The organism is Agrobacterium sp. A3-95 (genome assembly GCF_053521785.1).
In genome coordinates, this window is the sequence record NZ_JBNWDR010000009.1 from 109,900 (window position 1) to 221,485 (window position 111,586).

The following is a 111,586-nucleotide window of genomic DNA, read 5'->3' on the forward strand; positions in this document are numbered from 1 at the left end:
TCACCGTCAATTTTCCGGATCGCTCGATCGGCGGGCGTTTCGTTGGAATTGATGATAATGGTTATCTGCTGCTGGATGAGGATGAGGGCACAAGGCGCTCCATCGCCGCCGGCGACGTGTTTTTTGGATGAGGTGGACGGCGTGTCTTCAAAGACCCGCGCCGAACCTCTTCCCACAGGTTGGAGCTTTCCTGCTGCTCATGAAAAGCAGGGTGACAGACCGGCTCCGCATCGGCCCGGTCGATCAGATGATGTTTCATGTCCGATGCTGTTAAACGGGCGGCTGGGCGCGGCATATTGCCGTCGCCAGCGCGCTCTCGTGAGTGGATAAGAAGAACAATGACTAAACAGGACGAACTGGTATTTCTGCCGCTTGGCGGCGTCGGCGAAATCGGCATGAATCTGGCGCTGTACGGCTACGGTCCGGAAAGCAAGCGCCAATGGATCATGGTGGATTGCGGCGTTACCTTTGCCGGTCTCGATCTGCCTGGTGTCGATCTGGTTCTGCCCGATATCAGCTATATCGCCGAGCAGAAGAAGAACCTCAAAGGCATCATCATCACCCACGCCCATGAGGATCACTACGGCGCGCTGAACGATCTGTGGCCGGGCCTCAACGTGCCCGTCTATGCCTCGGGTTTCACCGCCGGCATGCTGGAGGCAAAGCGCGCCTACGAGGGCAGCCGTGCCGAAATTCCAATCACCCCGTTCAAGGCGGGTGATCGCATCAATGTCGGCCCGTTCGAAATCGAGGCCGTCGGCGTCAACCATTCGATCCCCGAGCCGATGTCGCTGGTCATCCGCACGCCGCTTGGCAATGTCATCCACACGGGCGACTGGAAGATTGACGAGGCGCCGTCTCTCGGTCCGTTGACGGATGAGGCGCGTTTCCGCGCCATCGGCGAGGAGGGCGTGCTGGCGTTGATGTGCGACAGCACCAACTCGCTGCGTGACGGCGTATCGCCTTCGGAGCACGAAGTGTCTGAGGGGCTGCGCCAGATCATTGAAAATGCCGAGGGTCGCGTGGCCATCACCACCTTCTCCTCCAATGTCGGCCGTATCCGCTCCATCGCGCAGGCTGCGGAAGCTGCCGGACGCGAAGTGCTGCTGCTCGGCTCGTCGCTGAAGCGCGTCGTCAACGTTTCGCAGGATCTCGGCATCATGGAAGGTATCAAGCCGTTCCTGGCTGAAGACGAATACGGCTATATTCCGCGCAACAAGGTGGTCGTCATTCTCACGGGTTCGCAGGGCGAGCCGCGGGCAGCCCTTGCCAAGCTTTCGCGCGATGAGATGCGTAATGTAGCGCTGGCTGCCGGTGATACGGTAGTATTTTCCTCGCGCGCCATTCCCGGCAACGAAAAGGCGATCATCGAGATCAAGAACGGCCTGATAGAGCAGGGCATCCATATCGTTACCGACAATGAGGCTTTGGTGCATGTCTCCGGCCATCCCCGCCGTAACGAACTTCTGAGGATGTACGAATGGACCAAGCCGCAAATCCTGGTGCCGGTGCATGGCGAGGCGGCGCATCTGGTGGCGCAGAAGGAACTGGCTGAACAGGCCGGCATTTCTCAGGTGCCGAAGGTTCGTAACGGCAACATTCTGCGTCTGGCGCCTGGTCCTGCGGAAGTCATCAACGACGCACCGCACGGCCGCGTCTTCAAGGACGGCAACCTCATCGGTGACCTCGACGAGATGGGGATCAGCAATCGTCGCAAGCTTTCCTTCGCCGGCCATGTCTCCGTCAATGTGCTGCTGGACAGCCGCTACGACTTCCTCGGAGATCCCGATGTCGTACCTTTCGGCCTGCCGGAATTCGATGATGAGGGCGAGGACATGGAAGATACGCTCTATGACGCCGTACTCGGCGCCGTGGAAAGCATCCCTCGGGCCCGCCGCAAGGATCTTGCGCTGCTGCGCGAGTCAGTGCGCCGCGCCGTACGCGCCGCTGCCAATCAGGCATGGGGCAAGAAGCCGATCGTGACGGTTTTCGTCACCAAGGTCTGAACCGGAAAATCCCGGGTTTTCAAACCGTCACGCCCCGTCATGTCCGGGCCATCTCGGACATGACGCAATCGCCGTCCGCGATCGTTCCTTCTCCTCTCTTGCAGCTTTTTATACATCTTGCAGGGAAGTGATTCCGGTTCGCGGATGAATGCGTTACAAGGGGCGCATCACGCAGGAGGACGTCATGCCGCTTCTTTCGGTCTTCGCCATTTATTTCATCGTCTGGTGGACGGTGCTTTTCGTTGTGCTGCCGATTGGCCTTCGCACTCAGGAGGAAGACGGCGATGTGGCGATTGGCACGGTTGCAAGCGCCCCGTCAAGGTTCAGGGGCGGGCGCATCGTGTTGTGGACAACGCTGATATCGGCTTTGATCTGCGGGCTCTGGTACGGCGTAACCTGGTGGTTCGGCGTCAGCATGGACGACCTTCCGAGAATTATCCCGGTTTTCGACTGAAGCACTTCACCCACGCGCCAGGATTAAGCGCGCCGTAGATTTGCAGCGTGGTGGGCTTCGTGATGCGATTTAAGGCAACATAAGCTGTGCTGCCGTTTTATGAACGGTCGCTACAAGATGCGCCAGTGCTGTCACATGGATGTCATATCAGTCGTGCACACACCATGAGAGTGTCTGGCGGGCAATTCGCTGTCACAATTTTACCGAAATAACCATTCGGGGTTGTGAACTTCGCCGGAATCAAAAAAAAACAAGGCATTTCAGCCTTGTTTTTCAGGTTTCGCGTGATCTGTAACCGTTACCGGGGCAGCGACAAGCGCGCCTAAGATCGAATCCTCCCAAGACTGACCGCGAAAACGGCAAGAATTTAGACTTCCTGCCTCTTTTGTGAGCTAAAGTTAGCCCAATCACCCATGCTTGTCATCTCATTTTTTGCATATTTGTTACAGTCGGCAAAAAATTCCCTGTGGTGCAATTTGTCGCACCGGATCAAGAATAATATTCCGGCCAAAGCGTTTTGACGCGAATTAGCTATCGCGAAAATGCCACGAAATCGCCTGGGCAGGTCTTTGCATGGCGGGTTTTCTTCTTGGTCAGAAACAGCTATGTACGGCGCCAATATCCCTCTATTCGGGGCGATTCCCGCGCCTTTGCGTGTTGTTGCCCATACCAATGGAAGTCGTCATGCGTCTCAGCCGTTATTTCATGCCCATCCTGAAGGAAAACCCCAAGGAAGCGGAGATTGTCTCCCATCGCCTCATGCTGCGTGCGGGCATGATCCGGCAGCAATCGGCTGGCATCTATTCCTGGCTACCGCTCGGCAAGCGCGTTCTGGACAAGGTCAACAGGATCATCCGCGAGGAGCAGGATCGCTCGGGCGCGATCGAGCTTCTGATGCCGACGCTGCAGACGGCTGAGCTGTGGCAGGAGAGCGGCCGTTATGACGATTACGGCAAGGAAATGCTGCGCATCAAGGACCGTCAGGACCGCCAGATGCTGTATGGCCCCACTAACGAGGAGATGATCACTGACATCTTCCGGTCCTATGTGAAATCCTACAAGAACCTGCCGCTGAATCTCTATCATATTCAGCTGAAGTTCCGCGACGAGGTGCGCCCCCGTTTCGGAACCATGCGCTCGCGCGAGTTTCTTATGAAGGATGCCTATTCCTTCGATCTGACCAAGGAAGACGCGATCCACTCCTATAACAAGATGTTCGTGGCTTACCTGCGCACATTCGAACGGCTTGGCCTGCGCGCCATTCCCATGCGTGCCGATACCGGCCCGATTGGCGGCAATCACAGCCACGAATTCATCATTCTGGCCGATACTGGCGAATCCGAAGTCTTCTGCCACAAGAGCTTCCTCGACCGCGCCATCCCCGCCGATGATACCAACTTCGACGATGTCGCAGCCCTTCAGGGCGTTTTCGACGAATGGACGGCCGACTATGCCGCCACCTCGGAAATGCACGACGAAGCTGCTTATGACGCCATTCCCGATGGCCAGCGCCTTTCCGCGCGCGGCATCGAAGTCGGCCACATCTTCTATTTCGGCACCAAATATTCCGAGCCGATGGGCGCCAAGGTGCAGGGTGCTGATGGCAAGGAACACCCCGTTCACATGGGGTCCTACGGCATTGGCCCGACACGCCTTGTTCCCGCCATCATTGAAGCATCGCATGACGAGAACGGAATCATCTGGCCGGCTTCGGTCGCTCCTTTCGATGTCGTGATTATCAACATGAAGGCAGGTGACGCAGCCTGTGATGCGGCGTGCGAAAAGCTGTATTACTCGCTCTCCAATGCCGGCAAGGATGTTCTTTATGACGATACGGACGACCGCGCGGGCCAGAAGTTCGCGACTGCTGACCTGATCGGCGTGCCGATGCAGATCATCGTCGGCCCACGTTCGGCAGCGAACGGTGAAGTCGAGGTGAAGGATCGCAAGACCGGCGACCGTGAAACCGTCACAATCGAAGCGGCAATGAACAGGGTGCTTGGCTAAGCGCGAAATGGTGAAAGTGACGAGCGGTTTTCGCCTGAAATCCGCTCCAGCTTTATGAGATCAAGATCAGGGGTCGGTTTTTTGTGAAAACCGGCCTTTCAAGTTCAGATCAGGGAGACGACATGGCAAAAGCCGAGGCTGACAAGGGTGCGGCTCCTTCCGCCCGGGAAAGGACCGCCCGGCCGTTTTCTGCTTTCGAGCGCATGGTGGCTTGGCGCTATCTGCGGTCGCGGCGCAAGGAAGCGTTCATTTCCGTCATCGCCGGCTTTTCCTTCGTCGGCATCATGCTGGGCGTCGCGACGCTTATCATCGTCATGGCTGTCATGAACGGTTTTCGAACGGAGCTGATTTCGCGCATTCTCGGCATCAACGGCCATATGATCGTCCAGCCGATCGATCAGCCCTTCAACAATTACGATGAGCTGGCGAAGAAGTTCTCCGCCATTCCGGGCGTGACGATGGCCCTGCCGCTGGTAGAGGGGCAGACATTGGCCTCCGGTCGCGGTGGCGCCGGCTCCGGTGCGCTCGTGCGCGGCGTTCGCCAGGACGATATCGACAAGATCAAGGAAGTCGCCACCAACGTCAAGACCGGCGATCTCGTCGGCTTCATGGCGGGCGACGGGGTTCTGGTTGGCTCAAGGCTTGCCGCACAGCTTGGCGTGACGGCGGGTGACGATATCACCCTCATTTCGCCTGAAGGCGATGTGACGCCGATGGGTGTAAACCCCCGCGTCAAATCCTACAAGATTTCGGGCGTCTTCGAGATCGGCATGTCGGAATATGACGCGTCGATGATCTATATGCCGCTGTCCGAAGCCCAGCTTTATTTCAATGCCGAAGGCCTGGTGCAATCCATCGAGCTTTACGTCAGTCGCCCAGACAATGTGGACGGCATCCGCCCGCTGGTGGAGCAGGCAGCTGAACGGCAGATCTATATCACCGACTGGAGACAGCGTAACCAGACCTTCTTTTCCGCCCTGCAGGTGGAAAGAAACGTGATGTTCATGATACTGACGCTCATCGTTCTGGTGGCGGCGCTCAACATCATTTCCGGCCTCATTATGCTGGTTAAGGACAAGGGCAGCGATATCGCCATTCTGCGCACCATGGGCGCCAGTTCCGGCGCCGTCATGCGTATCTTCTTCATGACGGGAGCTGCCATCGGTACCGTCGGCACATTCGCCGGTGTGGCACTTGGCGTCATCGTCTGCCTCAATGTGGAATCCATCCGGCAGTTCTTCTCCTGGGTATCGGGCACGGTGCTGTTTGATCCACAGCTCTATTTCCTCAGCCAGCTTCCGGCCGAAATGGATATCAGCGAGACCATTACCGTCGTCATCATGGCGCTGACGCTTTCTTTCCTGGCAACCATCTTTCCGGCATGGCGGGCTTCCAAGCTCGATCCGGTGCAGGCCCTGCGTTACGAATAAGGACCGCTTCACAATATGGCAAAAAAATCAGTGCTGCGGCTTACCGGCGTCGAGAGGACCTATGGTCAGGGCGAGACGTCGCTCTCCATTCTGCGCAAGGCCGATTTCGAGTTGAAGAGTGGTGAGATGGTGGCGCTTGTTGCCCCCTCGGGTACCGGCAAATCCACGCTGTTGCATCTCGCTGGGCTTCTCGAACATCCGGATGCTGGCGAGGTCTTCATCAATGACGCGCCCTGCAATGGTCTGCCGGATGAAAAGCGCACGGCGATCCGCCGCAGCGACATCGGTTTTGTCTACCAGTTCCATCATCTGCTGCCGGAGTTCACGGCGGTGGAGAATGTGATGATGCCGCAGCTCATCGCCGGTTTGACGCAGGGCGAGGCCCGCAAGCGTGCGAGCGCGCTGCTCGATTACATGCGGGTCGGCCATCGCGGCGAACATCGCCCTGCTGAGCTTTCCGGCGGTGAACAGCAACGTGTGGCGATCGCGCGTGCCGTTGCCAACGCACCGCTCCTGCTTCTCGCCGACGAGCCGACCGGCAATCTCGATCCCGAGACCGCGCATTACGTGTTCGATGCGCTGGAAGCGCTGGTGCGCCAGTCCGGCCTTGCCGCACTGATCGCCACCCATAATCACGAGCTTGCCAACCGCATGGACCGCCGCGTGACGCTTGCAGACGGCAAGATCGTAGACTTCTGATCGTGATGCAGTAAGGCGACCATAGCGCCGCCTTTGCGATCTTTTCTGCGGCTGAGTCTGTCTACGTTCAGGTTTCCCGCGAAGCCACTCGTCCTTCCACAATTGAATTTTCACGAACCCGGAGGTGTTTTTGCCTCCGGGTTTTTTTGCTTTGGAGTCAGTGGCTTGCCATTCACGAAGGTGGAACCGCAGCCGATTCTGCCGCGTTAGCAAGGAGACTATCAATAAAAGCCTGTTGACAATCGAACAAAATGAGAACAAAGTTAGAACATAACGAGTAAGGAGAGACCAATGACTGATTTCATCCGTGACGTTGCCGCTTTCGCCTCCATCGCTGTGTTCGTCGCCAGCTTTTCGGTGATCCTCACTGCCCTGTGAAGGGCACACCGGCGCAGAAGCCTGTATAGACGCCGAAAGGCGGTGGACTTTGAAGGCCGAAAATCGGAAAATCGCCCCCTCGATTCAGAATGACAGGATGACGATATGGGCGAGACGGTTACGCGTGGAGAGACCTCTGGCGAAACGCTGAAAACACCCGGTTTCGTCCATCTGCGGGTTCACTCCGCTTACTCCCTGCTTGAGGGGGCTTTACCCCTCAAGAAAATCATGTCCAAGGCCGTTGCAGACGGCCAGCCGGCCATAGCCATTACCGACACCAACAATCTTTTCGTCGCGCTGGAGTTTTCCGAAAAGGCGCGTGATGAGGGCTTGCAGCCGATTATCGGCTGTCAGGTGTCGATCGACATGCAGGATGCGGTGGATGATCGCCGCAATCACAACAGCCACCTTGCCAAGCTTCCAGCCATCGTGCTGCTCGCGGCTGATGCCGGAGGGTACGAGCGGCTGGTGGACCTTATCAGCCGCGCCTATCTGGAGGGCGAAAGCGGTGGCCAGTCCGTGCATATTACCCGTGCATGGCTGGAGGAGGCCTCCAATGCCGGGCTGATCGTGCTGACGGGTGCCTCCGGTGGTCCGGTGGATATGGCTCTGAAGGAAGGGCATACGGCGCAGGCGAGAGAACGCCTGCTGGCGCTGAAATCACTCTTCGGTGACAAGCTTTATATCGAATTGCAGCGTCAGTCCGGTTTCGACCGCGTCCATGAGCGGCGTATGATTGGACTTGCTTATGAACATGATATTCCGCTGGTCGCCACCAACGAGGCCTTCTTCCCTTCGAGGGCCGATTATGAGGCGCATGATGCATTGATGGCGGTGGCGCATAACGCCATCGTTTCGGATGACAGCCGGTTCCGCCTGACCCCCGACCATTATATGAAAAGCCGTGAGGAGATGGCGGAGCTGTTTGCCGACCTTCCGGAGGCACTGGAAAACACCGTCGAAATCGCAATGCGGTGTTCTTATGTGCTGAAGAAGCGTGGGCCGATCCTGCCGCGCTTCACCGGTGCCAGCGACGATCCCGAAGCGGCGCAACGGGCAGAGGCCGAAGAGCTTCGCCGTCAGGCCGTCGAAGGTCTTGATCTTCGCCTCGCGGCCCTCGGCATGGCACCTGGCTACACAGAGCAGGAATATCGCGACAGGCTGGATTTCGAGCTTGGCGTCATCGAACGCATGGGTTTTCCCGGTTACTTCCTGATCGTTGCGGACTTCATCAAATGGGCGAAGCAGCAGGATATTCCAGTCGGCCCCGGCCGCGGTTCGGGTGCAGGCTCGCTCGTGGCCTATGCGCTGACCATCACCGATGTCGATCCTCTGCGCTTCTCGCTGCTGTTCGAACGCTTCCTCAATCCCGAACGCGTGTCGATGCCCGACTTCGATATCGACTTCTGCCAGGACCGCCGCGAAGAGGTGATCCGCTACGTGCAGCGCAAATATGGCCGCGAGCAGGTGGCGCAGATCATTACCTTCGGTTCGTTGCAGGCTCGCGCGGCATTGCGCGACGTCGGCCGCGTGCTGGAAATGCCCTATGGACAGGTGGACAAGATCTGCAAGCTGGTCCCCAACAACCCGGCCAATCCGACGCCGCTGTCAAAAGCGATCGAGGAAGAGCCGCGTCTGCAGGAAGAGGCGGACAAGGAACCCGTCGTTGCCCGACTTCTGGATATCGCCCAGAAGATCGAGGGGCTTTACCGTCACGCATCCACCCATGCTGCCGGTATTGTCATTGGTGACCGGCCGCTGTCGAAGCTGGTGCCGATGTATCGCGATCCGCGCTCCGACATGCCGGTTACCCAGTTCAACATGAAGTGGGTGGAAAGCGCCGGCCTCGTCAAATTCGACTTTCTCGGTCTGAAGACGCTGACGGTGCTGAAGGTTGCCGTCGATTTCGTTGCCAAACGCGGCATCAAGGTGGATCTCGCCGCAATTCCGCTGGACGACGCCAAAACCTACGAGATGTTGTCACGCGGCGAAACCATCGGCGTGTTCCAGGTGGAAAGTGCCGGCATGCGGAAGGCGCTTATCGGCATGCGCCCGGACTGCATCGAGGACATCATTGCGCTGGTGGCGCTTTATCGTCCGGGTCCGATGGAAAACATTCCGGTGTACAATGCCCGCAAGCATGGCGAGGAGGAGCTGGAGTCGATCCACCCCACCATCGACCATCTCCTGAAAGAGACGCAGGGCGTTATCGTCTATCAGGAACAGGTGATGCAGATCGCCCAGGTTCTGTCAGGTTATTCGCTCGGCGAAGCCGATCTTCTGCGCCGCGCCATGGGCAAGAAGATCAAGGAGGAGATGGACCAGCAGCGCGAGCGCTTCGTAGACGGCGCGATCAGAAACAGCGTGTCGAAGCCTCAGGCCAACACCATCTTCGACCTTCTGGCGAAATTCGCCAATTACGGCTTCAACAAGAGCCACGCCGCCGCTTACGCCATCGTGTCCTATCAGACCGCCTATATGAAGGCGCATTATCCGGTGGAGTTCCTTGCGGCCTCCATGACGCTGGATATGGCCAACACGGAAAAACTCAATGATTTCCGCCAGGATGCCAGCCGTCTCGGTATAGAGGTCGTGGCACCTTCGGTGCAGACGTCCTTCCGGCAGTTCGAGACGGGTGAGAACCGCATCTATTATTCGCTGGCCGCCATCAAGGGCGTGGGCGAGGGCGCGGTGGAACACATCGTTACCGTGCGCGACGGCAAGCCATTTGCAAGCCTGGAGGATTTCTGCCTGCGCATCGATCCGAAGCAGATCAACCGGCGTGTGCTTGAAAGCCTCATCAATGCTGGCGGTTTCGATTGTTTTGGCCGCGACCGTGCCGAGATGATCGGCGGGCTGGACCGTATCATCGGTTATTCGCAACGCGCGCAGGAAAGCCGTGTTACCGGCCAGTCGGACATGTTCGGCTCCGGCGGCGCAAGCGGCCCGGAAAAGCTCATCCTGCCTGCTTTCCAGCCTTGGCTCGCCTCGGAGAAACTGCTGCGCGAATATCAGGTGCTCGGTTTTTACCTGACCGCACATCCGCTCGATACCTACCGCCCTGTATTGGAAAAGTTGCGGGTGCAGAATTTCGCCGATTTTTCCGCCGCAGTGAAACAGGGTGCGACCGCCGGGCGTCTGGCCGGCACCGTCACCGGCAAGCAGGAGCGCAAGACCCGGACCGGAAACAAGATGGGTATCGTCACCTTCTCCGATGCCTCCGGCCAATATGAGGCGGTGTTGTTTTCCGAAGGGCTTGCCCAGTTTCGCGATCTGCTCGAGGTGGGCAAATCGCTTGTTATCACCGTACAGGCGGAAGAGCGCCCTGAAGGCATCGGTCTTCGCATCCAGACGGCGCAATCGCTCGAGGAAAAATCCGTCCAAATGCAGAAGGCGTTGCGGGTTTATGTGCGCGATTCAGGCCCGCTCAAAACCGTTGCCCGCCACCTCAATACCAAAGGTGACGGATCGGTTTATTTCATCGTCATCAAGGACGAGGGGAGCCGTGAGATCGAGGTGGAGCTGACGGAGAAATATCGTATTTCCCCTGAGATCGCCGCCGCACTTCGCTCTGCCCCCGGCGTTGTTGATGTGGAGCTGGTGTGAGGCCTCAAGCGCTCAAACCGGCCCTTCCTTTGTCACGGTAATGAAGTCCGTCCCCATCCCTGTCTCCATCTGGTGACTGAGGTCGGAAACGGTAATCGAACTGCCGGTTGAAAGCTCTTTCTCGATTCGGGAGCGAATTTCGGCCGGTATTTCAAGGCGGCCGAGTACGGCGCTTAGCTGGTCAAAGCCACCGGGCGCTTCGGTAACGGTGATGCCGAGCCGTTTGCGGGCTGCGGCCGGCAGATGGTTTTCCAGTGTTACGCCATTCCATTCGGCGGTTCCGGCTGCGCGGTTAACGGCAACGGCTTCGAAGAAATGCGTTCCGAGTGCCACCTCGGGATCCTTGATGTCGATCGCAGCCTCGAATAGCGGCTTGAAATCCTGTCGCACCATGATCTGGCCATTCGGTGGATGATCTTCGCCGGCGGATGCGTAAAGCGCAGCGACGAAATCGTCGGTCAGTAGCGGCCCGGTGGTTTTCAGCCCCTTCCAGCGCTTGAAACCGTTGACGGCGCTGATCGTCATTTCTCCGGTATAGCCGTCCGGTGCGCCGGCATCGAAGCCAAGGCGGGTCAGCACGGCCTGAATATCCATCACCTTTTCGCGCTCGCCGCGCCGGGTGATGAGGATGCGCAAGGGCGAGGGCTCCTTGCCTTCGGCCATCGGTTTGATGGCTTGCGTTTTTTCATTCACGGCCACCTCAACGGTGCCCAATGCGGCGTCGAAGGTCGCGGGGCGCAGCTCGACGTCGGATAAAAGCAGCTTGCCGTCATCGGCATCGTCCCGCGGCTCAAACAGGGCTGAATGTTGTACGGAGCGCAGAGAAACCGGCCGGTCGGTGATAATGACATGCACGCCGTAGCGGGTCTCGCCGAACAGCGACTGCGCGAATTTCGAAGGCAGGCGCACGCAGCCATGCGAGGCCGGGTAATTTGGCACCTTGCCTTCGTGCAACGCGATGCCCGACCATGTCAGTCGCTGCATGAAAGGCATGGGCGCGGCCGAGTAGATGTTCGATTCGTGGTATTTGCGTTTTTCCAGAATCGAAAAAATGCCGCTCGGCGTCTCATGCCCGGCCTTGCCGGTTGAGACCTTGGATGTAGCAACGATCTCGCCGTTCTCGTAAAGCGCCAGCGATTGATCGCTTTTCGAAACGACGATCTGCAGGGACTTGTTGTCGGCGGCAAGCGCCGGAAAGGCAAGAATGCTGGCCGACAGCATGCCGGTCAGAAGACGGAAGCGAAGGGACATGACGCAATACACCACATGCACAAAACTTCGTTTACTCAACCACGCGAAGTTTAATGAAGTTTAAGGATAGGGCGTCTGCCACATCACTAATTTGTGTAATATCTAAAATAGGGGCGGGGTGTTGCAGGCCGCAGGGTTTCACGGCGTTTGCAAGCGGCATGGCCGCTATTTGCGTGTGCCGAAAGTGTAGCCGGTCTCGACGCTGCCCTTACCGAACTTGTTGCGCAGCTTGTCCATTGCCGCTTCCGCCGCCGCCCGCCGTTCCGCCTGCCTGTCGACGAGATCAGGAGGATCGGCAAGGTCCGCATCGCGCAGATCACTGACGCCTATGCCGATCAGGCGAAACTTGGTGCCGTCGGTTTCTTTCGCAAGCAGCGAAAGGCCAGTGCGGAATATGCGGTCGGCAAGCTGGGTAGGGTCATCAAGCTTGCGGTTGCGGGTGCGGAGTTTGAAATCGGCCGTCTTCATTTTCAGCACAACCGTCTGACCGGAAATGCCGCTCTTCTTCAGGCGCCAGGCAACTTTTTCGGAAAGCGACCGCAGGATCGGTACGAGGTCCTCGTGCCGGGAAATATCGTTGAAGAAGGTGGTCTCGGAAGACACGCTTTTCACGGGGTCGTTATTGTGCACGTGCCGTTCATCGATGCCGCGCGAAAGCCGGAACAGCCGTTGTCCCATCACGCCATAGCGGCGCATCAGGTCGCCTTCCTCCATCTCCTGCAACTGCGCGATCATGCGGATGCCGTCCGCCTCCAGCGTCGCCGCAAACGCCTTTCCAACGCCCCATATCGTCGTGACGGGCCGTGCGGCCAGAAAGGAAAGCGCTTCCGCTTCGCCGATCACAGAAAAGCCGCGCGGTTTTTTAAGGTCGGACGCGACCTTGGCCAGAAATTTGCAGTAGGACAGCCCGGCCGAGACGGTCACGCCCACTTCTTTTTCCACCCGTTTCACAAATTTCGCCAGAACCCGGGCCGGCGGATCGTGATGCAGCCTCTCCGTTCCGGAAAGATCGAGAAACGCCTCGTCTATGGAAAGCGGCTGCACGAGCGGTGTCAAATCCTGCATCATGGTTCGGATCTGACGGCCGACGCGGCTGTATTTTTCCATGTCGGGCTTGATGACCACGGCGTCTGGACAGGCTTCCAGCGCCTTGAACATCGGCATGGCGGAGCGCACGCCCTGGATGCGGGCAATGTAGCAGGCAGTGGAAACCACGCCGCGTTTTCCGCCGCCGATGATCAACGGCTTGTCGGCAAGCTCGGGATTGTCCCGTTTTTCAACGGAGGCGTAAAACGCGTCGCAATCGATATGGGCGATGCTAAGGTCGTAGAGTTCGTCATGGTAGACGAGGCGGGGACTGCCACAGGCGCGACAACGCCTCAGGTCCGCTGGCTGGCCGGCCAGACAGTCGCGGCAAAAACCGGGATCATAAAGATGCGACGTGGACATGGGCCGAAAACAAAACCAGAACGTCGCCAACCATACTCCGGCCGTGACGGTGGCTCAAGGGGTGGCCTGTCAATACTCACCCGAATCCAGCCCCGGGCCGGAAAAATGGTGCCAGGCGGCGGCAACCGTTTCGGGGGATGTTTCGGTCGCCGCGCAGAAGGCCATGAGGTCTGGTTCGTGGCTCATCAGAAAATCGGTGAGCCCCGCCAGAAAGCCGGGATCGTGGGCGGCATGGCGCAGCATATTGGCCTGCAATCCGCTCAGCGCCAGAAAACGCCCGAGCATTTCCGGCTCGTTTGCCAGCCAGCCAAGTATGGCGGCTGCCGTTTCTTGCGGATCTTTTCCTGCATTGTCTTTGTTTTTTGTATCTCTCAGCATTTCTCTACCGAAGTTACCTATTTTGAAACCAAATCGTTCTAGCCTTGCGCAACAAATGGACGATGGAATCGGTTCTCTGGCACCCTATATGTCTAGAAGAAGGTTTCAAAGCGAAACGGGGACTGCCCACCATGCCCAAGCAGGTCATGATAGTCGAAGACAACGAGCTGAACATGAAGCTCTTTCGTGACCTGATCGAGGCGTCTGGCTATACGACGATCCAGACGCGCAATGGCATGGAAGCGCTGGATCTTGCCCGCAAGCATCGCCCCGACCTCATTCTCATGGATATTCAGCTGCCGGAGGTTTCCGGGCTGGAGGTGACGAAATGGCTGAAGGAGGATGACGAGCTGCACGTCATTCCGGTCATTGCGGTAACCGCCTTCGCCATGAAGGGGGATGAGGAGCGCATTCGTCAGGGCGGATGCGAGGCCTATGTGTCCAAGCCGATCTCCGTTCCGAAATTCATCGAAATCATCAAGACCTATCTAGGCGATGCGTAAGGCGGTTGGGGAACTGTTATGACGGCGAGAGTTCTGGTTGTTGACGACATACCCGCAAACGTAAAGCTTCTCGAAGCCCGGCTTGTCGCGGAATATTTCGACGTCGTAACCGCCGAGGATGGTTTCAAGGCGCTTGGTATCTGCGACCAGGAACAGGTCGATATCATCCTGCTCGACATCATGATGCCTGGCATGGACGGTTTCGAGGTCTGCGAACGGCTGAAGGCCAATCCGAAAACGGCGCATATTCCTGTTGTCATGGTCACCGCACTCGATCAGCCCTCAGACCGCGTGCGCGGCCTGAAAGCCGGCGCCGATGATTTTCTGACCAAGCCCGTTAACGACCTTCAATTGATCGCCCGTGTTAAAAGCCTCGTGCGCCTCAAGGCCGTCAGTGACGAATTGCGGCTGCGGGCCGAGACCGCGCGCGAGATCGGCATCGAGGAGATGCTGCGCAGCGATGGCCTCATGCAGACGCCTGGCCGCGTTCTGGTGGCGGATGGCCGCGCCAGCTCGCAGGAACGTATCGTCAGGGCGCTGAAGCCGGTTGCCGAGGTTGATGCCGTCACGGAGCCTCAGGCGACCCTGTTGAAGGCCGCGAGCAACCCCTTCGAGCTTGTCATCGTCAATTCCAATTTTGAGGATTACGATCCGCTGAGACTGTGTTCGCAGCTTCGTTCGCTGGAGCGTACCCGGTTCCTGCCGTTGCTTCTGGTAGCGGAACAGGGGGCGGACGACATGGTGGCGCGGGCGCTCGATCTTGGCGTGAACGATTATATTCTCCGCCCGATCGATCCCAACGAACTTGTCGCCCGGTCTCTGACGCAGATCCGGCGCAAGCGCTATAACGAGCATCTGCGGCTCAATCTCCAGCACACGATGGAGCTTGCTATCGTCGACGGGCTGACTGGTCTTAACAATCGCCGTTATCTCGACAATCATCTGAAAATACTTTTCGACCGCGCCGCCGTGCGTGGCCGCCCGATTTCCATTTGCATGACCGATATCGACCGCTTCAAGCTGGTCAACGATACCTATGGCCACGATGTCGGCGATGAGGTTCTGCGCGAGTTTGCAGCCCGCATCCGCAGCACGGTGCGCGGCGCCGATCTTGCCTGCCGTTATGGCGGGGAGGAATTCGTGGTTGTGATGCCCGACACGCCGATGGAGCTTGCCACAAGCGTTGCCGAACGCCTGCGGGCAATCATCGAGGACAAGCCGTTTCACGTTCGTTCCATCGACCGCGAGTTGAGTATCACGGCTTCGCTCGGCATCGCCACCAGCAGCGGAGCATTCGGCGCGCCGGACGAGCTTCTGAAGCAGGCCGACAGGGCGCTCTACGAGGCGAAACACACAGGACGCAACCGCGTCGTGGCGGCCGCCGCCTAAAGGCGCAGACCCATGACGCTGACAATCCGTGCCGCCTTTTGAGACTTTCGACGTTTACCGTTATCGATAGCCGCCCAAAGACCTGACAGCAAACTGTAGCAAGCGCGAAGTCCCTGACCTTGCCAGTATTTCATCTTCTTGCAATGAGGGGGTGAAGTCTAACAGGGTTAATAGAGTTCAAGTTGAAAAATACGTTGAATTCAATCGCTCACGGAACTATAGTGTGCCAGCGTTGTATATTTAACCATGTTTTCCAGGTGATGTATCTCTGGCTTAAGAATTTGTTGATTTTTATTTTACTTCTGCGCACACTCCCAATCGAGAATAACAGTTCTTCCGGCGGTTTTTCCGTCAAGTGATGAAGAAACGATGGCGGTTTACACCGCTGATGTTTCGGTCGTCAGGGGCTGGTATTGCGTAGTTTGAATGCCCCATGATGCTCAGGTCCGCCGCATCTCCTGGATCGTGGGGTCGGTCGGCTGACGATGTCCGAATCGGTTCCTCGTGCCGTGATCACATCGTTGGCCGACCGCCTTATCTCCGAAAATATTCTGCGCTTGTGCTGCCGCTTATAGCGCAGCACATCCGGCTGCGCGCGCAGGCAGCGCGCTGTCGCAGCGGTTGGCGCATTTGGCCGATGAGGCGCTGATTAGGAGAGGCGCTGGTTAGGCGAGACGGTGATAAAGAGCTTTCCCGCCGTGCCGATAGCGCCGACTGGGTTCCAAACTCAAGAACCGCAACTAGTAAGGTTGCGATTCGTTGGCCCGTGGCGGGCCTTGCGAGGGCGCTGGCGCAAAGAATGCCGTTGGCGGCATCCTTTCCATACAAACAAAAAACGCGCCCGTTGGGCGCGCTTTTGCCGGAGAACCCGATCAAGAATTACTTGATCTTGGTTTCCTTAAATTCAACGTGCTTGCGTACAACCGGGTCATACTTCGTCTTCGTCATCTTGTCCGTGAACGTACGGCTGTTCTTGGTGGTGACGTAGAAGGTACCGGTGTCGGCTGTCGACAGCAGCTTGATCTTGATTGTTGTAGCTTTCGCCATGGTCGTCCTGCCTTTAAACAAAAGAGAAGCCGCAGGCGCTTCTCACCTCGGCTAAATCTGGCGCGAAACTACGTATCGCGCCTGAAAAGTCAAGTCTGTTTTGCCCTGAAAACAAAACGGAAGGCATAAAGCACCACGTAAAGCCCGAAAAACACGGCAAGCGCCCAGGCGAAACCATCGGTACCCGCAACATCCATGGAAATGCCGACGGCCTGTGGTCCGGCTATAGTGCCCATGGCATAGCAGAAGATGAAGGCGGCGTTGGCGGCCACCAGATCGGCCCCTTTAAGACGCGATCCCAGATGGGTGAGGCCGACGGTATACATGCCGGATACGAGGCCGCCCCAGAACAGCAGCAGGGCCGCGACGAGAATCCATCTATCCACCAGCAAGGGCAGCGCCAGCGTGCCGCAAACGCCCGCAAAGGCCATCAGCGCCAGCATTGTGCGCCGGTCCTTCATTCGGTCCGAAAGCAGGCCGATCGGTATCTGGAAGACCATGTTGCCGATGCCCATTACGGTCAGCAGAAGTGCCGCCTGCGATTCGTTGAAGCCTTCGCGGGTCGCATAGATGGGAAAGAGCGACAGACCGCCCGCTTGCACGGCGCCGAACACGAAGGCCGCCGCAGAAGCCATCGGCACGAGCCATATATAACGGGCGAAATGGTGGTTCGGCCTTTCGCTCAGCTCCGGGCTTTCGCCGCGCGCAAGGAAGATCGGGATCGCGGCAAGCAGGATGATTGCTGCCCCGACCAGAAACGGCAGGATGCCATCGCTGCCGACCACGGAAAACAATAACGGGCCAACCGCAAACCCAACCGCAAGTCCGGTGGCGTAGATGCCGAGAACCATGCCGCGTTTTTTCGGCGGTGCGGTCATGTTGATCCAGTATTCGGAGAGGATGAACAGCGTGGTGGTTGCGCCATGAAAGACGATTCGCAGCGGAAACCACATCCAGAAGGCGTCGGCGAAATAGAAACAGAGCGCACTCAGAGCCGACACGACAACGGCAAATAGCATCGTTCGCGCCACGCCGAAATCATGGGCGATCTTGGTGGTCACCGGCGCTGCCATCATCGCCGCAACGCCGGCCATTGCCGAATTTACCCCGATCATGGTGGAGGAGATGCCGCGCTTCTCAAGGATGATCGACAGGAGCGGCAGGCCCAGGCCGATGGCGACACCGACCGCACTGATGGCGGAGATGGCGGCGATCAGTGAGGGCCAGTGAATGGCGTCCGCTTCGCATTTCATTTGTGACATGACGGCCTTTATACAAAGTCTCGAATGAATCGGCCGTGGCGCGTGACATAGAGCCGCGCGGGGCTTTCAAAGGGCAGTGACGGATCACCTATCATGAGTTTTGTGACATCTTCGAGAACCGTGCGTGTGATTTTCGGCATGTTCAGACTGGAAAGCGCTGTCATGTCAAGCCATTGCACATTGTGCAGCTCATCTGAATCCCTGATTAGCCGGGTATCCAGCCGCAACTCGTCGGCGTAACAGCAAAAGAATCGCGTGTCGTAACGCCTGATATTGCCGGGCGGGGTGATTGCGCGCGCCACATATCGAAAACGCGAAAGATCCGGACCATCAGCGTCCATGCCCATATCGACGCCGGTTTCCTCCACGAGCTCGCGCGCGGCGGCAAGCGCCAGCGCCCGTGCCCCGGCAGCGCTCAGGCGGCGCGCGGCAGATGAGGTGAGGCTGCGCAGCACGGCGGGGTGCAGATCGCCGGAGAAGGGCAGGGCGTGGTCGCGTGGATCGCGTTTGCCACCGGGAAACACGTAAGCGCCGGGCATGAATATGTGCGCATTACTGCGCCGGCCCATCAGCACGCGAACAGCAGGGCCGGAACGATCAAACAGGATGATTGAGGCGGCATCGCGCGGCCGCAACGGGCCGCTCGCCGCCTTGGTGCTCGAGGGAAGCTCGGACACGTTCAAATTCCCGTCCGCCGTCAGTGGGAGGAGCCGTCTATCTGCACTTTTGGCTGTTTTCCGTCGAAGCCGTGCATTCTAAGTGCCCATTGCAGGCCGATGACGCCACCCTTGATCGGTTGCAGCGTCAGAAGCGCGGCCAAAATGGTGATAGGCACCCAGATGGCGAAGTGTACCCACATGGGAACGGAAAGCACGAGATCGGTCATCATGAAGCCGCCAACGGCGATATGGCCGATGATGACGATGGAAATATATGGCGGCAGGTCGTCGGAGCGGTGATGATGCATTTCCTCGCCGCAGGCCGCGCAATTGTCCACCGGCTTCAGGAAGGCCCGAAACAGGCGACCGCTGCCACAGGCCGGGCAGCGATTGGCCATGCCGCGCATGATCGAGCGGCCAAGCGGACGCTCCGCGCTTCCATCTCCGAAGGTAACCGTTTCCGAGCCCTGATTTGCACTCATCCTGAAGTCCTTCTCCCGTTTGTCTTAACCGCTTGACGCGGTCTTGTTACCGACGTCCTCTCGGCGGCCTTGTTCCCGGCTTGGCGGAAGGACGTGATGTCCGCCGGCCTGCCTTGTGGAACGACCGCGAGCCGACCGGCATCTTGCGCCCCGGGCTCAGCATTTCAAACCGCAGCGCACCAGCCAAGGGTACCGCTTCTGCAAGCCGCACCTGAACCGTATCGCCGAGTTGATAACCGAGACCCGTCTTTTCCCCCGTCAGAGCCTGATGGGCTTCGTCGTAGAGGAAATAGTCGGTTCCAAGTGTAGATATAGGAACAAACCCGTCGGCGCCAAACTGCGGCAGCGCGACAAATAGTCCCGCCTTGGTGACACCCGCGACGCGGCCATCGAACTCCTCACCGACGCGCTCGGAAAGATGGTGCGCGATCAGCCGGTTGATGGTGTCGCGCTCTGCGGCCATGGCGCGGCGCTCGAAGGTCGAGATTTCGGCGGCGATATCGTCCAGCGTCGCCTCTTCCTGCGGGGTGATGCCGCCTTCGCCGAGGCCTAGCGATCCGACCAGCGCCCGATGCACGATCAGGTCGGCATAACGGCGGATCGGTGAGGTGAAATGCGCGTACTTCATCAGGTTGAGGCCGAAATGGCCGATATTTTCCGGGCTGTAGATCGCCTGGCTCTGGCTGCGCAGCACCATCTCGTTGACCATGATCTGGTGCGGCGTGTCGAGTGCGCGCGCCAGAATACCGTTGAAGGAATTGGCGCGCATCGCGACACCCTTGGCCATGGAAATGCCGATGGTGCCGAGGAATTCGCGCAGCACTTCCTGCTTGGTAAGTGTGGGGGCGTCATGCACGCGGTAGACCAGCCGCTGCTTTTTCTTTTCCAGGGTCTCTGCGGCGGCGACGTTCGCCTGGATCATCATTTCCTCGATCAGCTTGTGCGCATCGAGGCGTTCGGGAATGACGACCTTGTCCACCGTGCCGTCGGGCCTGAGCTGGATCTTGCGCTCCGGCATGTCGAGTTCCAGCGGCTGGCGGCGATCGCGGCCGCGCTTCATCACGGCATAGGCGTGCCACAGCGGCTTCAGGATCGGCTCCAGCAGCGTGCCGGTCTTGTCGTCCGGGCGGCCGTCGATTGCGGCCTGCGCCTGCTGGTAGGAGAGCTTGGCGGCACTCTTCATCATGATGCGATGGAAAGTGTGGCTCGCCTTGCGGCCTTCCTTCGAGAACGTCATCCGCACAGCAAGGGCAGGGCGGTCGACGCCTTCCTTCAGCGAGCAGAGGTCGTTGGAGATGCGTTCCGGCAGCATCGGCACGACACGATCAGGGAAATAGACGGAGTTACCACGCTTCAGCGCCTCGCGGTCGAGCGGTGCGCCTGATCGCACATACCAGGACACGTCGGCGATAGCGACGGTGACGATCACTCCATCGGGATTGTCGGGCGAGGGGTCGAGTTCGGCATAGACCGCGTCGTCATGGTCCTTGGCGTCGGCCGGATCGATCGTGATCAGCGGCAGGTCGCGCCAGTCTTCGCGGTGAGACATGGTCGCGGGTTTTGCGGCATCCGCCTCGGCCAGAACATTCGGCGGGAAGATGTGCGGAATACCGTGGGCATGGATCGCGATCATCGAGATCGCCTTTTCCGAGGCGACTGAGCCGACGACCGAAAGAACCTTTGCGCGCGTCAGGCCGTAACGACCGCTGTTGCGCGAGGTTTCCACCTCGATCAGGTCGCCGTCCTTGGCATCGCCCACACCCTCGGGGTCGATGACCATTTCCTCGCCGCGCCGGTCGATCGGCATCAGGCGTCCGCCGCCGCCTTCCGTTTCCTTGAACACGCCAAGCAGTGCGTTCTGACGACGGTCGATCAGCTTGACGACGCGGGCCGTGTAGGCCGGGCCGACGCTGTCCTTGGACGGGAATATTTTTGCCAGAATGCGATCGCCGAGACCGGCGGCAGGGGCTTTCTTACTGCGATCCTGCGAAGACTGGCGGATGAGCACGGCGGGGGCCGCGCCCTGATCTTCAGGCCATTCGGCAGGCCGGCCGATCAATTCGCCGTCCTTGTCGCGGGTGGTGATGTCGAGAACCGTCACCGGCGGCAGGCCACCCGGTCGCGTCAGCGTCTTGCGGCTCTTCTGCACCATGCCATCGGTTTCAAGCTCCTTTAGCAGTGCCTTGAGCACAACGCGGTCGTCGCCTTTCAGCCCAAAAGCCTTGGCGATTTCGCGCTTGGAGGCCTGCTGCGGATGCTCGGCGATGAATTTCAGCAGCACTTCGCGGGAAGGCACCTCGCCATGGATGATGCCTTCACCTTCATTTGCCCGCTTGCCGCGCCCGGTACGTCCGAAGCCGTCGCTGGCGGAACCCTGTCTCTGACGCGGCGCCTTGCTCACGATTCTGCCTTCTTGGGTTTGGCTGCGGCCTTCGGCTTGGCAGCCGTCTTGCTTTTCGTTGCGGCCTTGGCTTTTGTCGCCTTCGGCTTTGCGGCTGTGTCGCCATCGGCCTTCTTGGCAGCAGTTTTCTTGGCCTTGGCGGGCTTGCCGCCGGTTCCTGTCTTGGCGATACGCTCGGCAATCAGCACCAGCGATTCGTCAAGCGTCACGGAGGTCGGATCCTGCCCCTTTGGAATGGTGGCGTTAACTTTGCCCCAGTTGACGTAAGCGCCGTAACGCCCGTCGCGGACGGTGATCGGGCCGCCATCGGGGTGATCACCCAGTTCCTTCAGCGCCGCGGGCGTGCCGTTGCGGCCGCGCCCCGGTCCCTTGCTCTGCTTCTCGGCAATAACGGTAACGGCACGGTTGAGGCCGATCGAGAACACATCTTCGATGCTTTCGAGGTTCGCATAGGAACCGTCATGCAACAGGAAGGGTCCGTAGCGGCCAAGCCCGGCGGAAATCATCTTGCCGGTTTCGGGATGCTTGCCGATATCGCGCGGCAGGTTGATGAGCGCCAGCGCCTTTTCGTGGTCGATGTCCTCAGGCTTCCAGCCCTTGGGCAGCGAGGAGCGCTTGGCTTCCTTGCCATCGCCGCGCTGGATGTACGGGCCGAAACGGCCAGACCGAAGCGTCAACTCCTCGCCAGTCATCGGATCGGCACCCAGCGCTTTCGGCTCGTTAGACACGGAAGCTTCGGCTTCCGAGCCATCGGACGTGAGCTGGCGGGTAAAGTTGCACTCCGGATAATTGGAGCAACCGACGAAAGCGCCGTATTTGCCGAGCTTCAGCGAAAGGTTGCCGGTGCCGCAAACCTGACAGATGCGCGGATCGGAACCGTCCTCACGCTTGGGGAAGACCAGCGGGGCCAGAACTTCATTGAGCGCATCCAGCACGTTGGTAACGCGCAACTCCTTGGTATCTTCGATCTGCGCGAAGAAATCCTTCCAGAAATCGCGCAGCACCTGCTTCCAGTCCAGTTCACCCGCGGAAATGCGGTCGAGCTTTTCTTCCAGATCGGCGGTGAAGTCGTATTCGACATATTTGGCAAAGAAGCTTTCGAGGAAAGCCGTCACCAGCCGTCCGCGCGAATGGGGAATGAGCTTGCGCTTGTCGATGATGATATATTCGCGGTCGCTTAGCGTCTTCAGTGTCGCCGCATAGGTGGAAGGACGGCCGATGCCGAGTTCTTCCATCTTCTTGATGAGCGATGCTTCCGAATAACGCGGTGGCGGCTCGGTGAAGTGCTGGCTGGCGTTGATCTTCTGCTTGGCGAGGTTCTCGCGCGCATTGATCTGCGGCAGGCGGCCTTCATCGTCACCGTCGTCGCTCTGCTCGCCATCTTCTTTCTGGTCGGTATAGGCGGCAATGAAGCCGTCGAAGCGGATGACGGAACCGACGGCACGAAGCCCGGCCTTTTCACCGTCCTTGTCGGCAAGGATTTCCACGGTGGTACGTTCGATTTCGGCAGATGCCATCTGGCTCGCAATGCCGCGCTTCCAGATCAGGTCGTAAAGACGCAATTGGTCGGCATCGAGGTAACGCTTCACCTGATCCGGTGTGCGGTTAAAATCGGTCGGACGGATAGCTTCGTGCGCTTCCTGCGCGTTCTTTGCCTTGGTCGAGTAGAAGCGCGCCTTTTCGGGCACATAGCGGTCGCCGAACTGCTCGCCGATGGCGCGGCGTGCGGCATCGATCGCTTCCGGCGCCATCTGCACGCCGTCGGTACGCATATAGGTGATCAAACCAACGGTTTCGCCGCCGATGTCGATACCTTCATATAGCTTCTGGGCCACCTGCATGGTGCGCGAGGCCGAAAAGCCCATGCGCGAGGAGGCAGCCTGCTGCAGCGTCGAGGTGGTGAAGGGCGGCCCGGGATTGCGCTTGACGGGTTTCGCCTCGACCGTATCGACAATATAGGTCGCGCCTTCCAGGAGCGCCTTCAGGCGGTTGGCGTCATCTCCCGTCTTGATCGAACGGCCTTGCAGCTTCTTGCCATCGGCGGAAACCAGTTTCGCCTCGAACTCGTCACCGCGCGGTGTCTTCAGCAGCGCGCTGATGTTCCAGTATTCCTCGGAGACGAAACGCTCGATCTCGGCTTCGCGGTCGCAGACGAGACGCAGCGAAACGGACTGCACGCGGCCGGCGGAACGGGCGCCCGGCAGCTTGCGCCACAAAACCGGCGACAGGTTGAAACCGACGAGATAATCCAGCGCACGGCGGGCAAGATAGGCATCGACCAGCGGCACGTCGATGTCGCGCGGGTTCGCCATCGCGTCCAGTACCGCCTTTTTGGTGATGGCGTTGAAGACCACGCGCTTCACCGGCTTGTCGCCGAGAACACGCTTCTTCTTCAAGAGATCAAGCACATGCCAGGAAATCGCTTCACCCTCGCGATCCGGGTCGGTTGCGAGAAACAGGCCGTCGGAGGATTTCACCGCGTCGGCAATGTCCTTCATGCGCTTGGCGGATGCGCTATCGACCTCCCAGGACATTTCGAAGTCCTGGTCGGGCAGCACAGATCCGTCCTTGGCAGGAAGGTCCCGGACGTGGCCAAAGGATGCAAGAACCTTGTAGCCCGGACCAAGATACTTGTTGATCGTCTTGGCTTTGGCAGGAGATTCTACGACGACGACATTCATATTGTTTTTTCTCTGGAACTGGTCCGTTAACATAGCCGGATCACGGCATAATGCCGCAATTCGCCTTCTTTATAATTCGACATGGACAGGTAATGCGCGCGGGTCAAGAGGCAAGCCCGATTTTATCGCTCCAAGGCAATTGCAACCTATGGATAATCTGCCGTTGTATTGCAATCTTTGGTAAATTTGTTATAGTGACCAACATGATTTGAATTGACGTAATGATCTTTGTTTCAGGTTGAAATTCCAGGATAGATATATGGTCCCGAACGCAACAAACAATAATGCCGATAATGAAGGGACCAGAGAGAACTTGGCTTACATTCGCCAGATGCTCGCGGAACTGAGGCTCGTCGCCAATCGCGAGGGCGCCGACATGCTGTGCTATCTGATTGAAATGGCCTATGTGGAAGTCGGCGATATCCAGAGCGGGCGGCGTAAGCTTTCAATCCGCGAGGAGCGAAACCCGCCCCCCGGCGTGCCGGTTTAACCGCCCGGCAATATCGAGTTCCAGCAGCACCATGTGAACCGTGGCCGCGGAAAAACCCGTGTGGCGAATGATATCGTCCGTTTCGACGGGCGAGTGCCCGAGAGCGGCGGCAACGATGCTGCGCTCGTCATCTCCGGGCGGTGACATTTCCGCATCGGATCGTGGTTCCTCGACCTTGCGGTCATAGGGCAATCGCGGTTCCATCAGCGGTCGTAGCGCATCGAGAATATCGGCCGCCCCTGTGGTCAGCATCGCGCCTTCCTTGATCAGCCGGTTGGTGCCTTCGCAGCGCGCATCGAGTGGGGAGCCTGGCACGGCGAAAACCAGCCGTCCCGCTTCGCCGGCAAGCCGCGCCGTGATCAGCGAACCGGATCGTTCCGCCGCTTCCACTATGACGATGCCGAGCGAGACGCCTGATATCAGCCGGTTGCGGCGGGGGAAATCCCGCGCGCGTGGCTCCCAGCCGAAGGGCATTTCGCTGATCGTCGCGCCACCCTGTTCGTAGATGTCCTGCAAGAGCCCAAAATTTTCCTGAGGGTAGGGACGGTCGAGACCGCCCGCCAGCATGGCCACCGTGCCGGTTGCAAGGCTTGCCCGGTGCGCTGCCGCATCGATGCCGCGCGCCAGCCCGGAAGCGATCGTATAGCCCGCACGACCGCAATCGCGCGCCAGCATCGCGGCGAATTTCGCGCCGTTGATGGAGGCGTTGCGTGATCCGACGATGCCGACGCAAGGTCTTGTTGCGGTGGATGCTGATCCCTTCATGGCGATCAGTGGCGGCGCGCCGTCGAGCTGTCGCAGGGCAGGCGGGTAGTCCGGCTCACCGATGCCGACGAAGCGAGCGCCGAATCTTTCAGCCGTTTCGATTTCGCCTTCCGCTTCCGCCTGTGTGGCAATGCGCGGACTGCGCAATGAACCGCCGCGCCTTGAAAGCTCGGGCAGGGCAGAGAGCGCTTTTTCAGCGCTGCCAAAATGATTGATGAGTTCGCGGAAGGTGACGGGGCCGATATTGTCGCTGCGGATCAGCCGAAGCCATGCGACCCGCTGCCGCCCGGAAAGCTCTATGCCCTGCCGTGTCGTTTCCTCATGCGGCATGACTTATCCTTAAAGCTGGCCTTAGCCCTTTTGCCCGATCCTGCTTTCCGTGCCGGCCAGAAGCCGTGCGATGTTTTCCCGGTGTTTCCACCAGGAAATCACGCTCAGCAACGTTACCAGAAGCGCCGTCTTTTCAGGCCCGACTATCCAGAGGGCGACCGGGATCACAAGCATGGCAACCAGCGCCGACAGCGAGGAATACCGGGTGATGAACGCGGTTGCGAGCCAGATCAGCGCAAAAGCCAGCATCATCAGGGGGGCAGCGCCTAAAAGCACGCCGATATAGGTCGCCACGCCCTTGCCGCCCTTGAAACCGAGCCACACCGGAAACAGATGGCCGAGAAAGGCAAAGAAACCGGCAACCAGAGACGCCTCGTAACCCCAGAGCGCATTGGCGACGAGCACTGCGGCGGTGCCCTTCAGCGCATCGAGCAGCAATGTCGCTGCAGCGAGCTTCTTGTTGCCGGTGCGCAGCACATTGGTGGCGCCAATATTGCCGGAACCAATCTTGCGCACATCGCCCAGCCCCGCCATGCGGGTGAGAAGCAGGCCGAAGGGTATCGAGCCGAATAGATAGCCAATCAGCGCCGCAAGCGCGAGAAGGGCAGGCGCCGTCTGCCAGTCAGTCAAAGCACTCATTCAACGTTCCCTCTCGTCGCGCGCCTGCGTGATCCCATGTCCGTGATCTTATGCCAAGGAATGAACCGCTTTGCCAGCCACATAAGTGGCGACAGCGCGGCCGCTGAAACGGGCATCCTCAAACGGCGTATTCTTGGATTTCGACACCAGTTGATCTCTCGCAACCAGCCAAGGCTCGTCCAGGTCGATCAGCGTGATATCAGCCTTCGCGCCGGCTTTAAGCGTTCCCGCATCCAGTCCGAAGATTTTCGCCGGGCGGGTGGAAAGCGCATCGATCAGCCGCATCAGCGGAACTTCGCCGCTATGGTGAAGGCGAAGCGCCGCCGCCAGCATGGTTTCCAGCCCCACCGCACCGCTTGCCGCATCCGAAAAGGGCAGGCGCTTGGTGTCCACGTCCTGCGGGTCGTGCGAGGAAACGATGATGTCGATCGTGCCATCCTTCAGCGCCTCGACCATGGCCTTGCGGTCGTCTTCTGCGCGCAAGGGAGGTGAGAGCTTGAAGAAGGTACGGTATTCGCCGATATCGTTCTCGTTCAGCGTCAGATGGTTGATCGAGATGCCGCAGGTTGCCTTGACGCCCCGCTGCCGGGCAAGACGGATCGCTTCTGCCGATTCCGGCACGGAAATCTTGGCGGCGTGATAGATCGCTTGCGTCAGACCGGCAATGCGCAGGTCGCGCTCCAGCGGAATGATCTCGGCTTCCTTGGGGATTCCGGACAGACCGAGCCAGCTTGCGAAAAGCCCCTCGTTCATGTCGCCGCCGCCGATATATTTGTCGCGGGTCTCAAGTGCAATCACCGCACCCAATTCGCGCGCATAGGTCATGGCGCGGCGCAGCACCAGCGTGTCGGAAAGCGCCCTGCGGCCATTGGTGAAGGCAACCGCACCGGCTTCCTTCAGCATGCCGATCTCAGTCATTTCCTCGCCGTTGAGGCCCTTGGTCAGGGCTGCGGCGGGATGCACATTGACGAGCGCCTTGTCGCGTGCCGCCTTTTTCACATATTCTACCAGCGCAATGTCGTCGATAACGGGGTCGGTGTCCGGCATGACGATGATGCTGGTGACGCCGCCGGCCGCTGCCGCGCGCGATGCGGATTCGATGGTTTCACGGTGTTCGCCACCCGGCTCACCGACAAAGACGCGGGCATCCACCAGACCGGGAACGGCCAGCAGCCCCTTGCAGTCGCGAACCGTCGCACCCTCGGGCACACCCTGGTTGTGTGCCTGCCCGCCGGAGGCGAGTATCGTGCCATCGGCACCGATGACGATGCTGCCCACCTCGTCCAGATTGCGGGAGGGATCAACGATGCGAAGGTTTTTGAGAACGGTCACGGCACTCATACGCGCTCACCCTGATTTTGCGAGACAAGCAGGGTTTCCATGACAGCCATGCGCACGGCAACCCCCATTTCCACCTGGCTTTCGATGACGCTCTGCGGACCATCAGCCACTTCGGATGAGATTTCCACGCCACGGTTCATCGGGCCGGGATGCATGACCAGCGCATCTTCTTTCGCTGCCTTCAACTTTTCGGCATCGAGACCGTAATAGTGGAAATATTCGCGCACCGAAGGCACGAAGGAGCCGGACATGCGCTCGCGCTGCAGGCGCAGCATCATCACAACATCGGCGTTCTTCAGGCCTTCCTTCATGTCATGGAAGACCTCGACGCTCATGTCGCGGATACCGGAGGGAAGAAGCGTTGCGGGAGCCACGACGCGCACGCGCGCGCCCATCTGGTTGAGCAGGATGATGTTGGAGCGGGCAACGCGCGAATGCAGTACGTCGCCGCAGATCGCCACCGTTATTCCCGAAAGATCACCCTTGGCGCGGCGAATGGTCAGCGCGTCGAGAAGGGCCTGCGTCGGGTGTTCATGCTGGCCGTCGCCGGCATTGACCACAGAGCAGGCAACCTTCTGCGCGAGAAGGGCTGCGGCACCGGCCGAGGAGTGACGCACGATCAGCACATCGGGGCGCATGGCGTTCAGCGTCATCGCCGTGTCGATCAGCGTTTCGCCCTTCTTCACCGAGGAATTGCTGACCGACATGTTCATCACATCGGCGCCAAGCCGTTTTCCGGCAAGTTCGAAGGAGGATTGTGTCCGGGTCGAAGCTTCGAAGAACAGGTTGATCTGCGTGAGGCCCCGAAGCGTCGAGGTTTTTTTCTCGCGCTGACGGCTGATTTTCACCGCTTCGTCGGCCTTGTCGAGAAGCAGGGTTATATCCTGATGGGAAAGCCCCTTTATGCCGAGGAGATGGCGGTGGGGAAAATAGACCATGGAAATTGTCCTCCGGGTCGCAATAGTCAACGGGTCTATAAAGACAGGTGGCTTTGCGGGCAAGCATGCGATAAGCCGGGTTTTGGCATATACACGCAATAAAGCACGAATCCCGATAGAAGGATGCGAATGACAGGCATGAACCGGACAGAAGAATCGCTCGCCGAACTAAACCAGCCTAGCCTATGGTCCGGTATTAATGCCTATCGTTCCGATCCGCTGATCGTCGACCTCACATCCGGCCTGTCACGCAATCTGAGGGACGAGTTCGACCAGCTCGGCCGTTACGTCACCTCGCACGAAGCGCAGGAACTGGCGCGCATGGCCAATCAGGGCGTGCCGCAGCTGCACACGCATGGCCCGCGCGGCGAACGTCTCGATCAGGTTGAGTTCCATCCCGCATGGCACGCACTGATGCGCCGTTCCATGTCATCGGGTCTTCATTCCAGCGTCTGGGAAAATGCGGCTGAGACGCGCGGCAACGAACACAAGGCGCGCGCCACCAAATTTTATCTGACCGCGCAGCTCGAGGCCGGGCATCTCTGCCCGTTGACCATGACCAGCGCCTCCGTTGCCGCCATCATGACCTCGTCGCGTGTGCAGAAGGAATGGGTGCCGAAGATACTGTCGCGGAAATATGATTCCTCGCAGAAGCCGGCCTTGCAGAAAACCGCCGTCACCGTCGGCATGGGCATGACGGAAAAGCAGGGCGGCACGGATGTGCGCGCCAACCGCAGCACGGCGGAGCGGGTGGGCGAGGGCATCTATCGCCTGTCCGGCCACAAATGGTTCCTGTCCGCGCCGATGAGCGACGGTTTCGTCATGCTGGCGCAGATGGGCGACGGCATGGGCTGTTTCCTGGTGCCGCGTTATCTGGAAGACGGTTCCGCGAACGGCCTGCACTTCCAGCGCCTGAAGGACAAGCTCGGCAACCGCTCCAACGCCTCCGCCGAAGTCGAGTTCACCGATGCTTTCGGTTATCTTCTGGGTGAACCCGGCAGCGGTGTGCGCACCATTCTCGACATGGTGACGCTGACGCGGCTCGACTGCGCGCTGGCATCATCAGGCATGATGCGCGCTTCGCTCGCCGAAGCCGTGCATTTCGCACGCGGCCGTTCCGTCTTCGGCAAGACGCTGGTCAGCCAGCCGATCATGACGCGCGTTCTCGCCGATATGGCGCTGGATGTCGCAGCCGCGACGGCACTCTCCTTCCGGCTGGCATCGGCATTCGATGCCGCCCGCAACAATGCCGCCGAGGCGGCCTATGCGCGGGTGATGACGCCGATTGTGAAATACTGGTGCTGCAAGATCGCGCCGGCGTTGATCTACGAGGCGATGGAGTGCCTTGGCGGTAACGGATATGTGGAAGAACGGCCGATTGCCCGCCACTACCGCGAAGCGCCGGTCAATGCCATCTGGGAAGGCTCCGGCAACGTCATGGCGCTGGATGTGCTGCGTGTTCTTCAGCGCGGCAAGGATCTGTTCGATCTCGTTTTCCAGACGCTGGAGCGCGATCTCGGACCCGCCGGCAAAAAGACCACGGATGTGCTGCGCGCCGCAATCGCGCTTGCCGAACGCGATGAGGGTGCCGCCCGCCTGCTGGTGGAGCAATTCGCACTCGCTGCCGCTGCCGCCGAGCTTTGCCGGCTCGGCGCCGGCAAGATCGCAGACGCCTTCCTCGAAACCCGTCTGGCGGGTGGTTGGCGACATACTTACGGCATGCTCGATTCTCGCTTTGATCCGAATTATATAATCGATTTATTGTATCCGCCCGCGTCCTGACCGATAAAGGGTGGAAGGCTGTTGTTGCAGTCCCTGTGGGAGGGGTATCGGATTTGAGAAAAGGCGTTGGCGTGGGGCGTATTTCTGTCTTTCAGTCGTCGGGCGCGTGCGCGCGCATGGAGATGGAGGGCGATAGAAGATGCTGACCTTCCGCTCCGCCCGTCCTGAAGATGAAGAGGCGCTCTACGCCATCAGTCTTGCCACCGGCGATGCCGGGCGGGATGCCACCCCGCTTTATCGCGATGGCCGCATGGTGGGGCATATCTATTCCGTGCCTTATCTGCATCTGTGGCCCGATGCCGTTTTTGTGGCGGAAGACGAAGAGGGTGTCTGCGGTTACATCGCCGGCGCGCTCGATACCGCCTTGCATGATGAGCGGCTGGAGCGCGAGTGGTGGCCGCATCTGCGCGCCCTTTATCCCGACCCCGTTGGCGACCAGCAAACATGGGACGCCGATCAGCGCCGTGCACATTTCATCCACCACCCGCGCCACACGCCAACCTGGCTGACCGATCCGTTTCCGGCCCATATCCACCTGAACCTTCTGCCACGCACACAGGGCAAGGGCGGCGGCACGCGGCTTTTGTCGCGCTGGCTCGATATGGCGAGACAAAACAACGTCTATGGCATCCACCTCGGCGCCAGCGAGCGCAACCAGGCGGGTATTCGCTTTTGGGAAACCCGCGGCTTCAAACGTCTCGAAACCCACGACACACCAGGCACCGTGTGGTTTGGAATGGCGCTGGAGTGATTATTTGCGGGGTACGGGTCCTCGATCTTCATTCATCCACAGGAACCTTCTCCCCAGCCGCTGCGCTGCATTGTCCTCGTCTTCATGCTTTGTTAACCCGTTGGGTCAGGCCTTTTAAAAGACGGGTAGGGAAGTATGCTGGCGACCGCAGAGGTGATTTCAGCCGACAAGCCGGAAAAGCGCATCAAGGATCGCGCTGCGACCGAAAAGGCGATTTTTGAGGCGGCCCGGTCGCTTCTGGCCGAAGAGGGCTTTCAGGGTTTTGGCATCAATGCCGTTGCCCGCCGCGCCGGATGCGACAAGCAGCTGATCTACCGTTATTTCGGCGGTCTGGAAGGGTTGATCGAGGCGATCGGTGAGGATCTCGGATCCTGGGTAAAGGACCGTATTCCTGAAGATACCGGTGGCATGTTCCTGTTGACCTATGGCGATCTCATGGAAAAGCTGGCGCTTTATTTCATGGATGCGCTGCGCAGCGATCCTCTCGTCTGCAAGATCATTGCCTGGGAAGTGTCGGATGGCTCGCCGCAGGTCAGGCAGCTTGCCGAAGCCCGTGCCAAATCGCTCGGCAAATGGCTGGAGCGCATGCGCGGATCGCTGGCAGCACCCAAGGGCGTAGATACCGCAGCCGTCAATGCCGTGTTGTTCGCCGCCATCCAGCATCTCGTGATTTCCGCCGCCACCAGCGGCCAGTTCGCCGGCGTGCCGTTGAAGTCGGACAAGGACTGGGACAAGATTGCAACCGCCGTCAAAAGACTGGTGCGCGGCGTTTACGGCTGAGCGCGGCGTAACGAGCCGGGCGAGACGGTCGCCTTAACAAAATCGGCCGTTATTTGACGAAAAATCAACCATGTTTTCAGTGGTCCGGCAACCTTGCGGCATCGCATGCCGTTGGCTTCGTGAGGGGTGTTTTCCACAGCCGGACCGGCCACCGTTAACCATACCGACAGCTTTCATTTGCTTAGCCATGGTTACCGGTCCAGTGTGCATTAACAAAATGTTAACCATGCGCAATGACTGCGTATAAGGGAGCCGCAAGTGAGCCGCTGGACAGCTTTGGGCGTCATGATGACGTTTTTTGCTATGCTGCCGTTGGATATTGACGCGCCGGCGTTTAACCTTTGCCTGATGGCTCTGGTGCGCTGGGCGGTGCTTGCTGGCATTCCCGATACGATTTTCACGCGGGAGCAGACTGCATGAAGTGGTTTTTGATCCTCTGGGCCGGTCCCGTTGCATTGCTCGGCAGCTGGTACTGGCTATCCTATTACGACTTGAGCTTCGGCTTCTTCATGCTGACGCGCCAGACGCATGATCTAGTATTCCAGATTTACGGCAATATCCTCGGCCTGCCGCCGGAAAGCCTGCCGCCGCTGGTCGCGCGCGCCATAGCGGTCGACAGCCTGATCGTTTTTGCGATCCTTGCTTTCCGCAAGCGAAAACAGATTGCCAATTGGTGGCAGGGACGTCAGCCCGTTGCGCGGGCGAGTGCCGAAAGCCTGTCCAGCGCGCCCTGAAGAATGAAGCTTGCGGCTGCCGAATCGATGCGTTCGGCCCGTTTGGCGCGAGAGACGTCCATTTCCAGAAGCACACGTTCGGCGGCGACCGTTGAAAGCCGTTCATCCCAGAAAATGAAGGGCAGGGCGGTTTTTTCCCCCATGGTACGAACGAAGGCGCGTGTTGCCTGAGCGCGTGGTCCGGCCGATCCATCCATGTTTATGGGCAGGCCGATGATGAAAGCGGATACCTTTTCCTTTTCGGCAAAGGCCAGCAGCACCTCGGCATCCCGAGTGAATTTGACCCGTTTGATGACGGGGCGCGGCGTGGCGAAGCGCCGCGACAGGTCCGACATGGCAAGTCCGATGGTTTTCGTCCCAAGGTCGAGGCCCGCAATCGCCTGTGCCGGCTGAAGCGTTTCCGCGAGCTCCTCGATGGTAAGTATCGCCATGTCGTACGCTGTCCTTTATCTTTTGCGGACGAATTCTGTGCGCAGCACCAGACCCTTAACCGTCTCGTGCCTGCAATCGATTTCTTCCGGATTTCCGGTCAGGCGGATCGATTTGATGACAGTGCCCTGCTTGATGACCGTATTGGTGCCTTTGACCTTCAGATCCTTGATCAGCGTTACCTGGTCACCATCCGCAAGCACGTTGCCTGCCGCATCGCGCACTTCGTTCGCGCGCGAAGCTTCTGCGGCCAGCTCGGACGCAGGCCGCCATTCGCCGGTCGCCTCGTCATACACGTAATCGTCATTATCTGCGGCCATTGTCGCCTCTCTGAAATATCGGTAGTGCGGTTGTTCAAGCCGTCCTATGTCATAATATACGGGCAATACAAAGGAGAACTTCCCATGAAAATCACCTGGCTCGGCCATTCCGCCTTCCGCCTTGAAAACGGCAGCGCGAAGATCCTTATCGATCCGTTTTTCACCGGCAATCCCGGTTTTGCCGGACAGGATGCGAAAAGCGCGGCTGAAGGCATCACCCATATTCTCCTGACCCACGGCCACGGCGATCATGTGGGGGATACCGTCCAGCTTGCTCGCGAAACGGGCGCGACGGTGCTTGCCAATGCCGATCTCGCCGCCTGGCTTTCCACCAAGGGCGTGGCGAAGGTCGATATGGGTAATACCGGCGGCACGGTACATTTCGACGGTTTTTCCGTAACCTTCACCAATGCGCTGCATTCGTCCGCCCAGATCACCGAGGATGGCGTTTCCCATTCACTCGGCAACGCGAATGGACTGATGCTGCATTTCGAAGACGGTCCGGCCGTCTATCATATGGGCGATACGGATATTTTCTCCGACATGAAGCTCATCAACGAATTGCACCAGCCGGATATTGGTCTCGTGCCAATCGGCGACCGCTTCACCATGGGTGGTGCGGTGGCTGCACTCGCCTGCCAGCGCTTTTTCAAATTCGCCAACGTCATTCCCTGCCACTATGGTTCCTTCCCGATCGTTGACCAGACGCCGGAGAAGTTCGTGGCCGGCATGGAAGGCTCGGATGCGCGCGTCCACACGCCGAAGCCGGGCGAAATACTGTCCTTCTGACATTTTGCTGACGCATGTCGCTACAGCAAAACCGCTACACAGTTTTACGCGACATGCTTTCTACCGTTGCGAATGGCGGACATGGTGATTATAGCGGTTAGGAAAATTCTGACCGGAGTAGAACCATGTCCGTCGATCTCGCCACCGTAAAGCGCGTTGCGCGCCTTGCCCGTATCGCTGTTACTGAAGACGAAGCACAAAATATGCTTGGCCAGTTGAACGGCATACTCGGTTTCGTGGAGCAGCTTTCGGAATTGAATGTTGACGGCGTCGAGCCGATGACCTCCGTTACCCCCGTGGATATGAAAAAGCGTGCCGACGTCGTGACCGACGGCAACAAGGCGGAAGACATCGTCGCCAATGCGCCTGCGACCGACCGGGACTTCTTCATGGTTCCGAAAGTGGTCGAGTAATCCGACCGCCGTTTGCCGCCCGATTTTTTCAAGATTTCGAAAGCCGTTGCCGACCATGACCGACCTGACGAGCCTGACCATTGCCGAAGCCCGCGAAAAGCTGAAGGCGAAAGAGTTTTCCGCCCTCGAGCTGACCGACGCCTATATTGCCGCCATCGACGCCGCCAACGGCGCGCTGAACGCCTATGTTGCCTTGACGCCTGAAAAGGCGCGCGACATGGCGAAAGCCTCCGATGGCCGCATCGCCGCAGGCGCGGCGGGCGAGCTGGAAGGCGTTCCGCTCGGCGTGAAGGACCTTTTCGCCACCCGTGACGTGCACACGCAGGCGTGTTCGCATGTTCTCGATGGCTTCAAGCCGAAATACGAATCGACCGTCACCCAGAACCTCTGGGACCAGGGCGCCGTCATGCTCGGCAAGCTCAACATGGACGAGTTCGCCATGGGCTCGTCCAACGAAAGCTCCTGGTACGGTCCGGCCATCAACCCCTGGCGCGCCAACGGCTCAGAGCAGAAGCTGGTGCCCGGTGGTTCCTCCGGCGGTTCGGCCGCAGCCGTTGCCGCGCATCTGTGCGCCGGCGCCACGGCAACCGACACCGGCGGCTCCATCCGCCAGCCGGCGGCCTTTACCGGCACCGTCGGCATCAAGCCTACTTATGGCCGTTGCTCGCGTTACGGCATCGTTGCTTATGCTTCCTCGCTCGATCAGGCCGGCCCGATCGCACGTGACGTGCGCGACGCCGCTATCCTGTTGAAGACGATGGCGAGCGTTGACGCAAAGGATACGACCTCCGTCGACCTGCCGGTGCCGGATTACGAAAAGGCCATCGGCCAGTCGCTCAAGGGCCTGAAGATCGGTATCCCCAGGGAATATCGCGTCGATGGCATGCCGGAAGAAATCGAAAAGCTCTGGGCAAAGGGCGTCGAATGGCTGCGCGATGCCGGTGCCGAAGTGGTCGATATCTCGCTGCCGCACACCAAATACGCGCTTCCTGCCTATTACATCGTCGCGCCCGCGGAAGCTTCGTCCAACCTCGCTCGTTATGACGGCGTACGTTACGGCCTGCGCGTCGACGGCAAGGACATTGCCGACATGTACGAGAAGAGCCGTGCAGCCGGTTTCGGCAAGGAAGTGCAGCGCCGTATCATGGTCGGCACCTACGTGCTTTCAGCCGGTTATTACGACGCCTATTACCTGAAGGCGCAAAAGGTCCGCACGCTGATCAAGCGCGATTTCGAAAACGTCTTCCATGAGGGCGTCGACGCCATTCTGGCGCCGATTACACCGTCTTCCGCCTTCGCTGTCGGCGATGAGGAACTCGCTTCCGATCCCGTCAAGATGTACCTCCAGGACGTCTTCACCATCACGGTCAACATGGCCGGTCTTCCCGGCCTCTCGGTGCCTGCCGGCCTGGACGGCAAGGGCCTGCCGCTCGGCTTGCAGCTCATCGGCAAGCCTTTCGAAGAAGAGACGCTCTTCAAGACGGCGCATGCCATTGAGCAGGCTGCCGGCAAGTTCACGCCTGCCAAGTGGTGGTAAGCGGTCTCAAGCTTAGACAGATGAACAAAGCCGATCGCGATGCGGTCGGCTTTGTCGGTTTTGCCGCGTGGCGTGCCGGCGAAGCTTTCGACGCCTCATATCTCGATTCCCATGTCATCGAGCGGGTGAGGGGCGAATTCCAAAACTTCGCCAAGTCTCCGACCGGTGATGTCGTCGTTGCCGAAATGGACGGTGTCGTCGTCGGTTGGGGCGCTTGCGATGCCAAGCCTCATCATATTTGAGATCTGTGGGTGGACCCAACCTGGCAGGGCAAGGGGATTGGAAAAGCGCTGATTGTCCAATTTCTCGATAGGATGCGGGCCGAAGGCCTGCCGCTTGCCACCATCGACACTCATGCCAGGAACCGCGCCGCCCTCGGTCTTTACGAGCGTTGCGGTTTTCAGATCGTCTGGCGCGGCATGGAATATTCCGACATCATGAAAGTCGAACTTGAGAAAGTGAAGTTGGAGCAAAAGCTCTCTTCATAATTTGTTTCACCGTCGATGCCGCATGGCGAAATGCCGGGCGACAGCATTCCCGCCGCCCGGTCGGTTTATCGGTTGTCCAACTCACCCCTTACGAGCTCCAGCCCGCGCGTGGTGATGCGGTAGGGCTTGCCACCGGACGATGCGATGGCTCTTTTGCGTTTCAGTTTGCGGAAGGTGAGGAGATCGAGGCCGCTGAAAATCCAGCCGTCGCGCGTATAGAGCGCGAGTTTTTCGATTTTGTGATGGTCGTCTCGAACGAGTTCGATGCTGCCGCCCTGGGCGAGCAGGTGAAGAATGCGCTGTTCGGCGCGGGAAATGTCCATTGTCGGAAATCCGGTCGGCGTCTTCTAGACGCATGAAAACAAGTCCGGGTGCCGTTAAGGCATCCAGGTCGGTTTCATCATGGCCCGGCGCGCAAGAAACTTGCGGGCAGGGCCGTTACCGGGACTCCGATTGAGCGAACATAAAAGCTCCTTGTTTGCTCTTTTTGGTTAGCGGGGGAGACCTGCGCGGTCAAGTCCCACGGGCATCACCCGACCCGGCAGGCAGGGCGGTGTGGAAACCGCACTGGCCGAATCGCACCGCCGGTGCTTTACTTCGTTGGGCCATGGAGGGCGCGGCTTGATCGTCATTCGCAATGCGCAGGAGCAGGAAGCGGAGGTTCTGGCAGCCATCGGCCTCAGGGCGTGGCGACAGGCCACAACCGCGCTCGGCATTACCGCGACGCTTTACGATAACGCAGCCAGTGCCTTTTCCAATTTCACCCGCTCGTCCTGGCTTGCCATCCGCGTGGCCGAGTTCGGCGGCGCGGTTGCCGGATGGGCGGCACGGGAACATTTCAACGAGGCGATTTCCGATTTCTGGATCGATCCGGATTTTCAGCGCAGGGGTATAGGCAGCCTCCTGCTTGCGGATATCGAACGGCAGATATTGCAACGTGATTTCGAAACCATCCGGCTTGAAACCCATGCGCAGAACGAACCGGCGGTCGCCTTTTTCCGTCATCACGGTTACAGCGTCCACTGGCTCTCCGTCTCCTATGCGCCGAAGCTTGATCGCGACGTGCAATCCGTCGGCCTGCAAAAGCAGCTGGTCGAGGTCGAGAGCGGCCTTTATGGGCCGGGGTTCTGAGAGAGCGTCTGCAAGCCGGTTACAAGCCGTATCGGCCAGTCCGGCATGATGGCGAGGGACGCGACAAGGCCCACCTGTAAAATTACGATGGATATCAGGATGCTGCGGAAGGGTTCCTTGCGGGTTTTGTGCCGCAGCAGGCGTTGAGCCGAGACTGCGCCCATGCTGCCGCCAATAAAAGCAAGCAATAACAGAGTACTTTCCCGAATGCGCCAGCCACCGTTTCTCGCCGCCTCCTTGTCCCACCAATAGACAAGAAAGACGAAAAGATTGAAGGCGATATAGGTCATGAAGCAGAGAGCGATCATGGTCATGACGTGAATTGAAACTGAGAACCGTAAAAAACACGTATCAGGTTCCGGCGAAAATCCGGTGCCTGGCGCGACAGGGTGCAAGATGTCTTGCGCCCGCGCTCCATTTGTTCTACCCACCAAAGCCAAAGAACCCGTATATCGTGAGCTTCATATGACCCTTATAGACGTGCGCACCCCCGACCCGAAACGCTTCATTCCCGGCGCCACCGGCGATTGGGAAATCGTGATCGGCCTGGAGGTGCATGCGCAGGTTCTCTCCAATTCCAAGCTGTTTTCCGGCGCTTCGACCACTTTCGGCAATGCGCCGAACTCCAACGTGTCGCTTGTGGACGCCGCCATGCCCGGCATGCTTCCCGTCATCAACGAGGAATGCGTCAAGCAGGCGGTGCGCACCGGTCTCGGCCTGAAGGCCAAGATCAACAACCGTTCGATCTTCGACCGCAAGAACTATTTCTATCCGGATTTGCCGCAGGGCTACCAGATTTCGCAGTTCAAGGACCCGATCGTCGGCGAGGGCATCATCACGATTTCGCTCGGTCCGGACCGTCAGGGCAATTTCGAGGATATCGAGATCGGCATCGAGCGCCTGCATCTGGAGCAGGACGCCGGCAAGTCCATGCACGACCAGCACCCGACCATGTCCTTCGTGGACCTGAACCGTTCGGGCGTGGCGCTGATGGAAATCGTCTCCAAGCCCGACATGCGCTCGTCGGATGAGGCAAAGGCCTATCTCACCAAGCTGCGCTCCATCGTGCGTTATCTCGGCACCTGCGACGGCAACATGGACGAAGGCTCGATGCGCGCCGACGTCAACGTCTCCGTGCGCCGTCCCGGCGAAGGTTTCGGCACGCGCTGCGAGATCAAGAACGTCAACTCCATCCGCTTCGTCGGCCAGGCCATCGAATATGAGGCGCGCCGCCAGATCGCCATTCTCGAAGACGGCGGTGTCATCGATCAGGAAACTCGCCTGTTCGATCCCGGCAAGGGTGAGACGCGTTCCATGCGCTCCAAGGAAGACGCGCATGACTATCGCTATTTCCCTGATCCGGACCTGCTGCCGCTCGAATTCGACGATGCTTTCGTCGAGGCGCTGAAGGTCGATCTGCCGGAACTGCCTGATGACAAGAAGGCCCGTTTCGTCGCTGATCTTGGCCTGTCGGTCTACGACGCCTCGATCCTCGTTTCGGAAAAGGCGATCGCCGATTATTACGAGTCCGTTGCTGCCGGCCGCGACCCGAAGGCTGCCGCCAACTGGGTCATCAACGATCTTCTCGGTGCGCTGAACAAATCAGGCAAGGACATCGAGACGACGCCGGTTTCTCCCGAACAGCTGGGCGGCATTATCGATCTCATCAAGGCAGAGACCATTTCCGGCAAGATCGCCAAGGATGTGTTCGAAATCGTCTGGAACGAGGGCGGCAACCCGGCCGAAATCGTCGAGACGCGCGGCATGAAGCAGGTGACGGATACCGGCGCCATCGAAAAGGCCGTGGACGAGATCATCGCCGCCAACCCAGATCAGGTCGAGAAGGTGAAGGCGAAGCCGGCGCTTGCCGGCTGGTTCGTCGGCCAGGTCATGAAGGCGACGGGCGGCAAGGCCAACCCGCAGGCCGTGCAGGCGCTGGTGAAGGCCAAGCTCGGCATCGAGGACGAGTAAGCGGACGCTGCTTCCCGTGCCGGTACAATGGCATTGAAGTAGCAAGTTCTCATCCGTCATTCTCGGCATAAGCCCGAGGATGACGTCGAGCACTGGGACTGACATTAATTTATGCCGGGATCATGCCCGGCATTTCTGTTTCGAGACGGAGCAAACATCATGTTTTTTATACGCACGGCAAGCCAGCGCGATATCGAGCCGGTCCGGGCGCTTCTGGCTACCACCTGGCATGCGACCTACGACGCGATCTACGGCGCAGACAAGGTGAAGGAGCTGATTGCCGCATGGCATTCGCCACAGGCCATGAAGGACCGCATCGAGAAAAAGGGCGGCGAATTTCTGGTGGCCGATAATGGCCGGCAGATCGGCGGTATGGCTTATGCTTCCATGTCTGCGAAGATGAGCAAGACAGCCCTGTTGCACCAGCTTTATGTTGCACCTGAATTCCAGCGTCAGGGCGTCGGCCGCGATCTCTTCGCCGAGCTTGAAACCTGCTTTCCGGATGCGGAAATCATGCGTCTGGAAGTGGAGCCCAAAAATACTGTCGCAATAGCCTTTTATGAAGGCGTCGGATTTACCGAGGTTGACCGAATCGAGCGCATGGCGGGTATCGATGGTTTTCCCGGTATCGTCATGGAAAAGAGCCTGAAACGATGAATGCGACATTAGATACGCTGATAATCCGCACGGCACGGCAAGAGGATGTTCCCGCACTCGCGGCCATCTATGCCGCTGACGAAATCGGAGGCCACGGCGATACGGCCGACGAATCGGCCCTGCCGGACTATCTCGCGGCCTTCCGCGACATCGAGGCGTCACCCACCGAGACGCTTTACGTGGCGGAACTGGACGGCGAGATCGTCGGCACTTTCCAGACGGCCATCCTGACCAAGCTTATCGGGCGCGGCGCCAAATCCATGGTGATTGAAGCGGTGCAGACGCGGCCCGACATGCGCGGCCGTGGCATCGGCGCAGTCATGATCAACTATTGCCTTGATGAAGCGCGCGCCAGGGGCATGAAAGCCGTGCAGCTCACCTCCAACGTGGCGAGGCTCGATGCCCATCGCTTTTACGAGCGGCTGGGTTTCGAAAAGCGGCATCTCGGTTTCAGGATGAAGCTGAAATAGCGCGGATATATCGGGAAATACTGGACAATCGCCGTGAGGGGCGGCATAAGCTTGTCTTGTGCCGTGCACGGAAAATCGCTGCGGCGCATTCAAGCCCGAGGAACGCATAATGAAGACTCTCCTGACGCAAATCTTCACCTGGTGGAACGGCCAGACGATCGGAACGCGGTTTCACACCTGGCGTTTCGGCAAGAAGGTCGGACAGGACGAGTTGGGCAACACTTATTACGAAGGCGGCACCACCTCCTGGGGCATGCCGCGCCGTTGGGTGATCTATAACGGTTATGCCGAAGCTTCTGCCATTCCGCCCGGCTGGCATGGCTGGATGCACTACCGCACCGACGTGCCGCCGAGCCAGGAAACATACGTTCCGCGGGAATGGCAGAAGGCGCATCAGGCCAACCTCACCGGCACATCCAAGGCCTATCGCCCACAGGGATCGCTGGCGGTCGCAGGCGAGCGTCCACGCGTAACCGGCGACTACGACGCCTGGACCCCCGGCAACTGAGCAGGGGAAAAATGAGCATTGCGATGCGCGGTGTTGTGCAAAACGCCGCGCTTGGCACCCGACCTCACCGGTTTTTGCCACATTCCGCCCTTACGCGTTGATCCGGTCGTCGTCCCGACACAGGCAATTTTTTGGAGACATATCGTATGAGGATATTCACGCGGGATCGTTCTTTGCGTGCGCTGACAGTCTCGCTGTTTGCAGCGGTCTCTGCTGTCATCCTCGTATCGCCCGTCTCCGCCGCCCGTCTTGAAAACCGCGTGGCAGTGTTTTCCGGCATCGACAAGATCACCGGCCGCATTACGTCTTTCGATGTCTATATCGACGAAACGGTTCAGTTCGGCGCGCTCCAGGTGACGCCTAAGGTCTGTTACTCGCGCGACCAGACGGAAGCCCAGAAGATCGATGCTTTCATCGAGGTGGATGAAATTACTCTCGACCGCAAGATAAAGCGGATTTTCACTGGCTGGATGTTCGCCGACAGCCCCGGCCTCAATGCCGTCGAGCACCCGATCTACGACGTATGGCTGACGGGCTGCAAGCAGGACTCCGAAGTTCCCGCTCCCTCAACGGCAAGCAAATAACGTTACGTTATGATTTTTAGAATTGCAGGTCTGGCTGGTTGACGGCCTGATCGAGCATTTTCGCATATTGCTGCTTCGGCACGTCGATCGCGCCGAATGTCTTCAGATGCTCGGTGGTGAATTGAGTGTCGAGCAACACGAAACCGCTTGCTCTCAGCCGCTCCACCAGATGCACGAGGCAAATTTTCGAGGCGTTGGTGCGGCGGGAAAACATGCTCTCGCCGAAGAATGCGGCCCCAAGCGATACGCCGTAAAGTCCGCCGACAAGTTCCTTGCCATCCCACGCCTCGACACTATGGGCATGGCCGATCTGGTGCAGTTCGGTGTAGAGTTTGCGAATTGTGGCGTTGATCCAGGTGCTCGGCCTGTCCGGCGCTTCAGCCGCACATCCTGCCATCACCGCTTCGAAAGCGGTATTGAAGCGTATCTCGAACGGCTTCTTGCGCATCGCCTTGGCGAGGCTTTTGGAAATGTGGAAATCGTTGAGCGGAATGATTCCGCGTATTTCCGGCTCGACCCAGAAAAGCTCGGGATCGTCAGCCGAATCGGCCATCGGGAACAGGCCGGCGGAATAGGCGCGCAGCAATATATCGACGGTTATGCCGTTATTTTTGCTGCGCCGCCCAACCATATCTCTTAGTGAGACGCATCACCGGCCAGGTATTTTTCCAGCCAGTGAATGTCGTAATTGCCGCTGAGGATATCTTCGTTCTGAAGAAGATCCTGGAAAAGCGGGAGCGTGGTCTTGATGCCGTCGACGACGAACTCGTCCAATGCCCGGCGTAGACGGCGGATGCATTCGTCACGGTCGCGACCGTGAACGATAAGCTTGCCGATCATGCTGTCGTAATAAGGCGGGATCTTGTAGCCCTGATAGGCACCCGAATCGACGCGCACGCCAAGGCCGCCCGGCGTATGGAAATAGGTCAACGTGCCGGGGGAGGGAACGAATGTGCGCGGGTCCTCGGCATTGATACGGCATTCGATGGCATGGCCATGGAATTCGATATCCGCCTGCGTGACCGACAGGCCCTGTCCCGAAGCAACCCTGATCTGTTCCTGCACGAGGTCCATGCCGGTGATCGCTTCCGTGACCGGATGTTCCACCTGAAGACGGGTGTTCATTTCAATGAAATAGAACTCGCCGTTTTCGTAAAGGAACTCGATGGTGCCGGCACCGCGATATTTCAGCTTGCGCATGGCGCTTGCACAAATTTCGCCGATCTTCATGCGCTGTTCAACGGTGAGGGCCGGGGAGTTCGCCTCTTCCAGCACCTTCTGGTGACGGCGCTGCAGCGAGCAGTCGCGTTCGCCAAGATGAATGGCGTTGCCTTCGCCGTCGCCGAAAACCTGCACTTCGATATGACGCGGCTTGCCGAGGTATTTTTCCATATAAACGGCGTCGTTGCCGAAGGCAGCTGCCGCTTCGGAGCGGGCCGTCGAGACCGCCTCGTCGAGATCCGCTTCCGTCTTCGCCACCTTCATGCCGCGACCGCCGCCGCCTGCCGTCGCCTTGATCAGGACCGGGAAGCCGATCGTCCGGGCGATTTCGAGCGCATTCTCGGGCTTCACTTCGCCGTCGGAGCCGGGAACCACGGGAATACCGAGTTCCTGTGCGGTCTGCTTGGCGGTGATCTTGTCGCCCATAAGGCGGATATGCTCTGCGGTCGGTCCGATGAAGGTAATGCCGTGCGCGTCGAGGATATCGGCGAACTTGGCGTTTTCCGACAGGAAGCCGTAACCGGGGTGAACGGCGTCCGCACCGGTGATTTCGCAGGCCGCAACGATCTGGTGGATGTTGAGGTAGCTGTCACGCGAAGGCGGCGGGCCGATGCACACGCTTTCGTCGGCAAGGCGCACATGCATGGCGTCCGCGTCTGCGGTGGAATGCACGGCGACTGTCGGAATGCCAAGCTCCTTGGCAGCGCGCAGGACGCGCAGCGCAATCTCGCCGCGGTTGGCTATGAGGATCTTCGAAACCATGCTGAACCGCCTTTATTCGATGACCACGAGAGCTTCACCATACTCCACGGGCTGTGAGTCGTTGACGACGATTTCCACGACCTTGCCGGACTTCGGAGCCGGGATCTGGTTCATGGTCTTCATGGCTTCAACGATGAGGATGGTCTGACCTTCCTTGACGGTCGCGCCCACTTCGACGAACGGACGTGCGCCCGGAGCAGGCGACAGGTAAACCGTGCCGACCATTGGCGAGGTAACGGTATTGGCCGGGTTGCGGGCAGGTGCTGCGGCGACCGCAGGTGCTGCCGGAGCGGCAACTGCCGCTGCTGCAGGGGCTGGCGCCGGTGCTGCGTAACCGGTGGGCGCTGCGGCATATACCGTGGTGGGCGGAGCGGCGCGGGAAACGCGGATGCGCAGGTCTTCCTGCTCCACTTCGATTTCCGAAAGGTCGGTATCGTTGAGGATATTCGCGAGCTCGCGGATCAGTTCCTTGTCGATACCCTGTTTCTTTTCAGACATGACAAACCCTATTCTTTGTTTCTTTTTATGCCGTGATGTTCTTCAGCGCGTGAAGCGCCATGATGTAGCCATATGGTCCGAAACCGCAGACCATGCCCTTCGCGGCGGGCGATACCATCGATTTGTGACGGAACTCTTCCCGCGCGTGGATGTTGGAAATATGCACTTCCACGACGGGCGTGGAAATCGCACGAATGGCGTCATGCAGCGCGATCGAGGTGTGGCTGTAGGCGCCGGGATTGATGACCACACCTGCCGCTCTCTCTCCCGCCTCATGCAACCAGTCCACGAGCACGCCTTCGTGGTTGGACTGGCGGAATTCCACAGCGAACCCGAGATCTGCACCAGCAGCAAGACAATCATTCTCGATGTCTTTCAGCGTCTTGCCACCATAGATACCCGGTTCCCTTTTTCCCAGCATGTTGAGATTGGGGCCGTTGATGACGATGATGATGTTGCTCATTCGTGTTTCCATAAGAAAATCAGCGACACCTATAGACTGCGCAGCCTTCAAGGAAAAGCCCCCGGAAGCCGTAAAGAGCCGGCAGGCCCGGCATCCACAGGGAATGCAGCGGCTTTTTGCGGAATCAGGAGCAGGTGGCTTTTCCGCAGCTGCGCATATTGGCGATTTTTTCCTTCAACGGGTCCGCACCAACAGCGCCGAAAACAGCCTCGTTGCCGACGATATAGGACGGTGTTCCTGTTATGCCGAGGCTGTTGGCGAGCTTGTAGGTTTCCTGCACCTGCGCGTCGTTGGGGTTTTCTGCCATTGATTTGCGGATGTCGGCCTCCTTGAGACCGAGCGACGTCGCGACTTCCATGGCGCTGTCTTCATTCGCTCGTCCGCGACCGCCCAGCAAGGCGCGCTGGAATTCGGGATATTTGGCAGGTGCAAGCAGCTTGACGGCGTTGGAGACCCGATGCGCTGCGACCGATTCCGGCCCGAGGATCGGGAATTCCTTGAGCACGACGCGTACTTTCTTGTCCGTCTTCAGAATATTGTCCATGTCGCCCATGGCGCGTTTGCAATAACCACAATTGTAATCGAAGAACTCGACCAGTGTGACGTCGCCGTCCGGATTGCCGAGCGCCAGATCGTATTTCGATTCGAAGATGGTCTTCTGGTTGTCGGCCACGGCTTCCGCCGCCTTGGCGTTGCGGGTCGCATATTGCTTGCGTTCAAGCGCGTCCTGAACTTCAAGCATGATCTCGGGGTTCTCGATCAGATATTGCTTGATGAACTCTCCCAATTCCTTCTTCTGCTTGTCATCGAGGGCATGGGCGGGCAGAGAAGCGAAAGCCATGGAAAAGGCCGTTACGCTGGCGAGAAGGGTTGAACGGAGAAGATGCGCCATATCGGTCCTCATACTGTGCGGCCAATGCCTCATGAATGTTATGATGCAATTACCTTACTTTAAGCCAAATGCCATACGCCAAAAATAGTTGTCCGCATTATGGTCGCACGATTGTGAAGCGTGTGATTCTGGGGCAAGTCTCTGAAATACGGTTCAGGAAAGAGCATGCCCTTGATAACGATGTCGAAGCGGAGCGCAGTCGAACCCTTTCACGCCATGGATATTCTGGCGGAGGCGAACCGGCGACGGCAGGCGGGACGCCCCGTCATTTCCATGGCGGTCGGCCAGCCTTCCCATCCCGCACCGAAAGCCTCTCTGGCGGCCGCGCAGGAGGCGCTGAAGCATGGGCGGATCGGCTATACCGATGCGCTGGGCATGCGTGAATTGCGCGAAGCGATTGCCGGCCACTACCGTCTGCGCCACCAGGTTATCGTCGATCCGGCGCGCATTGCCGTTACCACCGGGTCTTCTGCCGCTTTCAACCTCGCCTTCCTCAGCCTTTTCGATGCCGGTGATCATGTCGCGATCGCAAGGCCCGGTTATCCCGCCTATCGCAATATCTTGAAAGCGCTTGGCCTCAATGTCGTGGAAGTGCCGGTAACGGCGGAAACCGGCTATACGCTGACGCCTGCCAGCCTCGAGCGGGCGGAAACCAGGGCGGGCTGCAAGTTAAAGGGCGTGCTCCTGGCAAGCCCGGCCAACCCAACCGGCACGGTCACCGGCCGCGAAGCGCTGAAACGGCTGGCAAACTATTGTGAAAGCCGGGATATCGCCTTCATTTCCGACGAGATCTACCACGGCCTGACTTTCGTCGGCGAGGAAACGAGCGCGCTCGAACTCACCGACAATGCCGTCGTCATCAATTCCTTCTCGAAATATTATTGCATGACCGGCTGGCGCATCGGCTGGATGGTCCTGCCGGAAAATCTCGTCCGTCCGGTCGAATGTCTTGCTCAGAGCCTGTATATTTCACCGCCGGAACTATCCCAGCTGGCGGCAACCGCAGCCTTTTCGGCGGCGGAGGAACTCGACGTCTACCGGGAAAGCTACCGCACCAACCGCGATTTCCTGATGACGCGCCTTCCGGAAATCGGCCTGCCGCTAGCATCTCCCATGGATGGAGCATTTTACGCCTATGTCGATACCAGCCGCTTTTCCAATGACAGCATGGATTTCGCCAAACGCATGCTGGCGGAAATCGACGTGGCGGCGACGCCCGGCATGGATTTCGATCCAGAGGAGGGCCACAGGGCGCTGCGCATTTCCTATGCGGGTTCGGTGTCGGATATTGCCGAGGCCGTTGGGCGCATTGCTGGCTGGCTGAAATAAGCCCTCGGGTTCTTCTCCCCTTGGCGGGGATCACGCGGGCGAACAACCGAAGGTGCTGGCAAAGGCCTTTTCACCCTTTGTGGTGAAGGTCAGCACGCGCCCGTTTCCTTGCCGCAGCCAGTCGCGCTGCTGCATGGCTTTCAGAAGCGATGCGCCGAGCCCGCCGCCGAGGTGGTGACGACGTTCGCTCCAGTCCAGGCAATGCAGGCAAACCGGGCGCCTTGCCTTTTCCAGCGGCGAAAGATCAATGCCGAAGCTCGAGAAGAAATCCCGCCCGCTATCCGTAAGTGCGGGATCGTCGCCTGACGTTACGAGACCTTTTGCGGTGATAGTCGAAAGCAGTGCCACGCCGCTTTCTCCGGCCAGATGATCGTAACAGATGCGCGCCTCGCGAAGCGCGGTGTCCTTTGGTCCGGTACGCACGCGCACGGCCCCGGTGCGCTGCGCAAGTCCCATCAGCGCTTCAAGAACCTGCGCCACATCCGCGTCGGAAAGCCGGAAATAGCGATGCCGCCCCTGTTTTTCCGCTTTGAGCAATTGGGCGTCGGAGAGTTTTGACAGATGCCCGCTAGCAGTCTGCAGTGTCACGCCGGCGGCTTCGGCAAGCTCGCTTGCTGTCAGCGCGCGTCCGTCCATCAGCGCCGTCAATATGTTGGCGCGGGCGGGGTCGCCGATCAGGGCGGCGACATTTGCGATCAAGGGTCCGTCTTTCATAGTTCGATGATAGCCGAAGCATTGATGTGAGGCAATGGCGTAGACAGGCAAGGCAGAACACGAGGAGACCGACGATGCTGACCTGTTTCATCCGTTACGAGATCGACCCCTTCAAGGTCGATTCTTTCGATCAATATGCCCGCAACTGGGGTGAGGCGATACCGCGCTGCGGCGCCGATCTGATCGGCTATTACGCGCCGAAAGAGGGATCGAGCACTATTGCCTACGGCGTCTATAACATCGAAAACCTTGCCGCGTACGAAGCCTACCGGGCGCGACTTGCCGCCGATCCGGCAGGGCAGGAAAATTATGAATTCGCCCGGCGCGAGCAATTCATCCGCCGCGAGGACAGGCTGTTCCTGAGGCTGGCATCTGCGCCGCATGGCGGGGGCGGACGATGATCGCCGTCATCTTCGAGGTCTGGCCGGCTGAGGGCGAAAAACAGCATTATCTCGATATTGCCGCCAGCCTGCGCGCCGAGCTCGAAACCATCGACGGATTCATGTCCGTCGAACGCTTTCAGAGCATCAGCAATCCCGACAAGATGCTTTCGCTGTCATTCTTCAGGGATGAGGAGGCGGTGAAGGCATGGCGCAACACCGCGTCGCATCGCGCAGCACAGTCGCTGGGACGGTCCGGCGTCTTTTGCAATTACCGCCTGCGTATCGCCACCGTGATGCGGGACTATGGTTTGAAGGAGAGGGAGGAGGCCCCGATCGACAGCAGACAGGCCCATGCGGCGGATGATCAAGTGCGGCGTTGACGGGCCTTCAGATCAGTTTTTCTTCAAGCCGGTCCAAGGCTTTCTGGTTCGAACTCGCTGCCAAAACCCGCTATAGAAGGAGCGGGTTATGGATGGAGAAGGGCTGCCACGCGGCGGTCCGCCCGATTGGACATGGAGAGAAGAACGATGTCGGTAGAAAAAGTGGCGATTGTGACGGCAGGCGGCAGCGGCATGGGCGCGGCCGTGGCGAAACGTCTAAGCGCTGATGGTTACAAGCTCGCGATCCTGTCGTCCTCCGGCAAGGGAGAGGCGCTGGCGAAGGAACTGGGCGGCATCGGCGTCACCGGCTCCAACCAGTCCAACGACGATCTCAATCGACTGGTGGAGCTGACGCTCGAAAAATTCGGCCGTATCGACATTCTCGTGAACAGTGCAGGCCATGGCCCGCGCGCCTCCATCCTCGATATCACCGATGAGCAATGGCACACGGGTCTCGATGTCTACCTGATGAACGTCATCCGCCCGACACGGATTGTGGCTCCATTCATGGTGAAACAGAAAGCCGGGTCGATCATCAACATCTCGACTGCCTGGGCTTTCGAGCCGAGCAGCATGTTCCCGACTTCTGCAGTGTTCCGCGCCGGCCTTGCTTCCTACACCAAGATTTTTTCCGATACCTATGCGGTCGACAATGTGCGCATGAACAATGTTCTGCCCGGTTGGATCGATAGCCTGCCAGCCACGGAAGAGCGCCGCCAGGGTGTGCCGATGCAGCGTTATGGAACGAGCGAGGAGATAGCCGCAACAGTTGCCTTCCTCGCCTCGGAAGGTGCGGGTTACATCACCGGCCAGAACATCCGCGTCGATGGTGGTCTGACACGGTCTGTTTGACGATTGGCATATCGGGCTTCCGTCACCCCGGACTTGGTCCTTTGCCAACGCGGTCTAGTCCTTGATCGCGAGAGATTTCTTTCACGGCGCAGACGCGCCGTGGCTGGATGCCGGATCGATTACGGCATGAGATAAACTTAACATCCGCCAACAAACCAAAACGCCCGCAACATGGTTGCGGGCGTTTTTCGTTTCAGTGTCTTCTATCAAAAGAAGCCTTTGCGCTGCCACCAGCCGCCCTTGCGCGGCTTCGGCTCGTCGCCGTCAGGGTTGGCGGGCGTGCCCGACGAGGTCACGACCGGCTCCGAATTCGAGACATTGCTGCCCCGGTTCGCGCGAACCTTTTCTTCCGTCGCGGGTGCTACCGCTTCCGAACCCAGATCGGCCGAGGCTTCACCCACTTCGTCGAGGGCGACATCGACGACGGTTTCCACAACGACTGTGGGCTCGACGATCACCGGCTCGACCGTTTCAACGGTTTTGGCCGCGACTTCAGCCTGCGGTGCCGCTTCAGCCGGCGGTACGTCTTCGGTCTTGGCCTTCGCCTTGCGGGTGCGGCGCGGTTTCTTCGGGGCTTCCGCTTCCACAACGTCGGCAACCACACCTTCCACCACTTCGGCAGCGGTAGGCACTTCGGTTACGGATGCTGCGGCGGAAACCTCTTCGCCTTCGCCTTCCGTTTCGCCTTCTTCGCCGGACTCATTGCCTGCGGCATCGAGAGCCTCGTCTTCAGCACGGTTGCGACGGCCGCCACGCTTGCCACGACGGCGACGCTTGCGCTTGCCTTCTTCATCAGAGCTTGCAGCTTCGTTCACACCGTTTTCATCAGTGTCGTCTGCGGCTTCATCGGTTTCGACGCCATCTTCGTCGTCCGCATCATCAGCGCCGGTGTCATCCCCAGCCTGCGCATCAACTGCACCGTTCTGGTCGTTCTGTCCGCCCTTGCCACGACGGCGACGACGACGCTTGCGCTTGCGCTTGCCGTCTTCACCATTGTCGCCCTGCTGCTGTTGCTGGCGCGGCTCGCTGGCCTGCGCCTTGACGATTTCTTCCTCTTCTTCGTCCTCTTCCACCTCAACAACGAAATCGTCTTCCTCTTCCACGAAGCTCGGGAGCATCTGGATAAGGCTTTCGATCTTCACCGGATTTTCAACCGCTTCGCCACGATCGATGGCGAAATGCTGCGCGCCGACGCCGGCATCGGCCGCAATGATGATCGCCACACCGAAGCGGCCTTCATAATCGACAATCGTGCCGCGCTTGTGGTTGAGCAGATAGAGAGCCGTTTCCGGCGTGCAGCGCACGGTGATGTTGTGGGTCGTGTTGCGCAGCAGATATTCCTCAACGCCGCGCAGCACGTGCAGAGCGATGGAGGATTCCGAGCGAACGTGACCCGTGCCGCCGCAATGCTGGCAGACCTGCGTGGTCGATTCCAGCACCGAAGCGCGGATGCGCTGGCGCGACATTTCCAGAAGACCGAAATGCGAGATACGGCCGACCTGGATGCGCGCCCGGTCGTTTTTCAGGCAGTCCTTGAGCTTTTTCTCGACGGAGCGGTTGTTGCGCTTTTCTTCCATGTCGATGAAGTCGATGACAACAAGACCGGCAAGGTCGCGAAGACGCAGCTGGCGAGCCACTTCTTCCGCCGCTTCCAGATTGGTCGTCAGCGCCGTTTCTTCAATGGAATGCTCGCGGGTCGAACGACCGGAGTTCACGTCGATGGCAACCAGAGCTTCCGTCTGGTTGATGATGAGGTAACCGCCCGATTTCAGCGTAACCTGCGGCTGCAGCATGCGGTCGAGCTGGGCTTCGATGCCCGAGCGCGAGAAGATCGGGTGGATGTCGCGGTAAGGCTGAACCACCTTGGCGTGGCTCGGCATCAGCATCTTCATGAAGTCTTTTGCTTCACGGTAGCCTTCTTCGCCCGAAACGATGATCTCGCTGATATCCTTGTTATAGAGATCGCGGATCGAACGCTTGATGAGCGAGCCTTCCTCGTAAACGAGGCAGGGGGCCGTGGAGTTCAGCGTCAGCGTGCGGACGTTTTCCCACAGGCGCATCAGATATTCGAAGTCGCGCTTGATCTCGACGCGGGTGCGGTTGGCGCCTGCGGTACGCAGAATGACGCCCATGCCCTGCGGAACTTCCAGATCGCGCGCGATTTCCTTCAGGCGCTTGCGGTCGGTCGGCTGGGTGATCTTGCGGGAAATGCCACCGCCGCGTGCGGTATTCGGCATCAGCACGGAATAACGGCCGGCAAGCGACAGATAGGTGGTGAGTGCGGCACCCTTGTTGCCGCGTTCTTCCTTGGCAACCTGCACGAGAAGGATCTGACGGCGCTTGATGACTTCCTGAATGCGGTACTGCTTGCGCGGCTTGCGGGCAACGCGATCGGGAACCTCTTCCATGGCGTCTTCGGCGCCGACGGATTCAATCACTTCCTTCTCGTGATGATCGTCATCATCGTCGTCGTCATCATCGTCATTGCCACGGCGAAGACCCTCGACTTCCTCGGAAATCGTATCTGTATCTACCATGGCAGCCATTTCGCCGCCCGTGCTGCCGTCTTCTTCGGAAGAGGCCTCAGCAGTGGTGTCGGAAACGGCTTCTTCTTCCGCTACCTTCTTCTTGGCGCGGGGGCGGCGGGTACGCTTCTTCGGTGCTTCTTCAGCAACGACCTCGACGGCCACAGCAGTCACATCTTCGGATACCTCTTCGGCAGCGGCAGCGGCAACGGTTTCGTCCACGACCACGGCGTCAGTCGTCTCGCTGACGGCAACGATGCCGACATCCGGCTGGTCCGCCTGCGACAGATCGACAGCCGGTGCGCCGGGCTCGGGGGCGTCAGCCGATTCAAAGTCGTCGCTGCGGCGATGATCCTCGGCTTCCGCCTTGAGGAGCGCCTGACGGTCGGCGAGCGGGATCTGGTAATAGTCAGGGTGGATTTCCGCAAAAGCGAGAAACCCGTGGCGATTTCCACCGTAATCGACGAAGGCCGCCTGAAGGGAGGGCTCAACCCTCGTGACCTTGGCAAGGTAGATATTGCCGCGGATCTGTTTCTTGTGCTCCGATTCGAAGTCGAATTCCTCGATCCGGTTCCCACGGACAACGACTACGCGTGTCTCCTCTTCGTGGGAGGCGTCGATAAGCATTTTGTCTGCCATGTAAGCTGTGCTCCTCGGCGCAGCCTTGTTTTATACGAGAACAGGCCCGCCACACGGACGAGCCTTTCATATGAGTGCAAGGATGTGCCGGAAATGAAGTCTCCAGCCGGGCCTCTGTAAACTGGCAGCATCCGGACCGACGGCGAGGCGCTTGGCCTGCTCCTGGTATCCGGTTCATATGAAAACTGCTGCGACATCATTGGCCAGGCGGAACGACAATAATATATAGACCCCTTGGGGTCCGATGAATTTGCTCTCCTCAGAGCAGCGGTGGCATTGCCACCGGGTAGGTCTCCGGCCACGGCCGGAATTGATCCAGTTTCAGGATAAATGTAACGACGGCAGATGATTGCCCGTTTTGCAGCGCCAGCGTCTTTTTCGATTGGCAGCCGGCGGGCATCTATCCCGTCAACACTTTTAACCCTCATCCTTGTTGTATGTTTTCTCTGTCATAATAGCAATAGGCTGGCTAAATATGCCATATTGTTGGTGGAATTTCCGGGTTAACAATTGGTTCACCAACGCCTGCGATTGTGGGGCGCAAACGCACAAACACGTGTCCGGCGTGGCCGAAATTACGACGTTCCCGGCACTTTGCCGCACCATTTATGAAAAATGACTGAAATACGGAATTTCTTGAAGACCATGAATTTCACGCGCAGCGCAGCGATATTCGATGGGGCAGGGCCGCTTGGCGCGCGAATCGCGCGGCTTGCGGGTGCCCTTGTCTTGCCGGTTGTCTTTTCGGTCGCCGCATTCGTCTCCTGCGTTCCACAGGCCTTCGCCGTGGAGCCGCTCATCGCCAATCAGGCACGCATCATCGGCGACGAGGCGCGCACGCGCATCGTTCTCGACTTTGCCGAGGAGCCGGAATTCGACATTCACTATCTCGATTCGCCCGCCCGCATCGTCGTGGACTTTCCGGCGGTGAATTTTGCGTTCCCCGCATCGGCTCTGGCGCCAACTGGCCTTTTCTCGGACATTCGCTTCGGTAGCATGGGGCAAGACAGCGCCCGCATCGTGCTGACGGCAAAAAAACCGGTTCAGGTGGCGGTTGCCGAAACCAAGAAGGGCGAGGACGGCACATCGTTCCGTTTCGTCCTGGATGCGGAGATTACCACCAAGGCCAAATTCGCCGAACTGGTGAAAGAGCAGCAATGGCGCGCCCCGGCGCCGGTCTCGACAGCGGCGATCACGCCTGACGACAAGACATCGCGGCAGACGGATTTCGTCATCGCAGTTGATGCCGGCCATGGCGGCATCGATGCCGGCGCTTCCGGCGGCGTAACCGGCACGGAGGAAAAGGTCATCACGCTGACCTTTGCCAAGGAACTTGTGGAGCGGATGAACCGGGAGCCCGGCATCAAGGCGTTCCTGACGCGTGATTCCGACACGTTTCTCGCTCTGTCCGAACGGGTGACGATCGCCCGGCAGAATAATGCCAACCTGTTTATTTCATTGCACGCCGATACACTGAAGCAGAAGGGCATCCGGGGCGCGACCGTCTATACATTGTCAGACCGCGCCTCAGACCGCAGGGCGCAGGAGCTGGCCGAGCGCGAAAACAAGTCCGACCAGATTGCCGGTGTGGCAGCCTCCAGCGAGCCGCCTGAGGTGGCCGATATCCTTCTCGATTTCACCCGGCGCGAAACGCAGGCCTTTTCGGTGACGCTGGCAGAAAATATTGTATCGTCCTTCGAGGGACAGGTCGGCCTCATCAACAATCCGCATCGTTATGCCGGTTTCATGGTGCTGCGCGCCCATGACGTGCCATCGGTGTTGCTGGAACTCGGCTTTCTCTCCAATCCGGAAGATGAAAAACTGCTTCTTGATGCGGAATGGCGCAAGAAGGTCGCCGATACGCTTGCAACTGCGGTCGGACGATACCGCACCAAGGCCATGGCGAACGGCGGCTGACGGGCCGGGCAGGTCAGCGGCGCCCCAGTTGTCGCCGTGCCCCTTGCTGCCGAAAAGCTGTTCAATTCTTGGGCCTTGCGGACGATTAGGTTGGTGAAGCCCTATTTTACTCACATTCGCCGCGTTATTGCGGAAGCGGATTCTGTGGTGATCCGCCATTGCGGCTGGAACCGCAATTGCGGCAGTCGGCCCGGTAACATATCAGCGAATGCTGTCGTTCCGGCTTGTCATCGAAGGTATGGTGTGCAAAACGGCACGCGATATGCAAGGATGCGCCCGTATCATCGGGCGTTGATGGTTACGATTCGAATTATCGGTAGCTTGGTATGATCAGACTGATTGGATATTTTTTCGGCTTGGCCAGCGTACTCTTCCTGTGCGCCGCCGCCGCCGGTGCAATTTATTTGCACGGCGTGACGAAGGACCTGCCGGATTACGCAGTTCTGAGCACTTATGAGCCGCCGGTGACGACCCGCGTGCACGCCGGCAACGGCGCGCTCATGGCGGAATACGCCCATGAAAAGCGCCTGTTCCTGCCGATCCAGGCTATCCCGGACCGTGTGAAGGCAGCTTTCCTTTCGGCGGAAGACAAGAATTTCTACAACCATCCGGGTGTGGACATCTGGGGTCTCGGCCGTGCCGTTCTCGTCAACCTCCAGAATATCGGCTCCGGCCGTCGTCCGGTCGGCGCGTCCACAATCACCCAGCAGGTGGCGAAGAACTTCCTGCTCACCAACGACCAGACCTTTGACCGCAAGCTCAAGGAAGCGCTTCTGTCCTTCCGCATTGAGCAGACCTATTCCAAGGACAAGATCCTCGAGCTTTATCTCAACGAGATCTTTTTCGGCCTGAATTCCTACGGTATCGCCGGTGCGGCACTCACCTATTTCAACAAATCGGTCACCGAACTGACGATCGCGGAAACCGCCTATCTCGCGTCGCTGCCGAAGGGCCCGGCCAACTACCATCCGATCCGCCGCGAGAAGGCGGCGCTGGAACGCCGCAACTGGGTGATCGACCGCATGGCCGAGAACGGCTACATCACGGTCGGCGATGCCGAGGACGCAAAGAAGCAGCCGCTTGGCGTCAATCTGCGCCGTGGCGGCGCGCATATCTTCGCGTCTGACTATTTCGCCGAGGAAGTCCGCCGCCAGATCGTCGAGAAATACGGCGAGCAGGCGCTTCTTGAAGGCGGCCTTTCGGTTCGCACCTCTTTCGATCCGCAGATCCAGATGGAGGCGCGCAAGGCGCTTCAGGACGGTCTGGTGCAATATGACGAGCGTCGCGGTTTCCGCGGACCCGTCGAAAAGATCGAGACAACCGGTGACTGGACTGCAGCGCTCGCCAAGGTAAAGGGCCTTCGCGACGTTCCCGAATGGAAGATCGCAGTTGTCCTCGCCGTTGCTGCCGATGGCATCGATATTGGCGTGCAGGTCGACCCCGATGCCGAGGATGGCGACAAGCGCACACGCGGCCATATCTCCGCTGAAAACATGCGTTGGGCCTATCGCGATGCAACAGGCAAAAAGCCGACGGCTAAGTCGCCGGTTGGCGTTCTGGCTGTTGGTGACGTCGTTTACGCACAGCCGCTGTCCGGTTCCGGCAACGAATATCGTCTGCGCCAGCCCCCGAAGGTGCAGGGCGGCATGATGGTGATGGATCCGCACACTGGCCGCGTTCTGGCCATGGTCGGCGGCTTCTCCTATGCGCAGTCGGAATTCAACCGCGCCACGCAGGCGATGCGCCAGCCCGGCTCCTCCTTCAAGCCGTTCATCTATGCGGCTGCACTCGACAACGGCTATACCCCGGCCTCGGTCATTCTCGACGCGCCAATCGAGGTTGTTTCGGGCGGCCAGGTCTGGAAGCCGCAGAATTACGGCGGGGGTTCCGCTGGTCCTTCGACCCTGCGTCTAGGCATCGAAAAATCCCGTAACCTCATGACAGTGCGTCTGGCGCAGGACATGGGCATGAATCTGGTGGCTGAATATGCCGAACGCTTCGGCATCTACGACAAGATGCCGCCGCTTCTGGCAATGTCGCTCGGTTCGGGTGAAACAACCATCATGCGCATGGTCTCGGCCTATTCTGTGATCGCCAATGGTGGAAAGCAGATCAAGCCGACTCTGATCGACCGCATCCAGGACCGTTACGGCAAGACGATCTTCCGGCATGAGGAGCGTGCCTGCGAGGGCTGCAACGCCACCAGCTGGCAAAATCAGGACGAGCCGGTCATCGTTGATAACCGCGAGCAGGTTCTCGACCCGATGACCGCTTACCAGACGACCTCCATGCTTGAAGGTGTCGTGCAGCGCGGCACGGCGGCGGGCAAGATCAAGGTCGATCTGCCGGTTGCTGGCAAGACGGGCACCACCAACGATGAAAAGGACGCCTGGTTCGTCGGTTACACGCCGGACATGGTTGCCGGTCTTTATATCGGCTTCGATTCGCCCGCACCGCTTGGGCGCGGCGGCACCGGTGGTTCGCTGTCGGCACCGATCTTCGGCGAGTTCATCGCCGATGCGGCCAAGCACCTTGAACCGAGCAAGTTCATCGTGCCTGAAGGCATGAAGTTCATCGCCGTCAACCGCAAGACCGGCATGGCCGCTTCGGAAGGCGAACCTGATACGATCATGGAAGCCTTCAAGCCGGGCACCGGCCCGGCCGATACCTTCTCGGTGATCGGCGCGGAAGGCATGTCGCAGGAGGATATTCTGAAGACCTCGCCACAGGCCCAGCAGGCCATCACCGGCGGTGGCGGCGGTCTTTATTGATACCAGTCTTATGTTTGGCGGGGGGCGCGGGTCTTTACATCCGCGCCCCCCGCATTTATTTGAGCTACCAGTTTAATTGAAGGCGAAGAACCAGCGAAATGCGCAATGAAATTGTGAACGTAGTCGACGAAATCAAGCAGGCCATAAGCCTGCTGAGGAGGCATCTTTGACTGGGACCAGGCGATAAGACGACTGGACTGGTTGAATAACAAGGCAGAGGACCCGACCCTCTGGAACGATGCCACCGAAGCGCAGAAATTGATGCGCGAGCGCCAGCAGCTGGATGACAGCATCAATGGCGTGAAGGCGCTTGAGCAGCAGCTCAAGGACAATGTCGAGCTGATCGAACTCGGCGAGATGGAAGGCGACGACGAGATCGTCAAGGACGCCGAAGATGCGCTGAAGGCGCTGAGGAGCGAGGCGAACCGCCGTCAGGTGGAAGCCATGCTTTCCGGTGAAGCTGATAGCAACGATACCTATCTCGAAGTTCATTCCGGCGCCGGCGGTACGGAAAGCCAGGACTGGGCCAACATGCTGCTGCGCATGTATACCCGCTGGGCTGACCGCGAAGGCTTCAAGGTTGAAGTGCTGGAAGTTCATGACGGCGAAGAGGCCGGCATCAAGTCCGCGACGATCCTCGTCAAGGGCCACAATGCCTTCGGCTGGCTGAAGACGGAATCGGGCGTACACCGCCTCGTCCGCATCTCGCCCTATGACAGCAATGCGCGTCGCCACACATCGTTCTCCTCCGTCTGGGTTTACCCAGTGGTCGATGATTCGATCCAGATCGACATCAATGAGAGCGATTGCCGCATCGATACCTATCGTTCGTCCGGTGCAGGCGGCCAGCACGTCAACACCACCGATTCGGCCGTGCGTATTACCCACATACCGACCGGTATTGCCGTGGCCTGCCAGCAGGAGCGTTCCCAGCACAAGAACCGCGCCAAGGCGTGGGACATGCTGCGCGCCCGTCTCTACGAGGTGGAACTGCAAAAGCGGGAAGATGCGGCAAACGCTCAGGCCGCATCCAAGACGGATATCGGCTGGGGCCACCAGATCCGTTCCTACGTTCTGCAACCCTACCAGTTGATCAAGGACCTGCGCACCGGCGTGGAAAGCACCGCACCCGGCAACGTGCTGGATGGCGATCTGAACCAGTTCATGGAAGCGGCCCTCGCGCACCGCATCAGCGGCGGCGCAGACGTGGAAGTGGCTGATATCGACTGACGCGTCACAGCGTCGCTTGAAAAAATCACCCCTCGCAAATCCATTGCGAGGGGTTTTTCGTTGGAGGAGATGCATGAAACAGGCGCTTTACATCGTCGACGTTCAGCCGAGCTTCAATCCGCCGGCCGCGCTTGTGGCGGACATATCCGCGCTGGCCGCCACCATGCCAAGCGTTGCCAGCGTCGAGCGCCATGATGAAAGCGTCACGCCTTTCGAGCGGCAACTTGGCTGGAAGCCGGGCAGGGACGACTGCTCGCTGGTTGCGGCGGACTGGATTTTCATAAAGCACGGCTACGCGCCGCCAAGGGCGGCTATTGACCACCTCCTGTCTCTAAAGCTCGACAGGGTGCTGGTCTGCGGCATTCAGGCCGATACCTGCGTACTGGCTGCGGGTTTTGCCCTGTTCGATGCGGGGCTTCATCCCACGCTTCTGCCATGGCTGACGGTGGGCTCCAGCCTAGATCGCAGCGGCGAACTCGGCGCCAGACTATGGAAACATCATTTCGGTGCGGTTCTGGCCGGGCCGCATGAGCTTAACGCGTAGAGAGTTTCCAGTAAAACTGCGTATAATCCAGGAGGTAGAGAACCTCCAACGATTCCGTTCAAACCGACGTTCTCTCGCCCTCAGTTCGAGGCCTTTTCGATCTTCATCTCGCCGAGTTCGTCGATCAGGATCGTCCAGCTTTCCGCTTCCCTGATCTGCGGATCGGTTTTCAGATAGACGGTCACAAACAGGCCGGGCGAGGCCGATGCACCGTTTGAGCTTTCGGGGCGAATATCCGTGACGTAGGACTTCATCTGGTTGAACTCTTCCAGCTCGATGTTTTCGAGAAGGTTCGGTCCGTTTGCGGTAGTGGCGATGCGCTGCAGATAGACTTTAGCGGTGCCATCGCCCTGGCGGATTGCAACCACCTTGTAATAACCGCGTGTGGGCGTCGCTGGCGGCGGCCGCAACTGGCCGTCAGGACCTTTCACCGGCTCAAGATTATGCTCTTCCCACATGCCGCTGCTGACAACGAAGATCGCCGATACCGGCAAGTTGTCGATGGCCTCCGTTTGCGCCCGCACGGGTAGCGCTGTGGCGGCGAAAATCAGGGCGGCGAGAAGAGGTTTTTTCAGGGGCATGGCCATCATCAGTGGTTGGCGTCAATTGTTGAATTGTTCGGCGAGTACGCGGTCTGACCATGAACGGTCTGGGTCCGAGAGAATTCTGGCCGTCCTGTCCTGCGATTGCGCAATCCGCACATGCCGTACGGATTTCACCTCCGTATGGTCGGCGACCGCGTTCACCGGACGCTTGTCGCGCTCCAGAACGTGAATATCGACCGTCACCTTGTTGGGCAAAAGTGCGCCGCGCCAACGCCTTGGCCGGAAGGCGCTGACGGGCGTGAGCGCCAGAAGCGGTGATTCCAACGGCAGGATCGGTCCATGGGCTGAGAAGTTATAAGCTGTCGATCCTGCCGGTGTCGCAACCATCATGCCGTCGCAAATCAACTCTTCAAGCCTCGTCTTGCCGTCCACCTCGACACGAAGCTTGGCGGCCTGATGCGATTGCCGGAACAGGCTGACCTCGTTCATGGCAAGCGCCGTAAATTCATCGCCGTCGGAATCCGTCGTCGTCATGCGCAGCGGATGAAAATCATTGCCGGTCGCCACCGCAATACGCTCGACCAGGCCGTCTACCCGGTAGTCGTTCATCAGAAAGCCGACCGATCCCCGGTTCATGCCATAGACCCGCTTGCCGGAATTCATCGTTTCGTTGAGAATTTGCAGCATGAAGCCATCGCCGCCGAGCGCCACGATCACTTCCGCCTCGTCGAAGGGCGTGTTGCCGTAAGCGCCTTTCAGCTCCTCCAGCGCCCTCTGCGCCTCCTCGGTTGCGGAGGCGACGAAGGATAGTGAACAGTTAGAATGCGACATTCGCTTCCCTCGGCAAAGACGCATACCGGAATCGATATGCGGACGATGCTGTAACCTGTTGAAGCAGCTCATAATCTCCAAACGTCGATAAAACGGTCGATCGCAAGCCACAAGACGCATCCTTGGTACATGAAGACGGCAGCAGGCGACAAGGCCTTTCCAGCGGACAGGCGTTCGCAGCAGGCGGGTTTACCCGCGTGCGGTCCACAGCTTCTTGGTTTCCGGCCTTCGACAAGGGTTGCGATGCGGCGCGACGTGAGGCAACTTGCGCGAAACAAGCGGAACGGCGAGTGGCAGGAGACGGGCGTGGTGCTGAATTACAATATCTACGATGTCTTTACCGAGACCAAAATGGCGGGAAATCCGCTGGCGGTCATGTATGACGCGGATGGCCTCGACCAAGTGACGATGCAGGCGATAGCCAGAGAAATGAACCTCTCCGAGACCGTTTTCGTCAACCGCTCGGGCAACCCGGCCCACGCGGCTTCGCTGCGTATCTTCACGCCTTCGGGCGAGTTGCCTTTCGCGGGCCACCCGACTGTTGGCGCAGCGATTGCGATTGCCGAGCGCAATCGCAATGAAGGTGACGACGATATCGATATGGTCTGTGTGCTGGAGGAAAAGGTGGGTCCGGTCCGCTGTGCGGTGAAAATGCGCGCCGGTGCGGTCAGCTTCGCCGAATTCGACCTGCCGCGCAAATCGTCCCGCGTCACCCTGCCGCTCGATCATGCCGCACTTGCCGATGCGCTGGGCGTGAGCGAAGGCCATCTAGGCTTTGAGAACCACGTACCGTCGATCTGGACGGCCGGTGTGCCGTTCCTGCTCGTGCCGCTGCACAATATTGCCGCTATCAGCGAAATGGATTTCGACGCCAATCTCTGGCTGCGCACCGCACCGCTGGTGGAGGGGCGCCTGACGGCGGCCTATATCTACTGTCGCGGCGGCGTCAATCACGCGGCAAAGTTCCATGCCCGTATGTTTTCCCCGGAAATGGGGATTTCGGAAGACCCCGCCACCGGTTCCGCCGCCGCCGCCCTTTCCGGTGCAATCCATCATTTCGACGGCCTGACAGACGGTCACTATCCGCTCTTGATAGAGCAGGGCGTGGAGATGGAACGTCCTTCCCACATCCATCTGCGCATGGACATCAAGGACAACGAAATCGCCCGCGCCCGCATCGGTGGCCACGCGGTCCGTGTAGCATCGGGTACGTTCGAGATCTGATTTCAACGTGAGCGACTGAACTACAGTCAAAAAGCTACCTGCCGACCAAAAAGAAAAACCCCGGCCATGACCGGGGTTTTATTGTTTCTGGTCTTAACCAGAGATCAGTTGAACCGACCCGCCGCATGGGCAAGCATCGTGTAGACCTTGCCGGTATCGGAGGTGAGGTAGGACTGGGTGACTGTCCGGTCACGGTCCGTGCGGGCGACATCAGCGAGCAGCTTTTCGAAATCGGTGATGTAGCGGTCCACGGCGGTGCGGAATTCGGCCTCCCGCTCGTATTTGCGCTTGATCTCGTCAAACGTCGTCTGGCCCTTCAGCGTATAGAGGCGACGGGTGAAGACGTCACGTTCGCCGCGCTGGTACCGGCGCCACAGTTCCACCGAGGCATCGTGGTCGATCGCGCGGGCGATGTCGACGGACAGCGAGTTCAGCGATTCCACCATGTGACGCGGATTGCGGGTATCGGCAGCACGGGTCGGCTGCTGATCGCCGCTTGCGCGGGGTGCGGAAGCGGCGGCTGATTCCTGCGAGGCACCGCGCAGAAGATCACTGATCCAGCCACCGCCTTCTTCGCGGCGTGCGGCAGGCGCTGCAGCCGCCTGGGACGGGGCAGGCGCCTGACGGTTTTCGACCTGGCGGTTCTCAAGCGGCAAGGTGCCACGCAAGGCGGGTGCGGCTGCCGGCTGCGGCTGAGCCGGGCGTGGTGGCTGTGCCGGCGTGGCTGCTGCCGGCTGCGGACGCGCTTCGACACGGCGTTCAGCGGCAGGCTGGGTCGCTGCAATGGCGCGGGCGACGGGTTCGGAAACTTCCATCTGTTGGGTCGAGCGACCGACAAGCTGGGAAATATCCTGCAGGGCCTTGATCTGCTCGGAAACGGCGCGGCGCATCGCTGCGGCGCTTTCCTTGGCCTCTTCCGGCAGGTCGAACGCGCCGCGCTTCAGTTCGGCACGGGTAGCATCCAGCTCGCGGCGGATATCGTGGCTGGAGCGGCGGATTTCGTCCGTCGCGCCGGCAAAACGGCTGACAGCTTCCTCAACTGCCTGACGTAGCGTTTCCTTGAGGTTGGCGGCGGCGGCATTCGATTTTTCCGAGGCACTGCCGAGCAGGTTGTCGACTTCCGAAAGCGAGGATTCGACACCGCCACGCAGGCGGTTGACCAACTCGTCGGAATATTTCTGCGCGTCGGAAAGCGTGCTCTCGATCGAACGGCTGGCATCCTGACCAGCGGCGAGCAGGGCGCCCCGCATGGTCTGTGCTGCCGAGCGGGCGCGCTGTTCCGTCTCGTCGAGCGAACGGCCGATATCGGAGAAGGATGCCTGCAGATTGTCACGCAGGTTGCCGGCGACGTTCTGCGAACGTTCCTCGGCCTCGTTGAGCGTGGTTTCCACCACGCTGACGACGCCGCGCATGGCGGTTTCGATTTCCTCGGAACGCTTGACTAGTCCGACAGACAGGCTGCGAAGTGCATCCTGACGCTCTTCCAGCGTACCGACAAGGCTCGACTGCGCGGCATTGAGCAGTTCGGACGCCTGGCTGAGAACCTTCGAATGTTCCTCGAAACGTCCGACGATGCCAGCAACCTGCGCCAGTGTCTGGCCGGAAATATTCGACAGACGATCGATCTTTCCTTCAAGCAGACGGCTGGAGCTGGACACCATGTCGGCGGCCTGCGAGGCGGATTCGGCGAAGCGGGTGGCCGATGCGTTCAACGCTTCGTCGGCCGTGCCGAATTCCTGCGCGGCGCGCTCAACCGCAGAGTTGAAGTTGTTTGCCGACTTTTCGACGATTTCGGCCATGCTGTTATGGGTCTGCGACAGCATATCCGTGCTCTGGCGCGTGGCGGCGACAAGCTTGTTTGCCACATCGCTTCCCGTGCGGGTGTATTTGTCGATACCTTCTTCGACGGCGTCGGCCATGGCCGTATGCGTCTGCGACAGCATGTCCGTGCTCTGGCGGGTTGCCGCGACAAGCTTGCTTGCTGCCTCGCTTCCGGCATTGGCATAATCGCTGATCGCCTGTTCCACCATGCCGACCATGCCGCTGTTGCTCTGCGACAGAAGTTCGGCGCTCTGCTGGGCGGCGGAGACGATCTTTTCGGCGGCTTCGCGACCGATGGTGGCGTATTCGTCGACGACAGGCTTTGCCTTCTCTTCGATCAGGCGCGAAAGTTCAGCAGAACGGCTGGCCAGCATCGAGTTGAGTTCGCGAGTGCGGTTGTCCAGCGCCGAGCGGATGGATTCGCCGCGTGCATCGAGAGCGGATTCGACACCGGTCAGGGTCTCGGAAATGACGCCCACCTGCGAGCGCACGACCGCTTCGGCCTCGGCAACCTTGTTGACGATGATGTTGCCCGCCTCGGAAAAGGTCTGGGCGACGGCTGCCGCCTGGCCGGACAGGCGCGTCTGTGCATCCGAGATGCGGTTGACGATCTCGCCGGAGCGTTCTTCGATCGCCTTGGTGAAAGCGTCGTTCTGCGCCTGCACCTGTTCGGCGAATTCCGAGCCGGTTTTCGCAAGCAGGGCAGTGGAGCGAACGGCTTCTTCGTCGATGCTCTGGGTGGCGGAAATGACCGCCCCACGCAGGCCGACCGCAAGCTCACTCGCCTTGCCTTCGATGGTGCGGTTGACGTTTTCGAGGCCGATCGTCAGCGCGCGGTCCATGGTGCCGAGGCGTTCATCGATGCGGGCCGAACCGGCATCGAAGGTTTCCGCCAGACGGCTGGTGCGGCTTTCGAACGTGTCGGCAACCCGTATCGTCTGCTCGTCCAGAATGCCGGTGATACGTTGAGCAGCATCGTCGCTGGTGCGGGCGAAGGCGGCTGTCTTGTCTTCCAGCGCGTCGGCAAAGCGACGTCCGGCATCCTCGATCGACGTGTTGACGTTGCCGAGATCGCTCGACACACGCTCCTGCAGCGCTCCGAGCGAAGTCTCGATGCGGGTGCCGGTCTCGTCGAGCCTGCCCGTGACGCTTCCGATCGAGGTTTCGATCCGCGAGGAGAGAGCATCGGTCGCACCGCCGATTTCGCGGGCGGCCTCACCGATCTTGACGGCAATATCGCCGGCACTGTTGCGAAGACGCTGTTCCAGCGTGGCTGCACTGCCGTCTATGGCCTTCTGCAACGTCTCCTGCTGGGTTTCGAGCGAGAGTTCGAGCATGCTGGCGCTGGATGCAACGGTGGTGCCGATCATCATCGCCTGCTCGGAGAGCATGTCGCCCATCTGGGTCGTGGCTGAGCTCAACGTCGCGGCGATATCCGCCTGGCGCTGCTCGAGCGCGGTACGGATGTCTTCATGCGATTGCGAGAGGTTGTTTTCGAGGCGGGAGACGCCTTCTTCCACCGTCTGCGCAAAACGGCTGCTGCCGTCTTCCACGACGCTTTCGATGCGGCTGGCCGCGCCGGAGACGCTCTGCTCGATCAGGCCGCTATTGCGCTCAAGCGAACCGGCAATGCGTTCGGCCTGCGAACCGAGCATGGTCTCCAGCCGCTCGTGGCCGCTGGCAAGTGCGTTTTCGAGCGTGAAAGCCGTCGATTCCAGTCGCTGGCCGACGCCTGCGGCCGCGAGCGACAGTGATGCGGTTCTGGCATCCATCGCCTCGGAGATACGCTCCTCAACGCCGGAAATCGTCATGTCGAGCGCCATGGTGCGGCTATCGAGCGCGTCCGCGATGCGTTCTTCCGCACTGGAGACAATGCCGGAAAGGGCGGCAGTGCGGCTGTCCAGGGCATCGGCAATACGATCTTCGACCCCGGAAACCGCCGAGTGAAGCGCAGCAGTGCGTCCGTCGAGGATGTCGGCGATCTTTTCCTCGACACCGGAGAAGCTCAGGTCGAGCGCCATGGTGCGGCTGTCGAGCACGTCCGTGATCCGCTCTTCCGCGCCGGATACGACATTTTTGAGCGAAGCCGTGCGGCTGTCGAGTGCGCTGGCAATGCGGGTCTCGGCACCGGCCACCAATTCGCCAAGAACGGCGGTGCGGGTATCGAGCGCTTCGGTAATTTTTCCCTCGGCGCCGGAAAACGCCATGTCAAATGCCATGGTGCGGCTGTCGAGTGCATCCGCAATGCGTTCTTCAACGCCGGAGACGACGGCGTTAAGCGCCGCCGTGCGGCCATCAAGCGTTTCTGCGATACGGGTCTCTGCACCGGCCACCAATTCGCCAAGGACGGCGGTGCGGGTATCGAGCGCTTCGGTAATTTTTTCCTCGGCACCGGAAAACGCCATGTCGAGTGCCATGGTGCGGCTGTCGAGTGCATCCGCAATGCGTTCTTCAGCCCCCGAAACGACGGCGTTGAGTGCTGCCGTGCGACCATCAAGCGTTTCCGCGATACGGCTCTCGGCACCGGCAACCACGTCGCCGAAGGTGGACGTGCGGCTGTCGAGTGCGCCCGCAATCCTCTCTTCGGCACTTGCCACAATGCCGGACAGAGCGGAGGTACGGTTGTCGAGCGTTTCCGACAGCCTTTCCTCGACGTTGGCGAAGGTCATGTCGAGCGACAGCGTGCGGCTGTCCATCGTGTCGGCGATGCGTTCCTCGACGCCGGAAATGGCGCTGGAAAGAGCGGCCGTACGGCCATCCAGCGTCTCGGCAATACGGTTTTCCGCGCCGGATACGACGTCGTGCAGGGCAGCCGTGCGGCTTTCCAGCGTATCGGAAATGCGGTCCTCGATGCCGGAAACGGCGCCGGTGATGGCGGCGGCGCGGGTTTCGAGCGTTTCCGAAAGACGGCGCTCGACATCGGCAACGACGCTGTTGATTGCGGCCGCACGCTCCTCAAGCATCGCGGCTAGACGTTCCGCCGTGCCGGAGACCGAGCCGGTAATGGCCAGCGAACGGCTGGCAAGCGCCTCGTCGAAACGGTCCTGGCTTGCCGAAAGCGCGCCAAACAGAGCATTGCTGCGCTCCGCCAGCACGCCGTCGATCTTCTCGTGCGAATTGGCGAAGGCATCGGTGATTTCAGCGGTGCGCTGGCCGATTGCGTCGCTGAACGCGCGGGTACGGGTCTCAAGCGCGCTTTCGAGCATTTCCTGGCCGGTGCCCAGTGCGGTTGCAAGTGCAAGCGACTGATCGGTCATGGTGTTGCCGATGCGCTCAAGTCCGCTGGTCAGCATGGTGTCGAGGGCTTCGGAGCCGCCGGCAACCGTTTCGTTGATCCGGGCGAGGCTCTCCATCAGCTTGCTGTCGAGGCTGCCGGCGCGCTGGTCGAAGGCACTGGCGAAGTCCGCCACATGTTCGTCGAAGGCGGAGTTGACCTGACCGACCGTCGCCTGCAGGCGTTCTTCATAGAGGCCGGAGCGAAGATCGAGATCCATGATCGCGTCATCAGCCGTGCTTTGCAGGCTCTGGCGGAAGGACAGGCCTTTTTCTTCAAGCGTCGTGGACAGCTTGTCGAGCACGTTATCCAGCGAACCGCCGATGATCTGCTGGCCGCGATCGATATTGCGGTTGAGTTCGAGTGTGCGGGTGGAAAGGGTCTCGTTGAGCTGGCGGGTGCGTTCCTCGAGTGCGCTGTTGAGGCTTTCCGCGCCGCTGTCCAGCGTCGAGGCGTGGATCGCGAAGCGTTCCAGCAGCACTTCGCCGCGCTCGTCCAGCGTCGAGGTGAGGTTGTGCAGACGCATGTCGAATTCGCTCGATAGCGTTGCGCCCGAGGAATTGAGTGCCTGAAGCAGGTTTTCGGTCTTGGCGGCAATCAGGCTGCCCATCGCCTCGGTCGAGGCGCGCGATTTTTCGAGCAGCGCGGCCGAGCGTGTGTCGATCATCGAGGCGAAGGCCTCGCCGGTGGTGGAAAGCCGCATCGAAAGCTCTTCGCCGACGATGGAAAGCTCTTCCTTGATCTGTTCCTGCGCGCCGACGATGGAGGAGCGGATGCGCTCCGCATGGTTGACGATGGCGTCACGCTCGGCGCTCAGTTCCTGCACGAGGCTGCGCACGCGCAGTTCATTGTCTGCATAGCTGCGCTCAAGCGCGTTGACTTCAGAATGGACGAGCGTTTCGAGTTCCGTCGCGCGGGCAATGGTGCGCTCGATGCCATCGTTCATGGCCGAGACTTCTCGGCGAACCGCCTGGCCGACGGACATGATCCGGTCGGACGCGACAGTTTCGGGTTCGGCAAGACGAAGGGCGACTTCTGCCATCGACCGGGCAGCGTTGCGCAGATCGCGGGCACGCGCCATCATGATCGCGAAGGCGAAGAACAGCATGATCGGAACGACGATGCCGACGACGATCGCCATCAGCCCAGGTATTGCGGCGAGATCGGCAACCGAGCCGATGTTCCAGAGTGCACTGCCGTAGATAAGATGCGCGATGCCGAGGCCGCCGAGCGCCCAGATCACCGACATGATCGTCGCGTTTCTGAGCGCGCCGCCGATAGAGCCGCCTTCGAGCGATTTCAGGATCATGGCCGGGCTGCGCTTGGAGCCGTCGTTGGCAGCTTCCAGATTGGGGGATCTGGGTGCCTGTTCGGCAGGCGCGCGCGCGGCCTCGGGAGCAGGGGTCTGTCTGCTTGCTTCCTTCAATCTGGCCTCCGGCTGCTTTGGCGCTGTCGTCTTCCGCGATTCCGGCTTGTCTTCGAAAGCACCAAGCTGCAGGGCGTCTTCCAACGCCTGAAATGCAGTCTCGTCGACAGAGTCGCTGATCTTGTTATTCGCCATGCGGTTACGCCTCGTTACACATACGCCCGGCTTCATGCCGTTTGACCATCTGCGACCCGCAAATGGACTGCCGCCATCATGCCAGCGGAACATTATCCCGTTAAAGAGAACAATTCCGCCATTAACAATCCCGAATTGCTGGTGGTCCAGCTTTCGGGCGAAATTACATCACTGTGCCGGAATAACAAAGCTTGAGCATAAGCCTCGTCGGAACGGCAGTACCGTAGTGACACATTTAGGTGTTCGAAACAATTAATGCGGGTTTGCCGCAGCAGCGAAGTGTCGGCTTTTTAACAGTTTTTAAACCTGAGTTTCACGCTGAACGCCTTGTTTCGCATAAGTTTAACATAAATTAACCATAGCAGAAGATTTTCGCCCGCGTCACGCCGTAATTTAAGCTGATAGCACCGGCTTCAATGCGTAAATACGACACAGATGTGACACGAAACAGGAAACGGCGAGACAAAGGAATTTCAGATATGGCAGCCGTCAGTATTGCTTTCGAAGCTCCGGATAATTTTGGTGGTGCGCCGGCCGCCGCGACAAGACCAATCGATTTCGAACATCTCGCCCGCCAGACGATGGGCGACAAGGAACTTGAAATCGAGGTGCTGCAACTCTTCAGCCGTAACGCCCGTGCTGCCCTGCATGAAATGGCCGGCGCTGACGACAAGACCGTCAAGGCAACTGCCCATCGTCTGAAGGGGGCCGCGCAGGCGGTTGGTGCCTCCACCGTTTCCACGGCGGCGGCGGCAGTGGAGGACAAGGGCAACGATAGCGCGGCCGTAGCCAGACTTGCGGCAGCGATTGTCGAAGCTGAAAATTTCATCCTCAAGCTCTGCCGTTAAGGCGAACCCAGTCTGTTTTACAGGGCCGGTTGCGCTTGGCGCCTGCGAGAAGCGGGTTGCCAAGGCGAACCGGCCTTTCTATGTGTTTGTTTAGAACAGTTCTTAGACACCATTTTGGATCTCCGGCATGACAAAACTGACCATTGTTGCCTTTGATGGCACGCCCCATGAACTCGACGTAAGCAACGGTTCCACCGTCATGGAGAATGCCGTGCGCAACTCCATACCCGGCATCGATGCGGAATGCGGCGGCGCCTGTGCCTGTGCGACCTGTCATGTCTATGTGGATGACGCATGGGCGGAACGCGTCGGCGGACCCGAGCCGATGGAAGAGGACATGCTGGACTTCGCCTTCGAAGTACGCCCTACCTCGCGTCTTTCCTGTCAGATCAAGATGAAGGACGAGCTTGACGGCCTTGTCGTTCACGTTCCCGAACGTCAGGGCTGACGGCAAGCCGCATTATATGCCACAGAAAAAGCCCCGCTCACCTGTTAGCGGGGAGCGGGGCGAGGCGGGTACGCAGCATGCAAGCGAGGGAGGAAACACCTGCGAGCCTCAAGTGCGTACCGGGAGAACCGGAGGTGGTTTCGAACGCCGGACCCCTGCGGATCACCACCGTTAAAAACCATGTGAACAAGCTACAATGAGTCTCGTCGACCGCACCATGACGAGAAGTCACGGGTGATATCGAACATGACGTAACGTCATGTTAGCGTTGCGTTTCGCGTCCAGGGGAGTATGGGCGGAAAGGCGGCTCAGCGCCGGTTCTGGCCCTGTTCAATCCGGTTCTTCAAAAGCCGGGTCATGCGCGCGTCGAAGTTTTTCGATTCCACGATATCGAACCTCAACTGATCCTTGTCGTGCTCGTCCATGACGGTCTGGGTGATCTTGCCGACCATTGCCTGTAGCGTTTCACAGTCTTTTTGCGGACGAAGCGCCGTCAGTTGCCTTTCGAGCGAGCGGGCATGGGTGCGGGCGATTTCCGCGTGCCGTTCCTCGTGGCGCTTGATATCTGCAAGCAACGTATCCCAGATGAAGGCCAGTTCCGCTGTGGTGCGGCGGCGGTTTTTCCATTGCGGCAGGAGGATACGGGTGTTCAGCAACACCTTGGTGCTTCCAACGCTGCACATGCCGTTTTTCTCGACATAGGTGAGTTCGCCGCCGAATTTGATCTCGGTGGCACCGGGATGGCGTGCGCCGGTGTTGCGCGTCAGCGGGCCATGCTTGGAAAGCTGCTTGTCGAGGTCAGCGGCGGTTTTACCGCTGATCGAAAAATAGGAATAGGTCTTGCTGACGATGGTTTCGGAAAAAGCCGATCCGGGCATGGAAAGGGCTAATGCGCCAGCGAAAACGGCGCAAAGAGCACGTGAAGATATCGTCATAACCCGGCCTTCCGGTTGAACTTGAAAAACGTTTGCTGCATAGGCGGAGCGGAACTTATAAGAATTGGCATAACACTCCGTTATTCCCGAAAGGCGCGTGTTACGTGATAACAGCCGGCAGCAATGTGTGGCAAGCGGCCCATGGTCGCTCCCTGAAACTTGATGGACGTGGCCGTATTATGGCCATCGTCAATGCGACGCCCGATTCCTTTTCGGATGGCGGCCATTATCTTGCCGTTGATGCGGCTTTTTCCCATGCCCTGACCTGTGTCGAGGAGGGGGCGGATATCATCGATATCGGCGGCGAATCCACCCGCCCGGGCGCGGCCGAGGTGACCGAGGGTGAGGAACAGGATCGCGTGCTGCCGGTTATCGAACGGCTCCGTCGCGAGACTGATGTTCTGATTTCCGTCGACACCTACCGCGCATCCACGGCAAGGCTGGCGATCGAGGCGGGCGCCCATATTGTCAACGATGTTTTCGGCCTGCAGAAGGACGGGAACATGGCGGGTGTGGTTGCCGCCGCGCGCGCGGGCGTCTGCATCATGCATACCGGGCGCGACAGGCAGAAGCGCGCCGATGTTATCGAGGATCAGTTCGAATTCCTCAATCGTTCGCTTGAGATGGCGGAAGCTGCGGGAATTGCCCGTGACGCCATCGTGCTCGATCCAGGTTTCGGTTTTGCCAAGGACGAGCGTGAAAATGTCGAGCTGATGGCGCGCTTTGGCGAACTTGCCGCGTTTGACCTGCCTGTTCTGGCCGGGACGTCGCGCAAGCGGTTCATCGGGTCGCTGACGGGCAGGGATGCGGCCCACGAACGCGATATCGGAACAGCAGCGACGACAGTGATCCTCAGGCTGGCGGGTGCCGCGATTTTTCGCGTGCACAATGTCGCCGCAACACGCGATGCGCTGGCAATTGCCGACGCGGTTCTTGCCAAAGCGTCGGCAAGGCCCGATGCATAGATCAATAGATGCCGGAGTGCCGCATGCCTTAAAAGAGGCCGGCTATTCCGGTATAACCCCGCCATGGAGGCGATGCGATGAGCCGCTACACCATTATTCTGAAAAACTGTTCCTTTTTCGCCCGTCATGGCCTTCTCGAGCAGGAGGAGGTGCTGGGCCAGCGCTTTTTCGTCGATGCCGAGATGGAGGTTGAAGCGGGTAATGCGCTCGAAACCGACGATATCGAAAATACCGTCGATTATGGCGTCGCCTTCGCCGTTATCGAAAAGATCGTCGTCGGCCAGCGCCGTTACCTGATAGAGGCTCTCGCGAACGATATCGCCAAGGCCCTGCGCGCGCGTTATCCGCAGATTGTCTGGCTGCGTATCACGGTTCGCAAGCCCTCTGCGCCGGTTCCCGGCATTCTCGACTATGCGCAGGTGAGTGTTGAACACCGTGCCTGACAGGATGACAGTTGCCGCACTAGGCCTTGGCGGGAATATCGGTGACCCTGCCGCTGCAATGGCCAGAGCCTTGCGCGAACTGGATGCGCACGGCGATTGCCGGGTGCTGTCTGTCTCCGGGCTTTATCGCACGCCGCCCTGGGGTAAGACGGACCAGGCGGATTTTTTCAATTGCTGTGCGCTGGTCGAAACCTCGCTTTCAGCACCCGCGCTGCTGCAATTGTGCCTCGATATCGAAAAGGGCATGAAACGGGTCAGAACGGAGCGCTGGGGGCCACGCACCATCGATATCGACGTGCTGACCTATGGTAATGATGTTGTCGTTACGGAAAGCATTGAAGTGCCGCATCCGCGCATGACGGAGCGTGCTTTCGTGCTGATGCCGCTAGCCGATATCGCACCCGATCTCGAAGTCCGGGGCAAGCCCGTGCGGGAATGGCTTCGGCAGGCGGATAAAACCGGCATCATCAGCGCAAACGAAAAACGGGAGTGGTGGACACTCCCGCTTGGCGATGGCTGAAAAGGTCGCGGGTTTTACGGCTTGATCGAACCGACGGCGATCTGGTCGATGTCGCGCGCGAGTGTGACGCCGATAACCGGGATCATCTGGTCGGCGACCTTGACGGAAATGGTGATGTTCATCGAATTGTCGTTCGAGACGCGGGCGACCATGGCACCGTTGAGCTTGGCGCGATTGATGCCTACAACGACCTTGTCACCGCTGACCTGCCCGGAAATGATGTCCAGTCCCTTGCCTTCGGCGCCGTCGAGGAACTTGCCCTCGTAAGAGCCGCCCTTCTGGCTGATGACCGCGGACATGGGCTGGCTGAAGACGCCGACGCGGCAGGTGCCGGCGAGCTTGATGCCCGTCTGCTTGTCGTCGAGTGGCTCGCCCGTCAGGTCGCAGGTGAACTTGGTACCCTTGTACTTGCCGGCGACGATTTCGCCCGGACCTTTCCAGCTTCCGGCAACGGAACGGAAAAACACGTCGTCGCGATCGCGCGATGCGGCATGGACGTCAGACAGGCCGAAGCTGCCGCTGACGGACAATATGGCGGCAAGTCCGCCCACAAGCGAAAAGAAGCGCGAATACATGATACTTTCCCCGGCGAAGAAGCCTGTTCGATAAGCGGCAATCTACCGGCGGAATGGTTAATGCTTGGTTTATTTCGGCTTTATTTACAGCTTCGTCCGTAACCTTTTGAGCCGTACAAGTCCGGCTGATCAGGCTTTTTGACCGGTTTTTCCGCCACCGAGATCGGGCGTGAGGTCAGACATGAAATCACCTATGCCGGGTCGCTTTACCGCCTTGAAGGGTAGCGGGCGGCACAGATCCATCGCCGCAATGCCGATTCGCGCCGTCATCAGACCGTTGATGACACCTTCACCCAGGCGTGCGGAGAGTTTTGAGGCAAGCCCGTGACCGAGAACCTGCTGGGCAAGCCCATCACCGACGGCGATCGAACCTGTGACCGCGAGATGGGCGACGACGTCACGCAAAAGCCTGAGCATGCCGAGCGTGCCCGGCCGGCCGCCGTAAAGTTCCGCCATGGCGCGCACCAGCCTTGTCACCTCGAACAGCACATAAGCGAGATCGACCACGGCGCGTGGGCTGACGGCGGTAACGACGGAGACGCGTTTGGAGGAGTTGAGGATCAGCGCGCGGGCCTGCCGGTCGAGCGGCACAAGCAATTCGCGTTCGGCAAGCTCGATCAGATGCGGCCCGTCGATCACGTCGTTTTCGGTGTCCTTGAGTGCGGCGCGCCCCTTGGCCGTTTCGGCGCGGTGGGAGAGAACTGCATTGAGGCGGGTAACGATGGCGCGGGCGGGTTTCGGGCTCTTGTCGAGGCTGGCCGTCTCCGCATCGGCTTTCAGCGATTGGACGGCGTTGAGCCGCATGATGCCGAACACTTCTCGTCCGACCAGAACGAGGACGGCAAAAAGCGCAACAAGGAGCGCAACGCTCGCCGTGTAACCCAGCCAGTCGGAGCGGGAAAAGAGATTGCGGATAAGCTGATCCGCCCAGAGCCCGAAGGCGAGCGAGAACAGCACGCCGAGTGCACCAAGCGCGAGCTTGCCGAAGGAGAAGCGGCTTTTCTTCGGCACGGCCACCGGCAATGCGGCGGCATCCGTCTCTTCAGGTGCTAAAAATGGATCATCCTCATCGGGCGTCAGGGAAATCTCGGTGTCGAAGCTGCGCGGTGCGCGTTTTTGCGCGACGGTTGGGCCTGCCGTTTCTTCGGTTTCGAGCGTGAAAGCCGCCGGGCGGCGTGTCTGCGGATCGTTTGGTGTGGGAGCCTTCATGCGAGCTTGTCTCCAAACAGGAACTGCATGGCGCGGTCGAGCCTTATGTGGGGAACGGAAAGCCGGATGCCGCCGCTGCCCGGTTCATCGATATTGGGCGGGCGGAAACGCACGACATTGACGTCCGGCAACGTCGCTTTGTCGCCATCCCTGTCGATGCTGCGGAAAAGCGGCTCCGGGTCTTCGGGCAGGTCGCCGGGAAAGATCGCCGTTTTACGGTTGCCGTCAAATATCTCGCCGTTGATGGTTTCACCCGCCATCGGCGTGCCGACGATGACCGGAAGCTCGTGACCGTCCTGTCTCACGCTTGCTTCCCGCGTAGCGCGCACGGAAGCCAGTGCCATGACCTCGATACCGGCACCATTCATGCCGATGGTGGTGATGGCGCGGTCCACCAGACGGCGGGTTAGCCGTTCCAGCCGGTCGTGGCTTTCATGATGCAGGTGGTCGGCCTTGGTCGCGGCAATCAACACTTTGTCGATGCGCCGGCCCAGCAGTGATGACAAAAGACTGTTGGTGCCAGGGCGGAAACAGGCGAGAACATCGCCCAGCGCACGTTCCAGATCCTGCACCGCCTCCGGGCCGCGATTGACCGCCTGAAGAGTGTCGATCAGCACGATCTGCCGGTCGAGGCGGGCGAAATGTTCGCGGAAGAAGGGTTTCACCACGATTGCCTTGTAGGCGTCGTAGCGCCGCTCCATCATGGCGCGCAGCGACCCCTTAGGTGCCTTGTCGTCTGTCAGGCCCGGCAGGGGCGCAAAGGTCAGCGCCGGTGATCCTTCGAGATCCCCCGGCATCAGCAGACGGCCCGGCGGCAAGGTCGAGAGCGACCGCTCGTCGGATTTGCAGGCTTTCAGATAGGCGGCGAAGCTTTCCGCGAGGCGTCGCGCCGTCATCTCGTCGGCGGGCGCATTGATGTCGAGCGAGGAGGCTATTGCCAACCATTCCTGCGCGAGTTCGGCGCGGATGCCATTTTGCGCCAGCGCGACGGTGCTGTCGCTGAAGCTCTTGTAGTCCTGCGAAAGCAGCGGCAGGTCGAGCAGCCATTCGCCGGGATAATCGACGATATCGATGGACAGCTTGCCCGCGGAAAACCAACGGCCCCAACCGCTGGCGCTCTGGTAGTCGAGCGTGATCCGCAATTCAGAGATTGCCCGTGTCGAATCCGGCCAGAGCCTGTCGCGTACCAGAGCCTGAATATGGTCCTCATACTGAAACCGGGGAATGGCATCGTCCGGTTGCGGCTCCAGACGCACATTCGAGACGCGCCCGGAACGCATGGCCTCAAACAGCGGCAGACGACCGCCATTCAGAAGATTGTGGACGAGCGAGGAGATGAAAACCGTCTTGCCCGCCCGCGAAAGACCAGTGACGCCAAGCCGCAATGTCGGATTTGTAAGGGTGCTCGCACGGTCGGCCAGATTGTCGAATGCAATGAGCGCACTGTCTGTCAGGGACGTAAGAGAAGGCGGCAATGGCAGTTTCCCAGCTATTTTTCACGGTCACAGCTGCAATATAGGAAGGGGCGGTTGCCCAAAAAAGAAGCGCGCCAATGGATTTTCAACGGGTCCGGCTTCGGCAACGCATTGGTCGCACGCTGCTGCTGCTATTTTCCGGGCGACAGAAAATCGACCAGTCGCCAGCGATTTTTACCATTCCCGGCACTGTCGTCGTGATCGAGAACCGCAAGACCCGATGTCGGAAAACCGGAGGGCAGGGCGGCATGCAGCAGGTCCTCGCCAATCATCGCCTCCAGCGTCGCCTCCATTGTGGGGTTGTGCCCGACCAGCATCACGGACTGTGCGTCCGTTTGCGCGGCGATGAGAGAAAGATAGGTTTCGCTGCGCGCATTGTACATTTCGTCGATATAGACGATGTCGATGCCCTCGTTGAAGGCCCGCTGCCAGGCCTGCGTGGTCTGCCGGCAGCGCGTGGCCGTGGAAGACAAGAGCACGTCCGGGCGGTAGCGCCGGTCTGCGGCAAGGTCGGCGATGATCTCCGCCTCGGCAAAACCGGCCTCGTTCAATCCCCGGTCGAAATCGCGTTCTCCCGGTGCCGCCCAGGCGGCCTTGGCGTGGCGCAAAAGATACACTCGGCTCGGAGAAGATGCTGTCAAGGGCGGGGACCGACGTTCGATTGGGAGGCAATGGAGGAATGCTACAGGATAGGGTTGCATGACCGCAAGTCCTCTTTCCTGTTGGTAAGTCGCGTTTAAGTGATTTAAGAAGAGATCGCTTGAATACGAATAAAGGATAAAAATTAGTCATTTAGATGATTTTTGTGTCAGTTTTAAAAATGCCTGAAAACTGATCTGTAGACTTGAATCAGCCTATATCATTGGAGTATACACCGCCGCATTGAGATGTTCTTCGAGGAGAATCGCGTTGAGTGAGAAGATCGATCTTAGCAAATATGTGCTCTCGGAAGACGACGAGTTCATGAATGCAAACCAGCGTGCCTACTTCCGCGCGAAGCTGGTGGCCTGGAGAAACGACATCCTGAGAGAAGCGCGCGAGACCCTCGGACATCTCGCCGAAGAAAGCGCCAACCATCCCGACCTAGCCGATCGGGCATCTTCGGAAACTGACCGGGCGATCGAACTTCGCGCCCGTGACCGCCAGCGCAAGTTGATCTCCAAGATCGACTCTGCCCTTCAGCGGATTGATGACGGCACTTACGGTTACTGTGAAGAAACGGGTGAGCCTATTGGCCTCAAGCGCCTCGACGCACGACCGATAGCGACCCTGTCCATCGAGGCGCAGGAACGTCACGAGCGTCGTGAAAAAGTCTACCGCGACGAATAAAGCCAGCGTTGTTCCGGGCGCTTCGGCGAGCCGGCCAGCGAACAGAACCAAAATGACAAAGGGCACGGATTTGTTTCCGCGCCCTTTTTTTGTTTTTAATCTCTGTCTGCCGACAGATGTGAACCTGTCAGCGGTCGCGGGTAACGGAAAGTTCGCCGAAAATACGCGCCATTTCCTTCTGCATGTCGCCATCCGGCGTTGCACCGGTAACAGGCGGCGAGACGGGTTCGGTTTTTGGCTTTTCCGGAGCAGCGGCGACTGCCTGTTCGCTATCGGCATCCTTGCTCTTGGCGATCTCCGCCTCAAGAAAGCTCTCGAAATCGCTGGCAAGGTCATCGGAAAATTTCGGCTCGGCGTTAGCGGAGACGACGGGCGGATTTTCGGGCTTCGGCGCAAAGGGCGCAGGCGCATCTTGCCCCGGTTTCAGGCCGGGTAGAACGCGCTCGCGCGCGGCATCCAGAAAATCTGCGGCATTCGTTTGGTCGATGACCGGTTCGCGCGCGGCAAAAACCGGCGGGGCAACGACCGTCGGCCGTTCTTCAGGAACCGTTGCCTGGACAGGCGGTGCGGGCGGCGCCGAGGGTAGAGGAGCCGGCACGAAGGGATCAGGGCGGCGCTGTTCCGGTCGCTCGGCGGGCATGTCGAGTGATGCGGCAGCGAGAGGTAGAACAGCGGCGGCCGGTGCCGCAATGACCGATGCCGGTGGTGGCGCAGGACGGGTAATATCCCTTTCCGGGGCGGCTGTTCTTATCGGTGCAACGGGCTCGCGTGCCGTCATGGGCGTGGATACCGGTTGCGGCGGCGTAGACGGACGTGGTGGCAGAGATGCGGCCGGTGCAGGGGTGGGTGCTGGACGAGCAGCCGGGGCGGGGGGGTCCGGCCGCTGCGGCTGCTTTACGGGTTCTTCCGGCAAGGAGGCTGGAGATGCCGCTGCGATTGGCTGCTGTGGCAAAGCTGGGCGGCTTTCGCGAGGGATCGGCGGTTCAGCCCTTTTAGGTTCGCTGTCCTGACGCGGCAGCGCCTTGAGTTCCGCTTCCTGCGGTTCGCGCACTTCCCTGACGATTGGGATCGCGCCGATACCACTCTCGATGACGATATCGGTTGGACCGCCAATCATGACAAGATGCTCGACATTGTCGCGGCGCACCAGCACCAGACGGCGCCGGGCGTCCACCGCCGTCGCATCGAGAACCTGCAAGCGCGGCTGCCGGTTGCGACCGCCACGGATAAACGGGGCCGCCCCGCCGCGCCTGCGCAGTATCCAGAGAACAATTGCCAGAACAAGCAGGGCTAGACCGACACCGACGACGGCGACGATGAGATTGTTTCCATAGGTGCCGATAAAATCTTCCATCATGGAGATCATCCCTTCAGATTTTTTCGTGCAATTAATATTGCCGTGGTTCTTATAATGTGAACGTCAAGCAGGAAAAGACGATTTTTTTAAGCGTGATACAAGGTTTATTCATTTCGTCCCCAGGATCGCTTCATACGATCGTCTCGTCAGCCGGCCGTGCGCCTCCAAAGCGCCATATCTTTCCCTTCAATGCCGGGGAGCAATGAAGGTTGCAATTCTCTCTTCGAAGGAGCGATTGTAAATGCTTGCGAAATTGCTCGTTGACGGGTTTCCGGTAAGAGTTTTCATTTTTGTTGTTTTATTTGGATTGCCGGGATTTGTTTTTCCCGCTCAGGCCGCGACGGCGGATGACAAGGCGTCCGAAAATCCTGCGAACATGATTGAGTTCGTACGAGACAATCCATCCTGTATCGATTTCACGGATGGATGCTCGGTTTGCACGGTAGCGGATGGCAATATCGTCTGCTCCGCGCCGCGCATTCAATGCCAGGTTAAAGCGCTGACCTGCAGCCGCAAAATAGGCTTCTGAGGCATTTGCGCCTCTTTAGGGCCGTTTCTCTGTGCGATTTTAAGCCTTTGTGGTGCAGCGGAGCTTTTTGACGGTCAAGCGAGTTGCTACAAGAAATTCTACTGCCCGATTCCGTTGAGGAAATAGGGCTGACCGAATGACGACCTGCAGGACTGCGAGGCCAAGATGACACGGGTGCGCGAGACAAGCGACAACGACCTTCCGCTGGTGGACAGGCGTGCCCGTTCCGGCACGGTTCTGCGGATTCTCCTGCTGGCGCTGGTGCTCATCGCTGCCGCCGCTGCTTTCGTCTATTTCAAGGATTCGCTGGAAAACGAAATCGTGCTCGGCATTCTCGGCGTGCTGGCGATGATGGGTATCTTTTTTCTGGTGTCGTCGATCATCGGTTTCATCGAGGTCATGCCGCAGTCGCAATCGGACGGGCTGGCCCGCCGTTTCCTGTCGGCGCACCCGGACGGCACGCTGATCACCGATGCCAAGGGGCATATGGTCTACGCCAACGCCACCTATTGCCGGATGAGCGGCACCACGAAGGCGAGCGATATCCAGAGCTTGGAGACGCTGCTCTCGCGCAGCCGGGAATCGACCGAGGCGCTCTATCGCCTCATCAATATTTTGCGGGAGGGGCGTGACGGTTACGAGGAGTTCCGTCTGCTCAAGCCGCTCGGGGAGGCCACTTCCGGCGGGCCGCACTGGTACCGACTGAAAGGTCGGGTGCTGAAAGATGCGGGCGGAGAGGCGCTGCACGTCTTCCAGATCGCTGACATCACGCCTGAGCGGGAAGATCAGGAACGCTTCTTCCGCGAATTGCAGAACGCCATCGATTATCTCGACCACGCGCCGGCCGGTTTCTTTTCCGCGGGTCGTAAGGGTGAGATCGTTTATCTGAACGCCACCCTGTCCGAATGGCTCGGCATCGATCTCGCGCAATTTTCGCCCGGTTCGATGACGGTGTCGGACATCGTCGCCGGCGAGGGTATGGCGCTGATCGAATCCGTCCATCCGCAGGGTTCAGCCAAGCGCACCGAGATTCTCGATCTCGACATGCGCCGGGTAAACGGCCAGAGCATGCCGGCCCGCCTCGTTCATCAGGTTACCTCGAAGGACGGCGCGCCCGGCGAAAGCCGGACGATTGTTCTGATGCGTCCGAAAGGGCAGGAGGATACGGAATCCTCGTCCGCCATGCGCTTCACGCGTTTCTTCAACAATACGCCGATGGCGATTGCCTCGCTCGACGGCGAAGGCCGCATTCTTCGTATCAACGCACCATTCCTCAAGCTATTCTCCGGCGTCGTCGGGCGTGACGATATTGATCGCGGTGTTGCCCTCGAAGCCATCATCCACGACAATGAGAAACCCAGGCTTGAGCAGGCGCTGGCCGAGGCGAAGGACCGGCAGGGCGATATCGCCCCGTTCGATTCCCGCCATCCGAGCGACGAGGGCCGCCATTTCCGTTTCTACGTCAATGCCGTCATCGATCAGGACGACGAGGCGCCCGAAGAGGTGGCAATCGTTTATGCGATCGAGGTGACGGAGCAGAAGGCGCTCGAAACCCAGATGGCGCAGACGCAGAAGATGAACGCCGTCGGCACGCTGGCAGGCGGCATCGCCCACGATTTCAACAATGTGCTGACTGCCATCCTGTTGTCATCAGACCATCTGCTGTTGCAGGCCCGGCCCGCAGACCCGAGCTTCGCCGACCTGATGGAGATCAAGCGCAACGCCAACCGCGCGGCGGTGCTGGTGCGACAGCTTCTCGCTTTCTCGCGCAAACAGACGATGCGCCCGGCGATCCTCAACCTGACCGACGTTATCGGCGACCTGCGCATGCTGGTGGACCGGTTGATTTCCGGCACCAATGTCAAGTTGGAAGTGGATTACGGCCGCGATCTCTGGCCGGTGAAGACCGACCTGTCGCAATTTGAGCAGGTGCTGATCAATCTTTGCGTCAACGCGCGCGATGCCATGCCCGATGGCGGCAAGATCACCATCCGCACCCGCAATGTGGATGCGGATGAAGCCGCAGCGCTCGGTCGGCCGGAAGTCCCGGCGGAAGACATGGTCATGGTGGAAGTCGCCGATAACGGAACCGGCATTCCGCCGGAGATCATGGACAAAATCTTCGAGCCGTTCTTCACCACCAAGGATGTCGGCAAGGGCACCGGTCTCGGCCTGTCGATGGTCTATGGCATCGTCAAGCAGTCCGGCGGTTACATCTATCCCGAATCGGAAGTGGGCAAAGGCACTGCGTTCCGCATCTATTTGCCGCGCCACGTGGTGGAAGTGGTGCACGTTCCGGGCCAGCAGCCCGGTGAAGCGGCACTCGCCCCTGTGGCTCTGCCCGAACCGGTGAAGGAAGAGCCGCTGGATCTCACCGGCAACTCCGCCGTCGTGCTTCTGGTGGAGGACGAGGAAGCAGTGCGGCGCGGCGGCAAACGCATGCTGGAAACCCGTGGTTACACCGTTCATGAGGCGGGTTCGGGTGTCGAGGCGCTGGAAGTGATGGAAGAGCTGGAAGGCAAGGTCGATATCGTCGTGTCGGACGTCGTCATGCCGGAGATGGACGGACCTTCACTCCTGAGGGAATTGCGCAAATCCTATCCCGACCTGAAATTCATCTTCGTTTCTGGTTATGCCGAGGACGCGTTTGCGAAAAACCTTCCGGCGGATGCCAAGTTCGGCTTCCTGCCAAAACCCTTCTCGCTGAAACAGCTGGCGATCGCCGTTCGCGAAATGCTCGACAACAAGGAATGACGGCGGATGGCGCGGGCGTGAGATTAGGTCCGCTGTTGCTCGCGATTCCCTTGCAGGCGCTTTGCGTCAAGGGTGAAACCACGTCAGGAAAGGCGGATAGCACCGCGCTTTCCAGCAGTGCTATCGCAAGACCCCTGTTTTTCCCGAGGTTTGGCTCTTCGCAAACGCAATAGTGATTGCACCGTTTCACAGGGGGCTTAAAATCCGATCTTAACGACCTAGATATGTAGAGGCGAAGTTCTCCCTCCTGGTGATGACTGCCGGTTTGAGAACGGTTTGGAGAATGATGAAAGATGATCGCTGAGCCGATCTACATGCAGGGCGAGGGCGACGGGGAAGACGGCGGTACGAACCGCGGAACGTCCGTTATAACCCGCGTCAAGCCAAAGACGAAAAGACCGAATTTGTACCGTGTTCTTTTACTGAATGACGATTACACTCCAATGGAGTTCGTCATTCATATTCTGGAGCGTTTTTTCCAGAAGGATCGCGAAGCGGCGACCCGCATCATGCTGCACGTGCACCAGCACGGCGTAGGAGAATGTGGGGTGTTTACATATGAGGTCGCAGAGACGAAAGTAAGCCAGGTCATGGATTTCGCCCGACAGCACCAGCATCCGCTGCAATGCGTCATGGAAAAGAAATGAGGATCGCAACGTGCCAACTTTTTCCCCAAGTCTCGAGAAGGCGCTGCACCAGGCACTGACCTTTGCAAATGAGCGTCACCACGAATATGCGACGCTGGAACATCTCCTTCTGGCGCTGATCGACGACGCGGATGCCGCTGCCGTGATGGGCGCCTGTAATGTCGATCTCGATGCGCTGCGCAAGACTGTCAGCGATTACGTCGACAACGAACTGACCAACCTCGTGACCGGTTATGACGAGGATTCCAAGCCCACATCCGGCTTCCAGCGGGTTATCCAGCGGGCTGTCATTCATGTTCAGTCGTCCGGTCGCGAGGAAGTGACCGGAGCGAACGTGCTTGTGGCCATTTTCGCCGAGCGCGAAAGCCACGCTGCCTATTTCCTGCAGGAGCAGGAAATGACCCGTTACGATGCGGTCAATTATATCTCCCACGGCATCGGCAAGCGTCCGGGCACGTCGCAGACCCGCGCTCCGCGTGGCGCAGACGAGCCGGAGGCCGACCCCAAGGCTGCACGCAGCAATCCCGAGGAAGAAGGCTCATCCGCCAAGAAACAGCAGGATGCGCTGAAGGCCTATTGCGTCAACCTCAATGAAAAGGCGAAAAACGGCAAGATCGACCCGTTGATCGGCCGTCATGAGGAAGTCAACCGCACCATCCAGATCCTCTGCCGCCGCTCCAAGAACAACCCGCTGTATGTGGGCGATCCGGGCGTGGGCAAGACGGCGATCGCCGAAGGTTTGGCCAAGCGTATTGTTGAGGGCAAGGTGCCTGAAGCGCTGGCCAATGACACGATCTTCTCGCTCGACATGGGCACGCTTCTGGCCGGAACCCGCTATCGTGGTGATTTCGAGGAACGCCTGAAGCAGGTCGTCAAGGAGCTCGAGGAATATCCCGGCGCAGTCCTGTTTATCGACGAAATCCACACCGTCATCGGTGCGGGTGCGACGTCTGGCGGCGCAATGGATGCATCGAACCTATTGAAGCCGGCGCTCTCGTCAGGCGCGATCCGCTGCATCGGTTCGACCACCTACAAGGAATATCGCCAGTTCTTCGAGAAGGACCGGGCGCTGGTGCGTCGCTTCCAGAAGATCGACGTCAACGAGCCGTCGATCGACGATGCTATCGCGATCATGAAAGGCCTGAAGCCCTACTTCGAGGATTATCATCACCTCAGATATTCCAACGAAGCGATCAAGGCTGCGGTCGAATTGTCGGCCCGCTACATTTCCGACCGCAAGCTGCCGGACAAGGCGATCGACGTAATCGACGAGACCGGTGCGGCGCAGATGTTGCTGCCGGCGTCCAAGCGCCGCAAGCTGATCACGGAACGCGAAATCGAAGCAACCATCGCGACGATGGCCCGCATTCCGCCGAAGACCGTTTCCAAGGATGACGAGATGGTTCTCGCCAACCTCGAAAAGGAACTGCGCTCGGTCGTTTATGGTCAGGACATCGCCATCGAGGCGCTGGCCACCGCCATCAAGCTGGCACGCGCCGGTCTGCGCGAACCGAACAAGCCGATCGGCTCATATGTCTTCTCCGGCCCGACCGGCGTGGGCAAGACCGAAGTGGCCAAGCAGCTCGCCGCCTCGCTTGGTGTCGAGATGCTGCGGTTCGACATGTCGGAATATATGGAGCGCCATACTGTCTCGCGTCTGCTCGGTGCGCCTCCCGGTTATGTCGGCTTCGACCAGGGCGGTCTCTTGACCGATGGCGTCGATCAGCATCCGCATTCCGTGGTGTTGCTGGACGAGATCGAGAAGGCCCATCCGGACATCTACAACATCCTGTTGCAGGTAATGGACCATGGCTCGCTGACCGACCATAACGGCAAGAAGATCGACTTCCGCAACGTCATCCTCATCATGACGACCAATGCGGGTGCTTCCGAAATGGCAAAATCGGCCATCGGTTTCGGTTCTTCGCGACGCACGGGTGAGGATGAAGAGGCGATCAACCGCCTGTTCACACCGGAATTCCGCAACCGTCTGGATGCGATCATTCCGTTCTCGCCGCTGCCGACTGCCGTTATCCACAAGGTGGTACAGAAGTTCGTCATGCAGCTCGAGACCCAGCTCTCCGAGCGGAATGTCACCTTCGATCTGCACGAAGACGCGATCTCCTGGCTGGCGGAAAAGGGTTACGACGAGAAGATGGGCGCTCGCCCGCTGTCGCGTGTGATCCAGGAACACATCAAGAAGCCGCTCGCCAACGAAATCCTCTTTGGCAAGCTCAAGAAGGGCGGTGTCGTCAGCGTCACCGTCGGCAAGAAGGACGATGGTTCCGACGGCCTCAAGCTCGAGGTTCTGCCGGAAACAGCGCCGGTAAAGCCGAAGCCGGAAGCAGAGCTCAATGCTGCCAAGTCTCCGGGCAAGGCGTCTAAGGCCAAGGCGAAGCCCGCCTCGAAGGCAGCGATTGCCAATGAGGAAGCGGATGTTCTGGTTGCCGAGGCGAGCAAGCCCGACGAGGAGAGCAAGCCGCGCCGCAAGGCGAATACGGTGCCGAAGGTGCCGAAGAAGAAATGATAACGGTCTTCCGACCGACAAACGGTGCCGGGCGAAAGCCCGGCATTTTCATGCCTGAAGCGCGTCGCATTTTACCGGATTCGTGAAACGCGCTTTATTTTTCTCATCATTCCGAAACCGCTGCGCACTTTCGGACGACATGCATTAGTGGACCAGCAATGCAATCAGCAGACAGCGATACCATCCCCCTGCGCGGCTGGTTTTTCAGGGGAATGCGGGGCATATTCTCGCTGCCCTCGCTCATTCTCATGACATCCTTCGTCGGTTTCAGCGCCTTCGCGCTGGAATCGGGCGTTCAACGTGGGGAAGCGGTGTTTATGACGCTGGTTATCTGGGCTTTGCCGGCCAAGATGATCCTGATCGGCTCGATGGTCGGCGGCGCCAATCTTGCCGCGTGTTTTCTGGCGGTGACGCTGTCATCGGTGCGAATGATGCCCATGGTTGCCTCCATCGTTCCGGAGATGCGTGGCGCAAAAACGCCGACATGGATTTTGTTGTTCCTCTCCCACTTCGTGGCGATCACCGCCTGGGTCTTCGCCACGCAAAACCTTTCCAAAATACCGCGCGAAGCACGGGCTGCGTGGTTTGCCGGTTTCGGCATTACCCTTACCGTCGTCAACGCTATCATTGTCGGCCTTTGTTACGGCGTCGTCGCGGCTTTTCCACCGCTTGTCGCAGGCGTGCTGTTTTTTCTGACGCCTGTCTATTTCATAGCGTCGATCTGGGCGACCGCCCGCCATTCTGTCGTCAAGGTCGCCTTCATTATCGGTGTGATCGCGGGGCCGGTCTTTGCGGTAATCGCGCCGGAATTCGACATTCTCTATGCCGGGATAGGTGGCGGCACGGTGGCTTATCTGATCGACCGTTTCGTCTTTCGTCGAAAGATCATTCCCGTCTCACCGGAGAGCGAACCATGATGACCGAACAGTGGTGGGCGCCCTACCTCTTCATCGCCATTGCCGGCTGGCTGGCGACCGATCTCTGGCGCTGGCTCGGCGTGCTCGCCGGCAACCGGCTGAAGGATGATTCCGAGGCGCTATACTGGGTGAGGGCAGTCGCCACCGCGCTCGTGATGGCCGTCACCGCCAAGCTGATCGTCTTTCCAACCGGAACGCTTGAAGCTTCACCGCTATGGCTACGCATCGGCGCGGCAGCACTCGGTTTCATAGCGTTCCTGGCCGCCGGCCAACGCGTCATTGTCGGCGTAGCCGTGCCCATCGCACTTTTGGCAGCCGGGTTATTTGTGCTTGGCTTTTAGTACTCGTCTTATCCGAATATTAAGCGCTCTACTCTAGTTTACTGCTGGCTTGAACCGGGGCGTCAATTCAATGCGACTATTTGCGGCAGAACGTTTTGTACTTGTCTTTATCGCCATCTTGTTCTTAGCCGATGCAGTATTGATCTTTGCCAAAGGTATTCATGTCGATTACGCCGGATATTTTTTATGCGGACTCGCGGGTGTCGGCATTTTTATCCTCGGTCAGTTCTATCGCACAAGCGGCCGCGATCTGCGCATAGCCGCCGCTCTGATTTCTGGTGGACTGTTCATTCTGTTTACGCTTGTCGCGTCCGTCTTTAATTACATGTTTCTGCCCGTCTCTTTCGCGGCAATCGATCACTTGCTTTTCCGCGTGGACGCGGCCTTCGGTTATAGCTGGACAGGCATTGTCATATGGGCTGCAACATACCCATGGATCGGGAAAATCCTGTTTTTGGTCTACGCGACGTCGTTGCCACAGCTTTTGGCAATAATCATAATTCTCGGCTTTACCGGCAAGGACCGGATGCTGCACCAGTTTCTGGTAACAGGGGTGCTTGGGGCCTTTACGAGCATCATCTTCTGGATTTTTTTTCCAACCTATGGAGCCGCAGCCTATAACGAACTCCCACAATGGGTTTTGGAAACCATTCCCATCGCACTTGATCCTGCGTACGGTCGTGAGACCATAAGGCTGGGTCAGGAGGGAGTAGCGTATATATCTCCGCGAAACGTTTTAGGTTTAATCAGTTTCCCATCGTTCCACACCTTCATGGCGGCGATGTCCGTCTGGTTCGTTCCACGTCACTGGTTGGTGATGGCGGTGATCTTGCCGATCAATATCTTGATGTTGCCCGCCGTTCTCGTTCAGGGCGGTCATCATCTTTCTGATATTTTCGGTGGTCTCATCGCCTTTGCAATGGTCTGTGCTGTCTCGACTTGCCTGCTCAATTGGCTGTCGGTGAGAGAACGGGCCAACGATGCGGCAGCCGTTTCGACTCAAGTCATCGCGGCGGAGTAATCGCCCCGGTTTCCGCTCTCGCGCGCCTCATCGACAAGCCAGTCCGACAGGAGCCGGGCCGATGCGGTCATCTCTTCTGCTTCGATCAACCAGTAATATTTGTCCGCATCGGCCGCCCGATCGAAAAGCACGGTCAATTGACCGTCGGCGATTTCGTCGCGAAGAAGCGCTGTCGGGCAAAGGCCGATGCCGTGTCCCGCCTTGAGAGCGGTCACGAGCAGATTGAAGTCCGCAAAGATTGGGCCAGTGCCCTGGAACAGGGATAGGCCAGCAGTCGCCAGCCAGTCCCGCCATGCCGTCTCGGTGGCGTCATGCAGCAATTCAGCCCGCCGCAGGCTCGATACATCGTCGAAGGGACCGGACTTCGTGGCGTAAGCGGGTGCGCATGTCGGGCGCGTCTCGGCACTGAAAAGCGCCACGGCTTTTTGCGCAGGGCGTGGGCCGTGGGTGATGCTGAGATCGGGCTGCGTGGTCTCATTCCTGCCGGAATAGCTGATTGACACCTGTATGTCTGGATAGAGCGCGCGGAAACGGGGCAGGCGGGGTGTCAGGAAATGCGCCACCACCGAAGGCAGGCTGGCCAGACGAACGGTGATGCGGTCGCGGCCCCGGCTGATCCGTTCCGCACCGGAAGCGATCTGCCCCAAGCCGGCCGAAACCGTCATGCCGAATTCCTGACCCGCCGGCGTCAGTCTCACGCCTCTTGCATGGCGCTCGAAAAGCGGCGCGCCGAGCCATGTTTCCAGATTGCGCACATGCTGGCTTACGGCCGTCGCCGTCATGCCGAGTTCCTGCGCGGCCAGGGAAAAACTTGTCCTTCTGGCCGCAGCTTCAAACGCGCGGAGGGTGGCGAGCGGTGGCAGTTTCATGATGCTGCGAGGCTAAGTCAGACTTGGTCTGAGCGCAAGAAAAACCCGTCTTGTCATCACGCCATTCATGCCGCAATTTCGCGTCACATTTTCATCCATCCGAGGATTTCATGACCCCCGTGTCCGCCGCCGAACCCATTGATGCCGCCGCGCGCCGCGCCGTCCGTCCCGTCGTCGTTTATCCGAACGGCACACTTCAGACACCGGACCTGGCGCGTCTTGAACAGGCTAAAAAAGCCATGGTGAAGATAGACGAAGTCATCGTGCCACCGCGCGAGGGCGGCACTTTCAATGTTCCGAAGGGACACTTTTTCCGCATCGTCAGCACCGAAGGCCCACAGGTGGGGGATTTGAACCTATGGAATGCCCATGATCTGACGGAGCGCTTTTTCAGCGGCAAAACCCGCGCCCTGCATGCGACCCATGTTTCTGTAGGCAACCGCCTGTGGAGCAATCTGCCGTCCCTGCGGCCGATGGCGACCATCACCCATGATACTTTGTCATGGTATGGCTGGGATGAAGATGGCGGTGGCGTGCATGATGTGATCGGTACCCGGTGCGATCCCTATACCAACAAACTGTTGAGCGGCGGCGACTATCACCATTGCTGCCATTCGAACCTCACCAATGCCCTCGCCGCGGCCAAAGGCCTGTCATTCGGCGAGGCGGAACCGCATGTACACGATGTTCTGAACGTCTTTATGTGCACGGGTTTCACCCGCGATACGCATCAGTATTTCATGAAGGCAAGCCCGGTGCGGCCGGGCGACTATCTGGAACTCTTCGCGGAAATTGATCTCATCGGTGCGCTCTCCGCTTGCCCCGGCGGCGATTGTGGCGCCAGCCATTCGAGCGACGCGGTCCCGTGCTATCCCCTGAAGGTGGAGATATTCCGGCCGGATATGGCGGTGCTTGAAGGCTGGCCCTGGCCGGAGAGGAATGCCTACCGTCCCGTGGAATGATAATAAACACCACGGTCGTCATGCCGGACTAGATCCGGCAATCAGCCAAGGCGCGTCTGCGCCGAGAGGAATATTGCGCGATCAATGACTTTATCGCGCCGCACCCCGGATAAGCTCCGGGGTGACGGTGTGCGGATGCCGCCATTCTGCCAAACGCGTGGGCGTCTTGGCAAACATCACGAGGCAAGCGCTGCCTTTATCTTTTCCGCATGGGCCTTCAGCACTTCGCCATCGGCCATAGCCCCGGAATGCGGCTTCAGCGGCTCGCCTTCCTTGCGCGGAATGACGTGGAAATGCAGGTGGAACACGGTCTGGCCAGCCGCCGGTTCGTTGAACTGGGCGACAAAGACGCCATCAGCGTCGAAGGCTTCCTTTGCTGCGACTGCCAGTTTCTGCACCACGGCAATGGTCTTTGCCAGCACTTGCGGGTCGGCATCGAGCAGATTGCGCGAGCCGGTTTTCGGAACGACCAGAAGATGGCCGGGTGCCTGCGGCATCACATCCATGAAAGCCAGCGTATGCTCGTCTTCATAGAGCTTGTGGCTCGGAATTTCGCCGCGCAGGATTTTCGCGAAGATATTGTTGTCATCATAGCCGCTGGCGGTCATCGGTGGTCTCTCCTCGTAACGGACTAAAGCATGTCGCCTAAAAGCGTGTAGCGGTTTTGCGATAACGACATGCGACAAAACAAAGGCATAAAGCGTAGGCAGCGAATCTGAAAGATCGCGACAGCTTTATGCATCCGGCTCGTGTTCCTGTCGCTCACCCTTGCGGAAGGGCGTGTGGTCTTCCAGATAGTCGCCAATATGTTCGACCTCTTCGCGCTCGCGCTGAAGATAATCGGCAATCGCGCGGCGCAGACCCGGATGAACGATGAAATGCGCTGAATGGGTGGTGACCGGCACGTAACCGCGCGCCAGCTTGTGCTCACCCTGCGCACCCGCCTCCACCCGCTTCAAACCCTTCGACAGCGCGAAATCGATCGCCTGATGGTAACAGACCTCGAAATGCAGGAAGGGATGATCCTCGATACAGCCCCAGTGTCGGCCGTAAAGCGCATCCGAGCCAATGAAATTGATTGCACCGGCGATATAGCGTCCCTCGCGTCTGGCCATGACCAGCAGAACGTCGTCAGGCATGCGCTCGCCGATCAGCGAATAGAATTCCCGCGTCAGATAGGGCCGTCCCCATTTGCGGCTGCCGGTATCCATGTAGAAGGCGAAGAACTGGTCCCAGATCTCCTCTGTCAGGTCGCTTCCGGTCAACCAGTCGATCTCGATGCCATTTTCCAGCGCTGCCCGACGTTCCTTTTTCAGCCCCTTGCGCTTGCGCGATGAAAGGGCATCGAGAAAATCGTTGTGATCGTGATAGCCGTCATTGATGAAGTGGAACTGCTGATCGGTCCTGTGCAGGAAGTCCCGGGGCAGAAGCGCGGATAGGTCGGCGTCTTCCAGAAACGTGACATGCGCGGAAGAAACGCCGATCTTTTCCGTCACCTGGACAAGGCCGGATGCCAGAAGCGGTTTGAAGCGCGTCTCGTCTTCGGTTTCGGATACCAGCAGCCGCGGCCCGCTCGCCGGCGTAAACGGCACCGAACATTGCAGCTTCGGATAATAATGGCCGCCGGCTCGCTCAAATGCATCCGCCCAGCCATGGTCGAAGACATATTCGCCCTTGCTGTGGTTCTTCAGATAGGCCGGAACGGCTCCGACGAGTTCGCCCGACCCGTTTTCGAGAAGCAGATGGTGCCCAAGCCATCCGGTCTTGGCAGTGGCCGATCCGGAATCTTCCATCGAGGATAGAAATGCGTGGGAAATGAAAGGATTGTACGGTTTTCCTGACACATTGCGTGATGTTCCGGAAAGCCGTTTCCAGCTGTCCGGATCGATATCCCTCAGGGATTGCGCAACGCGTATGGAATAGTCTTCTGTCATGCCGTGGCGGAGGGGTTCTCTCTCGGGTCGAAACCTTCGAATGTCATCTGGTCCGCATATTTATAGGTAGTCTCGCGCGCATTTTCATCCCTGACAGTCCAGGTAATCACGGGAAGCCCAAGTTTTCTTTGCGCCTCGATGAAACTGTTGGGCAAATGACCCCAATGATAGGAGATGAAATCAACACCGATCTGCATCGCCTCGTCGTGTTTGAAGAAGTCTTCCGGCTTGGCGCCTTCGGCGGTAAGGCCGAGCGGCCAGGGCGAGCCTGCAGCCTTCAGGTCTCTGAGGAGGTGATGGTCGAAGCTCATCAGAGCCACCTGGCCCTTGTAGCCCTCGAGATCTTCCAGCACCGCTTCGGCAAACCCGTCATCGACGCCTTCGCCCTGACGTCCTTTCAGTTCGATCACCAGCGGCACCTTGCCGGCGCATAGCGCCAGAAGCTGTTTCAGCGTCGGTATGCGGTCCTTGGTCTGACCGACCGAAAGCAGAGACAATTCACTGGCGGTATGTTCGCGCACATCGCCCTTGATACCCGTCAGCCGGGCCATGTCGTCGTCGTGAAAAATCACCGGTACGCTATCGGCGGCCAGCTGCACGTCGCATTCGATGGCAAAACCAGCGTCGATGGCGCGCGAAAATGCGGATAGCGTGTTTTCCCAGACCACCTTGTTCAGGTCGTGATAACCGCGATGGGCGACGGGCTGGGCGGTAAGCCAGGAAAGTTTAAGGGTCATACGTCGATTTCCACGATCGCGTCGATCTCGACGGCGGCATTGAAGGGCAGGCAGGCCATGCCGACGGCGGCGCGGGCATGCTTGCCGGCATCACCCAGAACGTTGGCGAGCAGATTGGAGGCGCCGTTAATGACGAGGTGCTGTTCAACGAACTCCGGAACCGAGGCAACGAAGCCGTTCAGCTTGAGGATACGACGGATTTTCGAGAGGTCGCCGTTCAAGGCAGCCTTGACCTGTGCGAGAATGTTGACGGCGCATAATTCGGCGGCGCGCTGGGCGGTTGCAACATCAACATCGCGGCCAACGAGGCCCGTCACCGCAATCTTGCCTGATTCCATCGGCAGTTGACCCGATACATAAAGAAGATTGCCGCTGATGGTGAACGGAACGTAGTTTGCGGCAGGTGCTGCCGCTACGGGAAGAGTAAAGCCCAGTTCCTTGAGGCGGCCTTCGATGACATCAGACATTTTCGTCTCCGGTTTTGTTGTAAATCCTTCAAGAATCCGGCATTCAGAAGATGTTGATCCAAAAGCCGGGCGGTTGCTTGTACAATATGAGCAGCGAGTCCAACAGGAGATATTGAATGTTTGTCAGGACGCTTGGTTTCGTTGCCGCCACAGGGCTCATGACCGGCCTGTCGAACGGTGCCAATGCCTTGCCCGTCACGGTTCCGGACCTCATCGCCCATCGCGCCGTCTACGATCTCGAACTCAAGGACGCGACGGATCGTTCCGGTATCGAGGGCATGACGGGCCGCATGGTCTATGAATTCACCGGCTCTGCCTGTCAGGGTTACAAGACGGATTTCCGTTTCGTGACACAGATCAACACCGGCGACGCGGTCCGCATGACCGACCAGCAGACGACGACCTTCGAGGACCTGGCGGCCAGGAAGTTCACCTTCGAGACCAAGTCCTACACCGACGACAAGCTGGACAAGGAAGTGCAGGGCGCTGCAATCGACAACAAAGAGGGTGTGAAGGTTGATCTGACCCGCCCGGACCCCCGACAGATCGATCTCGTGGCCAGCGAATTTCCGACCGAGCACATGTTTCAGGTCATTGAAAACGCCAAGCAGGGAAAGCGCATCTTCGAATCCCGTATTTTCGACGGCTCGGATGACGGCGATGAAAGCCTGATCACTTCGACGCTGGTCGGCAAGGCGCAGATGCCGAAGGACGGCGATGCCGAGGCCGGCAAGGCGGGCGAATTCGGCAAAGCCGCGTTCTGGCCGGTGACGATCGCTTATTACAACGACAAGACCGGCACCGACGCCCTGCCGATCTACCGCATGTCGTTCAAGCTTTACGATAACGGAATCACCCGCGATCTGACGATGGATTACGGCGATTTCGTTCTGACCGGCAAGCTCGCGAAGCTTGATATCCTCAAGCCGGAAACCTGCGAAAACAAGCCGGTTCGCTAAAAGACGGACCGTTTGCGTGGTTTTTTCGCAGAAATGCTTGCTTTTTATCTGAGGCGACTGTATGCGCCTCACCATTCCACACGCGAAGCTTGGGATGTTCCGGGAGAAATCCGGTCCGTTCCGCCCGGTGGTGTCGATGAAAATCGGCGCTGTTCGCTTCGCGGGGGTTAAACCGGAAAAGGAGTAACTAGGCATGGCATTGCCCGATTTTTCTATGCGTCAGCTTCTGGAAGCTGGTGTTCACTTTGGTCACCAGACGCATCGCTGGAACCCGAAGATGAAGCCGTACATCTTCGGCGACCGTAACAACATCCACATCATCGACCTGGCTCAGACCGTTCCGATGCTGTCGCGCGCCCTTCAGGTCGTGTCCGACACCGTTGCTCGTGGCGGCCGCGTTCTGTTCGTCGGCACCAAGCGTCAGGCGTCTGAAATCATCGCCGACAGCGCAAAGCGTTCGGCCCAGTATTACGTCAACTCCCGCTGGCTCGGCGGCATGATGACCAACTGGAAGACGATCTCCAACTCGATCCAGCGTCTGCGCAAGGTTGACGAGATTCTGAACTCGGAAGGCACCGGCTATTCCAAGAAAGAGCGTCTGACCCTCGAGCGCGAACGCGAAAAGCTTGAAAAGGCTCTCGGCGGTATCCGCGATATGGGCGGCGTTCCGGACCTGATGTTCATCATCGACACCAACAAGGAAAAGATCGCGATCGAAGAAGCCAAGCGTCTTGGCATTCCGGTCGTTGCGATCATCGACTCCAACTGCGATCCGGATCACATCGACTACCCGATCCCGGGTAACGACGACGCATCGCGCGCCATCTCGCTCTATTGCGACCTGATCGCCCGCGCCGCCATCGACGGCATCCTGCGTCAGCAGGGTTCGTCCGGCCGCGACATCGGCGCTTCGGAAGAAGCTCCGATCGAGCCCGCGCTCGAAGACGAGGCTGGCGCCTGATATAGGCCCTGTCTGGCGGCGATTTCTTGTCGCCGTCTCCTCGACCAGGATATGACAAGGCCGTCAAAGACCTTAAATGGGTTGACGGCCTTGTTCGTTTCAAACCGCTCCGTCGGGGCTTCGGTGAAGTCTCTGGCGTTTTGATGCGGATGAAATCCGGTGGCAGCCTTCATAACGCTGTCACACTTGAGCGGCACCCATCGTTTCGATGTATGGAGACGCCGCAGCACTTGGGAATGCGCATGACCCTTTCCTGAAATCGTCCCGGTTTCAAAGGGTGTGCGGCCGGGTACACTCATCACCCAGAACTTCGGCACGGCGAATTCAGCCGGCTGACCGATCGAACCGATAAGAGGCAAACAATGACCGAAATCACAGCCGCAATGGTGAAGGAACTGCGCGAGAAATCCGGCGCAGGCATGATGGACTGCAAGAAGGCTCTTGCTGAAACCAATGGCGACATGGAAGCGGCGATCGACTGGCTGCGCGCCAAGGGCATCGCAAAGGCCGACAAGAAGTCTGGCCGTACGGCTGCCGAAGGTCTGATCGGCGTCGCCACCATGGGTCACAAGGCTGTTGTTGTCGAACTCAACTCCGAAACCGACTTCGTTGCCCGCAACGACGCGTTCCAGGATCTCATTCGCGGCATTGCCCAGGTAGCGCTCTCCACCGACGGCACCGTTGAAGCCGTCAGCGCCGCCACCTATCCGGCAACCGGCAAGTCCGTTTCCGACAGCATCAAGGACGCGATCGCCACCATCGGCGAGAACATGACGCTGCGCCGTTCGGCAGCACTCGAAGTCGAGCACGGCGTTGTCGCGACCTACATCCACAATGCTGCCGGCGAAGGCATCGGCAAGCTTGGCGTTCTCGTTGCCCTGAAGTCGGTCGGCGACAAGGCCGTTCTGAGCTCCATCGGCCGCCAGGTCGCCATGCACATCGCTGCAACCAACCCGCTCGCCATCCGCGCCGAGGAAGTTGACGCAGCCGTGGCCGAGCGCGAACGCAACGTCTTCATCGAGCAGGCCCGCGAATCCGGCAAGCCGGAAGCCATCATCGAAAAGATGGTTGATGGCCGTATGCGCAAGTTCTTCGAAGAAGTCGCTCTTCTGTCGCAGGCTTTCGTCATCAACCCCGACATCACTGTCGGCGCTGCCGTCAAGGAAGCTGAAAAGGAAGCCGGTGCTGCCATCGAAGTGACGGGCATGGTTCGCCTGCTGCTCGGCGAAGGCGTCGAAAAGGAAGAAAGCGATTTCGCAGCAGAAGTCGCCGCAGTCGCCAAGGGCTGATTATATTTACCCAATCTTGGGAAAACGGGAGGGCATCGCGTGACAACGCGGTGCCCTTCGTGTATCCGCGTTTCGGTTACATTTCCGAGGAGTCATGATGTCTTCCAAGCCGATCTACAAACGTGTTCTTCTCAAGGCTTCCGGTGAAGCCCTTATGGGCGATCAGGGTTTCGGTATCGATGTGGCGGTTGCGGACCGTATCGCCTCCGATATTGCCGAGGCGAGGGCGATGGGCGTTGAAGTCGGCGTTGTCGTCGGCGGTGGCAATATTTTCCGCGGCGTTGCCGTGGCGTCCAAGGGCGGTGATCGCGTTACCGGCGACCATATGGGCATGCTGGCCACCGTCATCAACGCGCTGGCGCTCGCAACCTCCCTGCGCAAGCTCAGCATTGACACCGTCGTTCTGTCCGCAATCGCGATGCCGGAAATCTGTGAGAGCTTCTCGCAGCGTGCAGCGCTCCACCATCTGGCGCAGGGCCGCGTGGTGATTTTTGCCGGCGGCACGGGCAACCCCTTCTTTACAACCGATTCCGCTGCAGCGCTGCGCGCCGCGGAAATGGGTGCGGAAGCAATCTTCAAGGGCACCCAGGTGGACGGCATCTATTCCGCCGATCCGAAAAAGGACCCGGCAGCCACCCGTTTCGACGAGCTGACCCACAGCGAAGTGCTAGGCAAGGGACTGGCGGTCATGGATATTGCAGCTGTCGCGCTTGCCCGCGAGAATCACATCCCGATCATTGTTTTCTCGATCCACGAGAAGGGCGGTTTCGCGCAGATATTGACCGGCGGCGGCCGCAAGACCATCGTGCACGACAAATAATCAAAAAACGATGTCGCCCCTGTGGCGTATTCCGGCCGCCACGGCCGATAGAGATGGAGTATCAAGATGAGTGGTATTGACCTCAACGATATCAAGCGCCGCATGGATGGTGCCATCAATGCATTCAAAAGCGATATCGCATCGCTGCGCACCGGCCGCGCTTCGGCCAACATTCTCGATCCGGTGACCATTGAGGCCTATGGCTCGCGCGTTCCGCTAAACCAGGTCGCAAACATCACGGTTCCGGAGCCGCGCATGCTCGGCGTCAACATCTGGGACAAGTCGATGGTGAACGCCGTCGACCGTGCCATCCGCGAATCCAATCTCGGCCTCAACCCGATCGTTGATGGTCAGAACCTGCGTATCCCGCTGCCAGAACTCAACGAGGAGCGCCGCAAATCGCTCGTCAAGGTAGCTCATGACTACGCCGAGAAGTCCAAGGTGGCGATTCGTCACGTGCGTCGCGATGGCATGGATGGTCTGAAAAAAGCCGAAAAAGACGGTGATATCGGTCAGGACGAAAGCCGTGGACAGTCGGAAAAAGTGCAGAAAATCACCGACGACACGATTTCGGAAATTGAGCGCTTGCTTGGCGAGAAGGAAAAGGAAATCATGCAGGTCTAGTATCGCTTGCGATAGACCTGTATTTTATTCGTTTTAATTCCGCGCTGCCTGTTACTGGATCGATATGCCGACGACGACACGTTCCTCAATACCCGAGCACGTCGCCATCATCATGGATGGAAATGGGCGATGGGCAAAACAGCGCGGTCTTCCGCGCGTGATGGGGCATCGCCGCGGGGTCGAGGCTGTGCGCGAAACGGTGCGTGCGGCCGGCGACTGCGGTGTCCGCTATCTCACACTTTTCGCGTTCTCGTCGGAAAACTGGCGCAGGCCCGAATCCGAGGTCAGCGACCTGATGGGGCTCTTAAAGGCTTTCATTAGGCGCGACCTTGCGGAACTGCACCGCGAAAACGTGCGTGTGCGCATCATCGGCGATAGGCAGGGGCTGAAAAACGATATCCGCAGTCTTCTCGAAGAAGCGGAACACATGACGGCTGACAACACCAGGCTGACGCTGGTGATTGCCTTCAATTACGGCAGCCGCGACGAGATTGCCCGCGCGACAATGGCTATTGCCCGCGATGTCGCCGAAGGCCGGCTGGATGCAGAATCGATCACGCCGGAGATTATTTCGGCCAGACTCGATACATCAGGCATACCGGATCCCGATCTGATCATCCGCACCAGCGGCGAGGAACGGCTGTCGAACTTCCTGCTCTGGCAGGCTGCCTATTCCGAGTTCCTGTTCGTTCCCGAATATTGGCCCGACTTCGACCGGCAGCGGTTTTTTTCCGCAATCGAGCAATATGCAACGCGTGATCGCCGTTTTGGCGCTCTGGCCGAGCAGGTTGCAGTGGCAGGCGCCTGATGAGCCGTGAACTCAGACTGCGGATCATATCCGCAATCGTCATGGCGGCGGTCATTTTGGCTGCGACCTGGTATGGCGGCATTCTGTTCCGCATCGTGGCCGGTCTGCTGGCGATCCTCATCTATTATGAATGGGCGACAATCACCCGCATGTCGGAAACCAATTCCACCGGCAATGCCTGGGGCTGGTTTGCGGTTGCCGTCATCGCCGGCAACACGATTTTCGGCGAACCTTCGCTCGACCTGCCCCTGCTCTCCGGCTTCACGCTGACGGCGGCACTTTTTCCCGTGTTGCGTGGCAGAAACTGGTGGCTGGTGGGCGGCATCGTTTATGCGGGTCTGAGCGGCATATCGCTGGCCGCCATTCGCGGCGATGAGCTGACCGGTTTCGTCGCCATCCTGTTCATTTTCGCTGTCGTCTGGTCAACGGATGTTCTCGCTTATTTCGTCGGGCGCGCCATCGGCGGGCCAAAGCTTGCGCCGTCGATTTCACCGGGCAAGACTTGGTCAGGCGCTATCGGCGGAGCGGTGGCCGCATTGATCGGCGGCGGCGCGGTGTCTCTTGCCTATCACGGCAGGATCAGCCTGCTGCTGCTTGGGCTCGCTCTCATTCTTTCGGTGTTCAGCCAGATAGGCGATCTCTTCGAATCCTTCGTGAAACGGCGTTTTCAGGTCAAGGATTCGAGCCATCTCATTCCCGGCCATGGCGGCTTCATGGACCGGGTTGACGGTCTTGTTTTCGCCTGCTTTACGGTATTCCTCATTGCTTTCGTGCATGCGGCGGCAACCGGCGACGTGCCCGGATCGGGCGGCGGCCTGTTGCCGGGCTTTTAATCGGCGCGCAAGGTCATGAAATAAAGGGCAGATTGTCATGAACACAATAATGGCGGCGACCGGTTTTCTGACCGGCTATATCGTGCCCTTCGTCCTCGTACTTTCCCTGCTCGTTTTCGTCCATGAAATGGGCCACTACCTTGTCGGCCGCTGGAGCGGCATTCGCTCCACCGCCTTTTCCATCGGTTTCGGCCCGGAGCTGATCGGCTTTACCGACAGGCACGGCACGCGGTGGAAGATTTCCGCCATACCGCTCGGCGGCTATGTAAAATTCTTCGGCGACGAGGATGCGTCCAGCAAGCCGGATAGTTCCGGCCTGTCGCATATGTCGCTTGAGGAGAGGGCGCAGACGCTTTCCGGCGCTAAGCTGTGGAAAAGGGCGGCGACGGTTGCCGCCGGACCTATTGCCAATTTCATTCTCGCCATTCTCATCTTCGCGGTCCTGTTCGGTGTCTATGGCCGTATGATCGCCGATCCGGTCGTGGCGGAAGTGCGTGAAAACAGCGCGGCTGCGGCCGCCGGCGTGCACCCCGGTGACCGCCTTGTTGCGATCGACGGTGAAAAGGTCAAGACGTTCGAGGACGTACGCCGTTATGTCGGCATCCGTCCGGGCACGCCGATCACTGTGACCGTCGAAAGGGCAGGCGAGGAGCTGAAGCTGCCGATGGTTCCGACCCGCACCGAAACCACGGACCAGTTCGGCAACAAGCTGGAAATGGGCATCATCGGCATTGTCACCGACCAGAACAGCGGCAATTTCCGCCACATCGAGTATTCGCCGTCTGAGGCGCTGCTTGAGGGCGTGCGTGAAACGGGCCACGTCATCACCGGTACTTTCAACTACATCGGTAACCTCGTGACCGGGCGCATGAACGCCGATCAACTGGGCGGTCCAGTCCGCGTAGCACAGGCTTCCGGTCAGATGGCGACGCTGGGTATTTCGGCCGTCATCCAGCTTGCAGCGGTTCTTTCCGTATCGATCGGTCTTTTGAACCTGATGCCTGTGCCGGTTCTGGACGGCGGACATCTGGTGTTTTATGCAATCGAGGCCATCCGCGGCAGACCGCTTGGTGCCGGTGCGCAGGAGGTTGCGTTCCGTATCGGCATGGCAATGATTTTGGGTCTTATGGTTTTTGCAACATGGAATGATATCAGCAGCTTGATTGGCTGAGGATAGTGTTTTAACGGTTTTGTTAGTCGATTGTTTACCCTGTTTTTATCCCGAAGTGGCGAATGCGCCACTCTGGATCACGAAGTAAACAGAATTTAACGTTCTGACTTGCTTGTAGGGGAAAAGCAGGTAAAACGACGCACATGGCCGGAGTCGGGTTCCGCCCGCTGAGGGACAACGTAAAAAGGTAAGAATTGAAATGAAGGCTGGTTCAAGATTTTTGAACGCGGTGTCGGCGGTTGCGCTGTCTGCTGGTGTTTCTTCGGTTGCGGGCCTCGGCGTGCTTGCCTCTGCTGGTGTTGCGAATGCAGCCGTCATCAGCAAGATTGATGTTCGCGGCGCTGAGAGATCCGGTGCGGACTCCGTACGCTCCAACATTACCATTGCGCCGGGTAAGAACTTTTCCAATTCGGACATCGATGAATCGGTGAAGCGTCTTTACGCCACCGGTTACTTCTCGAATGTCTCCATGCGCGTTTCCGGCAGCACGCTGGTTGTAACGGTCAACGAAAACCAGCTCGTCAATCAGGTGGTTTTCAACGGTAACCGCAAGATCAAGGACGACAAGCTCGCTGGCGTCGTGCAGACCCAGCCGCTCGGCCCGTTCAATCAGGCAATCGTTACTGCCGATATCGCGCGCATCAAGGAAGCCTATTCCGCGATCGGCCGCAGCGACGTCGAAATCACCACCCAGACCGTTTCCGTTGGTCAGGGCCGTGTGAACATCGCTTTCGTGATTAACGAAGGCGAGCGCACGAAGATCGGCCGCATCGATTTTGTCGGCAACAATTCCTATAGCGACGGTCGTCTGGCCGCTGTCATCAATACCAAGAAGTCCAACATGCTGTCGTTCCTGACACGCAAGGACGTCTATAACGAGGACAAGCTGCGCGCCGACGAAGAGGCGCTGCGCCAGTTCTACTACAACCGTGGTTATGCCGACTTCCGGGTCGTGTCGTCCGACGCGGTGCTTGATGAGTCCAAGAACGAATACACCATCTCCATCACGGTCGACGAAGGCAAGAAGTACGACTTCGGCAACGTCGCAGTCGAATCGACTGTTCCGGGTATTGACGGCTCCGAGCTTCAGGGTCTCGTGGAAACCCGCCAGGGCGCTAGCTACAGCGCCAAGGAAGTCCAGCAGAGCATGGAAGCGATTTCCAAGCGCGTTGCCGGCGAGGGGTATCCTTTCGCCCGTGTAACGCCGCGCGGCGACCGCGATATGTCCGGTAACACCATCGGTGTGACCTATATCGTCGATCAGGGCGAGCGCGCCTATGTCGAGCGTATCGAAATCCGTGGCAACACGCGTACGCGTGACTACGTCATCCGCCGCGAGTTCGATATTTCCGAAGGCGATGCTTTCAACCAGACGGTCATCACGGCTGCCAAGCGCCGTCTTGAAGCGCTCGGTTATTTCTCGAAGGTCAATGTCTCGACTGCCGGCGGCAGCGCGCCTGATCGCGTCGTCATCGTTGTCGACGTGGAAGATCAGTCGACAGGTTCGTTCGGTATCGGTGCGGGTTACTCGCAGAACGACGGTGTGCTGCTTGAAGCATCGATCGAAGAGAAGAACTTCCTCGGTCGTGGCCAGTACATTCGTCTCGCCGCCGGTGCGGGTGAAGACGATGCACGCAGCTACACGCTGTCCTTCACCGAGCCGTATTTCCTTGGTTACCGTCTGGCCGCAGGTTTCGACCTGTTCAAGAGCCAGAGCCGCAGCGAAGATTATTACGATTACGACGAGCAGGGCTTCGCACTGCGCGTGACGGCGCCGATCACCGAGAACCTCTCGACGACGTTCAAGTACACCTACAAGCAGCTCAACTACGACGGTGAGGGCGATTGGGAAACCGGCAGCAATCTTGCTGAACCCTATAAGGCTCTGATCCGTGGCGGTGACTGGACACAGTCCATCATCTCCAACACGCTGAACTACAATACGCTCGACGACCGCAACATGCCGCGCGAAGGCTGGCAGGCTGCCTTGACGAACGAATTTGCAGGCCTCGGCGGCGATTCCGAATATTACAAGATCTACGCCAAGGCGCGCTTCTACTACACGCTTTCGGACGAGTACGACGTTATCGGCTCGCTCACCGGTCAGGCGGGTCACGTCGTTCCGACGGGCGACAATTTGCTGGTGTTCGATCAGTTCAAGTTCGGTGGTCGTCAGGTTCGCGGCTTCAAGAACGATGGTATTGGCCCGCGTATCGGTTCCGACTCCATCGGCGGCACGACCTACTTCGCGGCTTCTGCTGAAGTCACGGCTCCGATGCCAGGTGTTCCGGAAGATTTCGGCCTCCGTCTCGCCGGTTTCGTCGATGCCGGTACGCTGTACGGCAACAAGGTTGCCAACAGCGCAGGCGTGAAGGATGATAACTCCATCCGCGCATCCGCCGGTATCGGCGTGATGTGGGCATCGCCCTTCGGCCCGATCCGCGTCGACTATGCGGTTCCGATCGCCAAGGAAGACTACGACGAGGAACAGCGTTTCCGGTTTGGCATGTCCAACACTTTCTGATATCGGCAGTCCAGAACTGCAACTTTGAACGTTCTGGAGTGTCCGGCTAATGGAATACAACGCGTTTTTTCCGCCCCACGAGGGACTGCGATTGAAAGACATCGCAGACCGTTTTGGGGCGGAACTGTCTGATGAGGCGGCGGGAGAACGGATCATCAGGTCCGTTGCGCCGGTCTACCGGGCAAAACCCGACCAGCTCTGCTATATTCTTTCTCGCAAGAACCGCGATGAGTTGCCGACCTGTGAGGCTGGCGCCGTCATTTGTGACGCCGCGCTTGCGGATATGCTGCCGTCTCACATCCCGGCGCTGATATCGAAAAACCCGCACACGCTTTTTGCGCAGGTAGGTGCCTTGTTGCATCCCGCCGCGATGCGTCCCGGTACGATTGTGGTGATGGAAGCTGAAGTTTCCCATACCGCGCATGTCGATCCGTCTGCAAAGCTGGAAGCTGGCGTGATTGTCGAGCCGCTCGCCGTGATTGGCGCTGGTGCCCATATCGGCGCCGGTACGCGGATCGGGCCTGGTGTCATCATAGGCGCGGATGTTCAGGTGGGGCGTGATTGCACGATTGCCGGCGGCGCGAGCATTCTTGCCGCTCTCATCGGCAACAATGTGATTATTCACAACGGAGCGCGCATCGGTCAGGACGGGTTCGGTTATGCGCCCGGTCCGCGCGGCATGCTGAAGATCGTGCAGATCGGCCGGGTTATCATTCAGGATAATGTTGAGATCGGCGCTAATACGACGATCGACCGTGGCACGATGGACGACACGGTCATCGGCGAAGGTACCAAGATCGACAATCAGGTTCAGATCGGCCACAACGTCCGCATCGGCCGCCATTGCGGCATCGTCAGCAAGGTCGGCATTGCGGGCAGCACCCGCATCGGCGATGGTGTGATGATCGGCGGCGCGGCGGGTATCAACGGCCATATCACTATTGGTGACGGCGTGCAGATTGCGGCGATGAGCGGTGTTGTAGCCGACGTTCCGGCCGGCGCCCGTTATGGTGGGACGCCAGCGCGTCCGATGAAGTATTTCCTGCGCGACATGGCCGATATTCTGGCGCGCGCTGAAGGGCGTGATAAAAAAACAGGAGAAAAAAACGATGACTGAAGAAACCAAGACGACGCTCGGCGCGGCTGACATTCTGGAAGTCATGAAGCTTTTGCCGCATCGTTACCCGTTCTTGCTCATCGACAAGATCATCGAGATCGATGGTAATAATTCGGCGATTGGCATCAAGAACGTAACGGTCAACGAACCGCATTTCACCGGTCATTTCCCGGATCGCCCGATCATGCCGGGCGTTTTGATCGTCGAGGCCATGGCCCAGACGGCAGGTGCGATCTGCGCCCGCAGCCAGGGTGAAGGCGGTTATCTCGTCTATTTCATGACAATCGACAACGCGCGCTTCCGCAGACCCGTCGTTCCCGGCGATCGTCTGGAAATTCACGTGGTCAAGCAGCGCCAGCGGGGCAATGTCTTCAAATTTCATTGCGAGGCCAAGGTCGAAGGCGCGCTGGTGGCGGAAGCTGACGTCGGCGCGATGATGATCCCCGAGGACCAGCAATGAGCACTATCGCGGCTTCGGCAAAAATTCACCCGACCGCCGTTGTCGAAGACGGCGCGGTTATTGGTGAAAATGTCGTCATCGGTGCCCTGAGCTACGTCGGCGCGAAAGTCACGCTGCAAGACGAGGTCACGCTGCACAATCATGCCGTCGTCTCCGGTCTCACCGTCATTGGCCGTGGTTCGGTCATCCATCCAATGGCCGTTATTGGCGGTACACCGCAGGCAATTCGCCACGATGGCTCGGAAACGACGCTAGAGATCGGTGCCCGCTGCATCATGCGCGAAGGCGTAACGATGAATGCGGGCAGCTCCGATGGCAGCGGCAAGACGATTGTCGGCGATGACAACCTGTTCCTCGCCAATTCGCATGTGGCGCATGATTGTCGCCTCGGCAGCCATATCATCCTGTCGAACAATGTGATGCTGGCGGGACATGTCACCATCGAGGACCGCGCTATCCTGGGTGGCGGCTGTGCCGTGCACCAGTTCACCCGAATCGGTCGTCAGGCCTTTATCGGCGGGCTGTCGGCAGTCAATTATGACGTCATTCCCTATGGCATGCTGAACGGTAATCCCGGCATTCTCGGCGGGCTGAATGTCGTTGGCATGACGCGTTCCGGTATCGACCGCGCGGATATTCACAAGGTAAGGCGCGTCTTCAAGCAGATCTTCGAAGGCGAAGGCGCCATCCGCAGCAATGCGGCTGCGATTGACCGCGCAGAATATCTCGATTGCCCCCAGGTCATCGAAATCCTCGATTTCATCGGTGCGGATAGCGACCGCGCGCTTTCCTCGCCAAACCGGGGCAAGTGAGCCGTGACAGGCGGCGGGCGTCTCGCCATCGTGGCCGGCAGCGGCCAGCTGCCGCTGCATGTCGCGGCGGCTGCGCGCGAGATGGGGGAGAACCCCTTCATTGTACAGCTGCGTGATGATTCCCAGTTTGACTGGAGCGGTTTCGACAATGCGGTGATTAGCGTCGGCGATGTCGCCGGGCTTGGTCGGCTGCTACGCGAAAACCAGGTGGACCGCGTCGTGCTTTCCGGCGCCGTGGCGCGACGCCCTGAATGGCGGGAAATCCGCCCCACGATCGGCATATTGCTGAAACTGCCATCCATCGTCCGCACCTTGCTGTCGAGCGGCGATGACGCCGTTTTGCAGATGGTCATCAAGGTCATCGGCACGCTTGGGGCAAAAGTCATTGGCGCCCACGAGATCGCACCCGGTCTGCTTGCTACGACCGGCCCTTTCGGTGCGCATAAACCTGCTGAAGACGATCTGCGCGACATACGCAAGGCCGCGCAGGCCGCACTGGCACTCGGCACGCTTGATGTCGGGCAGGGTGCAGTCGCCGTTGGCGGCCGTATCGTTGCACTGGAGGGCGTCGAGGGCACAGACGCGATGCTGGCGCGTGTCGCGGCATTACGCGCTGAGGGCCGCATCTCGACCCGTCGCAAGGGTGTTCTGGTGAAGCTCTGCAAGCCGCAGCAGGATATCCGCGCTGACTTGCCGACCATCGGCGTGGAAACGGTGGAGAACGCGCATAAGGCCGGGCTGGCGGGGATCGCCGTTGAAGCCGGGCGCGCGCTGGTACTTGATCGCGATGAGATGTTGAAGGCGGCAGATCAGGCCGGCATATTCGTCTGCGGTATCGATACGTCACTCGGTGAAGACATGATGGGCGGAGACATGGTGGGATGACGGCAACGTTGAAGGTGGCGGTTATAGCCGGCGAGGTATCCGGCGATCTTCTGGGTGCCGATCTCATCCGGTCCCTGAAAGGCCATTACTCGGGTTCTGTCGAGTTGATGGGCGTCGGCGGTGAGGCTCTGGAGGCGCAGGGGCTGGTTTCGCTGTTCGATTATTCCGAACTCTCCATCATGGGCTTCACGCAGGTTCTGAAGAAGCTGCCGAAGCTGATTTCGCGGATCAACCAGACTGCGCAGGCAATCATTGTCGCCAAGCCGGATATTCTGCTGATCATCGACAGCCCGGATTTCACCCATCGTGTTGCGAGAAAAGTCCGCAAACAATTGCCGCATCTGCCGGTCGTCAATTATGTCTGCCCCAGCGTCTGGGCGTGGAAGGAATATCGCGCCACCGCGATGTTGTCCTATGTCGATCACGTTCTGGCCTTGCTTCCATTCGAGCCGGAGGCGATGCGGCGTCTCGGCGGCCCGCCGACAACCTTTGTCGGCCATCGCCTCAGCGTCGATCAAGACGTGCTCTCCGTGCGGCAGAGGCGGGCTGAGCGGCCCCTGCCTGCCAACGGCGAACCGAAAACCATTCTGCTCCTGCCGGGGTCACGTTCCACCGAAACGACCCGGTTGATGGAGCCGTTTCAAGAAGCGGCAAAAGCATATGTCGAGCGCAACGGCCCGACGAAGTTTCTGCTGCCGACAGTGCCGCGCCAGGAAAACCGCATCCGCGAACTGGCGGCAACATGGCCGCAGGATATCAGGCCTGAAATCGGCATCGATCCCGCCTTCAAGTGGAATGCATTTGCGCGCGCCGATGCGGCGATTGCCGCCTCCGGCACCGTTATTCTCGAACTCGCGCTCGTCGGCGTACCAACCATATCGGTCTACAAGACCGACTGGATTTTCACGATGCTGAGCAAACGGGTGAAAACCTGGACAGGTGCGCTTCCGAACCTGATTGCCGACTATGTCGTGGTGCCGGAATATTTCAACGAGGTGGTACGGGCAGGGTCGATGTTGCGCTGGGCCGAACGGCTCTCGTCCGACACCACCGAACGGCGGGCGATGCTGGACGGCTATGCTCTGGTGCAGGAGCGTTTGCACACCGAAGTGCCTCCTGGCGAAACCGGCGCCCTTATCCTTCTCGATGTGCTGAACAGCCGCAAGCAGCAAGGCTGAACCGGTAGCGATCCTGTCTGCTTCCTGGGGTTGGCAGGGCAGGTTTCGCTATTCTTATCGATGATCATATCCAACAAAAAAGCCGGCGGATAAAACCCGCCGGCTTTTTTATGTTGGTTGGTTTCCCGGCTTAACGCTTGGAAACCGGAACGTAGTCCCGCTTGCCGGCGCCCGTGTAGAGCTGACGCGGACGGCCGATGCGCTGCTGCGGATCCTCGATCATTTCGTTCCACTGCGCGATCCAGCCGACGGTGCGGGCCAGTGCGAACAGCACGGTAAACATGGTCGTGGGGAAGCCAAGCGCCTTCAGCGTGATACCCGAATAGAAGTCGACGTTCGGGTACAGCTTCTTCTCGACGAAATAAGGATCGGAAAGAGCGATCTTTTCGAGTTCGAGCGCGACCTGCATGATCGGATCGTCGGAGTTGCCGGTGGCTTCCAGCACTTCGTACATCGTCTTCTGCATGATCTTGGCGCGCGGGTCGTAGTTCTTGTACACGCGGTGGCCAAAGCCCATCAGGCGGAACGGATCGTTCTTGTCCTTGGCGCGGGCAATGTACTCCGGAATGCGGTCAACCGTGCCGATTTCGTTGAGCATGTTGAGCGCCGCTTCGTTGGCGCCGCCATGTGCCGGACCCCAGAGGCAGGCGATGCCCGCTGCAATACAGGCGAACGGGTTTGCACCCGACGAACCGGCAAGACGCACCGTGGAGGTGGAAGCGTTCTGTTCGTGATCCGCATGCAGGATGAAGATGCGGTCCATGGCGCGAGCCAGAACCGGATCGACCTTGTACTCTTCGCAAGGCACGGCAAAGCACATGTGCAGGAAGTTGGAAGCGTAATCGAGGTCGTTCTTCGGGTAAACGAAGGGCTGGCCGATATGGTACTTGTAGGCCATGGCGGCGATCGTCGGCATTTTCGCGATCATCCGCAGCGAAGCGACCATGCGCTGGTGCGGATCCGTAATGTCGGTCGAGTCGTGATAGAAGGCCGAGAGAGCGCCGACCGTGCCGCACATGACAGCCATCGGATGTGCGTCGCGACGGTAGCCGGTGAAGAAGCGGCTCATCTGCTCGTGCACCATGGTGTGGCGCGTGACGCGGGTGTCGAAGTCCTTCTTCTGCGCAGCTGTCGGCAATTCGCCGTAAAGCAGCAGATAGCAGGTTTCCAGGAAGTCGCCCTGTTCGGCAAGCTGCTCGATCGGGAAGCCGCGGTGCAGAAGAACGCCTTCGTCACCATCGATATAGGTGATCTTGGATTCGCAGGAGGCTGTTGAGGTGAAGCCGGGGTCGTAGGTGAAGGAGCCCGTGTGCTTGTACAGCGTGGCGATATCGACGACGCTTGGTCCAATCGTGCCTTCCCTGACTGGGAGTTCGACCTGTTTTTCGCCAAGTGTCACTGTAGCGCTTTTTTCCGTCATACTGATCCTCCGAAAACATGCGGGTGGGGGCGTTGAGATACGCCCCGCGGTTAAGCGTCTACCGATTAGCTATATGATCCTTGCGCGGATGCCAAGCTATCCAAAGGTCAAATTGTGCATTGCGGCAAACGCAATCGCGTTGCTTCAGGCTTTCCCGGCAGCAGCAATTCAATCTCGGTCAACGCATCGTTAAAGTAAAGGATTGCAATCCCCAGCGCTGGTCTGCAAACCTGTTTTTGGTGCGGCAAGGGGCGGTGGGGATTGCTCGGTCAAGGGGAAAAACAGCATTTCGAATATGCTAAAACGATGCAGGGAGACTTGCCCGGCACGCGGGAAATTCTGTTTCCTCTCCGCCGAAGCAGTGATGCGGCAACATATGACACTCCCGCCATTATTCCGGAGATTAACCGCAACACTACCGTGGTCGAAAAAATCGCCACGTACCTGGCCGAGGAGCGCGCATTCGGCCACGATTTTCTTTTCATTCCAGTTTCCATCGGCTGCGGCGCGGTACTCTGGTTTTCTCTAGATGCCACGCCTTCCCCGGTCGTTTTGATTGCCACATTTCTATTTGTCGCCGTTCTGGCGCTCTTTGTGAGATATAAAGCTGGCATTGTGGCGGCGGTTTGCGGCCCTTTCGCTTTTCTATTGCTCGGCATGCTCCTGGCCGATTTCGAAACCCGACGGGCAGGGACCGTGGTGCTGGATACTACGTATAGACAATAAAATCAAATAGTTAAGTAAGGAAATTTCTTTGTGCCATACCGGCAAGGGCGGGCCGCTTTGAGGCCGTTAGGCCGATATCACTAGCCATCTTGGAAGCGCTTTCCTAGGTCGCACGTATTTCCTGTTGCCGCTGGCGCGGCAAGCTGCCCGCCCACTCTGGCGGTAAAGTTCATTGCGGTTTTGCCGATCCTGTGCGAAATTGCATGAAATCTTCTTTGCTCATTTCACTCTTCTTTTCTGTGGCCCGTCTCGCTTTCATCAGCGCGGCGGGTTTTCTTTTACCCAAACGAAAAAAGCCCTACGGTTGACCGTAGGGCTTTGGTCAGGCTGCCTTATAGAGCGCCTTAAGTTCTTCCAAGTCTTCAGCAAGCATCGCGCTGTAAGCCGTTGCCGCCGCTTCCGCCAGACCTTTGGCGAAAGGTGAGTTTCGCACCCATTGGAGCGTTGATTGCCCCACCTTCGGCTTGACGTGCGCCACGGCAAAACCGTGTTCATGGTCATGGGTCAAGACAACATCGCGGATCGTCATTTGCATGTCAGGCAGGAAGAATTGGACCTTTGCCAGCTTGCGGAAACCTGTGTCCCGGTCATAGCCCTTGATAGGCTCAATGCTGATAGTCTTTACGTTCAAGGTGTTCCTCCTTCTGCTGTGAATGTGATGAAAGCTCCTTTCTGGTCTGGCTTCATCATTTTGACGTTGTAAGAGCGCCCGGAACGCTTTTCCCGAATGCTCCATGTTGTGTTGACGGCCTTAATGGCGGGCTGCTGACGGACAGTGATTTCCACCGTGGAAACGCCGCGCGGTACGTTGTTCAGAACGATCTCATCGCCGCTACGAACCTCGATCCGACCCGATGTGGTGAAAATCGTAGTGACGGGACCGGCTCCGGGGATCACGCCCCCGAAACCGTCATTGCCGTCCGTCTTCCGCCGAAATTCGAAAACGCCGCGAAGATCGCCGCCCCCCGTCATTGCTGTACCTCAGATGCCTGGGCATTTTGTGACACGCCAAGACGGGCCATGTTGAGCGGCTCCATGTAAGTGTCGCCACCCGGAACCTTCGACATGTTTTCGAAGCCGCGAATCTCGTCCACTGACAGGAATCCAGCTTCACGGCCAATGCGGTACGCCTCATAGCGGGTCGCCGTATCCCCACGAAGCAGAGCGGACAAATCGTGCTCGACGTAATGAGTCTTACGAGCCTCAGGCGAAAGCAGGGTGGCGTTGTAGACGCTTTCGATCCGCTTAGCCCACGGCGCAAGGACTCGAGTCACAAGGGCGCGGCTTTCTTCGCCAATGTTTGAATACGTCGCGTTGTCCGTAATGCCGACCGAAGAGGGCGGGACGCCATAAACGCGGCAGATATCCAGATTGGACAGCTTGCGGCTTTCGAGGAATTCCGAGTCCTTTGCCGAAAACTGGAACGTTTCGAACTTCGCCCCACCGTCCAGCACCATAACTTCGTTTGCCTTCAACTGGCCGGTGAAGCGTTCCTTGAACTTGGAGATCGCGGCATCCTTGTTCGCGCCGCCGAGCTTGTCCGGGAAGATCAGAGCGCCAGCCGGACGGAATGCGTTTTCTGCCGCCGCGCCTGCCTGATCCTGTTGAGCAAGAGCAAGCCCGAAAGCCGCGCTTGCGATCTGGATAGGCGAAAGGCCTAGAATGCCGTCATTCGTCCTATAGCGAACATGCAAAATTTCGTCTTGCGTGAAGACTGACGTTCCGCCGTTCGCCAGCGCGACCTTGTACCTCAACCGGCCAGATGAGAGACGCTCGACCGTTACCGAAGGCGCGGGAATGGGATGGAGGCCGATAATCTGGCTTCGTCCATTCCGCTCAATCCGAGCATAGGCATTGCCGTACATGAGCGCCGACACGTTCATCCATTCCCGGCCCTCAAAGGCGGTCAGGAGAGGCGAGAACGATTCCTGTAGCACTGGATATAGCGCATGCTCAGAAGCCGCCACACGGCCACCGTCGTCAGTTTTGCGATAGACCTTCAGCGGGACCGAAGCGAGTTGCTCCGCGATAAGCTGGATGCACCGATGGGCGACAGCATGGCCGCTGGCCTTCTCGATATCCGCACGGGCCTGCCAGCGCGCACCAAGGAATTCACCTAAGAAGGGATCGCTCGAAGCGACGGCGCGTGTTTCCTTCGGTTTAAACGGCCACATAAGCACCTCCTTCCAGTTCCAAGATTCGAATGCGGCGTTCCGCGTCTGTCATTGGCTTGCGCGAACGCACGGCAAGCGACGTGCCGGAATAAGCCGGGAACGCCTGCACAACGCTGATTTCGCGAAGGTCAATGGCCTTCAGGGTCCGTCGCTCACCATGCCATTCGTCTCCGCCTTCAGGCACGTTGAAACCAAAGCTCATGCCGCCGATATCATGGCGGGCAGCAAGCGAAGCGATATCCCGGCCTAGCTGTGTGTCGGGCAAGTCCAGTTCGAAACGGAGTCCTTTCTGATCCTCTTCGAGGATCAGGCTACCCGACGCGCTACGGCCCAACACCTTGCCGGGGTCATGATCGACAAGCGCCAGAATGTCCGGGTTGGAACGAAGCGAAGCACCGAAAGCGCCTGTCTGAATGACTTCGCTGAAATCGCCAATCCGGGTTTCAAGGCCGAACGTGGCAACGTAGCCGGACAGTTTCTTTCCTACGGCCTTAACGTCAGTTGCCGCACGTTTTTCAAAGTTGCTCAAAATGATACCTCCCTGAATGGCTGCACAAGGGCGTCAACGCCGAATGCGATTGCTTGTGGTGGTTTCTCCGCTGCGGCTTCGCGGTACGAATACCAATGGCCGACCAAAAGGAGGATTGCGTGTTTTACGGGGGGCTGTGCCGGACTGGCGATGGTGACGCCGATTTCCGAAACATAGCCTTC

106 protein-coding genes and 2 pseudogenes (2 of these 108 running past the window's edge) are annotated in these 111,586 nt (G+C 59.1%); 64 read left to right on the top strand and 44 right to left on the bottom strand.

Features of this window, described 5'->3' with window-relative positions; genetic code table 11:
- The 7 genes from ACQZ5Y_RS21590 to dnaE form a co-directional block, all read left to right on the top strand.
- Positions 1-131: the end of a biotin--[acetyl-CoA-carboxylase] ligase gene (locus ACQZ5Y_RS21590; RefSeq protein WP_025593259.1), read on the top strand. Its footprint begins 610 nt before the window's first position; the window shows 131 of its 741 coding nt (coding positions 611-741); its start codon lies off the left edge, out of view; the stop codon is at positions 129-131.
- 207 nt (positions 132-338) lie between these two features.
- Positions 339-2,006: a ribonuclease J gene (locus ACQZ5Y_RS21595; protein WP_003512693.1), complete on the top strand. Its 1,668-nt coding sequence runs from the start codon at positions 339-341 to the stop codon at positions 2,004-2,006.
- Between the two features lie 148 nt (positions 2,007-2,154).
- The gene (locus tag ACQZ5Y_RS21600) at positions 2,155-2,460 is read left to right on the top strand and encodes a DUF1467 family protein (RefSeq protein ID WP_003512694.1); all 306 of its coding nucleotides are present in this window, start codon (positions 2,155-2,157) and stop codon (positions 2,458-2,460) included.
- A gap of 684 nt (positions 2,461-3,144) precedes the next feature.
- Positions 3,145-4,467 carry a proline--tRNA ligase gene (gene proS / locus ACQZ5Y_RS21605; protein ID WP_003512695.1) on the top strand — a complete coding sequence of 441 codons (1,323 nt, stop codon included), beginning with the start codon at positions 3,145-3,147 and terminating at the stop codon, positions 4,465-4,467.
- Between the two features lie 122 nt (positions 4,468-4,589).
- Positions 4,590-5,897, top strand: coding sequence for a lipoprotein-releasing ABC transporter permease subunit (locus ACQZ5Y_RS21610; protein ID WP_003512696.1), 1,308 nt, complete (start codon positions 4,590-4,592; stop codon positions 5,895-5,897).
- Between the two features lie 15 nt (positions 5,898-5,912).
- Positions 5,913-6,596, top strand: a complete 684-nt coding sequence (locus tag ACQZ5Y_RS21615) for an ABC transporter ATP-binding protein (RefSeq protein WP_013635957.1) — start codon at positions 5,913-5,915, stop codon at positions 6,594-6,596.
- Positions 6,597-7,079: 483 nt separating this feature from the next.
- Positions 7,080-10,580, top strand: coding sequence for a DNA polymerase III subunit alpha (dnaE, locus tag ACQZ5Y_RS21620; protein ID WP_111799016.1), 3,501 nt, complete (start codon positions 7,080-7,082; stop codon positions 10,578-10,580).
- A gap of 12 nt (positions 10,581-10,592) precedes the next feature.
- Here the strand turns inward: dnaE and ACQZ5Y_RS21625 are convergent, their stop codons facing one another.
- From ACQZ5Y_RS21625 to ACQZ5Y_RS21635, 3 genes are all read right to left on the bottom strand, one after another.
- Positions 10,593-11,831: a L,D-transpeptidase family protein gene (locus tag ACQZ5Y_RS21625; RefSeq protein ID WP_174049398.1), complete on the bottom strand. Its 1,239-nt coding sequence runs from the start codon at positions 11,829-11,831 to the stop codon at positions 10,593-10,595.
- 165 nt (positions 11,832-11,996) lie between these two features.
- Positions 11,997-13,280 carry a DNA polymerase IV gene (locus tag ACQZ5Y_RS21630; RefSeq protein WP_174049399.1) on the bottom strand — a complete coding sequence of 428 codons (1,284 nt, stop codon included), beginning with the start codon at positions 13,278-13,280 and terminating at the stop codon, positions 11,997-11,999.
- 69 nt (positions 13,281-13,349) lie between these two features.
- A complete protein-coding gene (locus ACQZ5Y_RS21635) occupies positions 13,350-13,658 on the bottom strand; it encodes a DUF3572 domain-containing protein (protein ID WP_080798728.1) in 309 nt (102 codons plus the stop codon).
- A gap of 131 nt (positions 13,659-13,789) precedes the next feature.
- Here ACQZ5Y_RS21635 and ACQZ5Y_RS21640 point away from each other — a divergent pair, with 131 nt between their 5' ends.
- Both ACQZ5Y_RS21640 and ACQZ5Y_RS21645 read left to right on the top strand, forming a co-directional pair.
- The gene (locus tag ACQZ5Y_RS21640; RefSeq protein ID WP_003496409.1) at positions 13,790-14,161 is read left to right on the top strand and encodes a response regulator; all 372 of its coding nucleotides are present in this window, start codon (positions 13,790-13,792) and stop codon (positions 14,159-14,161) included.
- 18 nt (positions 14,162-14,179) lie between these two features.
- Positions 14,180-15,550: a PleD family two-component system response regulator gene (locus ACQZ5Y_RS21645; RefSeq protein ID WP_174049400.1), complete on the top strand. Its 1,371-nt coding sequence runs from the start codon at positions 14,180-14,182 to the stop codon at positions 15,548-15,550.
- 879 nt (positions 15,551-16,429) lie between these two features.
- Here the strand turns inward: ACQZ5Y_RS21645 and rpmG are convergent.
- The 6 genes from rpmG to topA form a co-directional block, all read right to left on the bottom strand.
- Positions 16,430-16,597, bottom strand: a complete 168-nt coding sequence (gene rpmG / locus ACQZ5Y_RS21650; protein WP_003496403.1) for a 50S ribosomal protein L33 — start codon at positions 16,595-16,597, stop codon at positions 16,430-16,432.
- 89 nt (positions 16,598-16,686) lie between these two features.
- Positions 16,687-17,850, bottom strand: a complete 1,164-nt coding sequence (locus tag ACQZ5Y_RS21655) for an MFS transporter (protein ID WP_019565488.1) — start codon at positions 17,848-17,850, stop codon at positions 16,687-16,689.
- 17 nt (positions 17,851-17,867) lie between these two features.
- Complete coding sequence (locus ACQZ5Y_RS21660) at positions 17,868-18,536, bottom strand: NUDIX domain-containing protein (protein WP_174049401.1); 669 nt, start codon at positions 18,534-18,536, stop codon at positions 17,868-17,870.
- A 20-nt stretch (positions 18,537-18,556) separates the two neighbouring features.
- Positions 18,557-19,000: a DUF983 domain-containing protein gene (locus ACQZ5Y_RS21665; protein WP_003512717.1), complete on the bottom strand. Its 444-nt coding sequence runs from the start codon at positions 18,998-19,000 to the stop codon at positions 18,557-18,559.
- A 46-nt stretch (positions 19,001-19,046) separates the two neighbouring features.
- The gene (rnr, locus tag ACQZ5Y_RS21670; RefSeq protein ID WP_003512718.1) at positions 19,047-21,401 is read right to left on the bottom strand and encodes a ribonuclease R; all 2,355 of its coding nucleotides are present in this window, start codon (positions 21,399-21,401) and stop codon (positions 19,047-19,049) included.
- Positions 21,398-24,082 carry a type I DNA topoisomerase gene (gene topA, locus ACQZ5Y_RS21675; protein ID WP_025593271.1) on the bottom strand — a complete coding sequence of 895 codons (2,685 nt, stop codon included), beginning with the start codon at positions 24,080-24,082 and terminating at the stop codon, positions 21,398-21,400. Before topA ends, rnr begins: the two co-directional genes overlap by 4 nt.
- A gap of 259 nt (positions 24,083-24,341) precedes the next feature.
- Here topA and ACQZ5Y_RS21680 point away from each other — a divergent pair, with 259 nt between their 5' ends.
- Positions 24,342-24,572, top strand: a complete 231-nt coding sequence (locus tag ACQZ5Y_RS21680) for a hypothetical protein (RefSeq protein WP_019565491.1) — start codon at positions 24,342-24,344, stop codon at positions 24,570-24,572.
- On the opposite strand, the gene dprA is transcribed toward ACQZ5Y_RS21680, so the two are convergent.
- The 4 genes from dprA to ACQZ5Y_RS21700 are packed head-to-tail and all read right to left on the bottom strand — an operon-like array spanning position 24,528 to position 28,585.
- Positions 24,528-25,667, bottom strand: a complete 1,140-nt coding sequence (gene dprA / locus ACQZ5Y_RS21685; RefSeq protein WP_174049402.1) for a DNA-processing protein DprA — start codon at positions 25,665-25,667, stop codon at positions 24,528-24,530. The genes ACQZ5Y_RS21680 and dprA overlap by 45 nt on opposite strands.
- Positions 25,668-25,688: 21 nt before the next feature.
- Positions 25,689-26,306, bottom strand: coding sequence for a glycerol-3-phosphate 1-O-acyltransferase PlsY (gene plsY, locus ACQZ5Y_RS21690; RefSeq protein ID WP_003512722.1), 618 nt, complete (start codon positions 26,304-26,306; stop codon positions 25,689-25,691).
- Positions 26,307-26,354: 48 nt separating this feature from the next.
- Entirely contained in the window at positions 26,355-27,647 is a 1,293-nt protein-coding gene (locus ACQZ5Y_RS21695) for a dihydroorotase (protein WP_065657978.1), read from the bottom strand.
- A complete protein-coding gene (locus ACQZ5Y_RS21700) occupies positions 27,644-28,585 on the bottom strand; it encodes an aspartate carbamoyltransferase catalytic subunit (protein ID WP_003512724.1) in 942 nt (313 codons plus the stop codon). The genes ACQZ5Y_RS21695 and ACQZ5Y_RS21700 overlap by 4 nt, the downstream gene beginning before the upstream one ends.
- 129 nt (positions 28,586-28,714) lie before the next feature.
- On the opposite strand from ACQZ5Y_RS21700, the gene ACQZ5Y_RS21705 reads away from it, so the two are divergent.
- The 5 genes from ACQZ5Y_RS21705 to ACQZ5Y_RS21725 all read left to right on the top strand — a co-directional run bounded on the left by ACQZ5Y_RS21705 (position 28,715) and on the right by ACQZ5Y_RS21725 (position 32,632).
- Positions 28,715-30,367 (top strand): acyl-CoA dehydrogenase family protein, encoded by a 1,653-nt coding sequence (locus tag ACQZ5Y_RS21705; RefSeq protein WP_003512726.1) that lies wholly within the window; start codon positions 28,715-28,717, stop codon positions 30,365-30,367.
- 139 nt (positions 30,368-30,506) lie between these two features.
- Positions 30,507-31,118 carry a GNAT family N-acetyltransferase gene (locus ACQZ5Y_RS21710; protein ID WP_111799020.1) on the top strand — a complete coding sequence of 204 codons (612 nt, stop codon included), beginning with the start codon at positions 30,507-30,509 and terminating at the stop codon, positions 31,116-31,118.
- A gap of 135 nt (positions 31,119-31,253) precedes the next feature.
- Positions 31,254-31,898 carry a TetR/AcrR family transcriptional regulator gene (locus ACQZ5Y_RS21715; RefSeq protein WP_003512728.1) on the top strand — a complete coding sequence of 215 codons (645 nt, stop codon included), beginning with the start codon at positions 31,254-31,256 and terminating at the stop codon, positions 31,896-31,898.
- Between the two features lie 258 nt (positions 31,899-32,156).
- Positions 32,157-32,318, top strand: a complete 162-nt coding sequence (locus ACQZ5Y_RS21720; protein WP_013635969.1) for a hypothetical protein — start codon at positions 32,157-32,159, stop codon at positions 32,316-32,318.
- On the top strand, positions 32,315-32,632 hold the full coding sequence (locus tag ACQZ5Y_RS21725) for a DUF6105 family protein (protein WP_003512730.1): 318 nt from the start codon (positions 32,315-32,317) through the stop codon (positions 32,630-32,632). Before ACQZ5Y_RS21720 ends, ACQZ5Y_RS21725 begins: the two co-directional genes overlap by 4 nt.
- Here ACQZ5Y_RS21725 and ruvX read toward each other — a convergent pair.
- Both ruvX and ACQZ5Y_RS21735 read right to left on the bottom strand, forming a co-directional pair.
- Positions 32,584-33,063: a Holliday junction resolvase RuvX gene (ruvX, locus tag ACQZ5Y_RS21730; RefSeq protein WP_003512731.1), complete on the bottom strand. Its 480-nt coding sequence runs from the start codon at positions 33,061-33,063 to the stop codon at positions 32,584-32,586. The two genes, ACQZ5Y_RS21725 and ruvX, sit on opposite strands and share 49 nt — an antisense overlap.
- A gap of 15 nt (positions 33,064-33,078) precedes the next feature.
- Positions 33,079-33,381 (bottom strand): alkylphosphonate utilization protein, encoded by a 303-nt coding sequence (locus tag ACQZ5Y_RS21735; RefSeq protein ID WP_025593281.1) that lies wholly within the window; start codon positions 33,379-33,381, stop codon positions 33,079-33,081.
- Between the two features lie 84 nt (positions 33,382-33,465).
- On the opposite strand from ACQZ5Y_RS21735, the gene ACQZ5Y_RS21740 reads away from it, so the two are divergent.
- From ACQZ5Y_RS21740 to ACQZ5Y_RS21755, 4 genes and pseudogenes are all read left to right on the top strand, one after another.
- Positions 33,466-34,170, top strand: coding sequence for a metal-dependent hydrolase (locus ACQZ5Y_RS21740; RefSeq protein ID WP_003512733.1), 705 nt, complete (start codon positions 33,466-33,468; stop codon positions 34,168-34,170).
- A gap of 125 nt (positions 34,171-34,295) precedes the next feature.
- Positions 34,296-34,583: an Asp-tRNA(Asn)/Glu-tRNA(Gln) amidotransferase subunit GatC gene (gene gatC / locus ACQZ5Y_RS21745; protein WP_121556543.1), complete on the top strand. Its 288-nt coding sequence runs from the start codon at positions 34,296-34,298 to the stop codon at positions 34,581-34,583.
- Between the two features lie 55 nt (positions 34,584-34,638).
- On the top strand, positions 34,639-36,120 hold the full coding sequence (gene gatA, locus ACQZ5Y_RS21750; protein ID WP_003512742.1) for an Asp-tRNA(Asn)/Glu-tRNA(Gln) amidotransferase subunit GatA: 1,482 nt from the start codon (positions 34,639-34,641) through the stop codon (positions 36,118-36,120).
- A gap of 20 nt (positions 36,121-36,140) precedes the next feature.
- Positions 36,141-36,608, top strand: a pseudogene (locus tag ACQZ5Y_RS21755) (GNAT family N-acetyltransferase).
- A gap of 65 nt (positions 36,609-36,673) precedes the next feature.
- Here the strand turns inward: ACQZ5Y_RS21755 and ACQZ5Y_RS21760 are convergent.
- The gene (locus ACQZ5Y_RS21760) at positions 36,674-36,931 is read right to left on the bottom strand and encodes a YjhX family toxin (RefSeq protein WP_003512746.1); all 258 of its coding nucleotides are present in this window, start codon (positions 36,929-36,931) and stop codon (positions 36,674-36,676) included.
- A gap of 298 nt (positions 36,932-37,229) precedes the next feature.
- Between ACQZ5Y_RS21760 and ACQZ5Y_RS21765 the strand changes: the two genes are divergently transcribed.
- Positions 37,230-37,739, top strand: coding sequence for a GNAT family N-acetyltransferase (locus ACQZ5Y_RS21765; RefSeq protein ID WP_003512748.1), 510 nt, complete (start codon positions 37,230-37,232; stop codon positions 37,737-37,739).
- Here the strand turns inward: ACQZ5Y_RS21765 and ACQZ5Y_RS21770 are convergent.
- Positions 37,721-38,053 (bottom strand): DUF1294 domain-containing protein, encoded by a 333-nt coding sequence (locus ACQZ5Y_RS21770; RefSeq protein WP_173992534.1) that lies wholly within the window; start codon positions 38,051-38,053, stop codon positions 37,721-37,723. The two genes, ACQZ5Y_RS21765 and ACQZ5Y_RS21770, sit on opposite strands and share 19 nt — an antisense overlap.
- 151 nt (positions 38,054-38,204) lie before the next feature.
- Here ACQZ5Y_RS21770 and gatB point away from each other — a divergent pair, with 151 nt between their 5' ends.
- The 5 genes from gatB to ACQZ5Y_RS21795 all read left to right on the top strand — a co-directional run bounded on the left by gatB (position 38,205) and on the right by ACQZ5Y_RS21795 (position 41,929).
- A complete protein-coding gene (gene gatB / locus ACQZ5Y_RS21775) occupies positions 38,205-39,710 on the top strand; it encodes an Asp-tRNA(Asn)/Glu-tRNA(Gln) amidotransferase subunit GatB (protein WP_174049403.1) in 1,506 nt (501 codons plus the stop codon).
- Positions 39,711-39,869: 159 nt separating this feature from the next.
- Positions 39,870-40,367: a GNAT family N-acetyltransferase gene (locus tag ACQZ5Y_RS21780; protein WP_013635976.1), complete on the top strand. Its 498-nt coding sequence runs from the start codon at positions 39,870-39,872 to the stop codon at positions 40,365-40,367.
- Complete coding sequence (locus ACQZ5Y_RS21785) at positions 40,364-40,837, top strand: GNAT family N-acetyltransferase (RefSeq protein ID WP_112752832.1); 474 nt, start codon at positions 40,364-40,366, stop codon at positions 40,835-40,837. The genes ACQZ5Y_RS21780 and ACQZ5Y_RS21785 overlap by 4 nt, the downstream gene beginning before the upstream one ends.
- 109 nt (positions 40,838-40,946) lie before the next feature.
- Positions 40,947-41,345 carry an NADH:ubiquinone oxidoreductase subunit NDUFA12 gene (locus ACQZ5Y_RS21790; RefSeq protein WP_013635978.1) on the top strand — a complete coding sequence of 133 codons (399 nt, stop codon included), beginning with the start codon at positions 40,947-40,949 and terminating at the stop codon, positions 41,343-41,345.
- A gap of 146 nt (positions 41,346-41,491) precedes the next feature.
- Positions 41,492-41,929: a DUF2155 domain-containing protein gene (locus tag ACQZ5Y_RS21795; RefSeq protein WP_013635979.1), complete on the top strand. Its 438-nt coding sequence runs from the start codon at positions 41,492-41,494 to the stop codon at positions 41,927-41,929.
- Between the two features lie 16 nt (positions 41,930-41,945).
- Here the strand turns inward: ACQZ5Y_RS21795 and aat are convergent, their stop codons facing one another.
- The 5 genes from aat to ACQZ5Y_RS21820 form a co-directional block, all read right to left on the bottom strand.
- Entirely contained in the window at positions 41,946-42,560 is a 615-nt protein-coding gene (gene aat, locus ACQZ5Y_RS21800) for a leucyl/phenylalanyl-tRNA--protein transferase (protein ID WP_003512757.1), read from the bottom strand.
- Positions 42,561-42,565: 5 nt separating this feature from the next.
- Positions 42,566-43,912: an acetyl-CoA carboxylase biotin carboxylase subunit gene (accC, locus tag ACQZ5Y_RS21805; protein WP_013635980.1), complete on the bottom strand. Its 1,347-nt coding sequence runs from the start codon at positions 43,910-43,912 to the stop codon at positions 42,566-42,568.
- Between the two features lie 12 nt (positions 43,913-43,924).
- Positions 43,925-44,410 carry an acetyl-CoA carboxylase biotin carboxyl carrier protein gene (gene accB, locus ACQZ5Y_RS21810; RefSeq protein ID WP_003512759.1) on the bottom strand — a complete coding sequence of 162 codons (486 nt, stop codon included), beginning with the start codon at positions 44,408-44,410 and terminating at the stop codon, positions 43,925-43,927.
- Positions 44,411-44,435: 25 nt separating this feature from the next.
- The gene (gene aroQ / locus ACQZ5Y_RS21815; protein ID WP_003496340.1) at positions 44,436-44,873 is read right to left on the bottom strand and encodes a type II 3-dehydroquinate dehydratase; all 438 of its coding nucleotides are present in this window, start codon (positions 44,871-44,873) and stop codon (positions 44,436-44,438) included.
- 124 nt (positions 44,874-44,997) lie between these two features.
- A complete protein-coding gene (locus tag ACQZ5Y_RS21820; RefSeq protein WP_013635983.1) occupies positions 44,998-45,765 on the bottom strand; it encodes a DsbA family protein in 768 nt (255 codons plus the stop codon).
- A gap of 171 nt (positions 45,766-45,936) precedes the next feature.
- On the opposite strand from ACQZ5Y_RS21820, the gene ACQZ5Y_RS21825 reads away from it, so the two are divergent.
- Positions 45,937-47,094: a pyridoxal phosphate-dependent aminotransferase gene (locus ACQZ5Y_RS21825; RefSeq protein WP_174049443.1), complete on the top strand. Its 1,158-nt coding sequence runs from the start codon at positions 45,937-45,939 to the stop codon at positions 47,092-47,094.
- A gap of 30 nt (positions 47,095-47,124) precedes the next feature.
- Here the strand turns inward: ACQZ5Y_RS21825 and ACQZ5Y_RS21830 are convergent, their stop codons facing one another.
- The gene (locus tag ACQZ5Y_RS21830) at positions 47,125-47,808 is read right to left on the bottom strand and encodes an ArsR/SmtB family transcription factor (RefSeq protein WP_038490782.1); all 684 of its coding nucleotides are present in this window, start codon (positions 47,806-47,808) and stop codon (positions 47,125-47,127) included.
- A gap of 74 nt (positions 47,809-47,882) precedes the next feature.
- Here ACQZ5Y_RS21830 and ACQZ5Y_RS21835 point away from each other — a divergent pair, with 74 nt between their 5' ends.
- The 3 genes from ACQZ5Y_RS21835 to ACQZ5Y_RS21845 all read left to right on the top strand — a co-directional run bounded on the left by ACQZ5Y_RS21835 (position 47,883) and on the right by ACQZ5Y_RS21845 (position 49,423).
- Positions 47,883-48,209, top strand: coding sequence for an NIPSNAP family protein (locus tag ACQZ5Y_RS21835; protein ID WP_174049404.1), 327 nt, complete (start codon positions 47,883-47,885; stop codon positions 48,207-48,209).
- On the top strand, positions 48,206-48,571 hold the full coding sequence (locus ACQZ5Y_RS21840; protein ID WP_174049405.1) for an antibiotic biosynthesis monooxygenase family protein: 366 nt from the start codon (positions 48,206-48,208) through the stop codon (positions 48,569-48,571). The genes ACQZ5Y_RS21835 and ACQZ5Y_RS21840 overlap by 4 nt, the downstream gene beginning before the upstream one ends.
- A 147-nt stretch (positions 48,572-48,718) precedes the next feature.
- Positions 48,719-49,423 (top strand): SDR family oxidoreductase, encoded by a 705-nt coding sequence (locus ACQZ5Y_RS21845; RefSeq protein ID WP_174049406.1) that lies wholly within the window; start codon positions 48,719-48,721, stop codon positions 49,421-49,423.
- A 206-nt stretch (positions 49,424-49,629) separates the two neighbouring features.
- On the opposite strand, the gene ACQZ5Y_RS21850 is transcribed toward ACQZ5Y_RS21845, so the two are convergent.
- Entirely contained in the window at positions 49,630-52,587 is a 2,958-nt protein-coding gene (locus ACQZ5Y_RS21850; protein ID WP_174059857.1) for an Rne/Rng family ribonuclease, read from the bottom strand.
- 645 nt (positions 52,588-53,232) lie between these two features.
- Between ACQZ5Y_RS21850 and ACQZ5Y_RS21855 the strand changes: the two genes are divergently transcribed.
- The 4 genes from ACQZ5Y_RS21855 to ACQZ5Y_RS21870 all read left to right on the top strand — a co-directional run bounded on the left by ACQZ5Y_RS21855 (position 53,233) and on the right by ACQZ5Y_RS21870 (position 59,049).
- Positions 53,233-54,504 (top strand): N-acetylmuramoyl-L-alanine amidase, encoded by a 1,272-nt coding sequence (locus tag ACQZ5Y_RS21855; RefSeq protein ID WP_025593308.1) that lies wholly within the window; start codon positions 53,233-53,235, stop codon positions 54,502-54,504.
- A gap of 326 nt (positions 54,505-54,830) precedes the next feature.
- Positions 54,831-57,275 (top strand): penicillin-binding protein 1A, encoded by a 2,445-nt coding sequence (locus tag ACQZ5Y_RS21860; protein WP_003512768.1) that lies wholly within the window; start codon positions 54,831-54,833, stop codon positions 57,273-57,275.
- Between the two features lie 98 nt (positions 57,276-57,373).
- Positions 57,374-58,505 (top strand): peptide chain release factor 2 gene (gene prfB / locus ACQZ5Y_RS21865; protein ID WP_097102382.1). Its coding sequence is split into 2 segments (ribosomal slippage): positions 57,374-57,442 and positions 57,444-58,505, totalling 1,131 coding nucleotides; the frame shifts between segments, so codons are not numbered across the junction.
- 73 nt (positions 58,506-58,578) lie between these two features.
- Complete coding sequence (locus ACQZ5Y_RS21870; RefSeq protein ID WP_003512771.1) at positions 58,579-59,049, top strand: cysteine hydrolase family protein; 471 nt, start codon at positions 58,579-58,581, stop codon at positions 59,047-59,049.
- Positions 59,050-59,129: 80 nt separating this feature from the next.
- Here ACQZ5Y_RS21870 and ACQZ5Y_RS21875 read toward each other — a convergent pair whose 3' ends face one another.
- Positions 59,130-59,630, bottom strand: a complete 501-nt coding sequence (locus ACQZ5Y_RS21875) for a hypothetical protein (protein ID WP_174049408.1) — start codon at positions 59,628-59,630, stop codon at positions 59,130-59,132.
- Between the two features lie 21 nt (positions 59,631-59,651).
- Positions 59,652-60,425 carry an NAD kinase gene (locus tag ACQZ5Y_RS21880; RefSeq protein WP_003512774.1) on the bottom strand — a complete coding sequence of 258 codons (774 nt, stop codon included), beginning with the start codon at positions 60,423-60,425 and terminating at the stop codon, positions 59,652-59,654.
- Positions 60,426-60,731: 306 nt separating this feature from the next.
- On the opposite strand from ACQZ5Y_RS21880, the gene ACQZ5Y_RS21885 reads away from it, so the two are divergent.
- Positions 60,732-61,649: a PhzF family phenazine biosynthesis protein gene (locus ACQZ5Y_RS21885; RefSeq protein WP_025593313.1), complete on the top strand. Its 918-nt coding sequence runs from the start codon at positions 60,732-60,734 to the stop codon at positions 61,647-61,649.
- 104 nt (positions 61,650-61,753) lie between these two features.
- Here ACQZ5Y_RS21885 and ACQZ5Y_RS21890 read toward each other — a convergent pair whose 3' ends face one another.
- Entirely contained in the window at positions 61,754-68,305 is a 6,552-nt protein-coding gene (locus ACQZ5Y_RS21890) for an apolipoprotein A-IV repeat region-like domain-containing protein (RefSeq protein WP_174049409.1), read from the bottom strand.
- A 479-nt stretch (positions 68,306-68,784) separates the two neighbouring features.
- On the opposite strand from ACQZ5Y_RS21890, the gene ACQZ5Y_RS21895 reads away from it, so the two are divergent.
- Both ACQZ5Y_RS21895 and ACQZ5Y_RS21900 read left to right on the top strand, forming a co-directional pair.
- A complete protein-coding gene (locus tag ACQZ5Y_RS21895) occupies positions 68,785-69,153 on the top strand; it encodes an Hpt domain-containing protein (protein ID WP_003512780.1) in 369 nt (122 codons plus the stop codon).
- Between the two features lie 127 nt (positions 69,154-69,280).
- Positions 69,281-69,601, top strand: a complete 321-nt coding sequence (locus tag ACQZ5Y_RS21900) for a 2Fe-2S iron-sulfur cluster-binding protein (RefSeq protein WP_003512782.1) — start codon at positions 69,281-69,283, stop codon at positions 69,599-69,601.
- A gap of 308 nt (positions 69,602-69,909) precedes the next feature.
- Here the strand turns inward: ACQZ5Y_RS21900 and ACQZ5Y_RS21905 are convergent, their stop codons facing one another.
- Entirely contained in the window at positions 69,910-70,536 is a 627-nt protein-coding gene (locus ACQZ5Y_RS21905) for a DUF922 domain-containing Zn-dependent protease (RefSeq protein WP_003512784.1), read from the bottom strand.
- A gap of 179 nt (positions 70,537-70,715) precedes the next feature.
- Here ACQZ5Y_RS21905 and folP point away from each other — a divergent pair, with 179 nt between their 5' ends.
- The 3 genes from folP to folK all read left to right on the top strand — a co-directional run bounded on the left by folP (position 70,716) and on the right by folK (position 72,464).
- Positions 70,716-71,501, top strand: coding sequence for a dihydropteroate synthase (gene folP, locus ACQZ5Y_RS21910; RefSeq protein WP_174049410.1), 786 nt, complete (start codon positions 70,716-70,718; stop codon positions 71,499-71,501).
- A 77-nt stretch (positions 71,502-71,578) separates the two neighbouring features.
- Positions 71,579-71,944, top strand: coding sequence for a dihydroneopterin aldolase (gene folB / locus ACQZ5Y_RS21915; RefSeq protein WP_013636000.1), 366 nt, complete (start codon positions 71,579-71,581; stop codon positions 71,942-71,944).
- A 4-nt stretch (positions 71,945-71,948) separates the two neighbouring features.
- Complete coding sequence (gene folK, locus ACQZ5Y_RS21920; RefSeq protein WP_080798678.1) at positions 71,949-72,464, top strand: 2-amino-4-hydroxy-6-hydroxymethyldihydropteridine diphosphokinase; 516 nt, start codon at positions 71,949-71,951, stop codon at positions 72,462-72,464.
- Positions 72,465-72,478: 14 nt separating this feature from the next.
- Here the strand turns inward: folK and ACQZ5Y_RS21925 are convergent, their stop codons facing one another.
- From ACQZ5Y_RS21925 to ACQZ5Y_RS21940, 4 genes are all read right to left on the bottom strand, one after another.
- On the bottom strand, positions 72,479-73,039 hold the full coding sequence (locus tag ACQZ5Y_RS21925) for a hypothetical protein (RefSeq protein ID WP_003512790.1): 561 nt from the start codon (positions 73,037-73,039) through the stop codon (positions 72,479-72,481).
- 129 nt (positions 73,040-73,168) lie between these two features.
- Positions 73,169-74,248, bottom strand: a complete 1,080-nt coding sequence (locus tag ACQZ5Y_RS21930) for a TIGR01620 family protein (protein ID WP_174049411.1) — start codon at positions 74,246-74,248, stop codon at positions 73,169-73,171.
- Entirely contained in the window at positions 74,245-75,723 is a 1,479-nt protein-coding gene (locus ACQZ5Y_RS21935) for a YcjX family GTP-binding protein (RefSeq protein ID WP_019565517.1), read from the bottom strand. The genes ACQZ5Y_RS21930 and ACQZ5Y_RS21935 overlap by 4 nt, the downstream gene beginning before the upstream one ends.
- A gap of 131 nt (positions 75,724-75,854) precedes the next feature.
- Positions 75,855-76,331 (bottom strand): SixA phosphatase family protein, encoded by a 477-nt coding sequence (locus ACQZ5Y_RS21940; protein ID WP_236742471.1) that lies wholly within the window; start codon positions 76,329-76,331, stop codon positions 75,855-75,857.
- A gap of 301 nt (positions 76,332-76,632) precedes the next feature.
- Here ACQZ5Y_RS21940 and dksA point away from each other — a divergent pair, with 301 nt between their 5' ends.
- A complete protein-coding gene (gene dksA / locus ACQZ5Y_RS21945) occupies positions 76,633-77,052 on the top strand; it encodes an RNA polymerase-binding protein DksA (RefSeq protein WP_003512796.1) in 420 nt (139 codons plus the stop codon).
- A gap of 127 nt (positions 77,053-77,179) precedes the next feature.
- Here dksA and ACQZ5Y_RS21950 read toward each other — a convergent pair whose 3' ends face one another.
- Entirely contained in the window at positions 77,180-78,418 is a 1,239-nt protein-coding gene (locus tag ACQZ5Y_RS21950) for a flagellar biosynthetic protein FliO (RefSeq protein WP_174049412.1), read from the bottom strand.
- A gap of 232 nt (positions 78,419-78,650) precedes the next feature.
- Here ACQZ5Y_RS21950 and ACQZ5Y_RS21955 point away from each other — a divergent pair, with 232 nt between their 5' ends.
- From ACQZ5Y_RS21955 to ACQZ5Y_RS21985, 7 genes are all read left to right on the top strand, one after another.
- Positions 78,651-78,938 carry a hypothetical protein gene (locus ACQZ5Y_RS21955; RefSeq protein ID WP_019565520.1) on the top strand — a complete coding sequence of 96 codons (288 nt, stop codon included), beginning with the start codon at positions 78,651-78,653 and terminating at the stop codon, positions 78,936-78,938.
- Between the two features lie 165 nt (positions 78,939-79,103).
- Complete coding sequence (gene cckA / locus ACQZ5Y_RS21960) at positions 79,104-81,692, top strand: cell cycle histidine kinase CckA (protein WP_112674441.1); 2,589 nt, start codon at positions 79,104-79,106, stop codon at positions 81,690-81,692.
- A 293-nt stretch (positions 81,693-81,985) separates the two neighbouring features.
- A complete protein-coding gene (clpS, locus tag ACQZ5Y_RS21965; protein WP_003512812.1) occupies positions 81,986-82,339 on the top strand; it encodes an ATP-dependent Clp protease adapter ClpS in 354 nt (117 codons plus the stop codon).
- A gap of 10 nt (positions 82,340-82,349) precedes the next feature.
- The gene (gene clpA / locus ACQZ5Y_RS21970; RefSeq protein ID WP_013636010.1) at positions 82,350-84,866 is read left to right on the top strand and encodes an ATP-dependent Clp protease ATP-binding subunit ClpA; all 2,517 of its coding nucleotides are present in this window, start codon (positions 82,350-82,352) and stop codon (positions 84,864-84,866) included.
- Positions 84,867-85,024: 158 nt separating this feature from the next.
- A complete protein-coding gene (locus ACQZ5Y_RS21975) occupies positions 85,025-85,783 on the top strand; it encodes an AzlC family ABC transporter permease (protein WP_013636011.1) in 759 nt (252 codons plus the stop codon).
- Positions 85,780-86,124: an AzlD domain-containing protein gene (locus ACQZ5Y_RS21980; RefSeq protein WP_174049413.1), complete on the top strand. Its 345-nt coding sequence runs from the start codon at positions 85,780-85,782 to the stop codon at positions 86,122-86,124. Before ACQZ5Y_RS21975 ends, ACQZ5Y_RS21980 begins: the two co-directional genes overlap by 4 nt.
- 70 nt (positions 86,125-86,194) lie before the next feature.
- Positions 86,195-87,145, top strand: a complete 951-nt coding sequence (locus ACQZ5Y_RS21985; RefSeq protein ID WP_174049414.1) for a phosphatase PAP2 family protein — start codon at positions 86,195-86,197, stop codon at positions 87,143-87,145.
- Here ACQZ5Y_RS21985 and ACQZ5Y_RS21990 read toward each other — a convergent pair.
- Entirely contained in the window at positions 87,124-88,014 is an 891-nt protein-coding gene (locus ACQZ5Y_RS21990) for a LysR family transcriptional regulator (protein ID WP_174049415.1), read from the bottom strand. The two genes, ACQZ5Y_RS21985 and ACQZ5Y_RS21990, sit on opposite strands and share 22 nt — an antisense overlap.
- A 110-nt stretch (positions 88,015-88,124) precedes the next feature.
- Between ACQZ5Y_RS21990 and ACQZ5Y_RS21995 the strand changes: the two genes are divergently transcribed.
- A complete protein-coding gene (locus tag ACQZ5Y_RS21995; protein WP_025593335.1) occupies positions 88,125-88,976 on the top strand; it encodes an urea carboxylase-associated family protein in 852 nt (283 codons plus the stop codon).
- 176 nt (positions 88,977-89,152) lie between these two features.
- Here the strand turns inward: ACQZ5Y_RS21995 and ACQZ5Y_RS22000 are convergent, their stop codons facing one another.
- The 4 genes from ACQZ5Y_RS22000 to ACQZ5Y_RS22015 form a co-directional block, all read right to left on the bottom strand.
- Complete coding sequence (locus ACQZ5Y_RS22000; RefSeq protein WP_174049416.1) at positions 89,153-89,584, bottom strand: HIT family protein; 432 nt, start codon at positions 89,582-89,584, stop codon at positions 89,153-89,155.
- A gap of 126 nt (positions 89,585-89,710) precedes the next feature.
- A complete protein-coding gene (locus ACQZ5Y_RS22005; protein ID WP_174049417.1) occupies positions 89,711-90,910 on the bottom strand; it encodes a GNAT family N-acetyltransferase in 1,200 nt (399 codons plus the stop codon).
- The gene (locus ACQZ5Y_RS22010; protein ID WP_003512827.1) at positions 90,907-91,647 is read right to left on the bottom strand and encodes a glycerophosphodiester phosphodiesterase; all 741 of its coding nucleotides are present in this window, start codon (positions 91,645-91,647) and stop codon (positions 90,907-90,909) included. Before ACQZ5Y_RS22010 ends, ACQZ5Y_RS22005 begins: the two co-directional genes overlap by 4 nt.
- Positions 91,644-92,114: a RidA family protein gene (locus ACQZ5Y_RS22015; RefSeq protein ID WP_003512829.1), complete on the bottom strand. Its 471-nt coding sequence runs from the start codon at positions 92,112-92,114 to the stop codon at positions 91,644-91,646. Before ACQZ5Y_RS22015 ends, ACQZ5Y_RS22010 begins: the two co-directional genes overlap by 4 nt.
- Positions 92,115-92,230: 116 nt before the next feature.
- Here ACQZ5Y_RS22015 and ACQZ5Y_RS22020 point away from each other — a divergent pair, with 116 nt between their 5' ends.
- The 15 genes from ACQZ5Y_RS22020 (at position 92,231) to lpxB (ending at position 106,555) form a co-directional block, all read left to right on the top strand.
- Positions 92,231-93,073, top strand: coding sequence for a cell envelope integrity EipB family protein (locus tag ACQZ5Y_RS22020; protein ID WP_019565533.1), 843 nt, complete (start codon positions 92,231-92,233; stop codon positions 93,071-93,073).
- 61 nt (positions 93,074-93,134) lie between these two features.
- Positions 93,135-93,260 carry a hypothetical protein gene (locus ACQZ5Y_RS22025; RefSeq protein WP_003512833.1) on the top strand — a complete coding sequence of 42 codons (126 nt, stop codon included), beginning with the start codon at positions 93,135-93,137 and terminating at the stop codon, positions 93,258-93,260.
- Between the two features lie 6 nt (positions 93,261-93,266).
- Positions 93,267-94,034 carry a 30S ribosomal protein S2 gene (gene rpsB / locus ACQZ5Y_RS22030; protein WP_003512836.1) on the top strand — a complete coding sequence of 256 codons (768 nt, stop codon included), beginning with the start codon at positions 93,267-93,269 and terminating at the stop codon, positions 94,032-94,034.
- A gap of 362 nt (positions 94,035-94,396) precedes the next feature.
- A complete protein-coding gene (tsf, locus tag ACQZ5Y_RS22035; RefSeq protein ID WP_003512838.1) occupies positions 94,397-95,323 on the top strand; it encodes a translation elongation factor Ts in 927 nt (308 codons plus the stop codon).
- 97 nt (positions 95,324-95,420) lie between these two features.
- On the top strand, positions 95,421-96,143 hold the full coding sequence (pyrH, locus tag ACQZ5Y_RS22040; RefSeq protein WP_035218853.1) for a UMP kinase: 723 nt from the start codon (positions 95,421-95,423) through the stop codon (positions 96,141-96,143).
- Between the two features lie 66 nt (positions 96,144-96,209).
- Positions 96,210-96,767, top strand: coding sequence for a ribosome recycling factor (gene frr / locus ACQZ5Y_RS22045; protein ID WP_003512840.1), 558 nt, complete (start codon positions 96,210-96,212; stop codon positions 96,765-96,767).
- A gap of 64 nt (positions 96,768-96,831) precedes the next feature.
- Positions 96,832-97,575: an isoprenyl transferase gene (locus ACQZ5Y_RS22050; protein WP_003512842.1), complete on the top strand. Its 744-nt coding sequence runs from the start codon at positions 96,832-96,834 to the stop codon at positions 97,573-97,575.
- Positions 97,575-98,408 carry a phosphatidate cytidylyltransferase gene (locus tag ACQZ5Y_RS22055; protein WP_174049418.1) on the top strand — a complete coding sequence of 278 codons (834 nt, stop codon included), beginning with the start codon at positions 97,575-97,577 and terminating at the stop codon, positions 98,406-98,408. Before ACQZ5Y_RS22050 ends, ACQZ5Y_RS22055 begins: the two co-directional genes overlap by 1 nt.
- 49 nt (positions 98,409-98,457) lie before the next feature.
- The gene (gene rseP / locus ACQZ5Y_RS22060) at positions 98,458-99,579 is read left to right on the top strand and encodes an RIP metalloprotease RseP (protein WP_019565535.1); all 1,122 of its coding nucleotides are present in this window, start codon (positions 98,458-98,460) and stop codon (positions 99,577-99,579) included.
- Positions 99,580-99,778: 199 nt separating this feature from the next.
- Positions 99,779-102,103 (top strand): outer membrane protein assembly factor BamA, encoded by a 2,325-nt coding sequence (gene bamA / locus ACQZ5Y_RS22065; protein WP_019565536.1) that lies wholly within the window; start codon positions 99,779-99,781, stop codon positions 102,101-102,103.
- Positions 102,104-102,152: 49 nt separating this feature from the next.
- Positions 102,153-103,220 carry a UDP-3-O-(3-hydroxymyristoyl)glucosamine N-acyltransferase gene (lpxD, locus tag ACQZ5Y_RS22070; protein WP_013636019.1) on the top strand — a complete coding sequence of 356 codons (1,068 nt, stop codon included), beginning with the start codon at positions 102,153-102,155 and terminating at the stop codon, positions 103,218-103,220.
- Positions 103,213-103,680: a 3-hydroxyacyl-ACP dehydratase FabZ gene (fabZ, locus tag ACQZ5Y_RS22075; protein WP_013636020.1), complete on the top strand. Its 468-nt coding sequence runs from the start codon at positions 103,213-103,215 to the stop codon at positions 103,678-103,680. The genes lpxD and fabZ overlap by 8 nt, the downstream gene beginning before the upstream one ends.
- Positions 103,677-104,492 (top strand): acyl-ACP--UDP-N-acetylglucosamine O-acyltransferase, encoded by an 816-nt coding sequence (gene lpxA, locus ACQZ5Y_RS22080; RefSeq protein WP_013636021.1) that lies wholly within the window; start codon positions 103,677-103,679, stop codon positions 104,490-104,492. Before fabZ ends, lpxA begins: the two co-directional genes overlap by 4 nt.
- Positions 104,493-104,495: 3 nt before the next feature.
- The gene (locus ACQZ5Y_RS22085) at positions 104,496-105,377 is read left to right on the top strand and encodes an LpxI family protein (RefSeq protein ID WP_003512855.1); all 882 of its coding nucleotides are present in this window, start codon (positions 104,496-104,498) and stop codon (positions 105,375-105,377) included.
- Positions 105,374-106,555, top strand: coding sequence for a lipid-A-disaccharide synthase (gene lpxB / locus ACQZ5Y_RS22090; protein ID WP_113473218.1), 1,182 nt, complete (start codon positions 105,374-105,376; stop codon positions 106,553-106,555). The genes ACQZ5Y_RS22085 and lpxB overlap by 4 nt, the downstream gene beginning before the upstream one ends.
- Before the next feature lie 130 nt (positions 106,556-106,685).
- On the opposite strand, the gene gltA is transcribed toward lpxB, so the two are convergent.
- Positions 106,686-107,975: a citrate synthase gene (gltA, locus tag ACQZ5Y_RS22095; protein WP_003496202.1), complete on the bottom strand. Its 1,290-nt coding sequence runs from the start codon at positions 107,973-107,975 to the stop codon at positions 106,686-106,688.
- Between the two features lie 306 nt (positions 107,976-108,281).
- Between gltA and ACQZ5Y_RS22100 the strand changes: the two are divergent.
- Positions 108,282-108,686: pseudogene (locus tag ACQZ5Y_RS22100) on the top strand (ComEC/Rec2 family competence protein); the annotation flags it as partial.
- 337 nt (positions 108,687-109,023) lie between these two features.
- Here the strand turns inward: ACQZ5Y_RS22100 and ACQZ5Y_RS22105 are convergent.
- The 5 genes in view from ACQZ5Y_RS22105 to ACQZ5Y_RS22125 are tightly spaced (each overlapping or abutting the next) and all read right to left on the bottom strand, a layout consistent with a single transcriptional unit that may run on beyond the window.
- Entirely contained in the window at positions 109,024-109,332 is a 309-nt protein-coding gene (locus ACQZ5Y_RS22105) for a hypothetical protein (RefSeq protein WP_065658108.1), read from the bottom strand.
- Positions 109,329-109,673 (bottom strand): phage head completion protein, encoded by a 345-nt coding sequence (locus ACQZ5Y_RS22110; protein ID WP_174059858.1) that lies wholly within the window; start codon positions 109,671-109,673, stop codon positions 109,329-109,331. The genes ACQZ5Y_RS22105 and ACQZ5Y_RS22110 overlap by 4 nt, the downstream gene beginning before the upstream one ends.
- Complete coding sequence (locus ACQZ5Y_RS22115) at positions 109,670-110,875, bottom strand: phage portal protein (protein ID WP_174059859.1); 1,206 nt, start codon at positions 110,873-110,875, stop codon at positions 109,670-109,672. Before ACQZ5Y_RS22115 ends, ACQZ5Y_RS22110 begins: the two co-directional genes overlap by 4 nt.
- Positions 110,862-111,404, bottom strand: a complete 543-nt coding sequence (locus tag ACQZ5Y_RS22120; RefSeq protein WP_211380931.1) for an HK97 family phage prohead protease — start codon at positions 111,402-111,404, stop codon at positions 110,862-110,864. Before ACQZ5Y_RS22120 ends, ACQZ5Y_RS22115 begins: the two co-directional genes overlap by 14 nt.
- Positions 111,401-111,586 carry the 3' portion of a head-tail connector protein gene (locus ACQZ5Y_RS22125; protein WP_174059860.1) on the bottom strand. It continues 93 nt past the right edge of the window, so only the last 186 of its 279 coding nucleotides appear in the window; its start codon lies off the right edge, out of view — the gene reads right to left on this strand; its stop codon occupies positions 111,401-111,403. Before ACQZ5Y_RS22125 ends, ACQZ5Y_RS22120 begins: the two co-directional genes overlap by 4 nt.

What these genes read in the sequence shown, in the direction of transcription:
- accB (WP_003512759.1), bottom strand. Translation starts at nt 44,410, where the DNA reads ATGTCTGAAAAGAAACAGGGTATCGACAAGGAACTGATCCGCGAGCTC.
- lpxB (WP_113473218.1), top strand. Translation starts at nt 105,374, where the DNA reads ATGACGGCAACGTTGAAGGTGGCGGTTATAGCCGGCGAGGTATCCGGC.
- clpS (WP_003512812.1), top strand. Translation starts at nt 81,986, where the DNA reads ATGATCGCTGAGCCGATCTACATGCAGGGCGAGGGCGACGGGGAAGAC.
- ACQZ5Y_RS21785 (WP_112752832.1), top strand. Translation starts at nt 40,364, where the DNA reads ATGAATGCGACATTAGATACGCTGATAATCCGCACGGCACGGCAAGAG.
- bamA (WP_019565536.1), top strand. Translation starts at nt 99,779, where the DNA reads ATGAAGGCTGGTTCAAGATTTTTGAACGCGGTGTCGGCGGTTGCGCTG.
- proS (WP_003512695.1), top strand. Translation starts at nt 3,145, where the DNA reads ATGCGTCTCAGCCGTTATTTCATGCCCATCCTGAAGGAAAACCCCAAG.
- ACQZ5Y_RS21625 (WP_174049398.1), bottom strand. Translation starts at nt 11,831, where the DNA reads ATGTCCCTTCGCTTCCGTCTTCTGACCGGCATGCTGTCGGCCAGCATT.
- ACQZ5Y_RS21835 (WP_174049404.1), top strand. Translation starts at nt 47,883, where the DNA reads ATGCTGACCTGTTTCATCCGTTACGAGATCGACCCCTTCAAGGTCGAT.
- ACQZ5Y_RS21895 (WP_003512780.1), top strand. Translation starts at nt 68,785, where the DNA reads ATGGCAGCCGTCAGTATTGCTTTCGAAGCTCCGGATAATTTTGGTGGT.
- gatB (WP_174049403.1), top strand. Translation starts at nt 38,205, where the DNA reads ATGACCCTTATAGACGTGCGCACCCCCGACCCGAAACGCTTCATTCCC.
- topA (WP_025593271.1), bottom strand. Translation starts at nt 24,082, where the DNA reads ATGAATGTCGTCGTCGTAGAATCTCCTGCCAAAGCCAAGACGATCAAC.
- ruvX (WP_003512731.1), bottom strand. Translation starts at nt 33,063, where the DNA reads ATGGCGATACTTACCATCGAGGAGCTCGCGGAAACGCTTCAGCCGGCA.
- ACQZ5Y_RS21840 (WP_174049405.1), top strand. Translation starts at nt 48,206, where the DNA reads ATGATCGCCGTCATCTTCGAGGTCTGGCCGGCTGAGGGCGAAAAACAG.
- lpxD (WP_013636019.1), top strand. Translation starts at nt 102,153, where the DNA reads ATGGAATACAACGCGTTTTTTCCGCCCCACGAGGGACTGCGATTGAAA.
- accC (WP_013635980.1), bottom strand. Translation starts at nt 43,912, where the DNA reads ATGGTTTCGAAGATCCTCATAGCCAACCGCGGCGAGATTGCGCTGCGC.
- ACQZ5Y_RS22015 (WP_003512829.1), bottom strand. Translation starts at nt 92,114, where the DNA reads ATGTCTGATGTCATCGAAGGCCGCCTCAAGGAACTGGGCTTTACTCTT.
- gatA (WP_003512742.1), top strand. Translation starts at nt 34,639, where the DNA reads ATGACCGACCTGACGAGCCTGACCATTGCCGAAGCCCGCGAAAAGCTG.
- lpxA (WP_013636021.1), top strand. Translation starts at nt 103,677, where the DNA reads ATGAGCACTATCGCGGCTTCGGCAAAAATTCACCCGACCGCCGTTGTC.
- fabZ (WP_013636020.1), top strand. Translation starts at nt 103,213, where the DNA reads ATGACTGAAGAAACCAAGACGACGCTCGGCGCGGCTGACATTCTGGAA.
- gatC (WP_121556543.1), top strand. Translation starts at nt 34,296, where the DNA reads ATGTCCGTCGATCTCGCCACCGTAAAGCGCGTTGCGCGCCTTGCCCGT.
- ACQZ5Y_RS21705 (WP_003512726.1), top strand. Translation starts at nt 28,715, where the DNA reads ATGACAGGCATGAACCGGACAGAAGAATCGCTCGCCGAACTAAACCAG.
- ACQZ5Y_RS22010 (WP_003512827.1), bottom strand. Translation starts at nt 91,647, where the DNA reads ATGACCCTTAAACTTTCCTGGCTTACCGCCCAGCCCGTCGCCCATCGC.
- ACQZ5Y_RS22115 (WP_174059859.1), bottom strand. Translation starts at nt 110,875, where the DNA reads ATGTGGCCGTTTAAACCGAAGGAAACACGCGCCGTCGCTTCGAGCGAT.
- ACQZ5Y_RS21770 (WP_173992534.1), bottom strand. Translation starts at nt 38,053, where the DNA reads ATGACCATGATCGCTCTCTGCTTCATGACCTATATCGCCTTCAATCTT.
- ACQZ5Y_RS21890 (WP_174049409.1), bottom strand. Translation starts at nt 68,305, where the DNA reads ATGGCGAATAACAAGATCAGCGACTCTGTCGACGAGACTGCATTTCAG.
- ACQZ5Y_RS21905 (WP_003512784.1), bottom strand. Translation starts at nt 70,536, where the DNA reads ATGACGATATCTTCACGTGCTCTTTGCGCCGTTTTCGCTGGCGCATTA.
- ACQZ5Y_RS21975 (WP_013636011.1), top strand. Translation starts at nt 85,025, where the DNA reads ATGCAATCAGCAGACAGCGATACCATCCCCCTGCGCGGCTGGTTTTTC.
- ACQZ5Y_RS21780 (WP_013635976.1), top strand. Translation starts at nt 39,870, where the DNA reads ATGTTTTTTATACGCACGGCAAGCCAGCGCGATATCGAGCCGGTCCGG.
- ACQZ5Y_RS22005 (WP_174049417.1), bottom strand. Translation starts at nt 90,910, where the DNA reads ATGACAGAAGACTATTCCATACGCGTTGCGCAATCCCTGAGGGATATC.
- ACQZ5Y_RS21665 (WP_003512717.1), bottom strand. Translation starts at nt 19,000, where the DNA reads ATGAGTGCAAATCAGGGCTCGGAAACGGTTACCTTCGGAGATGGAAGC.
- ACQZ5Y_RS21630 (WP_174049399.1), bottom strand. Translation starts at nt 13,280, where the DNA reads ATGTCCACGTCGCATCTTTATGATCCCGGTTTTTGCCGCGACTGTCTG.
- ACQZ5Y_RS21680 (WP_019565491.1), top strand. Translation starts at nt 24,342, where the DNA reads ATGGTCCCGAACGCAACAAACAATAATGCCGATAATGAAGGGACCAGA.
- ACQZ5Y_RS21995 (WP_025593335.1), top strand. Translation starts at nt 88,125, where the DNA reads ATGACCCCCGTGTCCGCCGCCGAACCCATTGATGCCGCCGCGCGCCGC.
- ACQZ5Y_RS21790 (WP_013635978.1), top strand. Translation starts at nt 40,947, where the DNA reads ATGAAGACTCTCCTGACGCAAATCTTCACCTGGTGGAACGGCCAGACG.
- gltA (WP_003496202.1), bottom strand. Translation starts at nt 107,975, where the DNA reads ATGACGGAAAAAAGCGCTACAGTGACACTTGGCGAAAAACAGGTCGAA.
- ACQZ5Y_RS21950 (WP_174049412.1), bottom strand. Translation starts at nt 78,418, where the DNA reads ATGATCTCCATGATGGAAGATTTTATCGGCACCTATGGAAACAATCTC.
- ACQZ5Y_RS21795 (WP_013635979.1), top strand. Translation starts at nt 41,492, where the DNA reads ATGAGGATATTCACGCGGGATCGTTCTTTGCGTGCGCTGACAGTCTCG.
- ACQZ5Y_RS21980 (WP_174049413.1), top strand. Translation starts at nt 85,780, where the DNA reads ATGATGACCGAACAGTGGTGGGCGCCCTACCTCTTCATCGCCATTGCC.
- ACQZ5Y_RS21635 (WP_080798728.1), bottom strand. Translation starts at nt 13,658, where the DNA reads ATGCTGAGAGATACAAAAAACAAAGACAATGCAGGAAAAGATCCGCAA.
- dprA (WP_174049402.1), bottom strand. Translation starts at nt 25,667, where the DNA reads ATGCCGCATGAGGAAACGACACGGCAGGGCATAGAGCTTTCCGGGCGG.
- ACQZ5Y_RS22020 (WP_019565533.1), top strand. Translation starts at nt 92,231, where the DNA reads ATGTTTGTCAGGACGCTTGGTTTCGTTGCCGCCACAGGGCTCATGACC.
- ACQZ5Y_RS21615 (WP_013635957.1), top strand. Translation starts at nt 5,913, where the DNA reads ATGGCAAAAAAATCAGTGCTGCGGCTTACCGGCGTCGAGAGGACCTAT.
- ACQZ5Y_RS21850 (WP_174059857.1), bottom strand. Translation starts at nt 52,587, where the DNA reads ATGGCAGACAAAATGCTTATCGACGCCTCCCACGAAGAGGAGACACGC.
- tsf (WP_003512838.1), top strand. Translation starts at nt 94,397, where the DNA reads ATGACCGAAATCACAGCCGCAATGGTGAAGGAACTGCGCGAGAAATCC.
- ACQZ5Y_RS21930 (WP_174049411.1), bottom strand. Translation starts at nt 74,248, where the DNA reads ATGAAGGCTCCCACACCAAACGATCCGCAGACACGCCGCCCGGCGGCT.
- ACQZ5Y_RS21725 (WP_003512730.1), top strand. Translation starts at nt 32,315, where the DNA reads ATGAAGTGGTTTTTGATCCTCTGGGCCGGTCCCGTTGCATTGCTCGGC.
- ACQZ5Y_RS21855 (WP_025593308.1), top strand. Translation starts at nt 53,233, where the DNA reads ATGAATTTCACGCGCAGCGCAGCGATATTCGATGGGGCAGGGCCGCTT.
- ACQZ5Y_RS21845 (WP_174049406.1), top strand. Translation starts at nt 48,719, where the DNA reads ATGTCGGTAGAAAAAGTGGCGATTGTGACGGCAGGCGGCAGCGGCATG.
- rseP (WP_019565535.1), top strand. Translation starts at nt 98,458, where the DNA reads ATGGCGGCGACCGGTTTTCTGACCGGCTATATCGTGCCCTTCGTCCTC.
- pyrH (WP_035218853.1), top strand. Translation starts at nt 95,421, where the DNA reads ATGTCTTCCAAGCCGATCTACAAACGTGTTCTTCTCAAGGCTTCCGGT.
- rpmG (WP_003496403.1), bottom strand. Translation starts at nt 16,597, where the DNA reads ATGGCGAAAGCTACAACAATCAAGATCAAGCTGCTGTCGACAGCCGAC.
- aroQ (WP_003496340.1), bottom strand. Translation starts at nt 44,873, where the DNA reads ATGAGCAACATCATCATCGTCATCAACGGCCCCAATCTCAACATGCTG.
- ACQZ5Y_RS21655 (WP_019565488.1), bottom strand. Translation starts at nt 17,850, where the DNA reads ATGAAATGCGAAGCGGACGCCATTCACTGGCCCTCACTGATCGCCGCC.
- dnaE (WP_111799016.1), top strand. Translation starts at nt 7,080, where the DNA reads ATGGGCGAGACGGTTACGCGTGGAGAGACCTCTGGCGAAACGCTGAAA.
- ACQZ5Y_RS22025 (WP_003512833.1), top strand. Translation starts at nt 93,135, where the DNA reads ATGCGCCTCACCATTCCACACGCGAAGCTTGGGATGTTCCGGGAGAAA.
- ACQZ5Y_RS21875 (WP_174049408.1), bottom strand. Translation starts at nt 59,630, where the DNA reads ATGCCCCTGAAAAAACCTCTTCTCGCCGCCCTGATTTTCGCCGCCACA.
- plsY (WP_003512722.1), bottom strand. Translation starts at nt 26,306, where the DNA reads ATGAGTGCTTTGACTGACTGGCAGACGGCGCCTGCCCTTCTCGCGCTT.
- ACQZ5Y_RS22055 (WP_174049418.1), top strand. Translation starts at nt 97,575, where the DNA reads ATGAGCCGTGAACTCAGACTGCGGATCATATCCGCAATCGTCATGGCG.
- ACQZ5Y_RS21955 (WP_019565520.1), top strand. Translation starts at nt 78,651, where the DNA reads ATGCTTGCGAAATTGCTCGTTGACGGGTTTCCGGTAAGAGTTTTCATT.
- ACQZ5Y_RS21710 (WP_111799020.1), top strand. Translation starts at nt 30,507, where the DNA reads ATGCTGACCTTCCGCTCCGCCCGTCCTGAAGATGAAGAGGCGCTCTAC.
- ACQZ5Y_RS21595 (WP_003512693.1), top strand. Translation starts at nt 339, where the DNA reads ATGACTAAACAGGACGAACTGGTATTTCTGCCGCTTGGCGGCGTCGGC.
- aat (WP_003512757.1), bottom strand. Translation starts at nt 42,560, where the DNA reads ATGGTTGGGCGGCGCAGCAAAAATAACGGCATAACCGTCGATATATTG.
- ACQZ5Y_RS22050 (WP_003512842.1), top strand. Translation starts at nt 96,832, where the DNA reads ATGCCGACGACGACACGTTCCTCAATACCCGAGCACGTCGCCATCATC.
- ACQZ5Y_RS21645 (WP_174049400.1), top strand. Translation starts at nt 14,180, where the DNA reads ATGACGGCGAGAGTTCTGGTTGTTGACGACATACCCGCAAACGTAAAG.
- ACQZ5Y_RS21880 (WP_003512774.1), bottom strand. Translation starts at nt 60,425, where the DNA reads ATGTCGCATTCTAACTGTTCACTATCCTTCGTCGCCTCCGCAACCGAG.
- ACQZ5Y_RS21830 (WP_038490782.1), bottom strand. Translation starts at nt 47,808, where the DNA reads ATGAAAGACGGACCCTTGATCGCAAATGTCGCCGCCCTGATCGGCGAC.
- ACQZ5Y_RS21695 (WP_065657978.1), bottom strand. Translation starts at nt 27,647, where the DNA reads ATGAGTGCCGTGACCGTTCTCAAAAACCTTCGCATCGTTGATCCCTCC.
- ACQZ5Y_RS21740 (WP_003512733.1), top strand. Translation starts at nt 33,466, where the DNA reads ATGAAAATCACCTGGCTCGGCCATTCCGCCTTCCGCCTTGAAAACGGC.
- ACQZ5Y_RS21990 (WP_174049415.1), bottom strand. Translation starts at nt 88,014, where the DNA reads ATGAAACTGCCACCGCTCGCCACCCTCCGCGCGTTTGAAGCTGCGGCC.
- frr (WP_003512840.1), top strand. Translation starts at nt 96,210, where the DNA reads ATGAGTGGTATTGACCTCAACGATATCAAGCGCCGCATGGATGGTGCC.
- folP (WP_174049410.1), top strand. Translation starts at nt 70,716, where the DNA reads ATGGCCATCGTCAATGCGACGCCCGATTCCTTTTCGGATGGCGGCCAT.
- ACQZ5Y_RS21820 (WP_013635983.1), bottom strand. Translation starts at nt 45,765, where the DNA reads ATGGCGCATCTTCTCCGTTCAACCCTTCTCGCCAGCGTAACGGCCTTT.
- ACQZ5Y_RS21925 (WP_003512790.1), bottom strand. Translation starts at nt 73,039, where the DNA reads ATGTATTCGCGCTTCTTTTCGCTTGTGGGCGGACTTGCCGCCATATTG.
- ACQZ5Y_RS21985 (WP_174049414.1), top strand. Translation starts at nt 86,195, where the DNA reads ATGCGACTATTTGCGGCAGAACGTTTTGTACTTGTCTTTATCGCCATC.
- ACQZ5Y_RS21640 (WP_003496409.1), top strand. Translation starts at nt 13,790, where the DNA reads ATGCCCAAGCAGGTCATGATAGTCGAAGACAACGAGCTGAACATGAAG.
- ACQZ5Y_RS21700 (WP_003512724.1), bottom strand. Translation starts at nt 28,585, where the DNA reads ATGGTCTATTTTCCCCACCGCCATCTCCTCGGCATAAAGGGGCTTTCC.
- rpsB (WP_003512836.1), top strand. Translation starts at nt 93,267, where the DNA reads ATGGCATTGCCCGATTTTTCTATGCGTCAGCTTCTGGAAGCTGGTGTT.
- ACQZ5Y_RS21760 (WP_003512746.1), bottom strand. Translation starts at nt 36,931, where the DNA reads ATGGACATTTCCCGCGCCGAACAGCGCATTCTTCACCTGCTCGCCCAG.
- folB (WP_013636000.1), top strand. Translation starts at nt 71,579, where the DNA reads ATGAGCCGCTACACCATTATTCTGAAAAACTGTTCCTTTTTCGCCCGT.
- ACQZ5Y_RS21715 (WP_003512728.1), top strand. Translation starts at nt 31,254, where the DNA reads ATGCTGGCGACCGCAGAGGTGATTTCAGCCGACAAGCCGGAAAAGCGC.
- ACQZ5Y_RS22000 (WP_174049416.1), bottom strand. Translation starts at nt 89,584, where the DNA reads ATGACCGCCAGCGGCTATGATGACAACAATATCTTCGCGAAAATCCTG.
- ACQZ5Y_RS21735 (WP_025593281.1), bottom strand. Translation starts at nt 33,381, where the DNA reads ATGGCCGCAGATAATGACGATTACGTGTATGACGAGGCGACCGGCGAA.
- ACQZ5Y_RS21870 (WP_003512771.1), top strand. Translation starts at nt 58,579, where the DNA reads ATGAAACAGGCGCTTTACATCGTCGACGTTCAGCCGAGCTTCAATCCG.
- cckA (WP_112674441.1), top strand. Translation starts at nt 79,104, where the DNA reads ATGACACGGGTGCGCGAGACAAGCGACAACGACCTTCCGCTGGTGGAC.
- folK (WP_080798678.1), top strand. Translation starts at nt 71,949, where the DNA reads ATGACAGTTGCCGCACTAGGCCTTGGCGGGAATATCGGTGACCCTGCC.
- ACQZ5Y_RS21610 (WP_003512696.1), top strand. Translation starts at nt 4,590, where the DNA reads ATGGCAAAAGCCGAGGCTGACAAGGGTGCGGCTCCTTCCGCCCGGGAA.
- ACQZ5Y_RS21600 (WP_003512694.1), top strand. Translation starts at nt 2,155, where the DNA reads ATGCGTTACAAGGGGCGCATCACGCAGGAGGACGTCATGCCGCTTCTT.
- ACQZ5Y_RS21860 (WP_003512768.1), top strand. Translation starts at nt 54,831, where the DNA reads ATGATCAGACTGATTGGATATTTTTTCGGCTTGGCCAGCGTACTCTTC.
- ACQZ5Y_RS21900 (WP_003512782.1), top strand. Translation starts at nt 69,281, where the DNA reads ATGACAAAACTGACCATTGTTGCCTTTGATGGCACGCCCCATGAACTC.
- ACQZ5Y_RS22110 (WP_174059858.1), bottom strand. Translation starts at nt 109,673, where the DNA reads ATGACGGGGGGCGGCGATCTTCGCGGCGTTTTCGAATTTCGGCGGAAG.